Annotated in this window: 100 protein-coding genes, 3 tRNA genes and 1 pseudogene (1 of these 104 cut by a window edge); 48 read left to right on the top strand and 56 right to left on the bottom strand. The window is 63.1% G+C overall.

Going from position 1 to position 113,287, the window contains the following annotated elements; genetic code table 11:
• Positions 1-1,467 carry the 5' portion of a M3 family metallopeptidase gene (locus GCN78_RS03065; RefSeq protein WP_152250370.1) on the bottom strand. The gene continues 603 nt to the left of window position 1, outside the view, so only the first 1,467 of its 2,070 coding nucleotides appear in the window; its start codon is at positions 1,465-1,467; its stop codon lies off the left edge, out of view.
• Between the two features lie 47 nt (positions 1,468-1,514).
• The gene (folD, locus tag GCN78_RS03060; protein WP_152250369.1) at positions 1,515-2,360 is read right to left on the bottom strand and encodes a bifunctional methylenetetrahydrofolate dehydrogenase/methenyltetrahydrofolate cyclohydrolase FolD; all 846 of its coding nucleotides are present in this window, start codon (positions 2,358-2,360) and stop codon (positions 1,515-1,517) included.
• Between the two features lie 495 nt (positions 2,361-2,855).
• Here folD and aceE point away from each other — a divergent pair, with 495 nt between their 5' ends.
• The 5 genes and pseudogenes from aceE to GCN78_RS03035 all read left to right on the top strand — a co-directional run bounded on the left by aceE (position 2,856) and on the right by GCN78_RS03035 (position 10,818).
• A complete protein-coding gene (gene aceE, locus GCN78_RS03055; RefSeq protein WP_010400959.1) occupies positions 2,856-5,552 on the top strand; it encodes a pyruvate dehydrogenase (acetyl-transferring), homodimeric type in 2,697 nt (898 codons plus the stop codon).
• A 94-nt stretch (positions 5,553-5,646) separates the two neighbouring features.
• Positions 5,647-7,308, top strand: a complete 1,662-nt coding sequence (aceF, locus tag GCN78_RS03050; protein ID WP_152250368.1) for a dihydrolipoyllysine-residue acetyltransferase — start codon at positions 5,647-5,649, stop codon at positions 7,306-7,308.
• Between the two features lie 10 nt (positions 7,309-7,318).
• Positions 7,319-9,100: a dihydrolipoyl dehydrogenase gene (lpdA, locus tag GCN78_RS03045; protein ID WP_152250367.1), complete on the top strand. Its 1,782-nt coding sequence runs from the start codon at positions 7,319-7,321 to the stop codon at positions 9,098-9,100.
• 134 nt (positions 9,101-9,234) lie between these two features.
• Positions 9,235-9,387: pseudogene (locus tag GCN78_RS29860) on the top strand (hypothetical protein); the annotation flags it as partial.
• Between the two features lie 261 nt (positions 9,388-9,648).
• A complete protein-coding gene (locus tag GCN78_RS03035; protein WP_152250366.1) occupies positions 9,649-10,818 on the top strand; it encodes a hypothetical protein in 1,170 nt (389 codons plus the stop codon).
• A 23-nt stretch (positions 10,819-10,841) separates the two neighbouring features.
• Here GCN78_RS03035 and GCN78_RS03030 read toward each other — a convergent pair whose 3' ends face one another.
• Positions 10,842-11,561 carry a TetR/AcrR family transcriptional regulator gene (locus GCN78_RS03030; RefSeq protein WP_152250365.1) on the bottom strand — a complete coding sequence of 240 codons (720 nt, stop codon included), beginning with the start codon at positions 11,559-11,561 and terminating at the stop codon, positions 10,842-10,844.
• A 144-nt stretch (positions 11,562-11,705) separates the two neighbouring features.
• Between GCN78_RS03030 and GCN78_RS03025 the strand changes: the two genes are divergently transcribed.
• The 3 genes from GCN78_RS03025 to GCN78_RS03015 are packed head-to-tail and all read left to right on the top strand — an operon-like array spanning position 11,706 to position 16,018.
• Entirely contained in the window at positions 11,706-12,899 is a 1,194-nt protein-coding gene (locus tag GCN78_RS03025; RefSeq protein ID WP_152250364.1) for an HlyD family secretion protein, read from the top strand.
• Positions 12,900-12,905: 6 nt separating this feature from the next.
• A complete protein-coding gene (locus GCN78_RS03020; RefSeq protein ID WP_152250363.1) occupies positions 12,906-14,504 on the top strand; it encodes a DHA2 family efflux MFS transporter permease subunit in 1,599 nt (532 codons plus the stop codon).
• 50 nt (positions 14,505-14,554) lie between these two features.
• Complete coding sequence (locus tag GCN78_RS03015; RefSeq protein WP_226939432.1) at positions 14,555-16,018, top strand: efflux transporter outer membrane subunit; 1,464 nt, start codon at positions 14,555-14,557, stop codon at positions 16,016-16,018.
• Positions 16,019-16,027: 9 nt separating this feature from the next.
• Here GCN78_RS03015 and GCN78_RS03010 read toward each other — a convergent pair whose 3' ends face one another.
• The gene (locus tag GCN78_RS03010) at positions 16,028-16,945 is read right to left on the bottom strand and encodes a LysR family transcriptional regulator (RefSeq protein ID WP_152250362.1); all 918 of its coding nucleotides are present in this window, start codon (positions 16,943-16,945) and stop codon (positions 16,028-16,030) included.
• Between the two features lie 113 nt (positions 16,946-17,058).
• Here GCN78_RS03010 and GCN78_RS03005 point away from each other — a divergent pair, with 113 nt between their 5' ends.
• The 5 genes from GCN78_RS03005 (at position 17,059) to GCN78_RS02985 (ending at position 22,253) form a co-directional block, all read left to right on the top strand.
• Entirely contained in the window at positions 17,059-17,658 is a 600-nt protein-coding gene (locus GCN78_RS03005; RefSeq protein ID WP_152250361.1) for a short chain dehydrogenase, read from the top strand.
• 111 nt (positions 17,659-17,769) lie between these two features.
• Positions 17,770-19,503: a dipeptidyl-peptidase 3 family protein gene (locus GCN78_RS03000; protein WP_152250360.1), complete on the top strand. Its 1,734-nt coding sequence runs from the start codon at positions 17,770-17,772 to the stop codon at positions 19,501-19,503.
• A 146-nt stretch (positions 19,504-19,649) separates the two neighbouring features.
• On the top strand, positions 19,650-20,618 hold the full coding sequence (locus GCN78_RS02995) for an IS1595 family transposase (protein ID WP_152250359.1): 969 nt from the start codon (positions 19,650-19,652) through the stop codon (positions 20,616-20,618).
• Between the two features lie 103 nt (positions 20,619-20,721).
• Positions 20,722-21,417 carry a hypothetical protein gene (locus tag GCN78_RS02990; RefSeq protein WP_152250358.1) on the top strand — a complete coding sequence of 232 codons (696 nt, stop codon included), beginning with the start codon at positions 20,722-20,724 and terminating at the stop codon, positions 21,415-21,417.
• A 104-nt stretch (positions 21,418-21,521) separates the two neighbouring features.
• On the top strand, positions 21,522-22,253 hold the full coding sequence (locus GCN78_RS02985; RefSeq protein ID WP_152250357.1) for a BON domain-containing protein: 732 nt from the start codon (positions 21,522-21,524) through the stop codon (positions 22,251-22,253).
• A 119-nt stretch (positions 22,254-22,372) separates the two neighbouring features.
• Here the strand turns inward: GCN78_RS02985 and GCN78_RS02980 are convergent, their stop codons facing one another.
• Positions 22,373-24,523, bottom strand: coding sequence for an alpha/beta hydrolase family protein (locus GCN78_RS02980; protein WP_152250356.1), 2,151 nt, complete (start codon positions 24,521-24,523; stop codon positions 22,373-22,375).
• A 176-nt stretch (positions 24,524-24,699) separates the two neighbouring features.
• On the opposite strand from GCN78_RS02980, the gene GCN78_RS29545 reads away from it, so the two are divergent.
• Together GCN78_RS29545 and GCN78_RS02970 are read left to right on the top strand one after the other, a co-directional pair.
• On the top strand, positions 24,700-25,746 hold the full coding sequence (locus tag GCN78_RS29545; protein ID WP_226939431.1) for a lysozyme inhibitor LprI family protein: 1,047 nt from the start codon (positions 24,700-24,702) through the stop codon (positions 25,744-25,746).
• Between the two features lie 3 nt (positions 25,747-25,749).
• Positions 25,750-26,253 (top strand): alpha/beta hydrolase family protein, encoded by a 504-nt coding sequence (locus GCN78_RS02970; protein ID WP_152250355.1) that lies wholly within the window; start codon positions 25,750-25,752, stop codon positions 26,251-26,253.
• 14 nt (positions 26,254-26,267) lie between these two features.
• Here GCN78_RS02970 and GCN78_RS02965 read toward each other — a convergent pair whose 3' ends face one another.
• The 5 genes from GCN78_RS02965 to GCN78_RS02945 form a co-directional block, all read right to left on the bottom strand.
• Positions 26,268-26,666, bottom strand: coding sequence for a hypothetical protein (locus tag GCN78_RS02965; protein ID WP_152250354.1), 399 nt, complete (start codon positions 26,664-26,666; stop codon positions 26,268-26,270).
• 106 nt (positions 26,667-26,772) lie between these two features.
• Positions 26,773-26,848: transfer RNA gene (locus tag GCN78_RS02960), tRNA-Lys, on the bottom strand.
• Between the two features lie 68 nt (positions 26,849-26,916).
• Entirely contained in the window at positions 26,917-28,668 is a 1,752-nt protein-coding gene (locus tag GCN78_RS02955) for a GspE/PulE family protein (protein ID WP_193316588.1), read from the bottom strand.
• 46 nt (positions 28,669-28,714) lie between these two features.
• Positions 28,715-29,503, bottom strand: coding sequence for a class I SAM-dependent methyltransferase (locus tag GCN78_RS02950; RefSeq protein WP_152250353.1), 789 nt, complete (start codon positions 29,501-29,503; stop codon positions 28,715-28,717).
• A gap of 97 nt (positions 29,504-29,600) precedes the next feature.
• Positions 29,601-30,113, bottom strand: coding sequence for a glycine zipper 2TM domain-containing protein (locus GCN78_RS02945; protein WP_034785134.1), 513 nt, complete (start codon positions 30,111-30,113; stop codon positions 29,601-29,603).
• A 401-nt stretch (positions 30,114-30,514) separates the two neighbouring features.
• On the opposite strand from GCN78_RS02945, the gene GCN78_RS02940 reads away from it, so the two are divergent.
• The 5 genes from GCN78_RS02940 (at position 30,515) to GCN78_RS02920 (ending at position 35,843) form a co-directional block, all read left to right on the top strand.
• Positions 30,515-30,913, top strand: coding sequence for a barstar family protein (locus GCN78_RS02940; RefSeq protein WP_034747450.1), 399 nt, complete (start codon positions 30,515-30,517; stop codon positions 30,911-30,913).
• Between the two features lie 156 nt (positions 30,914-31,069).
• Complete coding sequence (purN, locus tag GCN78_RS02935) at positions 31,070-31,678, top strand: phosphoribosylglycinamide formyltransferase (protein WP_076568208.1); 609 nt, start codon at positions 31,070-31,072, stop codon at positions 31,676-31,678.
• Positions 31,679-31,699: 21 nt separating this feature from the next.
• Positions 31,700-33,019, top strand: coding sequence for an RsmB/NOP family class I SAM-dependent RNA methyltransferase (locus tag GCN78_RS02930; protein WP_152250352.1), 1,320 nt, complete (start codon positions 31,700-31,702; stop codon positions 33,017-33,019).
• Between the two features lie 75 nt (positions 33,020-33,094).
• Positions 33,095-34,501 carry a mechanosensitive ion channel family protein gene (locus GCN78_RS02925; protein WP_226939430.1) on the top strand — a complete coding sequence of 469 codons (1,407 nt, stop codon included), beginning with the start codon at positions 33,095-33,097 and terminating at the stop codon, positions 34,499-34,501.
• Positions 34,502-34,673: 172 nt separating this feature from the next.
• The gene (locus GCN78_RS02920; protein ID WP_413465173.1) at positions 34,674-35,843 is read left to right on the top strand and encodes a DesA family fatty acid desaturase; all 1,170 of its coding nucleotides are present in this window, start codon (positions 34,674-34,676) and stop codon (positions 35,841-35,843) included.
• Between the two features lie 140 nt (positions 35,844-35,983).
• Here GCN78_RS02920 and rpmG read toward each other — a convergent pair whose 3' ends face one another.
• From rpmG to radC, 3 genes are all read right to left on the bottom strand, one after another.
• Positions 35,984-36,151 carry a 50S ribosomal protein L33 gene (rpmG, locus tag GCN78_RS02915; RefSeq protein ID WP_010400929.1) on the bottom strand — a complete coding sequence of 56 codons (168 nt, stop codon included), beginning with the start codon at positions 36,149-36,151 and terminating at the stop codon, positions 35,984-35,986.
• Between the two features lie 22 nt (positions 36,152-36,173).
• Positions 36,174-36,410, bottom strand: coding sequence for a 50S ribosomal protein L28 (gene rpmB, locus GCN78_RS02910; RefSeq protein WP_010400928.1), 237 nt, complete (start codon positions 36,408-36,410; stop codon positions 36,174-36,176).
• Between the two features lie 247 nt (positions 36,411-36,657).
• Positions 36,658-37,332: a RadC family protein gene (gene radC / locus GCN78_RS02905; protein WP_152250350.1), complete on the bottom strand. Its 675-nt coding sequence runs from the start codon at positions 37,330-37,332 to the stop codon at positions 36,658-36,660.
• Positions 37,333-37,452: 120 nt separating this feature from the next.
• Between radC and GCN78_RS02900 the strand changes: the two genes are divergently transcribed.
• From GCN78_RS02900 to GCN78_RS02875, 6 genes are all read left to right on the top strand, one after another.
• Positions 37,453-37,908, top strand: a complete 456-nt coding sequence (locus GCN78_RS02900) for an FKBP-type peptidyl-prolyl cis-trans isomerase (RefSeq protein WP_070224501.1) — start codon at positions 37,453-37,455, stop codon at positions 37,906-37,908.
• Positions 37,909-37,918: 10 nt separating this feature from the next.
• Positions 37,919-38,866 carry a 4-hydroxy-3-methylbut-2-enyl diphosphate reductase gene (ispH, locus tag GCN78_RS02895; protein ID WP_152250349.1) on the top strand — a complete coding sequence of 316 codons (948 nt, stop codon included), beginning with the start codon at positions 37,919-37,921 and terminating at the stop codon, positions 38,864-38,866.
• A 297-nt stretch (positions 38,867-39,163) separates the two neighbouring features.
• The gene (locus tag GCN78_RS02890) at positions 39,164-40,093 is read left to right on the top strand and encodes a branched-chain amino acid ABC transporter permease (protein WP_034747477.1); all 930 of its coding nucleotides are present in this window, start codon (positions 39,164-39,166) and stop codon (positions 40,091-40,093) included.
• A 21-nt stretch (positions 40,094-40,114) separates the two neighbouring features.
• Positions 40,115-41,332: an ABC transporter permease subunit gene (locus GCN78_RS02885; RefSeq protein WP_152250348.1), complete on the top strand. Its 1,218-nt coding sequence runs from the start codon at positions 40,115-40,117 to the stop codon at positions 41,330-41,332.
• A 12-nt stretch (positions 41,333-41,344) separates the two neighbouring features.
• Positions 41,345-42,118 (top strand): ABC transporter ATP-binding protein, encoded by a 774-nt coding sequence (locus GCN78_RS02880; RefSeq protein WP_092795837.1) that lies wholly within the window; start codon positions 41,345-41,347, stop codon positions 42,116-42,118.
• On the top strand, positions 42,115-42,834 hold the full coding sequence (locus GCN78_RS02875; RefSeq protein WP_152250347.1) for an ABC transporter ATP-binding protein: 720 nt from the start codon (positions 42,115-42,117) through the stop codon (positions 42,832-42,834). The genes GCN78_RS02880 and GCN78_RS02875 overlap by 4 nt, the downstream gene beginning before the upstream one ends.
• 131 nt (positions 42,835-42,965) lie before the next feature.
• Here the strand turns inward: GCN78_RS02875 and GCN78_RS02870 are convergent, their stop codons facing one another.
• Entirely contained in the window at positions 42,966-43,532 is a 567-nt protein-coding gene (locus tag GCN78_RS02870) for a phasin family protein (RefSeq protein ID WP_152250346.1), read from the bottom strand.
• Between the two features lie 348 nt (positions 43,533-43,880).
• Between GCN78_RS02870 and GCN78_RS02865 the strand changes: the two genes are divergently transcribed.
• The 3 genes from GCN78_RS02865 to pbpG all read left to right on the top strand — a co-directional run bounded on the left by GCN78_RS02865 (position 43,881) and on the right by pbpG (position 46,802).
• On the top strand, positions 43,881-44,807 hold the full coding sequence (locus GCN78_RS02865; RefSeq protein WP_413465172.1) for a DMT family transporter: 927 nt from the start codon (positions 43,881-43,883) through the stop codon (positions 44,805-44,807).
• A gap of 24 nt (positions 44,808-44,831) precedes the next feature.
• The gene (locus GCN78_RS02860) at positions 44,832-45,551 is read left to right on the top strand and encodes a nitroreductase (RefSeq protein WP_152250345.1); all 720 of its coding nucleotides are present in this window, start codon (positions 44,832-44,834) and stop codon (positions 45,549-45,551) included.
• Positions 45,552-45,728: 177 nt separating this feature from the next.
• Positions 45,729-46,802, top strand: a complete 1,074-nt coding sequence (gene pbpG, locus GCN78_RS02855) for a D-alanyl-D-alanine endopeptidase (protein WP_152250344.1) — start codon at positions 45,729-45,731, stop codon at positions 46,800-46,802.
• A 35-nt stretch (positions 46,803-46,837) separates the two neighbouring features.
• Here pbpG and GCN78_RS02850 read toward each other — a convergent pair whose 3' ends face one another.
• Positions 46,838-47,617 carry an IclR family transcriptional regulator gene (locus GCN78_RS02850; RefSeq protein ID WP_152250343.1) on the bottom strand — a complete coding sequence of 260 codons (780 nt, stop codon included), beginning with the start codon at positions 47,615-47,617 and terminating at the stop codon, positions 46,838-46,840.
• 153 nt (positions 47,618-47,770) lie between these two features.
• On the opposite strand from GCN78_RS02850, the gene GCN78_RS02845 reads away from it, so the two are divergent.
• From GCN78_RS02845 to GCN78_RS02810, 8 genes are all read left to right on the top strand, one after another.
• Complete coding sequence (locus GCN78_RS02845) at positions 47,771-48,154, top strand: diacylglycerol kinase (RefSeq protein ID WP_152250342.1); 384 nt, start codon at positions 47,771-47,773, stop codon at positions 48,152-48,154.
• A 130-nt stretch (positions 48,155-48,284) separates the two neighbouring features.
• Entirely contained in the window at positions 48,285-49,289 is a 1,005-nt protein-coding gene (locus tag GCN78_RS02840; RefSeq protein WP_152250341.1) for a sulfate ABC transporter substrate-binding protein, read from the top strand.
• A gap of 53 nt (positions 49,290-49,342) precedes the next feature.
• Positions 49,343-49,909 (top strand): RBBP9/YdeN family alpha/beta hydrolase, encoded by a 567-nt coding sequence (locus GCN78_RS02835; RefSeq protein WP_034747509.1) that lies wholly within the window; start codon positions 49,343-49,345, stop codon positions 49,907-49,909.
• A gap of 42 nt (positions 49,910-49,951) precedes the next feature.
• On the top strand, positions 49,952-50,590 hold the full coding sequence (locus GCN78_RS02830) for a peroxiredoxin (protein WP_152250340.1): 639 nt from the start codon (positions 49,952-49,954) through the stop codon (positions 50,588-50,590).
• Between the two features lie 323 nt (positions 50,591-50,913).
• Complete coding sequence (cysT, locus tag GCN78_RS02825; protein ID WP_226939457.1) at positions 50,914-51,723, top strand: sulfate ABC transporter permease subunit CysT; 810 nt, start codon at positions 50,914-50,916, stop codon at positions 51,721-51,723.
• The gene (cysW, locus tag GCN78_RS02820; RefSeq protein ID WP_152250338.1) at positions 51,720-52,646 is read left to right on the top strand and encodes a sulfate ABC transporter permease subunit CysW; all 927 of its coding nucleotides are present in this window, start codon (positions 51,720-51,722) and stop codon (positions 52,644-52,646) included. The genes cysT and cysW overlap by 4 nt, the downstream gene beginning before the upstream one ends.
• A 1-nt stretch (position 52,647) precedes the next feature.
• Entirely contained in the window at positions 52,648-53,718 is a 1,071-nt protein-coding gene (locus tag GCN78_RS02815; RefSeq protein ID WP_152250337.1) for a sulfate/molybdate ABC transporter ATP-binding protein, read from the top strand.
• A gap of 12 nt (positions 53,719-53,730) precedes the next feature.
• Positions 53,731-54,663 carry a CysB family HTH-type transcriptional regulator gene (locus GCN78_RS02810; RefSeq protein ID WP_152250336.1) on the top strand — a complete coding sequence of 311 codons (933 nt, stop codon included), beginning with the start codon at positions 53,731-53,733 and terminating at the stop codon, positions 54,661-54,663.
• On the opposite strand, the gene GCN78_RS02805 is transcribed toward GCN78_RS02810, so the two are convergent.
• Together GCN78_RS02805 and GCN78_RS02800 are read right to left on the bottom strand one after the other, a co-directional pair.
• Positions 54,660-55,013, bottom strand: a complete 354-nt coding sequence (locus tag GCN78_RS02805) for an MmcQ/YjbR family DNA-binding protein (RefSeq protein WP_152250335.1) — start codon at positions 55,011-55,013, stop codon at positions 54,660-54,662. The two genes, GCN78_RS02810 and GCN78_RS02805, sit on opposite strands and share 4 nt — an antisense overlap.
• Complete coding sequence (locus GCN78_RS02800) at positions 55,010-55,621, bottom strand: immunity protein Imm33 domain-containing protein (protein ID WP_152250334.1); 612 nt, start codon at positions 55,619-55,621, stop codon at positions 55,010-55,012. Before GCN78_RS02800 ends, GCN78_RS02805 begins: the two co-directional genes overlap by 4 nt.
• Positions 55,622-55,973: 352 nt before the next feature.
• Here GCN78_RS02800 and GCN78_RS29540 point away from each other — a divergent pair, with 352 nt between their 5' ends.
• Positions 55,974-56,531: a PEP-CTERM sorting domain-containing protein gene (locus tag GCN78_RS29540; RefSeq protein WP_226939429.1), complete on the top strand. Its 558-nt coding sequence runs from the start codon at positions 55,974-55,976 to the stop codon at positions 56,529-56,531.
• 83 nt (positions 56,532-56,614) lie between these two features.
• Here the strand turns inward: GCN78_RS29540 and GCN78_RS02790 are convergent, their stop codons facing one another.
• The 3 genes from GCN78_RS02790 to GCN78_RS02780 all read right to left on the bottom strand — a co-directional run bounded on the left by GCN78_RS02790 (position 56,615) and on the right by GCN78_RS02780 (position 61,427).
• Positions 56,615-59,035 (bottom strand): TonB-dependent receptor plug domain-containing protein, encoded by a 2,421-nt coding sequence (locus GCN78_RS02790; protein ID WP_152250333.1) that lies wholly within the window; start codon positions 59,033-59,035, stop codon positions 56,615-56,617.
• Positions 59,036-59,331: 296 nt separating this feature from the next.
• The gene (locus GCN78_RS02785) at positions 59,332-60,378 is read right to left on the bottom strand and encodes an aldo/keto reductase (protein ID WP_152250568.1); all 1,047 of its coding nucleotides are present in this window, start codon (positions 60,376-60,378) and stop codon (positions 59,332-59,334) included.
• Complete coding sequence (locus GCN78_RS02780; protein ID WP_152250332.1) at positions 60,378-61,427, bottom strand: quinone-dependent dihydroorotate dehydrogenase; 1,050 nt, start codon at positions 61,425-61,427, stop codon at positions 60,378-60,380. Before GCN78_RS02780 ends, GCN78_RS02785 begins: the two co-directional genes overlap by 1 nt.
• A gap of 204 nt (positions 61,428-61,631) precedes the next feature.
• Here GCN78_RS02780 and GCN78_RS02775 point away from each other — a divergent pair, with 204 nt between their 5' ends.
• Positions 61,632-64,943, top strand: a complete 3,312-nt coding sequence (locus tag GCN78_RS02775) for a S41 family peptidase (protein WP_152250331.1) — start codon at positions 61,632-61,634, stop codon at positions 64,941-64,943.
• A 30-nt stretch (positions 64,944-64,973) separates the two neighbouring features.
• Here GCN78_RS02775 and GCN78_RS02770 read toward each other — a convergent pair whose 3' ends face one another.
• From GCN78_RS02770 to GCN78_RS02760, 3 genes are read right to left on the bottom strand one after another with little or no spacing between them, the layout of a single operon-like run.
• Positions 64,974-65,696, bottom strand: a complete 723-nt coding sequence (locus GCN78_RS02770; RefSeq protein ID WP_152250330.1) for an arginyltransferase — start codon at positions 65,694-65,696, stop codon at positions 64,974-64,976.
• Positions 65,697-65,756: 60 nt separating this feature from the next.
• Complete coding sequence (gene aat, locus GCN78_RS02765) at positions 65,757-66,473, bottom strand: leucyl/phenylalanyl-tRNA--protein transferase (protein WP_152250329.1); 717 nt, start codon at positions 66,471-66,473, stop codon at positions 65,757-65,759.
• 30 nt (positions 66,474-66,503) lie between these two features.
• Complete coding sequence (locus GCN78_RS02760) at positions 66,504-67,082, bottom strand: NUDIX hydrolase (protein WP_152250328.1); 579 nt, start codon at positions 67,080-67,082, stop codon at positions 66,504-66,506.
• A gap of 185 nt (positions 67,083-67,267) precedes the next feature.
• On the opposite strand from GCN78_RS02760, the gene GCN78_RS02755 reads away from it, so the two are divergent.
• Positions 67,268-67,344: transfer RNA gene (locus tag GCN78_RS02755), tRNA-Met, on the top strand.
• Between the two features lie 152 nt (positions 67,345-67,496).
• Positions 67,497-67,573: transfer RNA gene (locus GCN78_RS02750), tRNA-Met, on the top strand.
• A 59-nt stretch (positions 67,574-67,632) separates the two neighbouring features.
• Here GCN78_RS02750 and GCN78_RS02745 read toward each other — a convergent pair.
• Complete coding sequence (locus GCN78_RS02745) at positions 67,633-68,421, bottom strand: helix-turn-helix transcriptional regulator (protein WP_152250327.1); 789 nt, start codon at positions 68,419-68,421, stop codon at positions 67,633-67,635.
• A gap of 110 nt (positions 68,422-68,531) precedes the next feature.
• On the opposite strand from GCN78_RS02745, the gene GCN78_RS02740 reads away from it, so the two are divergent.
• A complete protein-coding gene (locus GCN78_RS02740) occupies positions 68,532-69,728 on the top strand; it encodes an MFS transporter (protein WP_152250326.1) in 1,197 nt (398 codons plus the stop codon).
• Here the strand turns inward: GCN78_RS02740 and GCN78_RS02735 are convergent.
• The 7 genes from GCN78_RS02735 to GCN78_RS02705 form a co-directional block, all read right to left on the bottom strand.
• The gene (locus GCN78_RS02735) at positions 69,725-72,031 is read right to left on the bottom strand and encodes a xanthine dehydrogenase family protein molybdopterin-binding subunit (RefSeq protein WP_152250325.1); all 2,307 of its coding nucleotides are present in this window, start codon (positions 72,029-72,031) and stop codon (positions 69,725-69,727) included. The genes GCN78_RS02740 and GCN78_RS02735 overlap by 4 nt on opposite strands.
• Positions 72,028-72,504 carry a (2Fe-2S)-binding protein gene (locus GCN78_RS02730; protein WP_152250324.1) on the bottom strand — a complete coding sequence of 159 codons (477 nt, stop codon included), beginning with the start codon at positions 72,502-72,504 and terminating at the stop codon, positions 72,028-72,030. Before GCN78_RS02730 ends, GCN78_RS02735 begins: the two co-directional genes overlap by 4 nt.
• Before the next feature lie 149 nt (positions 72,505-72,653).
• Entirely contained in the window at positions 72,654-73,439 is a 786-nt protein-coding gene (locus GCN78_RS02725) for an anti-sigma factor family protein (protein WP_152250323.1), read from the bottom strand.
• A complete protein-coding gene (locus GCN78_RS02720; protein ID WP_152250322.1) occupies positions 73,436-73,957 on the bottom strand; it encodes an RNA polymerase sigma factor in 522 nt (173 codons plus the stop codon). The genes GCN78_RS02725 and GCN78_RS02720 overlap by 4 nt, the downstream gene beginning before the upstream one ends.
• A 21-nt stretch (positions 73,958-73,978) precedes the next feature.
• A complete protein-coding gene (locus tag GCN78_RS02715; RefSeq protein WP_152250321.1) occupies positions 73,979-74,350 on the bottom strand; it encodes a COG4315 family predicted lipoprotein in 372 nt (123 codons plus the stop codon).
• Between the two features lie 58 nt (positions 74,351-74,408).
• Positions 74,409-75,326, bottom strand: a complete 918-nt coding sequence (locus GCN78_RS02710) for a DNA-3-methyladenine glycosylase family protein (RefSeq protein ID WP_152250320.1) — start codon at positions 75,324-75,326, stop codon at positions 74,409-74,411.
• 67 nt (positions 75,327-75,393) lie between these two features.
• Positions 75,394-76,401 carry an XdhC family protein gene (locus GCN78_RS02705; RefSeq protein WP_152250567.1) on the bottom strand — a complete coding sequence of 336 codons (1,008 nt, stop codon included), beginning with the start codon at positions 76,399-76,401 and terminating at the stop codon, positions 75,394-75,396.
• 100 nt (positions 76,402-76,501) lie between these two features.
• Here GCN78_RS02705 and GCN78_RS29220 point away from each other — a divergent pair, with 100 nt between their 5' ends.
• On the top strand, positions 76,502-76,642 hold the full coding sequence (locus GCN78_RS29220; protein ID WP_162835767.1) for a hypothetical protein: 141 nt from the start codon (positions 76,502-76,504) through the stop codon (positions 76,640-76,642).
• Between the two features lie 31 nt (positions 76,643-76,673).
• On the opposite strand, the gene GCN78_RS02700 is transcribed toward GCN78_RS29220, so the two are convergent.
• From GCN78_RS02700 to GCN78_RS02630, 15 genes are all read right to left on the bottom strand, one after another.
• On the bottom strand, positions 76,674-77,777 hold the full coding sequence (locus tag GCN78_RS02700; protein WP_152250319.1) for a M48 family metallopeptidase: 1,104 nt from the start codon (positions 77,775-77,777) through the stop codon (positions 76,674-76,676).
• 137 nt (positions 77,778-77,914) lie between these two features.
• Positions 77,915-78,364, bottom strand: coding sequence for a dUTP diphosphatase (dut, locus tag GCN78_RS02695; protein WP_152250318.1), 450 nt, complete (start codon positions 78,362-78,364; stop codon positions 77,915-77,917).
• Positions 78,365-78,519: 155 nt separating this feature from the next.
• The gene (coaBC, locus tag GCN78_RS02690) at positions 78,520-79,740 is read right to left on the bottom strand and encodes a bifunctional phosphopantothenoylcysteine decarboxylase/phosphopantothenate--cysteine ligase CoaBC (RefSeq protein ID WP_152250317.1); all 1,221 of its coding nucleotides are present in this window, start codon (positions 79,738-79,740) and stop codon (positions 78,520-78,522) included.
• A 17-nt stretch (positions 79,741-79,757) separates the two neighbouring features.
• Entirely contained in the window at positions 79,758-80,267 is a 510-nt protein-coding gene (gene lspA, locus GCN78_RS02685; protein WP_152250316.1) for a signal peptidase II, read from the bottom strand.
• Between the two features lie 183 nt (positions 80,268-80,450).
• The gene (gene ileS, locus GCN78_RS02680) at positions 80,451-83,351 is read right to left on the bottom strand and encodes an isoleucine--tRNA ligase (protein WP_152250315.1); all 2,901 of its coding nucleotides are present in this window, start codon (positions 83,349-83,351) and stop codon (positions 80,451-80,453) included.
• Between the two features lie 67 nt (positions 83,352-83,418).
• Entirely contained in the window at positions 83,419-84,390 is a 972-nt protein-coding gene (locus GCN78_RS02675; RefSeq protein WP_152250314.1) for a bifunctional riboflavin kinase/FAD synthetase, read from the bottom strand.
• A 284-nt stretch (positions 84,391-84,674) separates the two neighbouring features.
• Positions 84,675-85,886, bottom strand: a complete 1,212-nt coding sequence (locus GCN78_RS02670; RefSeq protein WP_152250313.1) for a tetratricopeptide repeat protein — start codon at positions 85,884-85,886, stop codon at positions 84,675-84,677.
• A gap of 78 nt (positions 85,887-85,964) precedes the next feature.
• Complete coding sequence (locus GCN78_RS02665) at positions 85,965-86,396, bottom strand: ExbD/TolR family protein (RefSeq protein WP_170840419.1); 432 nt, start codon at positions 86,394-86,396, stop codon at positions 85,965-85,967.
• Between the two features lie 105 nt (positions 86,397-86,501).
• A complete protein-coding gene (locus GCN78_RS02660) occupies positions 86,502-86,930 on the bottom strand; it encodes an ExbD/TolR family protein (protein WP_071075811.1) in 429 nt (142 codons plus the stop codon).
• A 5-nt stretch (positions 86,931-86,935) separates the two neighbouring features.
• Positions 86,936-87,868, bottom strand: a complete 933-nt coding sequence (locus GCN78_RS02655; protein ID WP_215406609.1) for a MotA/TolQ/ExbB proton channel family protein — start codon at positions 87,866-87,868, stop codon at positions 86,936-86,938.
• An 86-nt stretch (positions 87,869-87,954) separates the two neighbouring features.
• Positions 87,955-88,611: an energy transducer TonB gene (locus GCN78_RS02650; protein ID WP_152250312.1), complete on the bottom strand. Its 657-nt coding sequence runs from the start codon at positions 88,609-88,611 to the stop codon at positions 87,955-87,957.
• Positions 88,612-89,150: 539 nt separating this feature from the next.
• Entirely contained in the window at positions 89,151-90,752 is a 1,602-nt protein-coding gene (locus GCN78_RS02645; protein WP_152250311.1) for a SpoVR family protein, read from the bottom strand.
• Positions 90,752-92,020 (bottom strand): YeaH/YhbH family protein, encoded by a 1,269-nt coding sequence (locus GCN78_RS02640; RefSeq protein WP_152250310.1) that lies wholly within the window; start codon positions 92,018-92,020, stop codon positions 90,752-90,754. Before GCN78_RS02640 ends, GCN78_RS02645 begins: the two co-directional genes overlap by 1 nt.
• A gap of 73 nt (positions 92,021-92,093) precedes the next feature.
• Positions 92,094-94,016 (bottom strand): PrkA family serine protein kinase, encoded by a 1,923-nt coding sequence (locus GCN78_RS02635; protein ID WP_152250309.1) that lies wholly within the window; start codon positions 94,014-94,016, stop codon positions 92,094-92,096.
• 327 nt (positions 94,017-94,343) lie between these two features.
• Positions 94,344-94,589, bottom strand: a complete 246-nt coding sequence (locus GCN78_RS02630) for a hypothetical protein (protein ID WP_152250308.1) — start codon at positions 94,587-94,589, stop codon at positions 94,344-94,346.
• On the opposite strand from GCN78_RS02630, the gene GCN78_RS02625 reads away from it, so the two are divergent.
• Together GCN78_RS02625 and GCN78_RS02620 are read left to right on the top strand one after the other, a co-directional pair.
• Positions 94,588-95,619, top strand: a complete 1,032-nt coding sequence (locus GCN78_RS02625; RefSeq protein WP_152250307.1) for an adenosine deaminase — start codon at positions 94,588-94,590, stop codon at positions 95,617-95,619. The two genes, GCN78_RS02630 and GCN78_RS02625, sit on opposite strands and share 2 nt — an antisense overlap.
• 21 nt (positions 95,620-95,640) lie before the next feature.
• Positions 95,641-98,172 (top strand): ABC transporter permease, encoded by a 2,532-nt coding sequence (locus GCN78_RS02620; RefSeq protein ID WP_152250306.1) that lies wholly within the window; start codon positions 95,641-95,643, stop codon positions 98,170-98,172.
• Here the strand turns inward: GCN78_RS02620 and GCN78_RS02615 are convergent.
• Both GCN78_RS02615 and GCN78_RS02610 read right to left on the bottom strand, forming a co-directional pair.
• Entirely contained in the window at positions 98,169-99,176 is a 1,008-nt protein-coding gene (locus tag GCN78_RS02615; RefSeq protein ID WP_152250305.1) for a response regulator, read from the bottom strand. The two genes, GCN78_RS02620 and GCN78_RS02615, sit on opposite strands and share 4 nt — an antisense overlap.
• Positions 99,177-99,179: 3 nt before the next feature.
• On the bottom strand, positions 99,180-100,406 hold the full coding sequence (locus tag GCN78_RS02610; RefSeq protein WP_226939428.1) for a sensor histidine kinase: 1,227 nt from the start codon (positions 100,404-100,406) through the stop codon (positions 99,180-99,182).
• 224 nt (positions 100,407-100,630) lie between these two features.
• Here GCN78_RS02610 and cqsA point away from each other — a divergent pair, with 224 nt between their 5' ends.
• Positions 100,631-101,878, top strand: coding sequence for an alpha-hydroxyketone-type quorum-sensing autoinducer synthase (cqsA, locus tag GCN78_RS02605; RefSeq protein WP_152250303.1), 1,248 nt, complete (start codon positions 100,631-100,633; stop codon positions 101,876-101,878).
• 4 nt (positions 101,879-101,882) lie between these two features.
• Here cqsA and GCN78_RS02600 read toward each other — a convergent pair whose 3' ends face one another.
• The 3 genes from GCN78_RS02600 to GCN78_RS02590 are packed head-to-tail and all read right to left on the bottom strand — an operon-like array spanning position 101,883 to position 104,022.
• Positions 101,883-102,332, bottom strand: coding sequence for a MarR family winged helix-turn-helix transcriptional regulator (locus tag GCN78_RS02600; protein WP_152250302.1), 450 nt, complete (start codon positions 102,330-102,332; stop codon positions 101,883-101,885).
• Between the two features lie 57 nt (positions 102,333-102,389).
• Complete coding sequence (locus tag GCN78_RS02595; RefSeq protein WP_152250301.1) at positions 102,390-102,737, bottom strand: GIY-YIG nuclease family protein; 348 nt, start codon at positions 102,735-102,737, stop codon at positions 102,390-102,392.
• 25 nt (positions 102,738-102,762) lie between these two features.
• Complete coding sequence (locus tag GCN78_RS02590) at positions 102,763-104,022, bottom strand: MFS transporter (RefSeq protein ID WP_152250300.1); 1,260 nt, start codon at positions 104,020-104,022, stop codon at positions 102,763-102,765.
• A 132-nt stretch (positions 104,023-104,154) separates the two neighbouring features.
• Between GCN78_RS02590 and GCN78_RS02585 the strand changes: the two genes are divergently transcribed.
• Both GCN78_RS02585 and GCN78_RS02580 read left to right on the top strand, forming a co-directional pair.
• Entirely contained in the window at positions 104,155-104,550 is a 396-nt protein-coding gene (locus GCN78_RS02585; RefSeq protein ID WP_034785429.1) for a group II truncated hemoglobin, read from the top strand.
• Between the two features lie 5 nt (positions 104,551-104,555).
• Complete coding sequence (locus GCN78_RS02580) at positions 104,556-105,941, top strand: DNA recombination protein RmuC (RefSeq protein ID WP_152250299.1); 1,386 nt, start codon at positions 104,556-104,558, stop codon at positions 105,939-105,941.
• On the opposite strand, the gene GCN78_RS29215 is transcribed toward GCN78_RS02580, so the two are convergent.
• From GCN78_RS29215 to GCN78_RS02550, 5 genes are all read right to left on the bottom strand, one after another.
• Positions 105,938-106,843, bottom strand: coding sequence for an MHFG family PEP-CTERM protein (locus GCN78_RS29215; protein ID WP_193316587.1), 906 nt, complete (start codon positions 106,841-106,843; stop codon positions 105,938-105,940). The genes GCN78_RS02580 and GCN78_RS29215 overlap by 4 nt on opposite strands.
• A 297-nt stretch (positions 106,844-107,140) precedes the next feature.
• A complete protein-coding gene (moeA, locus tag GCN78_RS02565; protein ID WP_226939427.1) occupies positions 107,141-108,988 on the bottom strand; it encodes a molybdopterin molybdotransferase MoeA in 1,848 nt (615 codons plus the stop codon).
• A 62-nt stretch (positions 108,989-109,050) separates the two neighbouring features.
• A complete protein-coding gene (gene moaA, locus GCN78_RS02560; RefSeq protein WP_152250296.1) occupies positions 109,051-110,172 on the bottom strand; it encodes a GTP 3',8-cyclase MoaA in 1,122 nt (373 codons plus the stop codon).
• Between the two features lie 133 nt (positions 110,173-110,305).
• Positions 110,306-112,405 carry an HlyD family efflux transporter periplasmic adaptor subunit gene (locus tag GCN78_RS02555; protein ID WP_193316586.1) on the bottom strand — a complete coding sequence of 700 codons (2,100 nt, stop codon included), beginning with the start codon at positions 112,403-112,405 and terminating at the stop codon, positions 110,306-110,308.
• Positions 112,406-112,416: 11 nt separating this feature from the next.
• Positions 112,417-113,287: efflux RND transporter periplasmic adaptor subunit (locus tag GCN78_RS02550; RefSeq protein WP_152250295.1), on the bottom strand; the 871-nt coding region annotated here is incomplete at its 5' end.

Raw genomic sequence — 113,287 nt, 5'->3', positions numbered from 1 at the left:
CTCGTCGACCACCGTCAACATGTGGTGCAGACCGTGGCCGAATTCGTGGAACAGGGTGATCACTTCATCGTGCGTGAACAGGGCAGGCTGGGCTTGGCCGTCGACCACGGCCGGTTCCGTGAAGTTGCAGGTGAGATAAGCGATCGGCGTTTGCACGTGTTGCGCATCGGCGCGGCGGCCGCGTGCGTCGTCCATCCAGGCGCCGCCGCTCTTGCCCGCGCGCGCATACAGGTCCAGGTAGAACTGGCCGACCAGCTGGCCGTCGCGCTCGATGCGGTAGAAGCGCACGTCCTTGTGCCAGACGGGCGCCGCGTCGAGCTTGATCTCGACGTTGAACAGGTTCTGGATCTGGCGGAACAGGCCGTCGATCACCTTGTGTTCAGGGAAATACTGTTTGACTTCCTGGGCCGAGAACGCGTAGCGGCGTTCCTGCAGCTTTTCGGAAGCGTACGGCACGTCCCACGCTTGCAGTTCGGCGATACCCAGTTCTTCCCGGGCGAATTGTTTGAGTTCGGCCAGGTCTTTCTCGGCGAACGGGCGCGCGCGTTTGGCCAGGTCTTCCAGGAAAGTGATGACTTGCGCGGGCGAGGTGGCCATCTTGGAGACCAGCGACACTTCGGCGAAATTGGCGTAGCCGAGCAGTTGCGCCTCTTCGTTGCGCAGTCGCAACAGGGTCACGATGTTCTGCGTGTTGTCCCACTCGTCCTTCTTGCTGAAGACGTCGCCCTGGTCCGACGCCTTGGTGGCGTTGGCGCGGTAGATGGTTTCGCGCAGCGCGCGATTGTCGGCAAATTGCAGGATCGGGTAATACGAGGGGAAGTGCAGCGAGAATTCATAGCCCTGCTTGCCGGCCTTGTCGGCGGCGGCGCGCGCGGCGGCCTTCACGTCGTCGGGCAGACCGGCCAGGTCGCTTTCCTTCTCGACCAGTAATTTGTAGTCATTCGTGGCGTCGAGCACGTTTTCGGAAAAGCGCGTCGAGACGGCCGCATGTTCTTCCTGGATGGCGCCGAAGCGCTCTTTCTTGTCTTCGGGCAACTCGGCGCCGCCCAGGCGGAAGTCGCGCACGGCATTGTCGACGATGCGCCGGCGCGCCGGCGACAGGCTGGCGAAAGCGGGGCTCGCTTGCAGCTGCTTGTATTTGCCGAAGAGGATGTCGTTCTGGCCCAGTTCGGTCCAGAATTCCGTCACCTTGGGCTGGTTGGCATTGTAGGCGGCGCGCAGTTCCGGCGTGTCGACCACGCTGTTGAGGTGGTTGACGATGCTCCAGGCCCGGCCCAGGGTTTCGGCGATCTGGTCCTGTGGCGCGACGAAGTTTTCCCAGCTCACTACTTCCATGGGCGCTTCCAGCTGCGCCACTGTGGCGCGCGCCTGGGCCAGCAGGGTATCGATGGCAGGCGTGACATGCTCGTGCGTGATCGCGTCGAAGCGTGGCAGGCCGGAAAAATCAAGCAGGGGATTGGTGTTCATCGTCGGTTCCATATAGTAAGAGGGGCGGTCATGCCGCCCCGGTGTTGTTACACTCGCTCTGCGGCCTCGACGGTATTCATCAGCAACATGGTGATCGTCATCGGGCCCACGCCGCCAGGCACGGGCGTGATGTGGGAGGCGACTTCTTTCACTCCAGCAAAATCCACGTCGCCGCACAGCTTGCCTTCATCGTCGCGGTTCATGCCCACGTCGATGACGATGGCGCCCGGCTTGACCATGTCGGCCGTCAGGGTGTTGCGGCGACCGACGGCGGCCACGACCACGTCCGCCTGGCGCGTGTACAGGCCCAGATCCGGGGTCGCACTATGGCAGATGGTGACGGTGGCATTCGCTTGCAAGAGCAACAGGGCCATCGGCTTGCCGACGGTGTTGCTGCGGCCGATGACGACGGCGTGCTTGCCGCGCAAGTCCACGCCCGTGCTTTCGATCAACTTCATGCAGCCATACGGCGTGCACGGGCGGAAGCCGGGCAAGCCCGTCATCAGTTCGCCGGCGCTCAGCACCGAATAGCCGTCCACGTCTTTCGTCGTGGCGATCGCTTCGATGACCTTGTGCGGGTTGATGTGCTTGGGCAAGGGCATTTGCACGAGGATGCCGTGGATGGCGGGATCCGTGTTCAGGCTGGCGATGCGTGCCAGCAAGTCCGCTTCGGACAGGTCCGCTTCATATTTTTCCAGCACCGAGTGGAAACCCACGTCGCCGCACGCCTTGACCTTGTTGCGGACATACACCTGGCTGGCCGGGTCTTCGCCGACGAGGATCACGGCCAGGCCGGGCTGGGTGCCCTTGGCCGTGAGGGCGGCGGCGCGCGTGGCGATCTCGCTGCGCAGTTTTTGGGAGAGGGCGATTCCGTCGATCAGTTGTGCTGGCATGGTAGGGAGGCTGTGTGGGAGGGAAAAGACAGATTATAAAGCCGGGCGGCGCAAAGGGGCGGTTTTGGCTATGCAAAGGCGTCACAACAGCGGGCCAGAGACGCAGGCCTGAGAAAATGCCGATGGCGGCGTTGCAGCTCCTTGCCCTCGACGTTCTTCAGGCCCGCCTGGCCCGGTATGCCTGTGCCGACGACTGGGGCGTTAATGCGTTTTTCTGGTGTGCTGGTGGCCTAGGGCGCGCAAGGGCCTGCGGTTCTTTTGGCGCCGTTTTTGGCACTTTGATCACCCTAATTTCCGGGCAGAATTTGCGGCACTGCAGCATAAATTCCATAGGGCAGTTTCACAATGCGAAATGCTATATCGTAATTTGAAAAATAGTAAATACGCTGTTAGAATCCCCACACTAAACCGACTTAATAGTAAATAATCAGCGAAATACCGTCCGACAGCGATCCGGAAAATCGGGGTGGGGCGTTCACAAAGGAGACTCAACAGATGTCAGCTCAACTGAACCAGGTAACGACACAGATCGGCACCGACCCGGATATGCAGGAAACCAAGGAGTGGCTGGACGCGCTCGAAGCCGTGCTGGAAAATGAAGGTCCGGAACGCGCGCATTACCTGATGGAGCGCATGGTTGACCTGGCCCGCCGCCGTGGCGCCCAGATCCCGTTCTCCAGCACCACCGCCTACGTCAACACCATCCCCACCAAGCAAGAAGCACACTGTCCCGGCAACCTGGAGTACGAAGAGCGCCTGCGCTCGTGGATGCGCTGGAACGCCATGGCCATGGTCGTCAAGGCCAACCGCGCCGACGGCGACCTGGGCGGCCACCTGTCCTCGTTCGCTTCGCTGGCGAACATGCTGGGCATCGGTTTCAACCACTTCTGGCACGCGCCAACGGCCGACCACGGCGGCGACCTGCTGTACATCCAGGGCCACTCCTCGCCCGGCGTCTACGCGCGCGCCTTTCTGGAAGGCCGTTTGACGGAAGAGCAGATGCTGAACTTCCGCAAGGAAGTCGACGGCAAGGGCCTGTCCTCGTACCCGCATCCTAAATTGATGCCTGACTTCTGGCAGTTCCCGACCGTGTCGATGGGCCTGGGCCCGCACATGGCGATCTACCAGGCGCGCTTCCTGAAATACCTGCACGCACGCGGCATCGCGAAAACCGACAACCGCAAGATATGGGCCTTCTGCGGCGATGGCGAGATGGACGAGCCGGAGTCCTTGGGCGCGATCGGCCTGGCCGCACGCGACATGCTCGACAACCTGGTCATCGTGGTCAACTGCAACCTGCAGCGCCTGGACGGCCCGGTACGCGGCAACACCAAGATCATCCAGGAACTGGAAGGCGAATTCCGCGGCGCCGGCTGGAACGTCGTCAAGGTCATCTGGGGCCCGGGCTGGGACGCCCTGCTGGCACAGGACAAGGAAGGCATCCTGCAGCGCGTGATGATGGAAACCGTCGACGGCGAATACCAGAACTACAAAGCGAAAGATGGCGCCTACGTGCGCAAGCACTTCTTCGGCAAGCATCCGAAGCTGCTGGAAATGGTTGCCAACATGACGGACGACGACATCTGGCGCCTGACCCGTGGCGGCCACGATCCGCACAAGATCTACGCGGCCTTCAAGATCGCCCAGGAACACAAGGGCCAGCCGACCGTCCTGCTGGTGAAAACCATCAAGGGCTATGGTATGGGCAAGTCCGGGGAAGCGCGCAACACGGCGCACCAGACGAAAAAACTCGACGACGAAGCCATCCGCGAAATGCGCGACCGCTTCTCGCTGCCTATCCCTGACGACAAGCTGGCCGACATCCCGTTCTTCAAGCCTGCCGACGACGCGCCGGAAATGGTCTACCTGCACGAGCGCCGCAAGGCCCTGGGTGGCTACCTGCCGCAGCGCCGCCAGAAGTCGGAAGAAACCCTGCCCGTGCCTGGCCTGGACGCGTTCAAGAACGTGCTCGAAGCGACGCCTGAAGGCCGTGAAATCTCGACCACGCAAGCGTTCGTGCGCGTCATCTCGACCCTGCTGAAAGACCCGAACCTGGGCCAGCGCGTCGTGCCTATCCTGGTCGATGAATCGCGTACCTTCGGCATGGAAGGCCTGTTCCGCCAGATCGGCATCTACAACCCGAAAGGCCAGTTGTACGAGCCGGTCGACAAGGACCAGGTCATGTACTACCGCGAAGACAAGGCGGGCCAGATCCTGCAAGAAGGCATCAACGAAGCGGGCGGCATGAGCTCGTGGATCGCCGCGGCGACGTCGTATTCGACCAACGACCGCATCATGATCCCGTTCTACACCTTCTACTCGATGTTTGGCTTCCAGCGCATCGGCGACCAGGTATGGGCTTCGGCCGACATGCGCGCCCGCGGCTTCCTGATGGGCGGCACGGCCGGCCGCACGACGCTGAACGGCGAAGGCTTGCAGCACGAAGATGGCCACAGCCATATCTTCGCCGCGACCATCCCGACCTGCATGCCGTACGATCCGACCTTCAGCCATGAAGTCGCCGTCATCATCCAGGACGGCCTGCGCCGCATGATCGCCAACCAGGAAGATGTGTTCTACTACATCACGATCATGAACGAGAACTACGCCCAACCAGGCATCAAGCCAGGCCAGGAAGAAGGCATCCTGAAAGGCATGTACAAGCTGCAGGAAGGCCAGGCTGACGCCAAGCTGCGCGTACAACTGATCGGCTGCGGCACCATCCTGCGCGAATCGATCTTCGCCGCCGAACTGTTGCAAAACGACTGGGGCGTGGCTGCGGACGTGTGGTCGGCGCCGTCGCTGACCCTGGTGGCTCGCGATGGGCAGGATGCGGAACGCTGGAACATGGTCAACCCGTCGAAACAGCAGCGCGTGCCTTACGTGACGTCGCTGATGCAGGACACGGACGGCCCGATCGTCGCCACGACCGACTACATGCGCGCGTTTGCAGAACAGATCCGCGCCTTCATGCCGAAGGGCCGCACCTACAAAGTGCTCGGTACCGATGGCTTTGGCCGCTCGGACAGCCGCGCCAAGCTGCGCGAGTTCTTCGAAGTGAACCGTTATTATGTCACCGTGGCCGCGCTCAAATCGCTGGCTGACGAAGGCAAGATCGACGTGTCGGTGGTGGAGCAGGCGATCGCCAAGTACGGCATCGACGCGAACAAACCGAATCCGGTGACCCAGTAATCGTTGTGCGGACCCGATGATGCCAGGGCGGTGCGAAAGTGCCGCCCTGGCGTGTGTGCGGGTCCATCTGACAAATAAAATAACGGAGCAAGCTATGAGCATTGTGGAAGTCAAAGTCCCGGATATCGGCGATTTCAAGGAAGTCGAGATCATTGAACTGATGGTCAAGCCAGGCGATACGGTCAAGGTCGACCAGTCCCTGATCACGGTCGAATCGGACAAGGCCAGCATGGAAATTCCATCGAGCCACGCCGGTGTCGTCAAGGAATTGAAAGTCAACGTGGGCGACAAGATCGCCGAAGGTTCGCTGGTCCTGCTGCTGGAAGTGGCGGACGACGCCTCTGCGCCGGCGCCTGCCGCGGCCGCCCCGGTTGCAGCACCTGCCGCTGAAGCCGCTCCCGCCGCGGCCGCGCCAGCGCCTGCCACCCCTGCCGGCGCGCCCGCTCTGGTCGACGTGACCGTGCCCGATATCGGCGACTTCAAGGAAGTCGAAGTCATCGAACTGATGGTCAAGGTTGGCGACAGCATCAAGGTCGACCAGTCGCTGCTGACGGTCGAATCGGACAAGGCCAGCATGGAAATCCCGTCCAGCCATGCCGGTATCGTCAAGGAATTGAAGGTCAAGGTCGGCGACAAGGTTGCCAAGGGTAGTCTGGTACTGGTGGTGGAAACGACAGGTGGCGCCGCCGCTCCTGCCGCTGCCGCCTCGGCCGCCGCGCCGGCGCAAGCCGCCGCCGCACCAGTCGCCGCCGTCGCTTCGGCGCCGGTCGCCGCCGCACCTGCCGCCGCACCTGCCGCCGCCCCTGCCGTGAACGGCAAGCTGGCGCACGCGTCGCCATCGATCCGCAAGTTCGCGCGCGAACTGGGCGTGGAACTGGCGCTGGTTGGCGGTTCCGGTCCGAAGGGCCGCATCACCCAGGAAGACGTGCAGAATTTCGTCAAGGGCGTGATGTCAGGCGCCGTCGCCGCGCCAAATGCGCCGGCCGCTGCCAAAGGCGGTTCGGGCGTGGGTCTGGACTTGCTGCCATGGCCGTCGCTGGACTTCAGCAAATTCGGTACGACCGAACTGCTGCCGCTGTCGCGCATCAAGAAAATCTCGGGTCCGAACTTGCACCGCAACTGGGTCATGATCCCGCACGTCACGCAGTTCGACGAAGCGGACGTGACGGACCTGGAAGCGTTCCGCGTCGATACCAACGCGGCCAATGCGAAGAACAAGGATGCGGCCAAGCTGACCATGCTGGCCTTCGTCATCAAGGCCTCCGTCGCCGCGCTGAAGAAATTCCCCGCGTTTAACGCCTCTCTGGATGCCAAGGGCGAGAACCTGATCCTCAAGCAGTACTACAACATCGGCTTCGCGGCCGACACGCCGAACGGCCTGGTGGTCCCCGTGATCAAGGGCGCGGACCAGAAGTCGGTCTCGCAAATCGCCCGCGAAATGACGGAACTGTCGCTGCAGGCGCGCGAAGGCAAGCTGAAACCGGCCGACATGCAGGGCGCCAGCTTCACCATTTCGTCCCTGGGCGGCATCGGCGGCACGCACTTCACGCCTATCGTCAATGCACCGGAAGTGGCCATTTTGGGTCTGTCGAAAGCCTCGATCAAGCCGGTATGGGATGGCAAGGCCTTCCAGCCGCGTTTGATGATGGGCACCTCGCTGTCCTACGACCACCGCGTGGTCGATGGCGCGATGGGCGCGCGATTCTCCGTGTACCTCGGCGAAGTCCTGGCCGACATGCGCAAAATTCTGCTGTAAGGAGCGATTGATGAGCACAGTAGAGGTAAAAGTACCGAACATCGGCGACTTCAAGGAAGTCGAAGTCATCGAACTGATGGTCAAGGTGGGCGACACCATCAAGGTGGACCAGTCGCTGATCACGGTTGAATCGGACAAGGCCAGCATGGAGATTCCGTCGACCCACGCCGGCGTCGTCAAGGAAGTCAAGGTCAAGGTCGGCGACAAGATCGCCGAAGGCAGCGCGCTGCTGGTGGTGGAAGCATCCGAAGGCGCGGCCGCTGTCGCTCCTGCGGCCGCTCCTGCGCCTGCGGCAGCCGCTGCGGCTCCGGCTGCGGCACCAGCGGCACCCGTCGCCGCCATCCCGGCCGGCAATTACAGCGGCCAGGTCGACATCGACGTCGACATGATGGTCCTGGGCGGCGGTCCCGGCGGCTATTCGGCGGCGTTCCGCGCGGCCGACCTGGGCATGTCGACGGTCATCGTCGAACGCTACGCCACCCTGGGCGGCGTGTGCCTGAACGTGGGCTGCATCCCGTCGAAGGCGCTGCTGCACGTCGCTTCCGTCATCGATGAAACGGCGCACATGTCCAACACGGGCGTGACGTTCGCCAAGCCGACGATCGACATCGACCAGGTACGCAAGTACAAGGAAGGCGTGATCTCGAACATGACGGGCGGCCTGGCCGGCATGGCCAAGGCGCGCAAGACGCAAGTCGTCACGGGCGTGGGCCAGTTCCTGTCCGCGAACCATATCGAAGTGACGGCAGGCGACGGCTCGAAAAAAGTCGTGCAGTTCAAGCAGGCGATCATCGCCGCCGGTTCGTCCGTGGTAAAGCTGCCCTTCGTGCCGGAAGACCCGCGCATCGTCGATTCGACGGGCGCGCTGGAATTGCGCCAGATCCCGAAACGCATGCTGGTCATCGGCGGCGGCATCATCGGCCTGGAAATGGCGACTGTGTATTCCACGTTTGGCGCGCGCATCGACGTGGTCGAAATGATGGATGGCCTGATGCAGGGCGCGGACCGCGACGCCGTCAAGGTGTGGCAGAAGTTCAACGAGAAACGCTTCGACAACATCATGACCAAGACCAAGACGGTGGCCGTCGAGGCACTGCCGGAAGGCATCAAGGTCACGTTCGAAGCGGCCGAAGCGGGCGCCACGGCGCCGGCGCCGCAAGTCTACGACCTGGTGCTCGTCGCCGTAGGTCGCAGCCCGAACGGCAAGAAGATCGCCGCCGACAAGGCCGGCGTGCAAGTGACGGATCGCGGTTTCATCAACGTCGACAGCCAGATGCGCACCAACGTGCCGAACATCTTCGCCATCGGCGACCTGGTGGGCCAGCCGATGCTGGCGCACAAGGCCGTGCATGAAGCCCACGTGGCGGCCGAAGCGGCTGCTGGCCAGAAGTCGCACTTCGACGTCAAGGTGATCCCGTCGGTCGCCTACACGGACCCGGAAGTGGCATGGGCCGGCATCACGGAAGACGAAGCGAAAGCCAAGGGCATCAAGGTCGAGAAGGGCCACTTCCCGTGGGCCGCCTCGGGCCGCGCCGTGGCCAACGGCCGCGCCGAAGGCTTCACCAAGCTGCTGTTCGACGCGGAAACGCACCGCATCATCGGCGGCACCATCGTCGGCACGCATGCGGGCGACATGATCGGCGAAATCGCGCTGGCCATCGAAATGGGCTGCGACGGCACCGACATCGGCAAGACCATCCACCCGCACCCGACCCTGGGCGAGTCGATCGGGATGGCTGCTGAAGTGTACGAAGGCGTGTGCACGGACTTGCCGCCACCGCGCAAGCGCTGATGGTTTAGCCTACACGTTGTAGTACTCAAAAACCCGCAAGCGATTGCGGGTTTTTTATTGTCCAACGACGATTAAACACCTCATCGGCAGCAGCATCGTCGGCACGCATGCGGGTGACAGGTGAACGATGAAGCGGTGAAATCGCGCTGGCCATCGAAATGGGCTGCGACGGCACCGACATCGGCAAGACCATCCACCCGCACCCGACCCTGGGCGAGTCGATCGGGATGGCTGCTGAAGTGTACGAAGGCGTGTGCACGGACTTGCCGCCACCGCGCAAGCGCTGATGTTTTAAGCGCACCTTGCAACATGAAAAACCCGCAAGCGATTGCGGGTTTTTTTATTTTCCTTGACCTTTAGCATGGTAAAGCGTGGCGCATCGGCCTCATGTGAAAATTGGTGAGTATTGCCGTATGGAAAAAGTGGCAGAATGGAGGTCTGTCACCATGTTCTTTTTTTTTGCTGCAACAGAAGCGTGTGATTTTTCCAGGAATGTTGCCAGCGTGGGATACGGTCAAATTCCGCTGTACTGAGAGAGTTTTGCAACGATGAAAAAATTTACCGCCCTTCATATTGCCGATGTCCGTTTGCGCCGGGCCGACGAGCAAGAGCAAGCCGTGATGTTGCATGCCTTGTACCAGGATGTGGCCGCTATCCTGGCGGCGGGCAAGAGGATCGATGCGATTTTCTTCACGGGCCAGCTGGTGGCGCCCGACGCCTGTGCCGGCACGACGCCCGTGTACGTCTACGAATATTTCCTGCGACCCTTGCTGCAGGCGGCCAGCCTGCCGGGCGCGCGTTTCTACCTGGTGCCGGGCAGCCGCGCGCAGGGTGTCGCGGCGGCGGCGCTGGGCGATGCCGGCTTCAGCTTTTTCTCCGCCGATGAGCACGCCAGTGCCGAGCAGCGCGCGCACTACAAGAATATCCACGCCGTGTTCCATGGCCACCAGCATACGGGCGACGCCAGCTCGCTGATGAAGTCGCTGGGCATCCTGTTCAAGAGCAATCCCGGCAGCCTGTACGGTGCGCAGGGCCAGATGGCGGCGTTTGCCGTGCTCGAGTTCGGCACAGGCGCGGCCGATGGCGGCGCGGCAGGCGCGCAGTGGACGGTGTCCCTGCGCGAGTTCGATGACGTGAGCAAGAGCTTCGCCCTGTCGGTGCTGTACACGCCGAATGGCCAGGAAACGGGCCAGATGGATGCCGACTATGTGTTTGCCACCTTGCTGCCGCAGCTGGCGGACGAGCGCGCTTATCTGGACGGCTTGCTGGGCACGGCGGGCGCGCAGCCGCGCGTGGACGCCGGCGTGGCTGCCGATGCGCGCGAATTCCTGATGGAGCTGGCGTTCGTGATGTTCGAAGCCAAGACGGTATTCCTCAGCGAGGCGGAGCTGGAGCGCTTTGCCAGCGACTATTGCGGCGTGAAGGGCTGGAACATGGCAGCCGGGGAGTGGCTGGCGCCGTTGTATGCGCATGGCTTGCTGCTGCGGGCCGATGGCCAGGTGGCGTTTTCCTTCGATTATTTCCGCACGTATTTCCTGGCGCAACGCTTTGAAACCTCGTTCGATCTGATGCGCTATGGCCCGGAGCGCCACGACGGAAGTGAGTCTTCACTTGCCTTTGACGGCGCTTTGGCGGCCCAGCCTTTCCTGTGCGCGCTGGGCTTGAACGAAGAATATGCGGAAGCGGCGCTGCCGGAAGACTGCAGCCGCCCTGCCTGACTTGCGCGGTCAGCCGTCGCGCGTCAGTCCGCGAGCGGCTGGCGCAGGGTGCCGCGCAGGAACAGGTCGAGACTGACCTCCACCTTGGCGCGCAATTGCGCCACGTCCGGTTGCGCCGGTGGCGGGAACAGCAGGCGCGACATCTGGTCGCCCAGCAGGCAATTGAGCAGGTGCAACGCCAGCATGGAGGGCGTCAACGCCGCGCGGAACAGCGGTGCGATGTCGGGGCGGCTGAAAAACTTGGTCAGCATCTCGCGCGTCTGCCCCGGTCCCACCTTGTAAAACGTTTCCGCCAGTTCCGGGTGGGTGGCCGCTTCGGCCACCACCATGCGATTCAGGCGGATCGCCGCCGGCATGGTGACGAGCTGCACGAACAGCAGGCCGAACTCGCCCAGGATGGTGGCCAGGGGCCGCATATCCGTTTCCAGCGCCGGCATGGTCGAGAAGTAGGCGGCGCGGCGCAATTCCACCACGGCATTGAACAAGCCCGACTTGCCGCCAAACTTCACATAGATCGTGCGCACGGCCACGTGGGCTTCGCGGGCGATCATTTCCAGGCTCACCTTTCCATACCCTTTTTCGAGAAACAGGCAGCCGGCCGTGTGCAGCAGATTGTCCATGCGCGCTTCCATGTCGGCCGCGCGCGGACGGCCGGCTGGCTTGCCGCAGCAGGAAAGCTCCTGGGCGGCATCGTCGGATTCTGTATCGGTAGGCAAGGTATCGCTGAGGCCGGGATCGGACATGGTCTGGGTCTCTTTATAAGTGGAAAAGTAAGTGATGGCTCACACTGTAGTGCAAATTAAAATGAAATGCAATCGTTTCATTTCTTGACTTTGGCTTTTCTTTGCCCAATAATGAACCTATATCATTTCATTTTCGGAGCGAGTATGTCCAACCAGCCAGGCCAAGCAGAGCACAAGGTGCTGAGTGCCGTCCCACCCGCGGCCCCTGCCGCACCTTCCACGCCCGCCGCTTCCGCCAGCTCCGCCCCACCGAACAACCGCGTGAAAATCATCGCCGGCCTGATCGTCCTCGTCGCGCTGGGCGCCGGTGCGCGCATGTGGTACCGCAGCCACTATTTCGTGGAAACGGAAAACGCCTATGTGGCCGGCCACGTGCATCCCGTCTCGGCGCGCATTTCCGGCGTCGTCACCAAGGTCTTCATCGACGACAATCAGATCGTGAAAGAGGGTGACGTGATCGCCGAACTCGACCCGTTCGACCAGCGCGTGAAAACCGAGCAGATCGCCGCGCAGATCGCCAGCGCCGAGCAGCAAGTGCTGCAGGCGGACGCGCAGATCGCGCAAGTGCAGGCGCAAGCCAGTGGCGCCCAGGCGCAAGTGGCGCAAGCCGATGCCCAGCTGCTGCGCGCGAAACAGGATGCGGAGCGTTATGGCCAGCTGTACACGAGCCAGATGAAAGCCGTCTCGAAAGCGGAACTGGACGCCGCCAATGCGGCACGCTCGAGCGCCGTGGCCGACCTGGCCGCCCGCCGCGACAGCGCTTCCGCCGCCAAGGCGCAGATCGGTGCGGCGCAAGCTGCGCGTGACGTGGCCAAGGCGCAAGTGGCCGTGCTGCGCGTGCAATTGAAGGACGCGGAGCAGCAGCTGCAATACAACCGCATCCTCGCCCCCGTCGCCGGCCGCATCGGCAAGCGCAACGTGGAAACGGGCATGCGCGTGCAGCCTGGCCAGCAATTGACGGCCATCGTGCAGGACAACGTCTGGGTCACCGCCAACTTCAAGGAAACGCAACTGGCCGACCTGCACCGCGGCCAGAGCGTGCACGTGAGCATCGACGCCATGCCGGGCAAGAAACTGGTGGGCACCGTGGACAGCTTCGCGCCTGCCTCGGGCGCGCAATTCGCCCTGCTGCCAGCCGATAACGCCACCGGCAACTTCACCAAGATCGTCCAGCGCGTGCCGGTGAAAATCGTCTTCCAGCCGGAAGACATCAAGGCCATGAATGGCCGCCTGGTGCCGGGCATGTCGGTGATCGCCGAAGTGGAAGTGAACCAGCCCGCGTCGGCCGAGGCACCGCGCCACGCCGCCGCGCCAGCCGCCCAGACCACCGCCCGCTAAGCTTCCATGAGCAGCCCTTCCACCACGCTGGCGAAGCCGCCGGCGTTTCCCGTGATCGACGAGAAAGTCTCCGCGCGCACCTGGCTGGCGGTCGCCGCCGGCATGCTGGGCGCCTTCATGGCGGTGCTCGACATCCAGATCACGAATTCCTCGCTCAAGGATATCCTTGGCTCGCTGTCGGCCACCCAGGAAGAGGGCTCGTGGATTTCCACGGCCTACCTGGTGGCGGAAATCATCGTCATTCCCCTCACCGCGCTGCTGGCGCGCGTGTTCGGTCTGCGCACCTACATGATCGGCACCACCGCTTTCTTCCTGCTGTTCTCCACCCTGTGCGGGGCGGCCTGGAACCTGGAAAGCATGATCGTCTTCCGCATGCTGCAGGGGTTCACGGGCGGCGCCCTGATCCCGATGGCGTTCACCCTGGTGATGCTCAAGCTGCCGGCCTCGAAGCGCGCCGTCGGCATGGCCATCTTCGGCCTCACGGCCACCCTGGCGCCGGCCATGGGCCCGACCCTGGGCGGCTATCTCTCCGAGCTGTATGGCTGGCCTTCGATCTTCTACATCAACTGGGTGCCGGGCGTGCTGCTGATCGCCGGCATGATCTATGGCCTGGACAAGGAGCCGATGCAGCTCAAATTGTTCTGGAAGGCCGACTGGCTGGGCATCTTCTTCATGGCCCTGGGCCTGGGCTGCCTGACCATCTTCCTGGAAGAGGGCAACTCGAAGGACTGGTTCGACTCCGGTTTCATCATCGCCTTCGCCGCGCTGGCCTTGACGGGCATCCTGGGCTGGGTCGTCACCAGCGCCACGCGCGCCGAGCCCTTCGTCAACCTGGCCCTGTACGGCCAGCGCAATTTTTTGGTGGCCACCGTGCTGTCGGCCGTGACGGGCATGGGCCTGTATGGCTCGGCCTTCCTGCTGCCCCTGTTCCTGGGCCAGATCGCCGGCTACTCGCCGATGCAGATCGGTGAAGTCATCATGTGGGTGGGCTTGCCGCAGCTGTTCATCATGCCGTTTGTCGCCAAGCTGTCGTCCGTGGTGGACAACCGCATCCTGTGCTCGTTCGGCCTGCTGCTGTTCGGCGGTTCGTGCATGATGAACGCCTACATGGATGCGTCCACCGGCTACGACCAGCTGCTGTGGTCGCAGGTGGTGCGCGCGCTGGGCCAGCCCTTCGTCATGCTGACCCTGTCGAACTTCGCCATGAAGGGCATCGCGCCGAAGGACATGGCGTCGGCCTCGAGCCTGTTCAACATGACGCGCAACCTGGGCGGCTCGATCGGCATCGCCCTGCTGGCCACGGCCCTGAGTACCCGCGAGCACTTCCACTCGCAGCGCCTGGGCGAGGCGATCAATGCGTATTCCAGCGCCACGCAGCTGCGCATCGACCAGCTGACGTCCTCGTTCATGGCCAAGGGCTATGACGCCGTCACGGCCGGCAACCAGGCCTTGCAGGCGATCGACGGCATCGTGCGCCGCGAAGCGTATGTGATGGCCTACAACGATGGCTTCTTCCTCGTCGGCGCCATCCTGCTGGCCTGCATCGTGCCCCTGTGGCTGGCCGATAAACTCAAAGCTCCTGGTGGCGGTGGCGGCGGTCATTGACCGCGCACAGGCCGCACGTGCAGCACCTCAAGAACAAGAAGGTACACATCATGAACACAGTTATGACCAAAATCGCCACAGCCGCCTCGTTGGCCGTGCTGCTTGCCGCCTGCGGCACCGTGGGCCAGGATTTCATCGCCCCGGCGAACGTGGCCGGCATCGACAAGGCATCCTTCCGCCACGGCGCGGCCGCGGCCGATGCCGCGCAACTGCCGAAAGAGTGGTGGCGCATCTACGGCGACGCCACCCTGGACCGCCTCGAACGCAGCGCGCTGCAGGACAATCCCGGCGTGAAAGCGGCCGGCGAGCGCCTGCTGCAGGCATTGGCGCAGAGCGGCACGGCGCGCGCCAACCAGGGCCCGAGCGTGAACGTCAGCACGGGCATTTCGAACTCGCGCACCTCGGCCAACACCTCGCAGGGCCTGGCCCTGGGCAACCGCTCGATCAGCGGTAATAATTTTTCCGTGGGCGGCTCGCTGTCGTATGAAGTCGACTTGCTGGGCCGCGTCAAACGCATGGTCGAAGCGGCCGATGCGCAGGCGCTGGCGGCGCAGGCCGACCGCGACGGCGTGCTGCTGATGCTGTCGGCGCAGGTGGCCAGCAACTACTGGCAGCTGCGCGGGCTGGACGCGGAATTGGCGATCCTGAACGGTGCCCTGGACACGCGCCGCGAGTCGGCGCAGCTGGTCGAGGCGCGCTTCAACGCGGGCTTGACGAATGAGCTGGACCTGGCGCGCGCGAAAGTCGAACTGTCGAACGCGCAAGCCGACCTGCATGAAGTCAAGCGCCAGCGCAACCAGCTGGAAAACAGCCTGGCCACCTTGACGGGCAAGCCGCCGTCGGCGCTGCAATTGCCGGTGGCCGCCCAGCCATCGAGCCTGCCGCTGCCGCCCGCCATTCCCGTCGGCTTGCCGGCCAGCCTGCTGGCGCACCGTCCGGACCTCGTCTCCAGCGTGGCGAACCTGCGCGCGGCGAATGCGCAGGTGGGCGTGGCCGAAGGCGCGTTTTATCCGACGCTGCAATTGACGGGCAATTTCGGCTATGCGTCGGAAAAGCTGCGCGACCTGGCGCAGGGCGGCTCGCGCCAGTTCAGTTTTGGTCCGCTGGCCCTGTCGCTGCCGATCTTCGACGGCGGCCGCAACCAGGCCAACCTGGATTTGAGCAAGGCGCGCTATGCGGAAGCCGTGGCGAACCACGAGACGAAGCTCTTGACGGCCTTGCGCGAAGTGGAAGATGCGCTGTCCGATGTGGAGCAGCGCCAGTTGCAGGGCGATGCGCAAGCCTTGTCGCAGGCCGCCGCCGCGCGCGCCTACCTGGTGGCGCGCACGCGCTACGAGCGCGGCATCTCGACCTACCTGGACGTCACGGATGCCCAGCGCAGTTCGCTGGCGGCGGACCGCGCCGCCGCGCAGATCAAGACCCAGCGCCTGCTGGCGACGGTCGCCGTGGCGAGGTCTTTGGGTGCCGGCTGGCAGCCGGACGGCGAACTGGCCAAGCTGGCGAAGGCCAATTAAGTACGATGATTACGTGAGCGTGGCCGGTGGCGGTGTCGCCGCCGGCCCGTAGCGTTCCAGCAGAAAGTCGATGAAGGTCGTCAGCTTCGGCGTGGGCTGGCGGTCGCGCGCATACACGAGGTGCATGGGGCGCGGCGCCGGCACGTAGTCGGCCAGCAGCGGCACCAGCCTGCCGGCGGCGATATCGCCAGCCATCAGGATTTCCGCCTGCATGACGATGCCGAAGCCGTGCAGGGCCGCCACGCGCAAGGCTTGCCCGTTGTTCGAGCGGAAGCGGCTCTCGCGCACGGGGCTGCCGTCGTCGTCGCCGCTCCTGGCCAGGCGCCAGCGCACATGGCGCGTCCACTGCATGAAATCGAGGCATTCGTGGCGCGCCAGGTCGGCCGGCGTGCGCGGCGTGCCGTGTCTGGCCAGGTAGGCTGGCGCGGCGCACATCACCATCGCATACGGCCGCAGCGCGCGCGCCACCATGGCGGAATCTTCCAGCTTGCCGATGCGGATGGCCGCATCGAATCCTTCTTCCACCAGGTCCACCGTCCTGTCGTTCAGATTCAATTCCAGGCTCACTTCCGGATACGCATCGAGGTAGTCGGCCAGCAGCGGCGCGATGCACTCGCTGCCGAACGACACGGGCGCCGTGATCTTCAGCTTGCCGCGCGGCGCCGTGCGCATGGCTTCCGCGCCCCGTTCGGCCGCATGGATGCTGGCCAGGATCTGGCGGCACTGTTCCACGTACTGCTGGCCGATTTCCGTCAGGCTTTGCCGCCGTGTCGTGCGCGCCAGCAGCCGCGCGCCCAGCCGCTCTTCCAGGTACTTGATGTGCTTGCCCACCATCACGGGCGAAATCTGGAACGCCTCGGCGGCGGCCGTGAAACTGCCCGCATCGACGACGGCGACAAAGATTTCCATGCTGCGCAATTTATCCATGGCGTCTCGATTGCAAACTGTAGGTTGGTAATCTTGTAAATTCTAGCGTATTTATTCCTTTTTGTAAGCGGCGCATACTGGCTCCATCGTTCAACCCCAGACAAGGAAGCATCATGAAAATCGTCATCATCGGCGCCAGCGGCACCATCGGCACGGCCGTTTCGGCCCAACTGGCGCAACGCCATGAAATCATCGAAGTGGGCAGCCGCAGCGGCACGCACCAGGCCGACATGGGTGACATCGGGCAAGTGCGCGCCCTGTTCAAGCGCATCGGCAAGGTCGACGCCGTCGTCGTCACGGCTGGCAAGCTGCATTTCGGTCCCCTGGCCGAATTCACGCCCGAGCAATTCCGGCTGGGTCTGGACAGCAAGCTGATGGGCCAGGTCAACGTGGCGCTGGTGGCGCAGGAATACCTGAATGACGGCGGTTCGATCACGCTCACGAGCGGCATCGTGGCCGAGCAGCCGATCCGCTTCGGCGCGGCCGCCAGCATGACGAATGCGGCCGTGGAAGGCTTCGTGCGGGGCGCCGCCATCGAGTTGCAGCGGGGCGTGCGCATCAATGTCGTCAGCCCCACGGTGCTGGCCGAATCGCTGGAGTCGTATGGCCCCTTCTTCTACGGTTTCGAGCCGGCCGCCGCCAGCCGCGTGGCCCTGGCTTACAGCCGCAGCGTGGAAGGGGCGCAGACGGGGCAGGTGTACAAGGTCTGGTAAGCCGCTTGCCATGCCATAGGGCAGGTGGGACAATCGCAGGCTGAACAAGGAAGCGGCCGCGCCGTGATGGTGCGGGGCGCTTGCTTGCTGTGAACCATACACCGAGGCCCCATGAAAAACATCCTGATTCCCCTGCTGCTGGCCGCCGCCGTCGGCAGCGCCTGCGCCGCGACGCCAGCCGCCGCACCAACCACCCCGGCCACCGCCGCGCAATTGACCGCCATGAGCGCCCGCTACGCGCCCGTCGCGCTGACGGCCGACGTTACGCACCTGTCCAAAGGCGACCGCCAGGCCATTGCCAAGCTGGTCGAGGCGGCCAAGCTGGTCGACGTGCTGCAGCTGCGCCAGCGCTGGTCCGGCAATGAAGCGCTGTGGGCCGCCTTGAAGAAGGACAAATCCAAGCTGGGCCAGGCCCGTTTGAACTATTTCTGGATCAACAAGGGCCCATGGTCGGTGCTCGACGCGCACGCGTCCTTCATGCCGGCCAGCTATGCCGGCATCGCCATTCCCGCGCACAAGCCGGAAGCGGGCAATTTCTATCCGCAGGGCGCTACCAAGGCCAGCCTGGAAACGTGGATGAATGGCCTGTCGCCAGAAGACAAGCAGCAGGCGCAATGGTTCTTCACGACCATCCGCGCGGGCAAGGATGGCAAATACCAGACGGTCAACTACTCGGACGAGTACAAGGTGGAACTCAAGCAATTGGCCAAGCTGCTCGACGAGGCGGCCGCCGCCACGGACAACGCATCGCTGAAGAAATTCTTGACCCTGCGCGCCAAGGCTTTCCTCGACAACGACTATTTACCGTCCGACTTTGCCTGGATGGACCTCGATTCGCCCGTCGACATCACCATTGGCCCATACGAGACGTATAACGACGAGCTGTTCGGCTACAAGGCCGCGTTTGAAGCCTATGTGAACATCCGCGACCAGGCGGAAACGCAAAAACTGAACTTCTTCGCCAAGCACATGCAGGAACTGGAAGACAACCTGCCGCTCGACGCCCAGTACCGCAACCCGAAAGTGGGCGCGCTGGCGCCGATGGTGGTGGTCAACCAGGTGTACGGCGCCGGCGACGGCAACATGGCCGTGCAGACGGCCGCCTACAACCTGCCCAATGACGAGCGCATCATCAGCGCGCGCGGCTCCAAGCGCGTGATGCTGAAAAACGTGCAGGAAGCCAAGTTCAAGGCCACCCTGACGCCGATCTCGAAACTCGTGCTCACGCCCGAAGCGCAGCAGGACGTCGATTTCAACTCCTTCTTCACGCACATCCTCGCGCATGAAATCATGCATGGCCTGGGCCCGCACGCCACCACCGTCGACGGCAAGCCATCGACGCCGCGCCAGGACTTGAAGGAAGCCTACTCGACCATCGAAGAAGCCAAGGCCGACATCACGGGCCTGTTCGCGTTGCGCTACATGATGGACAAGGGACAGCTCAACGATACCCTGGGCCAGGGCGAGGCGGCCGAGCGCAAGCTGTACAACACTTTTCTTGCCTCCGGTTTCCGCACCCTGCATTTCGGCCTGACGGATTCGCATGCGCGCGGCATGGCCATCCAGATGAATTACATCCTCGACAAGGGCGGTTTCGTGTCGCTGGGCGATGGCAAGTTCGGCGTCGATTTTGCCAAGATCAAGCAGGCCGTGATCGACCTGGACCGTGAATTCTTGACCATCGAGGCGACGGGCGACTATGCGCGCGCGCAAGCGATGATGGCCAAGTATGTGGTGATCCGCCCGGAAGTGCAGGTGGCGCTCGACAAGATGAAGGCCGTGCCCAACGATATCCGCCCGGAATTCGTCACGGCCCGCGCGCTGGACAAGGCGACGAAGAAGTAAATCTGACGCCGTATTCTCAGTGTGAAAACCGGTGCCCCGCGCATCGGTTTTTTTTTGGCTCTGTCCTCGTAAAATAGGGGAAATGCCGGAATCTTCCCATGGCGGTGCTGTCTGACTCCGCATACCCCCCACACAGGGAGCAGATCATGCGGCCAGCCGAATGGATCAGCTTTATCGCGCAGTTTGCGCAGTTGAACCGGCGCCAGCGGCAGGCGGGCATGGCCCTGCTGCATGGCAACACGCCACTCGACGCGACCGTCGCGCTGCTGGAGGGCGTGGCGCAGCCGCGCTTGGCCTGTCCCGCCTGCCACTCGCCCCATCTGCATCGGCATGGCCATGCGCACGGCCTGCAGCGCTACCGCTGCGTGCCTTGCGGGCGCACTTTCAATGCCTTGACGGGCACGCCACTGGCCCGCCTGCGCCATAAGGCGTTGTGGCTCGATTATGCCGACTGCCTGCTCGATTCCCGGTCGGTACGCCAGGCGGCCAGCCAATTGGGCGTGCACCGCAACACCACGTTTCGCTGGCGCCACCGATTTTTATCGTTGGCAAAAACGGACCGGCCGCATGGCCTGCATGGCATCGCCGAGGCTGACGAGTTATACGTGCTGGAATCGGAGAAAGGGGCGCGACAGATGACGCGTCCGGCCCGCCGCCGCGGCGGCCATGCGCAACGGCGCGGCATATCCAACGAGCAAGTCTGCATCCTGGTGGCGCGCGACCGCACGGGCCAGACCCTCGATTTCGTCATGGGCAGAGGCGCGTTGACGAAGGCGCAACTGCACCGCTGTTTGTTGCCTGTCATCGATAAGGATATCCTGCTGGTCACGGATGGCCATGCCGCCTACCGGGCGTTTGCCAGCGAGGCGGGTATCAGCCACCAGGCCGTCAACTTGCGCGCCGGCATCCGTGTGCAGGGCGCCGCGCATGTGCAGAACGTCAATGCATATCACAGCCGCCTGCGCGAATGGTTAAGGCCGTTTCACGGCGTGGCCACGCGCTACCTGCCAAACTACCTGGGATGGCGCTGGATACTCGACGCCAGACGCATCCGCTCACCCGAAACGTTATTGAAAGCAACATTGGGAGCATTCCCACACTTGATGGTGACATAGCCTTTTTTTTGGCTTTTTTTCTGAAAAGTTGCCAGTTTTTTCTTGTGGAAATATTTTCACCGCTTACTCTGCAGTGGTGACATTCTTTCTTTCCGCTGATCCCATGTTGAAACTGTTTTCGCTGTTGAGTTTGCTTATTGCCGCGCCTGCGATGGCGCATGCTCAGCTCACCGATCTGGAAAGCCGCTGGCTGCAGGCGGGAAAACCCGTCATCGATTACGCGCGCACGCAGGGCTTGCCCATCGACATCATCGTGCAGCCGCAGGATGCGCCAGGCGCCGTGCCGCTGGCGCTGGGCTACGCGGCAGGGCGCTGCAAGCTGGTGCTGTCCTTGCGCGGCAATGCCATGGCCGATACCGTCCTGCAGGGTGTGCCGCCCGCGCGCGACGGCCTCATGATCGAAGCGATGACGGCGCATGAAATCGGCCATTGCCGGCGCTATGCGCAAGGCGACTGGCATGCCTTGCCGCGCGGCTTTGTCGAGCCGCGCAGCATGCAGCGGGGCAAGCTCACACCGCTGGCGCAGGAGCTGCGCGAGACGCGCCGGGAAGAGGCCTATGCGGACCTGGTGGCCCTGGCGTGGATGCATGCACGCCACCCCGGGCAATATCAGCAGGTGCTGGCCTGGATGCGCGGCGTGCGCGCGGCTGGCGAGGCGGCGGGTGGCGGTATAGGCAGTTCCCACGCCACGCAGGCATGGCTGGCGCTGGCCGAAGGCGAGGGTGCATTTGCTGACTCCGCTTCACCATTTGAACAGGCGCAAGTATTGTGGGGGAAGGGCTTGAGCGGCGACAAATAAACATGATTTTGTACGCGGATGGACCGTCAGCGTGTGCTGTCGCACGGAGCTTTGCGCGCGGCAGGGGTCTAATCTGGGCATCAACTAACCAGAGAGGAACCATCATGAACAAAATGATCGCACTCATGCTGGCCGCCAGTGCCAGCGCCCTGCTTGCCGCCACGCCCGCGTATGCACAGGATGCCTCGTACAAGAATTTGACGGACAAGGCAACGGCCGATTACAAGCAGGCCAAGGCCGCCTGCGACAGCCACAGCGGCAACGCGAAAAAAGTCTGCGTGGAAGAAGCGAAGGTGGCGCGCGCCAAGGCCGAGTCGGACGCCGTGGCCCAGTACCGCAACACGCCGCGCGAGCTGGGCAAGGCCCGCAAGGATGTCGCCAATGCCGAGTATGACCTGGCCAAGGCCAAGTGCGGCGACCGCACGGGCGCCGATAAAACCACGTGCATGAACGATGCCAAGGCGGCGAAAACGGCCGCGCTGGCCGACGCCACCACGGGCGCCAGGGCCGGCACCAACGTCGCGCAAAATCCGCCTGCCACGACGAAGGAAAACTGCGACGCCATGGATGCGACGGCCAAGGCCGCCTGCATGACGCGCAATGCGGCCGGCAGCACGAAGATGGCCGTGGCCGACTCCGTCATCACCACCAAGATCAAGGCGGACCTGGTCAAGGACAATGACTTGAAGGCGCTCGACGTGCACGTGGAAACCGTGAATGGCGTCGTCATGCTCAGCGGCTTCGTGCCTTCCCAGGCGCAAGTGAAAAAAGCCGCCGACCTGGCCCGTGGCGTGGAAGGCGTGAAGGACGTGAAGAATGGCTTGAAGGTGAAGTAAGCCAGGTGGCCTTTGCCGCCACGGCAAAGGCCCTGCTTGCATGAAAAAAGCCAGGTCCGCGCATGCGGAACCTGGCTGTTTGTCACTGCCGCCAGAAGACGTTCCTCTGGTAGCGGCTCTTATTTCACGTACTTCGCCAGCCAACCCTCGACTTCGCTATAGAAGAAGCGGCTGTTCTCGCCCTTCAAGATCCAGTGGTTTTCGTCCGGGAAGACCAGCAGTTTGGCCGGCACGTTCAGGCGCTGTTGCACGGCAAAGTTCATCAAGGCGTTGTTGGCCGGCACGCGGTAGTCGAGCTCGCCCACGGTGATCAGGATGGGCGTGGTGAAGCCCGTGCCTTTTTCGTGGTTGCCCGCTTGCATGACCGGGCTTTGGTCGCGCCACACGGGCAGGTTCGACCAGACAGGGCCGCCTGCATTCGTTTCACGGCCGAAGCCGCCATCGCTGGTGCCCCATTGCATGATCAAGTCCATTTCGCCCGCGTGCGAGACGATGGCCTTGTAGCGCGTGGTGGTCGCCTGCAGCCAGTTGGCCAGGTGGCCGCCATAGCTGGCGCCGCCGGCGGCCAGCTTGGTGCCGTCGATGAATGGATATTTCTTGATGGCTTCATCGACACCCTGGTTGACTTCGTCGCCCGGACCCTTCAATGGGTCGAATTGAATCGAGCGCGCAAATTCCTCGCCATAGCCGGTGGAACCCTTGTAGTCGGTCAGCAGCACGACATAGCCGGGCTTGGCCAGCAAGTGATAGTTCCAGCGCAGCACGAACTGGTCGCGCCACATGCTGGCCGCGCCGCCGTGGATGACGGTAAACAGCGGGTATTTCTTGTTCGGATCGAAGTTGGCCGGTTTGACGAGCATGTTATGGATCTGGCGGCCATCGGCCGTCGTGAACCAGAAGTGCTCGGGCGCCTGCCAGTCGATTTTATCTGCCTTGTCCGTGTTGAAGGCCGTCAGCCGCTTCGGCTGCTTGCCGTTGAAGGCATAGATTTCCGGCGGGTTGATGGCGGACTCCCACACGCCGACCAAAGCCTTGCCACCGCTGCTCAGCGAGTTGACGGTGCCGGTCGGCAAGGATGGCTCTTCGCGCACGTCGCCACCCTTGGCGTCGATCGAGTACAGCTTTTCCAGGCCCGCATGCTCATAGCTGAAGATGATGCGCTTGCCGCCTTCGGGCAGCACGAAGCGCGAGATCGAACGGTCCAGCGTGGCCGTCAGAATCGTCGGCGCAGGCTTGCTCATCGGCCAGGCGAAGCTGGCCAGGCGCTTCACGTCATACACCTTGCCCGGCGTTTGCGCGTCGCTCAAGGCGAACAGGGTCTTGCCGTCGGCCGAAAATTTCAGGGAAGCGTAGCTATGTTTGTCCTGCGTCAAGCGCTGTGCTTCGCCGCCCTCCACGGGCAGCAGATACAGTTGCGAATAGACGGCTCCGCGCTGGGCCGCGTCGCGGTTGGTGGCCGCGTTGAAGACGACGGCCTTGCCGTCCGGCGTCCAGACGGCGTCCAGCGATTGTCCCTCGTCGCCCTGGCCGCCGCCAAAGCCCGGCAGGGTCACCAGTTGCGTGCCCGACAGGATGTCGCGCGGCGCCGCTTCCGGTTGCGCATCGACGATGAACAGGCGCACTTGCTTGTCGGTCAGCCATTTGTCGAAGTAGCGTGGCGCCGTCGTTTCATACGAACGGGCGCTGTATTTGCGCTCCTTGCGCTCTTTCGCGCTTTGCTTGACGTCGGCTTCCGTCTTGTTGCCTGGATAGATGTCGCTGATGAACAGCAATTGCTTGCCGTCCGGGCTCCATTTCGGCATGCGCGCACCGAGGGTGAGCGAGGTCAGGCGTTGCGCTTCGCCGCCGGCGGCCACGTCGAGGCGGTAAATCTGGCCCGATTCATCGCCGTCGCGCTTGGCGACAAACACCAGCTGGCGGCTGTCCGGCGACCAGGCCACGGCGCTTTCGCCGCTCTTGGAATAGGTCAGGCGGCGTGCGGGGCTGTCGTCGCCCAGGGACTTGATCCACAGGTCCGACCATTGCTCCTTGCTATCGTAGGCGCTGTCGACCACGGAGAACACGGCCCACTTGCCATCTGGGCTGGCGACGGGGGCGCCCACCCGTTTCATCAGCCACACGTCTTCATGCGTGATGGCGTGCCTGGCCTGCGTGGCGGCGGCTGCGGTGGTGGCCTTGGTATCGGCGGCGTGGACGGTCGTTGCCAGCGAGGCGCAGGCGGCTGCGATCAGCAGCGAGCCGAGGGAACGGCGAAGACGGGGTGAGGTCATGGGCGTGGTCCGGGAAGTGAAAAAAAAGTACAGCGAGCAACATTATTGCCCATCGTTTCCATCGCTGCCAAGGTCATGAACCGTTACTTACCAGGCGGGATGGGCGCGTATCGGGCGGGCGCGGCCTGGCCGATCAGTTAAACTTGCCGCTTTACTCACGCTGGCGCTGATTCAACATGAAAATTTGTCTACCCTTATTGAAAACGCTCTTGCTGGGGGCAGGCGTGCTGCTTGCCAGCCCGGGTTTTGCCGCCGTCGCCGCACCGTACCCGAATACCAGCGCCATGGGCGTGGGTCATGCGGAAAGCACGGCCTGGTATGCGGGCTGTCTGAAGGTCAAGGAGGCGGCGCCGCCGCCCGCCGACCTGCCGGCGCCATCCGCCGTGGCAGCCTTGCAGCAGTGCCAGGCGACTGACCTGTATTACGATACCAAGAGTATGTCCTCGCCCAAGCCGGCGGACTGGCGTCCCGTGCGTCATTGCGCCATGGCCACGCAGAATAGCGCCGTCTTGATGATGCTGTACCAGAATGGACAGGGCGTGCAGAAGGACCCCTTGCTGGCGCTGAAATACGCGTGCAGCATCGATGCGGCGCCGGCCGAGATGCAGGGCCGCATCGAACATTTGCAGCAGATTAACGCCAGCGGACGCGGCCTGATCGATTTGTGCGACGACATCACCAGCGGCTACATGATGGGCGTATGCGGCGCCATCGATGCTCGGCAAAAGCAGCGCGTGCGTGCGCAGGCGACAGATAAGGTCAGTGCGGCCATGCCGGCCGTGGCGCAAGCGTCGCTGCAAAAACTGCAGGCGGCGGCAAGCAAGTTTGCCGACGCGCGCGCGGCCAACGAAACGGATTTGAGCGGCACGGCGCGCGGCGCCCTGAGCATCGCCGCCCGCACGGCAGAGCTCGATCTGCTGGCGCAGGATCTGCGCGAGTACGAGGCGGGCAAGCTGCCGCCAGGCATGTCCAGGGAGCAGGCGGCGGCGCTCGACAAGGAGCTCAACGCCATCTACGGCAAGCTGATGAAGAAGCCGGCGGAAACCCATGCGGGCGCCGTGGGCAAGGATGGCATCCGCGCCACCCAGCGCCTGTGGCTGGCGTATCGCGATGCCTGGATGAATTTCGGCGCCGTGCGTTATCCATCCGTGACGAGCGAGACCTGGGCTGGCCGCCTGACGTCGCGGCGCAATGTGCAACTGCAAGATTTGCTGGGGAATTAAGCCATGCGGGAAGCGTATTACCACGAAGACGATTTTTGCATGATCGAGCTGTTGCCATTGGATAATTTACAGCATTGTTTGACGCAGATGGGCGAGCAGCAGGCGTTCGCCGACGCGCACCGCAGCGGCGCCGGCTGGACGGACATGTACGTGCCCGAGGCGCCGCCGTCGCCGCTGCGCGTGCTGGGCCTCACGGCGGACCAGCTGCGGGTGGCGCTGGCGGACGCCTTGCCGCCGTATGGCGCCGTCTACACGGGCTACAGCAGTTACCGCGTGGAATGCAAGAACGTGCTGGCCTTTGGCGGCGACAAGACGGAAACATTATTCGCCGGCCTGGACGAGCACGGTGTCGTGTGCGACCTGTGGTGCAGCGATGGCATGCCCGAACTGATGCTGTTGCCCTTGAAGGAGCACCTGCTGCTGGCCGACTGGGGCGCGGGCTTTGCGTGCCCGCTGGCCGATGGCGACTTGTTCGCGCGCTATCTGCAGGAAAACGAACTGGACTGATCGAACTGAACTGATTACTCGCAGGCGATGGCGTTCGGCTGCGCCACCTTGATCACCGACGCCAGCCGTGCCATGTCGTTGCCGTCGCCTTGCTCCACATACGGTTGATAGCTGTCGATGATGATGCGCGCACGCGCCTGCCAGCCGCAATTGTCGGCCTGGCGCGCGGGCACGCGCAGCAGCCGGCGCGCCTCGCCATCGTTGGAAAAGCAAAACCATATCTCATGCTGGGCGGCAGGGCGGGGCAAGCGCCCCCATTGCGCCTTGTCGGGCGCGAAGCAGACGCGGTTGCCGATGATCTCCAGGCTCATCTCGTCCGTGCGCGCGCTGTACTGGCCATCGAGCACGATGGGCGCTTGCGCCTGCGCGGGCAGGCAGGCGGTGGCAAGTAACAGGGTGGCGACAAGTTTCATGCGTTTCTTCTTTCAGGGCTGGCAAGACGAAGGGCCAGTATAACCGTGGGGCCGGAAACGCAAAAAGCCAATCCCGAAGGATTGGCTTTTTGGTACTGCGCATTCGTGGTAGGCCGTGCGGGATTCGAACCTGCGACCAACGGATTAAAAGTCCGCTGCTCTACCAGCTGAGCTAACGACCCGAAAGAGGCCGCATTATATATCAGTTGAAAAAGAATGCAAAGCATTCCTGCGAGAAAGTGCAGGTCTGCTAAGGCAGGGCTGCCGTGAGCTTCAGCACTTCATCGATGCTGGTTGTGCCATCGATGATCTTGCGCGCGCCGGCGAGGCGCAGCGGCGTCATGCCGTCAAGGATGCTCTGGCGGCGCAGGGCGTGCAGGTCGGCGCCCGTCTTGACCAGCTGGCCGAACGCTTCCGTCACGCTCAGCAGTTCATAAATGCCGGCGCGCCCCAGGTAGCCGCTGTGCCGGCACAGGGCGCAGCCGACGGGGCGGTAGATGACGTCTGGCCGTTCCAGCTGGCCGCCCGTCAGGCGCTGCCATGGCGCGGCGCCTGGGGCGGTATCCAGCTCCTTGCAGTCCGGGCACAGGCAGCGCAGCAGGCGCTGCGCCAGCACGCCGGCCAGGCACGCTTCCAGCAGATAGGCGGGCAGGCCCAGTTCCAGCAGGCGCATGACGGCCGAGGGCGCGTCGTTGGTGTGCAGGGTCGACAGCACCAGGTGCCCCGTCAGCGCCGCCTGGATGGCCATCTCTGCCGTGGCCAGGTCGCGGATCTCGCCCACCATGATGATGTCGGGGTCTTGCCGCATCAGCGCCCGCACGCCATCGGCAAACGACAGTTCGATGCCGGCCTGGGTTTGCACCTGCATCTGGTTGAAGGCCGGCTCGACCATTTCGATGGGGTCTTCCACCGTGCACACATTGACTTCGCTGCCGGCCAGCGCCTTCAAGGTGCTGTACAGGGTGCTGGTCTTGCCGGAGCCGGTCGGGCCCGTCACCAGCACGATGCCGTGCGTGCGCGCCGTCAGCTGGCGCCAGCGTTCCGCGTCGGCGGGCGGAAAGCCCAGCTCGGCGAGACTCTTGACGGCCACTTCCGGGTCGAAGATGCGCATGACGAGTTTTTCGCCGAAGGCCGTGGGCAAGGTCGACAGGCGCAGCTCGATTTCCTGGCCCTGTGCATTGCGCGTCTTGATGCGGCCATCCTGGGGGCGGCGCTTTTCCACGACGTCCATGCGCCCGAGCAACTTGATGCGCGCCGTCATGGCCAGCATGACGGCGGGTGGCAGCTGGTAGGCCTGGTGCAGGCGGCCGTCGATGCGCAGGCGCACGAGGCCCGCGTCGCGCTTCGGTTCCAGATGGATGTCGGAGGCGCGCTGGGCAAACGCGTATTGCCACAGCCAGTCGACGATGCGCACCACGTGCTGGTCATTGGCGTCCAGGTTGCCCTTGTTGCGCCCCAGTTCCACCAGTTGCTCGAAATTGTGGCGCAGCGCCATGTCTTGCGTGGACGCCTGGCGTGCCACCTTGACGGAACTGGCCAGGCTGAAAAATTGCGCGATGGCGTCGGCGATGTGCAGCGGATTGGCGATGACGAGGCTCAGTTTGCGCGGCGCAAGATTCCCCAGCTGTGCCTGCCAAGCGAGCGCGTAGGGCTGGGCCGTGGCGATGACGATGCGTTCTGGCGTGCTTTCCACGGGCAGGATATTGAAGCGGGCCGCATAGCCGGCCGTCATGACGTCGGCCACCTGGCTGAAATCGATGTGCAGGGGATCGATGCGCAGATACGGCAAGCCGGCCCGCCGCGCCAGCCAGGCGCACAGGGTGTCGAGCGTCAGCGCGCCGTGGGCGATGCCGCACAGCGGATGCAGGGCCGGCGTCGGCAGCAGGGCGGCCTGGGCCTGCATGGCGGCCGCTTGCGCGGCGTCGAGCAAGCCGTCTTCCTGCAGCCAGGCCAGCAGTTGCGGAAGTTGCAGCGGCGTGTCGGGAGGAGGGGATGCGGACATGGCCGGCGCCTTTCATGGCGGCCGGCCTTGCCTGGGTGGCCGGCGCTTACAGGGTGCTGGCGATGCCCTTGACCCAGGACTTGGCGGGCAGCTTGGTCTCGGCGACGATCTGTTTGGCGCGCTCGAGCAGGGCCGCTTGCGCTTCCGTATCGAGTGCCACTTTCGTCTTGAAAGCGATCGCCACCACGTTCCCATCATGGACTTCCGGCAGGCAGATCACCTGTTCAAACGCAAACTTCATCGCCTTGATGTTCTTCGCGTAGCTGGGGTGGTCGCCAAACAGGTTGACCGTCATGATGCCGTGCGGCGCCAGGCAGGCGCAACAGGCTGCATAGAAATCGGCGCTGTCGAGCACGGGACCGCGCGCCGTGGCGTCATACAGGTCCACTTGCAGGGCGTCCAGGGTGCCGTGGTTGGCGTCGTCGTTGACGTAGTCGAGCGCATCCATCTCGCGCACGTGCAGGCGCTCGTCGTTGGGCGGCAGCTTGAACATCGATGCGCAGATGGTGATGACGGACGGGTTCAGTTCGATGGCCTCGACTTGCGCCTGCGGGAACTGGCGGTAGCAGAACTTGGTCAGCGCGGCCGTGCCCAGGCCCAGCTGAGCGAGGCGCTGAGGTTGCTCGATCCACAGCATCCACGCCATCATCTGCTGCGCGTATTCGAGCTCCGGCCAGTCCGGCTTGCGGATGCGCATGGCGCCCTGCACCCATTCCGTGCCGAAATGCAGATAGCGCACGCCATCCATTTCGGACAGGGTCACGGGGGCATAGCGGGGCTTGCGCGCGGGGCGCGAGGATTCGACTTGTTCGATGGATTTTCGTTTGATAAGCATAAGGCGGCCTGAAAGTGTGCCGCATTATAGCCCGCGCCGGGGCGCCATAAAAAATGCCAGCCGCTGGGGCTGGCATGGTACGGGCCGGTTGCCGCGCTTACTGTTGAGCTGGTTCGATCGAGACACGCAGGCGGATGCGTTCGCCCGGATCGTAGGACATGATGCTCGTGTAGTTGCGGCCGCGGTAGTCGTAGGTGACCTGGTAGCCATTGTTGCGCGATTCCCAGTGATCGACCTGGCGGCATTGCTTGACGGCTTGTTCCTGCATGCCGCCCTGGTAATTGTTCTGGTTGTCGACCCGGTCGCCGACGACGGCACCGGCAATCGCGCCAGCGGCGGCGGCGGCCGTGCGGCCATTGCCGCCACCGACCTGGCTGCCGAGCAGGGCGCCGGCGATACCGCCGACGATGGAGCCGCCAGCGCTGCGCTGTTGCGGCGGTGCCTGGACTTGCACATATTCCGTACGGCATTCCTGGCGTGGGCGGTTGATCTGTTCCACTTGCGGCACGACGCGCACGACCTTGCCGAAATCTTCAAAGTCGGCGGCCTGGGCGAGTGGCAATGCGCCGATACAGAGGGCAGACATCATCAATTTGGCTTGCAAGTTCATTTGTAACCTCGTTATCTAGAGAATCTTTCAGGGTATTTTTTACAACTTGGGACTATAGTAATCCCGCCAGACCGGGGCAAGTGTTTCGCATGGCAACAAAATGTAACAGCCCAAGCCCCTTGCCCCACAGTCTGTAACATGCACTTTCAATCGATACAAGATGTTGAAGTGACTTGAAACCAGCGGTTTGTAACAAATCTTGCGTTTGACATCATATTCGGGTTGATTCATGCAGGACAACACGTTACCCTAATACGCGTATGGCTTATATAAAATCGCACTGAATCGCATAAAAGTTGATACAGATCGAATCACCGCGTGCGCATTGACCCGCGTGCGGGGATGCAATAAGAAGAGCAGCTAGAAGAGATCCATACATAACAGGTCGATTTGAGGGAAAAATGAGTTTGTTACTAACCGTGCCGCCCAACCTTGTCCAGTCCATCCGTGCCTTTCGCGTGACCGAATTACAAGACGAGGCGATCCGTCTCGGGCAGCACTTTTTATATGCGCATTGCAACGCTGGACAGACCAAACAACAAGTCATCGGCATTATTGCAGAAGCATTCCTGTTTCCGAAAAACCTGGCGAAGAATTTCGATGCCCTGCGCCTGTGCCTGACGGACACCATGTTCAAGGCGGGCACGCAGACGGGTTTCCTGGTGGTGCTCGAGCAATTGCCAAATACGCAAAAATTTGACAAGGAAGCGCGCGAGATCCTGCTCGACGTGTTCCGCGACGCGGCCGACTACTGGGCCGAGAAGAAAGTCCCGTTCCGCGTCTTCTATTCGTTCGAGTAAATACTTACTCTTGCCGCGACGCCGTCAAACCGGCCTCCGGCGCCGGTGAGACTCGGCATCGCCGGGCGGCTGCGGGGCGCCGGCGCTCATGTTGCGCCGCAACAATAATACCGGCCTTTCTAGATTCGCATCGCCATAGCGGGTACAATGCGCGCTATGAAAAATATCGTTATCCTCATTTCCGGACGCGGCAGCAACATGGAAGCGGTCGTACGCGCGGCGCAAGCCGAGCAATGGCCTGCCCGGATTGCCGCCGTCATCAGTAACCGGGCCGATGCCCAGGGATTGGTTTTTGCCGCGGAACATGGGATAGCGACGGCAGTCGTTGCCAACAAGGATTATGCCAGCCGCGAGCAGTTTGATGCGGCGCTGCAAGCCGTGATCGACGGCTTCGCCCCCGACCTGGTCGTGCTGGCCGGTTTCATGCGTATCCTGACGCCGCCCTTCGTCGAGCATTACGCGGGGCGCATGCTCAATATCCACCCGTCGCTGCTGCCGCTGTTCCCGGGCATGGCCACGCACCGTCAGGCGCTCGAGGCGGGCGTGACGGAACACGGCGCGACCGTGCATTTCGTGACTGCCGAGCTCGATCATGGCCCGGCCGTGGCGAGCGCGACAGTCCCCGTCTTGCCAGGCGACACAGAAGACAGCTTATCGGCGCGCGTGCTGGTACAGGAACATCTGCTTTACCCGCGCGCCATCCGCCTGTTCATTGACGATAAACTGTCAGTCGAGCATGGCCAGGTCCGCGTGGACCCTCAATAAAATATTACAGGAAGAATAACAATGAGATTGCCACCAGCGATACTTGCCAATGCTGAAGAAGTATTGCGCGAAATTTTACGTTTCACGGCCCCGGCCGACACCACCCTGTCGCGCTATTTCCGCGACCATCCGCGCCTCGGTTCGCGCGAACGCGGCGCCATCGCTGAAGGCATTTATGCCGTGCTGCGCAACAAATCGTTCTTTACCGATTTCGCTGAAGCGGGCAATGGCCCGACCATGCGCCGCCTGACCATCCTCGGCCTGGCCGAAGCCGTCGGTGCGGACTCCTTGGGTGGCCTGACGGAAGAAGAAGTGGAATGGCTGGAACGCATCACGCAGATCGACCGCAGCCTGATGCCGGCGAACATGCGCGCCAACATGCCGACCTGGCTGTTTGACAAGCTGATCGCCCAGTTCGGCGAAGCGGAAACCATGAAGCTGGCCGATGCGCTGAACGCGCCGGCGCCGCTGGACTTGCGCGTCAACTCGCTCAAGGCCACGCGTGACGACGTGATGCTGGCCCTGGCCGAAGCGCCGATCCTCAGCACGCCGACGCCGTTTGCACCGCTCGGTTTGCGCGTGATCAAGAAGCCTTCGCTGCAAAACCTGCCGTTGTTCCAGAGCGGCGCCATCGAAGTGCAAGATGAAGGCAGCCAGATCCTGTCGCAGATCGTCGGCGCCAAGCGCGGCGAAATGGTCGTCGATTTCTGTGCCGGCGCGGGCGGCAAGACCCTCGCATTGGGTGCGCTGATGCGCAACACGGGCCGTTTGTACGCGTTTGACGTATCGGAAAAGCGCCTGGCCAAGCTGAAACCACGCATGGCCCGCAGCGGCCTGTCGAACGTGCATCCGGTGCAGATCGCGCATGAGCGCGATGCCAAGATCAAACGCCTGGCTGGCAAGATCGACCGCGTGCTGGTCGATGCCCCATGCAGCGGCCTGGGCACCCTGCGCCGCAATCCGGACGTGAAATGGCGCCAGCAACCGAACTCGATCGTCGAGCTGCAAGCCAAGCAGGCTGCCATCCTGGCCGGCGCGGCGCGTCTCGTCAAGGGCGGCGGCCGCCTGGTGTACGCCACCTGCAGTTTCCTGAATGAAGAAAACGATTTTATCGCTGAGCAATTCCTGGCCGCCAACCCCGACTTCACCTTGGTGCCGATGCACAAGGTGCTGGCCGAGCAGAAGATCGATCTGGAAATGGGCGACTACCTGAAATTGTTGCCGCACTTGCACCAGACCGACGGCTTCTTCGCCGCCGTGTTCGAACGCAAGGTCATGCCGAAAAAAGTCTATGCCGATGAAAAACCGGCCGACGACGTTGACGCTGAACCAGCCGAGTAAGCCTGTCACGGGCTGCCGCTGCACCCTGCAGCGACGGCTTTCAATGCCGCCAGCCCGTCTGGCGGCATGGGTTCGATGCCCATCCGTCCCACCTTCCGTCCCACCTTCCGGACCGCCTGCGCCATGAATGAAACCCCGCTGCTCAACCTGATCACTGACTTTGTCGACGATTTCCGTCAACCGGCCATCCTGTGGCAGGCGCTGGTCATCGTCGCCTGCCTGGCGCTGAGCTGGCTGCTGGTGCGGCAGTTGCGTGTGTTCCTGCACCACCGGGCGGAAGCGGCCGCCACGCCGGCCACGCCGGAAACCTTGCAGCGCACGGATAGCTTCATTCGCATCCTGACGCCCGTGCTGGCGGCCATGCTGCTGGGCATTGCGCAGCATTTCCTTGCCAAGTTCCAGTCGGTGAACCTGCTCAGCATTGCCATTCCCCTGTGCACCTCGATGGCGCTGGTGCGCTTCGGTTTCTATGTGCTGCGCCGCATCTTTGCCCGCCATGGCGACATCAGTCCCACCATGCTGTTGCTGGAAAAGATTTTCACGGTCGTGGTGTGGGCCGGCATGGCCCTGTATATCACGGGCCTGTGGCCGGATCTGCATGCCTTCCTGGAAGGCATCGTCGTGCCGCTGGGACGCAACAAGGTGTCCGTGGCGGCCATCCTGCAAGCCGCGATTTCCGTGGCCGTGCTGCTGGTGCTGGCCATGTGGGCCGGCACCTCGCTCGACGAGCGCCTGATGAAAATGCAGGGCTTGCACACCTCCTTGCGCGTGGTGCTGTCGCGCATGGGGCGCGCCGTGCTGATCCTCGTTTCTGTGCTGGTCAGCCTGTCGCTGGTGGGCATCGACCTGACGGTGCTGTCCGTGTTTGGCGGCGCCTTCGGCGTGGCGCTGGGCTTTGGCTTGCAAAAGATCGCCGCCAATTTTGTCTCCGGTTTCATCATCCTGCTCGACCGCAGCCTCACCATCGGCGACATGATCACCGTCGGTCAATTCACGGGCAAGGTGACGCAGATCAATACGCGCTATACTGTGTTATTGGGTGGTGATGGGGTTGAATCCATCGTGCCGAATGAAATGCTGATTTCCGGCGGCGTGCAGAACATGTCGCTGAGCAACCGCATGGTCTGGTTGTCGACGGCCGTGTCGGTGGGTTATGAAACGGATCTCGATGTCATCTTCCCCTTGCTGGAAGCGGCGACGGCCAAGGTGCCGCGTGTGTCGCAAAGCAATCCGCCATCGGCCACCCTCGTGCGTTTCGGCGCCGACGGCCTCGATGTGCAGATCGGCTTCTGGATCGCGGATCCGGAAAATGGCACCGGCGGCGTGAAGTCGAATGTGAACCGCGCTATCTGGCGCACCTTGCAGGAACATAAGGTCACTGTACCGTTTCCGCAACGCGAATTGCGTATTGTTGGTACGCCTCCTGCCCCGCTTGCGGGCGCGGCAGAGGGTGAGTCCGCGCCATCCGGCACCCAGCCTTAACCTCGCTGCCTGCCTCCGATTTTGCCTGATAGCACCCATTAGGGCGTACAATCACGCCTAAAATTAACTCTGCCGGACCTCCAGAGTCACTGGAGCGACCGTGCGCACGCCCTGACCACTTGGAGTAGTAGTAATGACATTGAGTTCCGTTTTACACGACGTTTTGCAGTTCATGGCAACTGGCGTTACCGATCTGTCTGCATGGCAAGTTTTCCTGTACACCATGGTGGTCACGCACATCACGATCGCCAGCGTCACGATTTATCTGCACCGCCACCAGGCCCACCGCGCGCTGGAGTTGCATGCGATTCCCAGCCATTTCTTCCGTTTCTGGCTGTGGCTGACGACGGGCCAGGTCACCAAGGAGTGGGCGGCTATCCACCGCAAGCACCATGCCAAGTGCGATACGGAAGAAGATCCGCACAGTCCCGTGACGCGCGGCATCAAGAAAGTGTTCTGGGAAGGCGCCGAGCTGTACCGCGCTGAATCGAAGAACATGGAAACCATGGCCAAGTACGGTCACGGCACGCCGACCGACTGGATCGAGCGCAACCTGTACACCAAATACAGCTGGCTGGGCGTGGTGTCGCTGTTCGTCATCAATTTCATCCTGTTCGGCGTGATCGGCATTTCCGTGTGGGCCGTGCAAATGATGTGGATCCCGATCACGGCGGCCGGCATCATCAACGGCATCGGCCACTACTGGGGCTACCGCAACTACGACTGCGCCGACGCGGCCACCAACATCATTCCCTTCGGCATCCTGATCGGCGGCGAAGAGTTGCACAACAATCACCATACGTATGCGACGTCGGCCAAGCTGTCGTCGAAATGGTATGAGATCGATATCGGCTGGGCGTATATCCGCGCGCTGGAAATGTTGGGCCTGGCCAAGGTGAAAAAGCTGGCGCCGGAACCGAAGTTCTCGCACGGCAAGGTGGAAGCGGACTTCGAGACTTTGCAGTCCGTCATCGCCAACCGCTACGACGTGATGGCCAAGTACGCGAAATCGATCAAGCATGCCTGGAAGGAAGAGCTGGAACACTTGAAGCACAAGGCGGAGCTGGAAAAGCGCTTCCTGAAATCGTCGCGCAAGCTGATGCAGCGCGAGCCGGGCAAGCTGGCCGATGCGCACCACGAGCAGTTGTCGGAACTGTTCCAGCACAGCAAGGCACTGGAAACCATGCATCATATGCGCGTGGAGCTGGGCGCCATCTGGGAACGTTCGCACTTTACGCGTGAGCAATTGCTGCAAAAGCTGCAAGACTGGTGCACGCGCGCCGAAGCGTCGGGCATCAAGTCGCTGCAGGACTTTTCACTGCGCCTGCGCAGCTATGCCTAAGTAAGCTGTCGCGTCATATCAAGGCCCTGGTTTCCAGGGCCTTTTTTTCGTCCCGGCAGAAGGGGAGAGCGGCGAGATGAAAATCAGGGCGAAAAAAAACCGCTCATCGGAGCGGCTCTTTTTACAGAACACAATATCAATTACTTGATTTTGGTTTCTTTGTACGTTACGTGCTTGCGTGCTTTAGGATCGAATTTCATGATCTCCATTTTCGCAGGCGTCGTACGCTTGTTTTTGGTAGTCGTGTAGAAGTGACCCGTACCGGCGGTCGATTCTAACTTGATTTTGTCGCGGCCTGATTTTGCCATGATAGCTCCCTTATTCTGCTAATTAGACTTTTTCGCCACGAGCGCGCATATCGACCAATACGGCGTCGATGCCGACTTTATCGATGACGCGCAGACCGGCGTTGGACAAACGCAGGGAGACCCAGCGGTTTTCAGATTCAACAAAAATACGACGATTCTGCAAGTTAGGCAAAAAACGACGTTTGGTTTTGTTGTTTGCATGGGAAACATTGTTGCCGACCATCGGCTTCTTCCCAGTGACTTGGCAAACACGTGCCATGGCGCACTCCTTAAAGATATTCCAAATTGGAAAAACGAGAGTATATCCAAAATAAGCCGATTTATCAATGACTTGCGAAAAACAATTGTGTCGTGTTGTATTGAAATAATTTAACAATTTGACTTTTGCCCTGCTTCATAGGGGAAGGCACTGGTAAACGGCGCTGTTTACTGTTAGATAAGCGTCTCGGTGCTGTCACGTATGTCCTTGTTTACACATGGTTAACTGCCGCCTGGCCAACCCCGGCCTAGATCTGGCCGTGTTCCGCGAACGAATGCACTTGCCGTCCGGCCACGACGAAATGGTCGAGGATGCGCACGTCCACCAGCGACAACGCTTGCACCAGCGCGCGTGTCAGTAACAAATCCGATTCGCTCGGTTCCGGCGCGCCGGACGGGTGGTTGTGGGCCAGCATGACGCTGGCCGCGTTGTGCAGCAGCGCCTGCTTGACCACTTCGCGCGGATACACGCTGGTGTGGGTGAGGGTGCCGCGAAACATTTCCTGGGTCGTGATCAGGCGGTTCTTGACGTCCAAAAACAACACGTGGAATGCTTCATGCGCCAGGTGGCCCAGGGTCAGGCGCAAATAATCTTTGACGGCGTGCGGCGAATTGAGGGCCTGGCCCGCCTGCAAGTCTTCGATGATGGCGCGCCGCGCCAGTTCCAGGACCGCTTGCAGCTGGGCAAACTTGGCGCTGCCCATGCCATGTACGGCGGAAAAACTCACGAGGCTGGCGCCGAACAGGCCTCGCAGGGAGCCGAAGTGCTCGACCGTGTCGCGCGCCAGTTCCACGGCGCTCTTGCCGCGCACCCCCGTGCGCAGGAACACGGCCAGCAATTCCGCGTCCGACAGCGACTGCGCGCCATCCTCGATCAGGCGTTCGCGTGGCCGTTCGCCGGCCGGCCAATCCTTGATGCCCATGCTGTTCTCCTGTTTGGCACCGGCGCGCGCCCCAGTACTGCCTTCTTTGACGAAGCCATGGGGCAGGCGCGGCCAGTGTGGCTTACAATATCGTTTTGCACCAGTTACTTGAAAACTACTATGTCCAACGAGCAACCAGCAGTCGTCACCGAAGCGGCTTACCTCACCCTGCATTATCGTCTTGCTACTGTTGACGGTACTGATATTGTCACTACCTTCAGCGGAAATCCCGCGACCTTGATGCTGGGACAGGGCCAACTGGCGCCGTTCCTCGAGCAGCGCTTGCTGGGCTTGCCTGAAGGCACGCACCAGACGTTCGAGCTGGCCGCCGGCGAAGGCTTCGGCGAGCGCAATCCCGAGCTGGTGCAATCGGTCTCGCGCGCGACGCTGGACGAGAACTCCGTGCCGGGCGCCGACTACAAGATCGGCGACCTGGTCGATTTCGCCGCGCCGGGCGGCGGCCGCTTTGCCGGCGTGCTGCGCGAAATGCGCGAGGACTCCGCCCTGTTCGACTTCAACCATCCGCTGGCCGGCCAGCCGCTGCGCTTTGAAGTCAAGCTCATCTCGGTGCTGTGAAGGAATAGCGATGGATAAAGAACTGTTACTGGCCCAGCCTCGAGGTTTCTGCGCTGGCGTCGACCGGGCGATCGAAATCGTCGAACGCGCCTTGCAGCAATTTGGCGCACCGATCTATGTGCGCCATGAAATCGTCCACAACGCCTATGTGGTGGCCGACTTGCGCAACAAGGGCGCCATCTTCATCGACGACCTCGATGACGTGCCTGCCGGCAATACGCTCGTGTTTTCCGCGCATGGCGTGTCGAAAGCCGTGCGCGCCGAGGCGGAATCGCGCGGCCTGAGCATTTTTGATGCGACGTGCCCGCTGGTCACCAAGGTGCACATGGAAGTGAGCAAGATGCGCCGCGAAGGCCGCGAGATCATCATGATCGGGCACGACGGCCATCCCGAGGTGGAAGGCACGATGGGGCAGGCCGATATGGGCATGCATCTGGTGGAAACGCTCGATGATGTGGCGGCATTGCAGGTCGCCAATCCGGACAGCCTGGCCTATGTTTCGCAAACAACGTTGTCAGTTGACGACACTAGCGACATTATCGCGGCCTTGAAAGCGAAATATCCGAATATCGCCGAGCCGAAAAAAGGCGACATTTGCTACGCCACCACCAACCGCCAGGAAGCCGTGAAATTCATGGCCCCGCAAGTGGAAGTGGTGATCGTCGTGGGCAGCCCGAACAGCTCGAATTCGAACCGCCTGCGCGAAGTGGCCGAGAAGATGGGCACGCCAGCCTACATGGTCGACAATGCTTCGCAAATCGATCCCGCCTGGCTGGAAGGCAAGCTGCGCGTGGGTGTGACGGCTGGCGCCTCGGCGCCCGAGGTGCTGGTGCAAGCCGTCATCGACCGCCTGAAAGAGTGCGGCGTGAAGAGCGTGCGCCCGCTCGACGGCGTGCAGGAAGCCGTCACATTCCCGATGCCGAAAGGCCTCGACGGCATCAAGCGCGACGTCGCCTGAGTTGCCAGGGCGCTTGAGTATCGATGAAATAGTTACCTCAAAACCGAATTTAATTCGGAAATGATCGCATTATTCCAAGCTTAGTTTTTGCAAAAGATCGTTATGATTGGTTCAAGCTTGAATATGTTGTCGTTATGACTAAGCAAGGTCACGCCCGTTTTCGGTGCGTGCACCATGCTGGTGAGAACGGTCCAGGGATGGCACTGCAGGAATTCTTCCTCCGGTGCCGTTTTTGTATCAGCGACCCATGTTCTGGCGGAAGTTGTTCCCGAAAAATGCATATTTGATAGGGCAATCATGGATACATTCATCCAGCAGATCATTAACGGCTTGGTGTTGGGCAGCATGTATGCCTTAGTCGCCCTCGGTTACACAATGGTGTACGGTGTCTTGAACCTGATCAACTTCGCCCACGGCGACGTGCTCATGATCGGCGCCATGGTGGGCTTGACCATCCTCAAGCTGCTGGGCATTTATGTGCCGGACTGGCCCGGCTATCTGAAACTGGCCACCGCCATCCTCGGCGCCATTCCCATCTGTATTCTGGTCAACATCATCATCGAGCGGGTCGCCTACCGCCGCCTGCGCAACGCCCCCCGCCTCGCCCCCCTGATTACCGCCATCGGCGTTTCCATCCTGCTGCAAACCTTTGCCATGATGATCTGGACGCGCAATCCCTTGCCCTTCCCGCAATTGCTGTCGACCGACCCCATCAACATAGGCGGCGCCGTGATTTCGCAAACGCAAGTGCTGCTGCTGGCCCTGGCCGCGCTGTCGATGGGCGGCTTGGTGTTGCTGGTGGAAAAAACGCGTATGGGCCGTGCCATGCGCGCCACGGCGGAAAACCCCCGCGTGGCGGGCCTCATGGGCGTCGATTCCGACAAGGTCATCGTCGCCACCTTCGCCATCGGCGCCGCGCTGGCGGCCGTGGCGGGCGTGATGTGGGGCGCCAATTATGCATCCATCCAGTTTTCCATGGGCGCCATCCCCGGCTTGAAGGCCTTCTGTGCGGCCGTACTGGGCGGCATCGGCAATATTTATGGCGCCATGCTGGGCGGTATCTTGCTGGGCATTATCGAGAGCCTGGGCGCCGGCTATATCGGCGACATCACGGGCGGCTTCCTGGGCAGCCACTACCAGGATATCTTTGCCTTCGTCGTGCTGATCATCGTGCTGACCCTGCGCCCGTCCGGCATCATGGGCGAACGCGTGGCCGACCGTGCCTGATGTGAAACTGGGAGAATAATCATGGCATTACTCGATTTCGACGCAAAAAAGAATCCGGCCAAGGCCTATGCCGGCATGCTGGGCCTGGCCGCGCTGCTGATGGTGTTCCCGTTTTTTGCCGCCCAGTTCGGCAACTCGTGGGTGCGCATCATCGACATGGCCTTGCTGTACATCATGCTGGCCCTGGGCTTGAATATCGTCGTCGGCTTCGCCGGCCTGCTCGACCTCGGCTACATCGCCTTCTATGCCGTGGGCGCCTACCTGACGGCCTTGCTGGCGTCGCCCCAGTTCGCCATCCTGCTCGAATCGGTGGTGAATCAATATCCGGCGCTGGGTGAAACCCTGGTGCAATTGATGGGGCCGGAAATCCGCGAAAACGGCATCCATCTGTCGATCTGGATCATCGTGCCGCTGGCCGCCGCTGTTGCTGGTTTCTTTGGCGCCCTGCTGGGCGCGCCCACGCTCAAGCTGCGCGGCGACTACCTGGCCATCGTGACCCTGGGCTTTGGCGAGATCATCCGCATTTTCATGAACAATTTGAACGACCCGATCAATTTCACGAATGGCCCGCAAGGCATCAATTTGATCGACCCCATCCGCATCTTCGGCGTCAACCTGGCGGGCGAGGCGGGCACCAACAGCACCGTCACGGTGGCCGGTTTTTCCATGCCGTCCGTGAACGCCTATTACTTCCTGTTCCTGTTCCTGTGTATCGCCGTCGTGTTCGTCACCAAGCGCCTTCAGCATTCGCGCCTGGGCCGCGCCTGGGTGGCCATCCGCGAAGACGAGATCGCCGCCAAGGCCATGGGCATCAACACGCGCAACGTCAAATTGCTGGCCTTTTCCATGGGCGCCTCGTTCGGCGGCGTGGCTGGCGCCATGTTTGCCTCGTTTCAGGGCTTTGTCTCGCCGGAATCGTTTTCGCTGACGGAATCGATCGCCGTGCTGGCCATGGTGGTGCTGGGCGGCATCGGTCATATTCCCGGCGTGATCCTCGGCGGCGTGATCCTCGCCTCGATACCGGAAGTGCTGCGCCACGTGGTGGAACCGGCCCAGCAGGCGCTGTTCGGCCATGTGGTGATCGAGGCGGAAGTGCTGCGCCAACTGCTGTACGGCCTGGCCATGGTGTTGATCATGCTCAACCGTCCTGCCGGCCTGTGGCCGTCGCCGAAGCACGAAGACCGGCCCGACCACGACGTGGACCAGCCGAACAAATCCACCGGCGTCGTGTCCGCTTAAGGGAGGAGTACCATGAGCGAACAGATCATTCTCAATATCGCCGGCGTCAATAAACGGTTCGGTGGCTTGCAAGCGCTCACCGACGTGGGCATCACCATCCGCCAAGGCCAGATCTACGGCTTGATCGGCCCGAACGGCGCCGGCAAGACCACGTTTTTCAATGTGATCACCGGCCTGTACCAGCCCGATACGGGCACCTTCGAGTTGGCCGGCAAGCCGTATTCGCCGTCCGCGCCGCACAAGGTGGCGAAGGCGGGCATCGCGCGCACCTTCCAGAACATCCGCCTGTTCGGCGACATGACGGCGCTGGAAAACGTCATGGTGGGGCGCCACGTGCGCTCGCACCAGGGCGTGTTCGGCGCCATCTTCCGCCACAAGGCGGCGCGCGAGGAAGAGGCGTCGATCCGCCGGCGGGCGATGGAGTTGCTCGACTTTGTCGGCATCGCCCAGTTCGCCAGCCGCACGGCGCGCTTCCTGTCGTATGGCGACCAGCGGCGCCTGGAAATCGCCCGCGCGCTGGCGACCGATCCGACCCTGCTGGCGCTCGACGAGCCGGCTGCCGGCATGAATGCGACGGAAAAACTGGCCCTGCGCGAGTTGCTGGTGAAAATCAAGGCTGAAGGCAAGACCGTGCTGTTGATCGAGCACGACGTGAAGCTGATGATGGGACTGTGCGACCGCATCACGGTGCTCGAATATGGCAAGCGCATCGCGGAAGGCTTGCCGGCCGAAATACAACAAAACCCGGCCGTCATCGAGGCTTACCTGGGGGGATCGCACGCATGAGCAATATATTGAAGGTGGCGGGCCTGCACGTGGCCTACGGCGGCATCAAGGCGGTGAAAGGCATCGACCTGGAAGTCAACGAGGGCGAGCTGATCGCCCTGATCGGCGCGAACGGCGCCGGCAAGACGACGACCTTGAAAGCCATCACGGGCACTTTGCCTGAATGCAAGGTCGAGGGCACGATCAGCTACCTGGGCGAGTCGCTCAAGGGCACGAAATCGTTCCACCTGGTGGAAAGGAAACTGGCCATGGTGCCGGAAGGGCGGGGCGTGTTTACCCGCATGTCGATCCGCGAAAACCTCATGATGGGCGCCTACACGCGCACGGACAAGGCCGGTGTCGAGGCCGATATCGAGAAATGGTTCGACGTGTTCCCGCGCCTGAAGGAACGGGCGGCGCAGATGGCCGGCACCCTGTCCGGCGGCGAGCAGCAGATGCTGGCCATGGCGCGCGCGCTGATGAGCCATCCGAAGCTGCTGCTGCTCGACGAGCCGTCGATGGGCCTGTCGCCCATCATGGTCGAGAAAATCTTCGAGGTGATCCGCAGGGTGTCGTCCGAAGGCATCACGATTCTGCTAGTCGAACAGAATGCCCGCCTGGCCCTGCAGGCGGCGCACCGCGGCTACGTGATGGATTCGGGCCTGGTCACCATGGGCGGCAACGCGGCCGCCATGCTCGACGATCCGCGCGTGAAGGCAGCGTATCTGGGAGAGTAAGAGCGGGGAGAGTAAGCGCGCATAAAAAATGCCCCAGCTGGGCTGGGGCATAATGGCATCCGTCGGGGAAGTGCGGGATGGATGCCTGGAGGAGCTGGTAACAGCGGACCGCCGTAGCGGTCGCTTGATAATTACTTGGCAGCCGTGCGTGGCACGACTTTTTCAGCCGCTTGCGTGAACTGGTTCACGGCCGACGTCAGGTTCGCTTCGATGGCTTCGACGGCTTGCTTGCTGGTTTTCGAGAATTGCTCGTAGCCTGCATTGGCGTTGCCGATGGCGCTTTTCAGGATGGCGACGGCGTTTTCCGAACCGGCTGGCGCGTTCTTGGTGACTTCTTCCACCAGGGACAGCACTTTGCGGTTGGTTTCAGCGATTTGCGATTCAGCAGCTTTGCTGAATTCGGCTTGGGTGCCCGACGTGATGGCAGCCAGGTGACGACCGTAAGCGATGGCTTTTTCGGCGCTAGGCTGGGCTTGCGCAGCGGTCAGCGAGAAGAATTCTTGTGGGTCTTTTGCCGACAGCAATTGCTTGGCGGCGGCGGTCGATTCTTCCAGCGTTGCCTTGGCAGCGGTCAGGTTCAGTTCGACGATCTTTTCGATGCCTTCGAAGGCTTTGCCCGTCAGCGACGAGAACAGGGCGAATTGGGCTTCCAGGTTGGCTTTGGTAGCGGACGAAAATTGCTCAGGAATTGAAAACATATAAATCTCCAAAAAATCTAACTGGTTAATTTGATGCTGCGTGTACCGTTTGGGAAAGCAGGTGAATCTAAATTTTTCAAGCTGAACAAGAATTGTGCAACGCAACAAACCCTATTCTACGGCGAAAAAAAATGAAGTCAAGCGATTCTTGTGCGATGCAACAATTGAATAGATTTGGGTCAAAAGTCATTGTTTCTAAAGAGAAATATTTAGTTTCTGTGCATTAATGGTTTAATCCTAAACTGTTATTTCCCCGCCTTTCAGGACGAGTGCGGCGCAGCATGCTAGACTTTGCCTCCCGCACCGGCGCAGCGCCCCGGTGAGTATCCCGTTTCCCGAGTCGATACCATGTCCAATCTTCCCGCCGCGGCTGGCGCCAGCGGCAAAGTCCCCAAAGCTCCTTTCCTGACCACCGTGGCGCCGATGGCCTTGCCCGGCTTCTTTGTGTTGTTATGGAGCACAGGTTTTATCGTCGCCAAGTTCGGCTTGCCGTATGCGCCGCCGCTGACCTTCTTGCTGCTGCGCTTCCTGGGCGTGCTGGTGATCCTGCTGCCGCTGGTGCTGTTGTTGCGCGCGCCATGGCCCGTGGGCCAGTTCCGCCAGATCGCCGTGGCCGGCATTTTGATGCAGGCCGGTTACCTGGCCGGCGTCTGGTGCGCCATCAAGCTGGGCATGCCGGCCGGCCTCTCTGCGCTGATCGTCGGCATGCAGCCCGTGCTGACGGCCTGCGCCGCGCCCCTGATCGGCGAATCCGTGCGCCCGCGCCAGTGGCTGGGCCTGTTCTTTGGCTTGCTGGGCGTGGCCCTCGTCGTGTATGCGAAGATCAACCTCGTGGGCCTGACCGTGGAAAGCGTGCTGCTGTGCGTGTTCGCCCTGTTGTCGATGACGGCCGGCACCATGTATCAAAAACGCCACTGTCCCCAGTTCGACTTGCGCACCGGCACGGTGGTGCAGTTTGCCGCCTCCATCGTGGTGGTCTTGCCATTCGCCCTGTATTACGAAGGCCTGGACCTGCATTTCAGCAATGTGCAATGGACAGCCAACTTCATCGGCGCCTTGCTGTGGTCGGTACTCGTGCTGTCCATCGGCGCCATCTTCCTGCTGTTCGCCCTGATCCGCCGCAGCGATGCGACGAAAGTGACGGGCTTGCTGTACCTGACGCCGCCCACGACGGCCGTGATGGCCTGGCTGATGTTTGGCGAAGCCTTTAATATGCTGGGCATCGCCGGCATGCTGGTGGCCGTGGTCGGTGTGGTATTCGTCGTCAAGAAATAAAGCAACAAGCGGGAGAGCAGGGCAGTGAACAAGCAAGCATTGGAAACACCTTCGGCGCAGCAAGCCGTGGACGCCGTCATTCTGTCGCGCCGCTCCATCCGCGCCTTTTTACCCACGCCGGTCGAGCAGGACGATATCGCGCGCATCCTGGAAGTGGCGGCGCGCGCGCCTTCGGGCGCCAACATGCAGCCGTGGAAAGTGTATGTGCTGTCGGGCGAGGCGCGCCAGCGCCTTTCGCGCCGCATCCTCGCCGCTTACGACGCGCCGAAGGCGCCCGATGCGCCCGCGCGCACGGCGTCGTACACCTATTACCCGCGCCAGTGGACGGCGCCGTTCATCGAGCGTCGCCGCAAGATCGGCCTGGACCTGTACCAGCTGCTGGGTCTGGAGCGGGGCGACACGGCTGGCATGGCGGCCCAGCATGGGCGCAATTTCCAGTTTTTCGATGCGCCCGTCGGCCTGATCTTTACCATCGAGCGCGTGCTGGAGCAGGGTTCCTGGCTCGACTACGGCATGTTCTTGCAAAACATCATGCTGGCGGCGCGCGCGCGGGGACTCGATACGTGTCCGCAAGCGGCTTTCATCCATTACCATGACATCATCCGTGACGAGCTGGGTGTGCCGGCCAGCGAAATGGTGGTGTGCGGCATGGCTCTCGGTCATGCCGACCCGGACAAGATCGAGAACCGCTTGAGCACGGAGCGCGAGCCGCTGGCCGGCTTTGTTAAATTCATGGACAAATAGACATTACCAGCGACCGGCACAGGAAAACAGTCCGTTAAGGATGAGTTTGTTTGCGGATCGCTAACGATTTGTATTTCGTTGCTGCAATAAATACTGTCCTAACTGTTAAATAGGCTTGCGATTACTCTGCATTTCGCTACACTGCAATAAGGCAACAGCTTCACGGGGAATTATCGAATGGCTAAGTTTAAACTTGCGCTGGGTATCCTGGCTTCCCTGCTGTTTGCGCTGGCGCCGGCTGCGGCCGTGCACGCCAGGGATGCGAACGGCAAATCCTCAGCCGCGAAGAAACACAACACCAAGAAAATCAAAGTCGTGCTGCGCAAGGGCGCGACGGCCGCGCCGCGCGAAAAGACCGTGCGCCGGGTCGTCATGGTGCGCGGCAAACGCAAGGTCATCTATCAAAAAATCAGCAGCGTGGCCGTGCCCATGGCCGCACCGATGCCCACCATGGGCGACCTGGCAGGCCTGAACCTGACGCGCGATCCGCTCGACCTCAAGTCGAGCGTGGCGCTGGTGCTGGACCAGGCCAACTCGGAAGTGCTGTTTGAAAAGAATTCCAATGTGGCCTTGCCCATCGCCTCCATCACCAAGATGATGACGGGCCTGGTGGTGGTCGAAGCGCACCAGGACATGGATGAGCTGCTGACCATCACGGACGAGGACGTGGACCGCGCCAAGTTCAGCAGTTCACGTCTGAAGGTGGGCTCCCAATTGACGCGCGCGAACATGCTGCATATCGCCCTGATGAGCTCGGAAAACCGCGCCGCCTCGGCGCTGGGCCGCAATTATCCGGGCGGCTTGCCGGCGTTTGTCGACGCCATGAACAGCAAGGCGCGCCAGCTGGGCATGATGGATACGCACTATGTCGATTCCAGCGGCCTGTCGAAAATGAACGTGGCCAGCGCGCGCGACCTGGGCAAGCTGGCCATGGCCGCCTTCCGCCATCCGCTGCTGCGCGAGTACTCGACGGACCCGAAAGCCATCGTCGAAGCGAGCGGCCAGCCCATGCAGTTTGGCAATACGAATCACCTGGTGGCCAACCCCGGCTGGGAAATCGGCTTGCAAAAGACGGGCTTCATCAATGAGGCGGGACGTTGTTTGATGATGCAGGCCGTCATCGAAGGACGGGCCGTGATCATGGTCTTCCTCGATTCCAAGGGAAAACAGTCGCGTACGGCCGACGCGGGGCGCATGCGTAAATGGCTGGAAGCCTTGAAACCAGCCAATATGAGCTTGCCAGGGGGGTAAGGTGTCCAGGGCGGCATGGCTGCCCTGCATTCTTATTACTCTTGAGGAATGAATCCCAAGGTCACGGAAATCTGGTTCGCCGTTTCCACCAGGTCCACCAGCCACTCATCCTGCAGGCGGTCGGCCGGTGCCGAGATCGACAGGCCGGCGATCAGCTTGCCCGAGTCGTCGCGGATGCCGGCGGCCATGCAGCGCACGCCCAGTTCCAGCTCTTCATTGTCGCGCGCATAGCCGCGCTCGCGCACCAGGCTCAGCTCGCGTTCGAGCTTTTGCAGATCCGTGATGGAATTCTTGTTGTGCCCGGCCAAGCCCGTGCGCGTGGCATACGCGCGGATGGCTTTCGGCTCGTCGACGGAGAGGAATAATTTACCGGTCGAAGTCAGGTGCAAGGGGCCGCGGCCGCCGATGGCGCGCACCACCTGCATGCCCGAACGCTCGGAAAAGGCGCGGTCGATGTAGACGATCTCGTCGCCCTGGCGCACGGACAGGTTGATCGTTTGCTGGGTTTTCTTGTGCAGCTGGCGCATGAAGTCCAGCGCCGCTTCGCGCACGCTGAGGCGGCTTTTCACCACATTGCCCAGTTCCAGCAGGCGCATGCCCAGCCGGTACGTGCCCGGTTCGATGCGGTCGACAAAGCGCGTCAGCACCATGTCGTTGAGGATGCGGTGCGCCGTCGAGGGGTGCAAGCCGGAAACCTTGGATAATTCCTTCAGGCTGACCGGGTCGGAATATTTGGCCAGGGCATCGAGCAGGGCGACCATGCGTTCGATCACCTGGATCGTCGTCTTCGGGGCAGCGACCGGTTCAATTTTCATGATGGATTTGGTGCAATGCAGTATTCATGCTTCTTTATACCATGATGTGAAAAAATAGTGAAATGTTCCGAGATAGTCAGCGAATAAATTGTCACAATTCTCATGTTGGCCGTCATAATTGGTGGTTGGATGGACTTTGAATCATGGAAAACTATGCAACCTGTAAATGAATTCAAAAGCAAGAGTGGCTTGAAGCGGATCTTTGCCGCTTTTTTCTACTCGCTCGATGGCTTGAAGGCGGCCTGGCGCCATGAACATGCATTCCGCCAGGAACTCGGTTTGTTCGTCGTCGGTACGGTGATTGCCTTGGTCTTGCGCATCTCCGCCTTTGAAAAACTGGTGCTGATCGGCGTGCTGCTGCTGGTGTTGATCGTCGAACTGATCAATTCCGCAATCGAAGCCGTGGTCGACCGTATTTCGCTGGAGCGCCATCCGCTGTCGAAAAACGCCAAGGACTTCGGCAGCGCCGCCGTGCTGCTGACCTGTATCCTGGCTTTTGCAGCGTGGTCCGTGGTGCTGTTCAACCGTTTTTATTAAGCACTAAATCCCCGTTGCGCGCCGTCCATATGCGAAAAATGTATATCAAACGGCGAAACGCTTCGTTCTCTTTGCGGCCGTGGCGCCGTAATCTGGTGGCTCTGAAAGTTCAACCACACGGGGATCTTAGATGCTGTCGAAAAAAATCATCATTGCCGCCGCCATCAGCGCATTTGCCATTCTGCAAACGGCGCAGGCCGCCGATATCACCCTGCTCAACGTGTCGTATGACCCGACGCGCGAGCTGTACCAGGATGTGAACACGGCGTTTGCCAAGGAGTGGAAAGGCAAGACGGGCGACAACGTCAAGATCAAGCAATCGCACGGCGGTTCCGGCAAGCAGGCGCGCGCCGTCATCGACGGCCTGGAAGCGGACGTGGTGACCTTGGCCCTGGCCTACGACATCGATGCGCTGGCCGAGCACAAGCTGCTGGCCGCCGACTGGCAAAAGCGCTTGAAGCACAACAGCTCGCCATACACCTCGACCATCGTGTTCTTGGTGCGCAAGGGCAACCCGAAAGGCATCAAGGATTGGAATGACCTGATCAAACCGGGCGTGTCTGTCATCACGCCGAATCCGAAGACCTCGGGTGGCGCCCGCTGGAACCATCTGGCGGCGTGGGGTTACGCCTTGCGCCAGCCGGGCGGCAGCGAAGCCAAGGCCAAGGATTTCCTCGGCAAACTGTACAAGAACGTGCCCGTGCTCGATTCCGGCGCGCGCGGCGCCACCACCACCTTCGTCGAGCGTGGCATCGGCGACGTGCTGATCGCCTGGGAAAACGAAGCGTATTTGGCCGTCAAGGAACTGGGCCCGACCAAGTTCGACATCATCACGCCGTCCGTCAGCATCCTGGCCGAGCCGCCCGTCGCCGTCGTTGACAAGTTTGCCGACAAGCATGGCACGCGCAAGGTGGCCGAGGCTTACCTGAATTACCTGTACACGGATGAAGCGCAAGACATCATCGCCAAGAACTACTACCGTCCGGCAACGGACAAGGCGGCGAAGAAGTACGCGTCGCAGTTCGCCAAGGTCAACCTGTTCACCATCGAGCAAGTGGCGGGCGGGTGGACGGCGGCACAGAAGGCGCACTTTGCCGACGGCGGTATCTTCGACCAGATCTACCAGCCGAAGTAATCTTCACCGGCAGGCGGCAACGCTTGCCGGAATCGATCACGCAAGGACACATCATGGCGCTGCGCAGCTTTTCCGATTACCGGGTATTGATCGTGCCGGGCTTGCATAACAGCGGTCCCGAGCATTGGCAGAGCCGCTGGCAGCGCCTGTATCCGCAATTCGAGCGGGTCGAGCAGGACGACTGGAACGCACCCGACCTGGCCACTTGGTCGGCGCGCCTGGACCAGGTGCGGCGGCAAGATGCGCGTCCCACGCTGATCGTCGCCCACAGCTTCGGCTGCCTGACGACGGCGCACAGCCTGGCGCGCGACCCGCAGGGCGTGGCCGGCGTGCTGCTGGTGGGGCCGGCCGATCCCGACAAGTTTGGCGTGGCCAAGGCATTGCCGCAAAAGCGGCTGCCTTGCCCCGGCATTCTGATCGCCAGCCAGACGGACCCGTGGATGACGGCCGAACACGCGGCGCAGTGGGCACGGCGCTGGAATTGCAAGTATATTGATGGCGGTGCGCTGGGCCATATCAACGCCGAGTCGCGCCTGGGTGACTGGGTCTACGGCCAGGCGCAGCTGCAAACGCTGTTTGATCTGGCGCAAAGCGACAAACGCCACCGTCAGGCAGCCTGATACGACGAACATACCGCCACACAACCTCTCAAGGAGATCACGATGACTTTACGCCTGGGCGACGTCGCCCCTGATTTTGAACAAGACAGCTCGATCGGCCCCCTCAAGTTCCACGAGTGGGCGGGCAACTCCTGGGTGGTGCTGTTTTCCCACCCGGCCGACTTTACCCCCGTGTGCACGACGGAACTGGGCCTGACGGCCAAGCTCAAGCCGGAATTCGACAAGCGCAACGTGAAGGCCATCGCCCTGTCCGTGGACGCGGCCGAGTCGCACAAGCGCTGGATCAAGGATATCGAAGAGACGCAAAACACGGTGGTGGGCTTCCCCATCATCGCCGACGTCGACAAGAAAGTGTCGGTGCTGTACGACATGATCCACCCGGAGCAGTCCGTCACGGCCACCGTGCGTTCCGTCTTCATCATCGACCCGAACAAGAAGGTGCGCCTGATCCTCACGTATCCGCTGAGCACTGGCCGCAACTTCAATGAAATCCTGCGCGTCATCGACGCCCTGCAACTGACGGACGGCTACACCGTGGCCACGCCCGGCAACTGGCAGGATGGCGACGACGTCATCATTCCGCTGACCGTGCAAGACCCGGACGTGATCAAGCAGAAGTATCCGAAGGGCTTTACTGCAGCCAAGCCGTATCTGCGTTTGACGCCGCAGCCCAACAAATAAGAGCACCGAAAAAACGTCCATGGCGTTGTTGCATTGCCTCGCCGTACATTCGTACTGTCTTCGGCAACGCGCCTAGCCCTGAACGTTTTATTCGGCACTCTTGATCCAACAAAAACGCACCTCGCCGGTGCGTTTTTTTTCGCCCGCAGATTCCGCAAGCAAGTATGCGAAATCCATCTAAGCAAATGAGAAATGGTTAGTTCTTTTTATAACGATTGCATGTGATTATTGCGTCCTATAACTCAAAAATGTAATAAGAAGGAGTTTCTATGTCTGCAGCATCAGCAGCACCGATCAAGGCGCGGGGAGCGCCGTTTCGGGTCATGCCGGGGTTTAAGCTGTCACTGGGCTTTACGCTCTTTTACCTGGCCTTGATCGTCCTTATTCCGCTGTCGTCGGTGTTCCTGAAAACCTTCACCATGACGTGGGATGCCTTCTTCAGCGCCGTCACGTCCGAGCGCGTGATGGCGTCGTACCGCCTGACGTTTGGCGCTTCCCTGATCGCCGCCCTGCTGAACGTGGTGTTCGGCGGCATCCTGGCCTGGGTGCTGGTGCGCTATCAATTTCCCGGCAAGCGCATCATCGACGCGCTGGTCGACTTGCCGTTCGCCTTGCCGACGGCCGTGGCCGGCATCACCCTGACGGCTTTGTACTCGTCGAACGGCTGGTTCGGCCAGTTCATCGAAGGCGTGCTGGGCATCAAGGTGGCGTTCACGCCGCTGGGCGTGGTGGTGGCGCTGACCTTCATCGGCTTGCCGTTTGTCGTGCGCACCGTGCAACCGGTGCTGGAAGACGCGGAAAAGGAACTGGAAGAAGCGGCCGCCAGCCTGGGTGCCAATTCCCTGCAAACATTCATCCGCGTCATCTTCCCCACGATCTTGCCTTCGCTGTTGACGGGCTTTGCGCTGGCCTTCGCCCGCGCCACGGGCGAGTACGGTTCCGTGATCTTTATCGCCGGCAACATGCCGATGGTGTCGGAAATCACGCCGCTGTTCATTATTACCAAATTGGAACAATACGATTACGCAGGCGCCACGGCTATCGCCGTGGTGATGCTGGTGGTGTCCTTCCTGCTGTTGTTGACGATTAACCTGCTGCAAGCATGGACGCGCGGAAAGGCGAAGAAATCATGAGTACGAATACGACTACCGTCGCTGGCGTGGACAATGCGCGCCCGGCAGTGCGCCGCTTCGAGCCGAACGTCGGCCCCGTCGTGCTGGAACCGCTGTGGGTGCGCACGGTCCTGATCACCATCGCCCTGCTGTTCCTGACAGCCTTTTTGATCGTGCCCCTGGTGGCCGTGTTCGCGGAAGCGTTCAAGAAGGGCTGGGAAGCGTATATCGCCGCCATCATCGATCCGGACGCGATTTCCGCCATCAAGCTGACATTGATCACGGCCGCCATCGCCGTACCGCTGAACCTGGTGTTTGGCGTGGCCGCTTCCTGGTGCATCGCCAAGTTCGAATTCCGCGGCAAGAGCATCTTGCTGACCCTGATCGACCTGCCGTTTTCCGTCTCGCCCGTGATTTCCGGCCTGATCTATGTGCTGATGTTCGGTGCCCAGGGCTGGTTCGGTCCGTGGCTGCAGGCGCACGACATCAAGATTTTGTTTGCCGTGCCCGGCATCGTGCTGGCCACCATCTTCATCACCTTCCCGTTCGTCGCGCGTGAACTGATCCCGCTGATGCAGTCGCAGGGCAGCGAAGAGGAAGAGGCCGCCATCGTGCTGGGCGCGTCGGGCTGGAACACTTTCCGCCGCGTGACTTTGCCGAACATCAAGTGGGGTCTGCTGTATGGCGTGATCCTGTGTAATGCCCGCGCCATGGGCGAGTTCGGTGCCGTGTCCGTGGTGTCCGGCCATATCCGCGGCGAAACCAACACCATGCCGCTGCAGGTGGAGATTCTGTACAACGAGTACAACTTCGCCGCCGCGTTTGCCGTCGCCTCCTTGCTGGCCTTGCTTGCGCTGGTGACCCTGGCCCTGAAAGCCTTCATTGAGTGGCGTTTGAACGAGAGCGACGCCGACGATTCCGCCTTACGTTCCACGGAGCACTGATATGACCATCGCAGTTAAAAACATCCACAAGCGCTTCGGCGATTTCGTTGCCCTCGACAATATCTCGCTGGACTTTCCCGCCGGCGAATTGACGGCCCTGCTGGGCCCGTCCGGTTGCGGCAAGACCACCTTGCTGCGCATCATTGCCGGCCTGGAACATCCGGACAGCGGCCAGGTGCTGCTGGACGCGGAAGACGCGTCGAACCGCCACGTGCGCGAGCGGCAGGTCGGTTTCGTGTTCCAGCACTATGCGTTGTTCAAGCACATGACGGTGTTCGAGAACGTGGCCTTTGGCTTGCGCGTGAAGTCGCGCAGCGAGCGCCCGTCGGAAGAGCAGATCCGCCGCAAGGTAAAAGATTTGCTGGAGCTGGTGCAGCTCGATTGGCTGGCCGACCGCTATCCGCCGCAACTGTCGGGCGGACAACGCCAGCGTATCGCCCTGGCGCGCGCGCTGGCCGTCGAACCGCGCGTGCTGCTGCTCGACGAGCCGTTCGGCGCCCTCGATGCCAAGGTGCGCAAGGAATTGCGCCGCTGGCTGCGCCGCCTGCATGACGACTTGCACGTCACCAGTATTTTCGTCACGCATGACCAGGAAGAAGCGTTGGAAGTGGCGGACCAGGTCGTGCTGATGAACAAGGGCACCGTCGAGCAACTCGGTTCCCCTGAGCAAGTCTACAACCACCCGGCCTCGCCGTTTGTCTACGGCTTCCTCGGCAACGTCAACCTGTTCCACGGCAGGGTGCACGACGGCGTGATGGCGACGGGCGACGCCAGCTTCGAGGTGCCCGATTATGCGGGCGTGAGCGACAGCAAGGGCACGGCCTATGTGCGTCCGCACGACCTGGAAATCGACCGCTACACGCAGGGCGCGGAAGGCATCGTCGTGAAACTGAGCCGCGCCCATGCGATCGGCCCGCTGGCCCAGCTGGACTTGCAGCGCGTCGATAACAGCGAACTGATCGAAGCGGTGATGTCGAACGAGCGCTTCAGCCATCTGCAGCTGAAGGAAGGCGAAACGCTGGTCGTGCGTCCAAAGCGCCTCCATGTCTTTGTCGAACCCACCCGAACTTAATACAGGATAGCCATGAATTTTCAACAATTGCGATCGATCCGCGAAGCGGCCCGCCGCGGCTATAACCTGACGGAGGTGGCCAACGCCCTGTTCACGTCGCAACCGGGCGTGAGCCGGCAAATCCGCGAACTCGAGGATGAGCTGGGCGTGGTGATTTTCGAACGCAACGGCAAGCGCTTGACGGGCTTGACGGAGCCGGGCAAGGGCATCCTGAAGATCGTCGACCGCCTCTTGATCGAGGCGGAAAACCTGCAGCAGGCAAGCCTCGAATACAGCGGCCAGACCAGCGGCACTTTATCCGTAGCGGCCACGCACACGCAGGCGCGCTATGCACTGCCGAAAGTGGTGCAAAGTTTCCGTGCCGCCTATCCCGACGTGCGCATCGCGCTGCAACAAAGCGCGCCCGAGCACATCGCGGAATGGGTGCTGTCGGGCAAGACCGACATCGGCATCGCCACGGAAGGCTTGAGCCAGTTCCCCGACCTCGTGTCGTTCCCGTGCTACCGCTGGAGCCATCTGATCGTCGTGCCGGACGGCCACCCGCTGCTCGAACATTCGCCCATCCGCCTGGAAGACCTGGCGAAATACCCGCTGATTACCTACGACAAGGGCTTCACGGGACGCGGCCATATCGACGACGCCTTCGCCAAGGCGGGCGTGGCGACCGATATTATTTTGACGGCCATGGATTCCGACGTCATCAAGCAATACGTGGCGCTGGGCCTGGGCGTGGGCATCGTCGCCTCGATGGCCTTCGACCATGGCCGCGACAAGGGACTGCGGGCGGTGGAAGCGTCGCACCTGTTCGCCACCAATACGACGCGCCTGGCCGTGCGCCGCGGCGCCTACCTGCGTTCGTACGCCTACGAATTCATCCTGCAGCTGGCGCCCGACTTGACGCGCGAAGACATCGACCGCGCCATGGCGGGAGAGGAGGCCCTCTAGGCGATGGCGGCCCGTTGCGCGCGCGTCAGGCTGGCCACGGCGCGCGCGTAGCTGTCCTGCACCAGTTCCGCCAGATAGTCGGACGGGAAGCGCGCCACGTCGACGATGGTCACCCAGTGAAAGCGGCCCATGTAACGGGCCGGTTTGACGCCGGGCATGTCCGTCAGTTCGATAAAGCGCTCCACGCTGACGCGCAGGCTGAAGCGCCACTGTTCCGGCATGCTGGTTTTAAAGTATGCAAATTTCTTGCCAGCTACTTCATATACGAGGATGTTCGACGGGGCACCGTAGAGCACGGCTTGCGCGCCGGGCAGGGCCGCGCAAAATTCCTTCAGTTCATCACTTGTCATTCGTCCACCGCCATGAATTGTTGCGTGTCGTGGTCGAAGGCAAACGCCGACCCGGCAGGCGCGTCGAGCAGCGCAATGAAGCGGTCATCCACGCTGAGCACGGCGCCCAGCGACACGAGTGCCACGTTGACGCTGTCGTTCATGTAGTCGTCGCTCTCGTCGTTGGCCGTGAAGCGCCAGCCGCTGTCGTCGTCGTTGTCAGGCTCCTCGCGGTACAGATAGCCGACGGGCGCGCCGTCTTCCAGCACTTTTTTCGTCACGAAGCACAGGCCCGCGTAGCGGTTGACGAGGTTATCGTCATCGTCGTGCTGGGTATTGATGATGTGGCGCGCCGCGAAGGCGATGGGGTCTTTGGCGTGCAAATCGGCGATGTAGCCGGGCATGTTGTCGAGCTTGCCCGTGAAATGGCCGCCGGCGTCCACCGTATCGACCAGCACCCACATGCGTTCGGCGCCCGGCGCCTGCGGATCGTCGCTGTGGAAGGCGAAGATCAGCTTGACCACGTCGCCGGGGCGCACCTGGGCGATGGCCTCGGGCGGTGATTTATAGAAAGTGTAGGGATGGCGCGCCGCCAGTTCGGCGGCGTCGGCCAGGTGCCAGCTGGGCATGGGTATCCGTCATCAAAAAGAGTGACACCCATGGTAGCCGATCGCGTGCCAGGACGACCACGCATATCGCCCGGCCTTGCCATTGCCGCAGGGCTACCCGGCTTCTCATGTGCCGATCTACAACAATCCTGTGGCCCGGAATGGCGGCCGCTCATGGCAAGGATGGCGGCAAGCCCTACGATAGCCGGCACTAGCAATAAATTGATGAGGTCGATTGAAAATGCCAATGGTAAAATATGTTTCTTTTATTGCATTTTGATTTCCTGAATGATATCTTTTGCTCAGCCGCACGAAAAATGATAAAAAAATAAGTAACATTATATTTATTGAAATACTTGAGCTAGGGGAATATATGAACACGACTAAACATGCGCTGCTGGGTCTTTGCCTGAGCGTTTCGGCTTGCCTGGCGCCATTGGCCCAGGCGGCAAGCTGGGTGGAAATCACCAATCCTGCCATGAGCGGCTTCACGGTGGGCGGCAAGACCGTCACTTATGGCAGCGTGGCAGCGGACTCGGTCTGGGTCTATGACGGTGCCAACCCGCCCGGCGCGCAAAGTGCGGCCGCCATCCAGAGCTTGGTCAGCACCAAGTTTGGCCTGCCGTCCAGCGGCACCGGCTCGTTGGTCTTTGCCGCCCAGGGCGACCTGGAAAGCGGCAAGTCCGGTTCGTTCACCGTCAACTCCAGCTTTGACTACCTGGCCGTGCATTATGGCCGTGGCGAATTGTTGTTCCACTGGAGCGCGCCGCTGGCCGCCAATACGGTGTTCAGTATTGCCAACCTGCCGCGTGGCCTGAGCAATTTCCGCGCTTTCAACTCGGTCTCGGCAGTGCCTGAGCCAGCGACCTACGGCATGCTGATGCTGGGCCTTGGCCTGCTCGGTTTTGTCGCGCGCCGCCGCCGCGCCTGAGCCTGCAGCGCCTGCGGGCGCAAGACATAAAAAAAGCCTGGAAACGCGATGCGTTCCAGGCTTTTTGCATGGCAGAGCGCTCTTTACCAGCTATAGCCAGCCTTGGCGTAGTAATAGCGGCCGTTGAAACCGTTCGGCGCGAAGATGCTGTAAGGCTGGGTGCCGTTGACGTTCAAGTTGCTGTTGCTCGTCACTTGCGCCGGGTAGCGGTTGGTGACGTTGTCGATGCCGGCCACCAGGCGCCAGTTCTTGCCCAGTTTTACGGAACCGGACACGTCCAGCACCCATTGCGGGTCATACGTCTGGTCCAGCTTGACATCGTTTTGCGGTACGGTGAAGCTGCCGTAGCGCGTCACGACGCCATGCGCATTCCAGATGCCGAAGCCGTAGTCGGCGGCCAGGCTGAACTTGTCCTTCGGCGACGCCACCGTGATGCGGTCGATGCTCTGGCGGTCGATCAGTTTCAGGTTGTTGGCCGTCAGGATGGCCGGATTGTCGGCGATTTTCCGTACCGTGCTCTTGTTGTGGTTGTAGGCCACGGTGAGGTCCAGGCGATCCTTCTCTTGCAGGTCGATGCGGTAGGTGCTGACGATGTCCACGCCTTCCGTGCGCGTGTCGACGGCGTTGGTGAAATAGCGTCCCGAGCCTACTGGCGTGCCCTGTGCGGCGAGGACGTTTTTCAACGCATCGCTGAGTCTCAGATTTGCCGAGAACAGGATGCGGTTGTCGATGTCGATGCGGTAGGCGTCCACCGTCGTCGTGAAGTTGCGGGTGGGCTGGAATTGCAGGCCCAGGCTGTAGTTGCGGGCCTTTTCCGGTTTCAGGTCTTGCGCACCGAGGGCGCGCGCCTGCGGCGTGTTGACGGCGAAAGTGCCCGTCTCGATCGGCGTGTTGACGCCGTTGAAGACCTGGAAGTTGGTGGTGGTGATGGTGTAGTACTGCTGCGCCAGCGATGGCGCGCGGAAGCCGCTCGACACCGTGCCGCGCAGGGAGAGGGCGTCCGTGAACGCATAACGGGCCGAGCCCTTGGCCGAGGTGGTGCTGCCGAAATCGCTATAGCGCTCATGGCGCAAGGCCACGCTGCCGGACAGTTTCTTCGTCGCTTCCGCTTCCAGGTTCACATAGATCGACTCGTTGTGGCGCGAGTGGCTGCCGGCGTTGGCAGGGCGGAAGCCGGCAAAGCCTTGCGAGCCGCCACCCGTGTACGACGCTTCGTCGCCGGCGCCGATGCTGTATTTTTCATGGCGCGCTTCGGCGCCCACGGCCACCGTCAGGGGCCCCGTAAAGTAAGCGACGGGGAATTCGCGCGCCGCATCGAGGTTGAATACCGTTTGTTCATTTTTCAGCGAACCGACATAGAAGTGCGTGGGGCTGTTCGCGCCCAGCGACTGGTTGACCGTGTTGTCCAGGTCCAGTTCGAACTTGTTGCTGCCGTAATTGATGCTGGCATCCCAGCGCCAGCCGGCCGCTTCACCGCGCAAGCCGGTGACGATGGACTGGTCGGTCAGGGTGCTGTTTTGCAATGGCAAGAAGCCTTCCGGGAAGAGCGGCGTGCGCTGCGAGTACAGCTTGGTGACGTCATCCTGGATCAGCGCCGTGCGCCAGGTGGCGGCGGCCGACGTGTCGCGCTTGCCATAGTTGCCGAAGGCATACCAGTCGAGGTTATCGCTGATGCGGTATTCGCTGTTGAGGAAAATCGTCGCCGGCTTGCTTTCCGGGTCGCCATAGCGCTGGTTGACCTTGCCGTAGCGCGGTTCCAGCGGATTGCGGAAGTCGGCGCCGGCGCGGTTGGTCGGGTCGCGCTCGGCCACTTCCGCCGAGACGCGCACCCAGCCATCCTCGCCCAGGGCGAAGCCGGCCGAACCCTTGATGGATTTCTGCTTGCCGTCGCGTTCCTGCGTCTGGCCATAGCCCACTTCGATGTCGCCGCCGGCCGCGCCTTTTTTCAGGATGATGTTGATCACACCGGCAATCGCATCGGAACCGTACTGGGCCGCCGCGCCATCGCGCAGCACTTCCACGTGGTCGATGGCGGCCAGCGGGATGGCGTTCAGGTCGACGGGCGCCGAGCCGCGGCCCAGCGAGCCGTTGACGTTGACGACGGCCGATGTATAGCGACGCTTGCCGTTCACCAGCACCAGGGTCTGGTCGGGCGACAGGCCGCGCAATTGCGCCGGACGCACGGCGTCGCTGGCGTCGGCGCCCGTGGCGCGGGCGAAGTTCAGCGAGGGCAGCAAACGCGCCAGCACGGTGGCCAGTTCGCCCGAACCCGTGCTTTGCAGGTCGCGCGAGGTGAGGATGTCGATCGGCGATTCGGAATCGATGGTGCGGCGGTTCTTGGCGAAGGTGCCGGTGACGACCACCGATTGCAATTCGCCTTCGGCCGGCAGTTCTTGCTGCGCTTGTGCCTGCATGGGCAGGCTGAAGCAGGCGATCAGGCTGGCGGCGATAACGGTTTTCACGGGCAGGGCGGGAATCTGGGAGCGGGCGTTGCTTGAACTCATCGACGATATCTCTTCGGTTGGTGGTTGCGCGGACCATGGCGGTCCGGTGATGACATCAGATTAACAGTGGGCACGCGGCGTGCTTACGAATCGTTCTGTCTATCGATATGCAATAAATATCTGAAAGACGTCAACATGGCGCGAGTAGCGCATATGGCCTCGTTTCCAGCATACGACCGGGCATGGCAAGGCCGCAATGCTGCACAGCAGTAAATTGCCAGCTGTTGTATAAATACGACTATCTGCGAAGGGAGTGGGGTGCCTGGCGGCGGCATGCGCCGCCGGGCGGAGGGCAGTTACTGCCCCGGATTGGGCGCGCTGGCGTGGATGGCGTCGACGGCCGCCACCAGTTCCGGCGACAAGCTGACTTGATGGGCATCGATGTTTTGCTGCAACTGCGTCACGCTGGTGGCGCCGATGATGGTCGAGGCCACGAACCAGCGCGTGTAGCACCAGGCCAGCGCCAGTTGCGCCGGCGTCAAGCCGTGCGCGCGGGCCAGCGCCGCATACTGGCGCGCCGCTTCGATGGTGGCCGGGCGCACGTAGCGGGGACTCCAGCCGGCAGGGAAGCGCGTCAGGCGGCCCTTGGCCTGCGGATCGTCGAGGTATTTCGCCGTCAGCTGGCCGAACGCCAGCGGACTGTAGGCCAGCAAGCTGACGTTTTCCCGGTGGCAGGTTTCGTCGAGCAGGCTCGTCTCGAAATGGCGCGCCGTCAGGTTGTACAGGTTCTGGATGGACGCGATGCGCGGCAAGCCTTTCAGCTCGGCCTGCTTGATGTATTCGCACACGCCCCACGACGATTCGTTCGACACGCCGATGTGGCCGATCTTGCCTTCCTCGACCAGCTTGCCCAGCACGGCCAGCGTGTCCTCGATGGCGACGCAAGCGTGTTCCTTGCGCGGGTTGTACACGCTGGCGCCGAAGATGGGCAGGTTGCGGCTGGGCCAGTGCAACTGGTACAGGTCGATGTGCTCCGTCTGCAGCCGGCGCAGGCTGTCCTCGACGGCGGCGCGGATGTTGGCCGCGTCGTGGTCCGTCTTGCCCTTGCGGATCCAGTGCATGCGCGAGTTCGGCCCGGCCACCTTGCTGGCCAGCACAATGTCGCCGCGCCGGCCGCTCTTCTTCAGCCAGCTGCCGATGTAGCGCTCGGTGCTGCCCTGCGTCTGCGCGCTGGCCATCACCGGATACATTTCCGCCGTGTCGATGAAGTTGATGCCCCGCTCGAGCGCGTAATCGAGCTGGCTGTGCGCTTCGGCTTCACTGTTCTGCTCGCCGAAGGTCATCGTGCCCAGGCAGATCCGGCTCACTTCCAGGCTGCTGGCGCCGAGCTTGACCCTGGCGATCATGTCGCCTGTTTGCCGCGCAGCGCGCGGGCGCAATCCTTGATCAGCACGGGACCGGCGTAAATCAGGCCGCTGTACAGCTGCACCAGCTGCGCGCCCGCCTCGAACTTGGCCACGGCGTCACTGCCCTGCATGATGCCGCCCACGCCGATGATGGGCAGCGCGTTGCCCAGTTCCGCCTTCAGCAAACGGATGACATTGTTCGACAGTTCGAACACGGGCGCACCCGACAGGCCGCCCGCTTCCGCGCCGTGCGGCATGCCTTCGACGGCGCTGCGCGACAGGGTCGTGTTGGTGGCGATGACGCCGTCGATCTGGTGGCGCGTGAGCGAGTCGGCGATGCTTTTCACCTGTTCGCCATCCATGTCCGGCGCGATCTTCAGGGCCAGCGGCACGTAGCGCTTGTGCTTGTCGGCCAGGCGCGCCTGCGCATCTTTGAGCTGCGACAGCAGGGCGTCGAGTTCCGACGCGCCCTGCAGCTGGCGCAGGTTTTTCGTGTTCGGCGACGAGATGTTGACCGTCACATAGCTGGCGTAGGGGTAGACTTTTTCCAGGCACAGCAGGTAGTCGTCGGCCGCGCGCTCGATCGGCGTGTCGGCGTTCTTGCCGATGTTCAGGCCCAGCACGCCGGCGCGGTTCTGGTAAAACTTCGACGCCTGCACGTTGGCCACGAACGCGTCCACGCCGCCATTGTTGAATCCCATGCGGTTGATGATGCCCTGCGCCTGCGGCAGGCGGAACATGCGCGGTTTCGGATTGCCCGCCTGCGCGCGCGGCGTGACGGTGCCCACTTCGATGGAGCCGAAGCCCAGGTCGGCCAGGGCGTCGATGTAGGCGCCATCCTTGTCCAGGCCGGCAGCCAGGCCCACCGGATTGGGGAAGGTGATGCCCATCACCGTGCGCGGGTCCAGGGCCGGCTTGCCGGCCAGCTTGGTCAGGCCCAGCGCGCTGGCGCGTTTCAGGGCGGGCAGGGTGAGATGGTGGGCCGCTTCGGCATCCATCGAGAACAGCAGCGGGCGGGCGAGGGAGTACAGGAATTTTTCAGACATGGGGCGCTTTGAGTAGGTGTGCGGGCCGCCGGGAGAGGCTGGCGGCGCGCTGTGTAATTTGCCGTATTTTACCGTGTTCCACGCGGCTGCCGGGTGTATAGTTCTTGTTGGTCAAATGCAATATTGATCCATTGTTAATCCGCATTCGGCCGTGGACTTCCCTGTTTCTTCCCTGTTCTGTTGACTTTATAAGCGAGACATCGATTGAAAAAGACACGCATCCTGACCGCCATCGCGGCCGCCAGCGCACTGCTGCTGAGCCACCCGGCCCTGGCCCTGCCCAATACGCAAGACACCCGCATGCTGAGCGAACCGGCCGTTTCCAGCCGCCACATCGCCTTTATCTATGCGGGCGATGTATGGCTGTCGAACCTGGACGGCGGCGGCGCGCGGCGCCTCACCTCGGACCTGGGCGACAAGTCCAACCCCGTCTTCTCGCCCGACGGCAGCCTGATCGCGTATAGCGCGAACATCGACGGCAATGTCGACGTGTATGTGATCGCGGCGGCGGGCGGCGTGCCGCGCCGGCTGACCTTCCACCCGGGCGCGGACCTGGCGCAGTCGTTCACGCCCGATGGCCAGGCCGTGATGTTCACCTCGCCCCGTGCCGCCTTCAACAACCGCTTCCAGAAGCTGTTCACGGTACCGGTGGCGGGCGGTGTGGAAACCCAGCTGGAGATCCCGAACGCCTCGCGCGCCGCATACTCGCCCGACGGCAAGCGCATCGCCTACAATCCGCTGATGCCCGCCTTCAAGCAGTGGAAGCGCTACCGGGGTGGCACCAATTCCTGGCTGTGGCTATTCTCGTCGGCCGACAAGTCGATCGAAAAAATTCCCCAGCCGACGACGCGCTCGAACGACGTCGATCCCATGTGGATCAAGGACACCGTGTACTTCCGTTCCGACCGCAACGGCGAATTCAACCTGTTTGCCTATGACGTCAAGACCAAGGCCGTGCGCCAGTTGACGCGGCACGCGGATTTCCCCGTGCTGAACGCGTCGGCGGCGAACGGCACCATCGTCTACGAGCAGGCCGGCTACCTGCACTCGCTCGACATCGCCAGCGGCCAGGCGCACAAGCTGACCATAGCCGTGGCCAGCGACCTGGGACAGACGCGTCCACGCTGGGTCAAGAACGCGAAATATATCCGCGACGCGTCGATTTCGCCGTCGGGCGCGCGCGTCGCCTTCGAGTACCGGGGCGAGATCGTCACCATCCCGGCCGACAAGGGCGACGTGCGCAATCTGACGCAGACGGCCGGCGCCCACGAGCGCACGCCGATCTGGTCGCCCGATGGCCGTTCCGTCGCGTATTTCTCGGACGAGTCGGGCGAATATGAGCTGCATGTGCGGGCGCAGGATGGCAAGGGCGCCGTACGCAAGTTCAAGATGAATGGCAGCGGCTTCTATGACAACGCCGTCTGGTCGCCCGACAGCCGGAAGATCGCATTTGCCGACAACGGCTGGAGCATGTACGTGATCGACGTCGGCACGGGCAAGGTGCAAAAAATCGCCACGGAACCGATGTATGGCGTCGACAAGAGCATGCGCGCCGCGTGGGCGCCCGATTCGCGCTGGCTGGCCTACACGCTCAATTCGCCCACCTACACGCGCAGCGCCTACATCTATTCCGTCGAGCAGAACAAGTCCATGCCCGTCACCGACGGCCTGTCCGACGTGGCCCAGCCCGTGTTCGACAAGAGCGGCAAATACCTGTACTTCTTCGCGTCGACCAACGCAGGCCCCAGCAACAACTGGTTCTCGCAGCAGAATGAAGACAACCTGGTGACGCGCACCGTGTGGATGGCCGTGCTGCGGCGCGACTTGCCGTCGCCCCTGATCAAGGAAAGCGACGAGGAAAAGGCCGCCAGCGCGGAGAGTAAAAAAGACACGGCGAAGGCGGAAGCCGAGCCGAAAAACGAGCCGAAGGTCGATCCGAAGACGGGCCGCGACGACCCGAAAGTCACGGTCGCTCCCGTGGCGCCGATCCACATCGATTTCGACGGCATCGCCACGCGCATCGTCGACCTGCCGCTGCCGGCCGCGCAGTTCTCCAGCCTGACGGCCGGCGCCGCGGGGCAGATCTTTTTGCTGCGCGAGAGCGATGGCAAGAAGGCCGTGCAGCGCTTCGACCTGAAGGAGCGCAAGGCGGAAACCGTGGTGGCGGAAGCCGATGATTTCGAGGTCTCGGCCGACGGCAAGAAGCTCTTGTACCGCCACAAGGACAACTGGGCCATGGGCAGCGCCACGGGCAAGCTGCTGGCGCCCGGCGAAGGCAAGATCAAGGTCGACGCCATCGAAGTGAAAGCCGATCCGCGCGCCGAGTGGACGCAGATCTTCAATGAAGTGTGGCGCATCAACCGCGACTACTTCTATGACCCGGGCATGCATGGCGTGGACTGGAAAGCCATGCGCGACAAGTACGCCGTCTTCCTGCCCGAGCTGTCGAGTCGCGCGGACCTGAACCGCCTGATTCAATGGATGTGCAGCGAACTGGCCGTCGGCCACCACCGCGGCGGCGGCGGCGACGATTTTATCGAGGCGAAGAAGGTGCCGGGCGGCTTGCTGGGCGCCGACTACGAGGTGAGCGACGGCCACTACCGCTTCAAGAAGGTGTATGGCGGCTTGAACTGGAATCCGGCCCTGCGCGCGCCGCTGACGGAACCGGGCCTGAACGTCAGGGCGGGCGAGTACCTGCTGGCCGTCGACAGCCGCCCGCTGGCGCCGCCGACGAACTTGTACAGCGCCTTCGAGAACACGGCAGGCAAGGCGATCGACCTGATCGTGGGGCCGTCGGCCGACGGCAAGGGCGCGCGCACGATCACCGTGGTGCCCGTGCCGACCGAGGATGCCTTGCGCAACCGCGACTGGATCGAGGGCAATATGCGCAAGGTGAACGCGGCGACCAATGGCAAGGTGGCGTACGTGTACGTGCCCAATACGGCGGGTCTGGGCCACACCTACTTCAAGCGCTATTTCTTCCCGCAGGCGGACAAGCAGGCCATCATCGTTGACGAGCGCTTCAACGGCGGCGGCAGCGTGGCCGATTACTACATCGAGATCCTGCAGAAGAAGGAAATCGCCTGGTGGACCATGCGCTACGGCGCCGACATGAAGACGCCGTCGGCCTCGATCCAGGGGCCGCGCGCCATGCTGATCGACGAGACGGCCGGTTCGGGCGGCGACCTGCTGCCGTGGATGTTCCGCAAAAATAACATGGGTCCGCTGATCGGCAAGGCGACGTGGGGCGGCCTGGTGGGCATCCTCGGCTTCCCCGTGCTGATGGATGGCGGCTTCATCACGGCGCCGAACCTGGCGTTCTGGACGCGCGAGAATGGCTGGGGCGTGGAAAACGAAGGCGTGCCGCCCGATATCGAAGTCGAGCAAACGCCGGCCGACGTCATCGCCGGGCGCGATCCGCAGCTGGAAAAGGCGATCGAGGTGATCCAGGCCGAACTGGCGAAGAACCCGCCCGCGCGGCCCAAGCGTCCGGCGTTCCCGGACAAGAGCAAGTAGGCAATGGAAAAGGGGCACAAGCCCCTTTTTTTACATCACGACCCACTGCCCCTTGATGCGCGCTTCCAGCGGCTTGAAATTGATCTTGTACGCCATCTTCGGGCTTTGCGCGATCCAGTAGCCCAGGTAGATGTAGGGCAGGCCCAGCTCGCGCGCCTGGGCGATTTGCCACAGCACGTTGTAGGTGCCATACGAGGCGCCCGGCACGTCCGGGTCGAAAAACGTGTAGACGGACGACAGGCCATCGGCCAGCACGTCGATGATGCTGACCATGCGCAGGGTGCCTTCGGCATCGCGAAACTCCACCAGGCGCGTGTTGACCCGGCTTTGCAGCAGGAATTGCGCATACTGGTCGCGGCTGTCCTGGTCCATGCCGCCGCCCGCGTGGCGGGTGCTCTGGTAGCGCAGATACAGTTCGTAGTGCTCGTCGAGGAAGGACAGGGTGGCCACGCCCGCCTGCAGATCGGCGTGCCGGCTCCAGGCGCGGCGCTGGTTGCGGTTGGGCGTGAAGGACTGCGTCACGACGCGCACGGGAATGCAGGCCTGGCAGCCATCGCAATACGGCCGGTAAGTAAAAATGCCGCTGCGGCGAAAGCCGTTGCGCACCAGTTCCGAATACACGTCGCTGTTGATCAGGTGCGAGGGCGTGGCCACCTGCGAGCGGGCCTGGCGGTCGTCCAGGTAGCTGCACGGGTAGGGCGCCGTCGTATAGAACTGCAGGGTGGCAAACGGTAGTTCGTTCAGGTGCGTCATGCTGATCCTGTCTGGTCTGTCCGCGGCAATGGAAGTCTGCGTGGAGATATCATAGCTTTTTTACGCGGGTGATGCAGCATGCCAATCCGTGATTTGCGCTGCTTCAATGGCGACGCGGACGTGGGCCAGGAAGCGCGCGCGCGAAATGGGCGCCGCGCCCAGCGAAGCCAGGTGTTTTGTTTCTTGCTGACAGTCAATCATGGTCACGCCGCGCGCCTGCAAAAAGCGCACGAGCTGCGCCAGCGCGATCTTCGAGCCATCCGTCACGCGCGCGAACATCGATTCGCCATAGAACATGCGCCCGATCGACACGCCATACGCGCCGCCCACCAGTTCCCCGTCCAGCCACAGTTCCGACGAGTGCGCGTAGCCCAGCTTGTGCAAGCCCGTGTAGCCGGCGATGATCTCATCGGAAATCCAGGTGCCCGGGCCATCCTTGCGCGGCGCCGCGCAGGCGCGCATGACGGCCTCGAAATCGCCGTCGAAACGCAGCTGCCAGCGTCCGTCCGTGGCGGCGCTGCGCTCGACCTTGCGGATCGCCTTGGCCAGGCTGTCGGACACCTTGAAGTTTTCCGTCATCAGCACCATGCGCGGATCGGTGCTCCACCACAGGATGGGCTGGCCTTCGGAAAACCAGGGAAAGATGCCGCGCCGGTAAGCGTCGAGCAGGCGCGCGGGCGACAGGTCGGCGCCGGCCGCCAGCAGGCCGGGCGCCTCGTCCGTCAGGGCGCGCGCGACGTCAGGGAACGGGGTGTGGATGTCGAGCCAGGGAATCATGCGGCGTCAAGGGTGTCGGGTGGAGGGGGCTTACTCGGTATCCGCGCGCGCCATCGGGCGCGTGATGTCGCCCGTATGGACGCCGTAGCTGCCGCCTTCGCGGATTTTCACGCGGTCGGCAAAGAACAGCTCCAGGGTGGCGCGGATGGTGGGGAAGGCCAGGTCGTCCCAGGGAATCTGCGCTTCCGTAAACAGCTGTACGTCCAGGCTTTCGATGCCCGGCGCGAAATCGAGGTCGCGCAGGCGGGCCAGGTAGAACAGGTGCACCTGGTGCACGCGCTGCACGTTGAGCAGCGAAAACAGGGGGCCCAGCTCGATATTCGCGCCCGCTTCCTCCACCGTTTCGCGCTCGGCCGCGTCCGACGTCGTTTCATCGTTTTCCATGAAGCCGGCCGGCAGGGTCCAGTAGCCGAGGCGCGGCTCGATGGCCCGCTTGCACAGCAAGACCTGCAGCTGGCCATCCTCTTCCCAGACGGGAATCGAGCCGACCACCATTTTCGGGTTCTGGTAATGGATGGCGTCGCAGTTGGCGCAGACATAGCGCAGACGGTTGTCGCCTTCCGGAATGGACAGGCTGACAGGATGGGCGCATTCGGAGCAGAATTTCATGGGCGGGCTTGGAAAAATGGGTGTTTGCTGTAACGCTTACTGTACACCGATTGCGCGCGGCGTGGCGTGACGGGCGGACACAATACCAGCTGGCAATTGTCGCACTCTTTTAATTTAATGGCTCTATTGCGGTTGAAGTTGAGATAGCTATTGCCTAAGTCACCCGTTTGCCCTTATAATTCTTGTGCGGGGTGGAGCAGTCTGGCAGCTCGTCGGGCTCATAACCCGAAGGTCACAGGTTCAAATCCTGTCCCCGCAACCAATACCGGAAAGCCGCCGACTCTTGCAAAAGATCGGCGGCTTTTTCCATTTCTGCCTGAATTTACCGGACGGCACTATCCGGCAGGCGGACCGCGCATGAGATTGTCAAATCATGCCCTTTACGCCGCGCAACAATCTGGTATATAATTCTTGTGCGGGGTGGAGCAGTCTGGCAGCTCGTCGGGCTCATAACCCGAAGGTCACAGGTTCAAATCCTGTCCCCGCAACCAATTCGAAGCTGCTGGTTCCTCGCAAGAGGGCCAGCGGTTTTTTCGTTGTGCGGTGGTGTTTACTCGTGCACTTGGCGCGCATACACGAGCAGCCGCAAATGGCGGTCCGCATCGATGGTCAGCGAGGTGTGCTCATAGGCGACCTGCTCGCCGTCGATTGTCAGGCGGCGCACGCCTTCGCACGGCGCATGCACGTCGTGGCGGCGCCACCACTGCTTGAAGTCGGGCGACACTTTTTCCAGTTCCTCCACCAGCGCGTGCATGTCCGCTTCCTGCGTGGCGCGCGCATAGTCGCGGCGAAAGCTCGACAGCATCAGCGGCGCCTGCTCTTCCCAGGCCGTGAAGCGTGACCGCAGCAGCGGGTCGGTAAATAGCAGCCACAGCAGATTGCGGCGCGCGGCGGCATGCGCGCCGAAGCCGAACAGGGCGTCCGCGCCCGCATTGAACGCCAGCACGTCCCAGCGCAGGTTGAGCACATACGCCGGATGCGCCAGTTCGTGCATCAGGCGGCACACCAGCGGCGGCACCACGCAAAACGTCTTGCCTTCTTCGGCCGGCGGACGCGCATGCGCGAGCAGGAACAGGTGGCGCCGTTCGGCCGCATCGAGTTTGAGCACTTCGGCCAGCTTGTCGAGAAAGGCGCTGGAGACGCCGATGTCGCGTCCCTGCTCCAGCCAGGTGTACCAGGTCAGCCCCACGCCGGCCAGTGCCGCCACTTCTTCACGGCGCAAGCCCGGCGTCCGGCGCCGCCCGCCGCCGGGCAAGCCCACGTCTTCCGGCGACAGCCGCGCGCGCCGCGCCTGCAGGTAGGCGGCTAGTTCGTGGCGGGTACGGGCCAAAGTGCGCATGGTGCTGTCTTTCCTGTGAAGTTGTTGCTATCAGTAATAGCATAAACAGTTAAATTGTAATTGTTTATATTGTATTCCAGAATGCCTGCTTTCTTCCTGAAAGCTTGCCCATGTCTGACTATTCCCCTTCCCGTGCGCCCGCATCTGCCGCCGCCGCGCTGCCCGCCACCGTCTGGCTGATCGCCGTGGGCGCGTTCGCGCTGGGCATGGCGTCGTATGTGACGGCGGGCTTGATGCCGATGATCGCCGCTGCCCTTTCCATTTCCCTGGCGATGGCCGCGCAAATGGTGACGGCGTTTACCCTGGCTTACGGCCTCGGCTCGCCGCTGGTCGTGGCCTTGCTGCCCGCGCGCGCGCAGCGCTGCGGCCTGTTGCTCGCCCTGGGCGTATTCGTGCTGGCGAACGGGGCCAGCGCGCTGGCGTCCGGTTTCAGCAGCTTGCTGGCGTGGCGCGCGATGGCCGGCGTCGGTGCGGGTGTCTACCTGGCGCTGGGTATCGCGGCGGCGGCCGGCGTGTCGGCGCCGCCGCAACGGGGCAAGGCCATCGGCGTGATCATGGGCGGCATGGCGGGTGGCACGGTGCTGGGCGTGCCATTGAGCTTGCTGCTGGCGCAGCAGCTGGGCTGGACGGCGGCCCTGTGGCTGGTCGCCATCCTCGGTGCGCTGGCGCTGGCGGGCTTGCTGTGGCAGCTGCCCGCGCTGCCGGCGGCGCCGGCCATCTCCCTGCGCCGCAAGCTGGCCTTGCTGGCCGATGGACAGGTGCTGGTCATCCTGCTCGTGTCGCTGCTGGCGGCCGTCGCCAGCCTGGGCATGTACACCTTCATCGCCCCGCTGCTGGCGTGGTCCGCGCACGGGGCTGCGATGTCCGCCACGCCCTTCCTGTGGGTGTGGGGCGTGGGCGGGATCGTGGGCAGCGTGCTGGTTGGGCCATGGGCGGACAAGCTGGCGGCGCCCAGGCTGACCATGTTCATCTTGCTGCTGCTGGCGCTGGCCTTGGGCGCGCTGCCGCTGGCGGCCGGCTGGTCGGCGTGGCTGATGCTGGCGCCGATCGCGCTGTGGGGCGCGGCCGGCTGGGCCTTGCAAGTGCCGCAGAACCAGCAGTTGCTTGCCGTGCGCGCGCGGCAGGGCGATGGCAACCTGGCCATCGCCCTCAACGAATCGGCGCTGTACCTGGGCAGCGCCATCGGCGCCGCCACGGGCGGCTTGATGCTGCTGCTGGACTGGCCCGCCTGGCTGCTGGCGGCTGCGGCTGCCGTGGTGGCCGCCGCAGCATTGCTGCTGCAGTCAGGTCTCGTGCGCCGCAGTTAGCGCTTCTTCGCCAGCTGCATGCCGACGGGCAGGGCGCGGATGCGCTTGCCCGTGGCGGCGAAGATGGCGTTGCACAGGGCGGGCGCGATGGGCGGCGTGGCCGGTTCGCCCACGCCGCCCAGCTCCATGTCCAGGGTGCCCGGCACCAGGTGCGTGTGGATCACGCGCGGTGCGTCGGCGGCGCGCAGCACGGCATAGTCGTGGAAATTGCTTTGCTCGACCCGGCCATTTTTAAAGCTGATTTCGCCGCTCATGGCCAGCGACAGGCCCATGATGCAGGCGCCCTCGACCTGCGAGCGCACGCGGTCCGGGTTGATCTGCGGGCCGCAATCCATGGCGATGTCGACCCTGGGCACGATCACTTCGCCGGCCGCGTTGATCTCCACTTCGATCACGGCCGCCACATAGGTGACGAAACTGTAGGACACGGCCAGGCCCAGCCCCCGTCCCTTGGGCAGCTTGCGGCCCCAGCCCGCCTTGGCCGTCGCCAGCTCGATCACGTGGCGCATGCGGCCGATGTCGACCGGATACTTCGCCGGATCTTCGCCATAGTTCCAGCCATCGGACAGGTCGGCCGGGTTGATCTTGCGCGCGGGGCCCAGCAGCGCCAGCAGATAGTCGCGATGGTCCTTCTTCGCCGCGTGCGCCAGTTCGGCCGTGAACGACTGGATGGCAAACGCGTGCGGGATATTCGACACGGAACGGAACCAGCCGATGCGCGTGTGGGCCGGCACCTCGGGCACTTCGACGCGGATGTTCGGAATCGCATAGGGCACGTTGATGGCCGACATGCCCAGCTCGAACGGCGCCTGCTTGTTCGCGCCGGCGGCAAAGGTCGAGGTGATGGTGGGCGCGGCCGTGCGGTGCAGCCAGGCCGTCGGCATGCCTTTCGCGTCGAGCGACGCTTCCAGCCGTTCGACGGACACCGTGTGCAGGTAGTCGTGCTGCAGGTCGTCGTCGCGCGTCCACGTCAGCTTGACGGGCGCGCCATCCATGGCCTTCGACAGCAGCGCCGCCTCGACGGCGAAATCGGGTTTCGATTTGCGCCCGAAGCCGCCGCCGAGCAGGGTCACGTGGACGGTCACGTCGTCATACGCCAGCCCCAGGGCCTTGGCCACGTTGCTGCGCGTCGCCTGCGGCGCCTGCACGCAGGCCCACACCTCGGCCTTGCCATCGGCGATACGCACGGTGGCGGCTGGCGGCTCCATGGTGGCGTGGGCCAGATGCGGCAGATAGTATTCGGCGCTGAATTTGCGCGCGGCGGGAGCGGCGGCCAGGGTGGCCACCGTCTTGCCCTGGTCGCGCGCCGGGCTGGCCGGCTGGCGCACGGCCGCCTCCAGCGTCTTACGGAAGGCGGTCGAATCGTAGCCGCCGTTCGGACCGTCGTCCCATTCCAGCACCAGCGCTTCGCGGCCCTTGATGGCGGCCCAGGTGTTGCTGGCGATGACGGCCACGCCGCCCAGCGGGTTGAACATGGCCGGCGGCGGACTGCCCGCCAGTTCGACGATGCGCAGCACGCCAGGTACCTTCAAGGCCGCCGTCTTGTCCACGCTTTTCAGCTTGCCGCCGAAGACGGGCGGACGGGCGATGACGGCATACGCCATGCCGTCGAGGCGCGTGTCGATGCCGAAGTGGGTGTTGCCCGTGACGATATCGTGCAAGTCGATGCCGCGCGTGCTGGTTTGTCCGATGTAGCGCAGCTCGCCCGCCGTTTTCAGGCTGATGCGCGCGCGTGGCGGCACCGGCAACTTGGCCGCGTCTTCGGCCAGCGCGCCGAAGGACAGCGAGCGTCCGCTGGCAGCATGCACGACCGCGTGGTTGACGGCTTTCACTTCGGTGACGGGTACGTCCCAGCGCACGGCGGCCGCCGTTTCCAGCATCAGGCGCGCCGTGGCGCCCACGTGGCGCATGGCGCGGAATGAGTGGCGCATGCTGCGCGAGCCATCCGTATCCTGGCTGCCGTAGCGCGCTTCGTCGGCGGGCGCTTGCTGCACGCGCACCTGCGCCCAGTCGGCGCCCAGTTCGTCGGCCGCCACCATGGGCAGGCTGGTGCGGATGCCCTGGCCCATTTCGGAGCGGTGCGCCACGATGGTGACGATGCCGTCGGCGCCGATCGACAGGAAGACCAGGGTGTCGTCGACCACGCCGCCCGCCATCTTGTCGCCGCCGTATTTGACGGCGTCGGCCGCCATCACGAGGCCGGAAGGCCCGGCCACCAGGGTCAATCCAGCCAGCGCGCCGGCGGCCTTGAGCCAGTTGCGCCGCGCGGGCGAATGTGCGGCGGCAGTGTCATGGATACTCATTGGGCCGCTCCTTTCGCGCCGATGCTGGCCGAGGCCTGCTTGATGGCTGCGTGGATGCGCGTGTAGGTGCCGCAGCGGCAGATATTGCCGCTCATCGCTTCGCGGATCTGCTGGTCGTTTGGTTTTGGCGTCTTGTGCAGCAGGGCCGTGGCCGACATGATCTGGCCGGCCTGGCAATAGCCGCATTGGGGCACGCCGTGTTCCTGCCAGGCTTGCTGCAGGGCCAGGCCAACCTTGTCTTCGCCCACCGCTTCGATGGTGGTGATCTTCTTGCCGGCGGCAGCCGACACGGGCGTCACGCAAGAGCGGATGGCCTCGCCGTCCATATGCACGGTGCAGGCGCCGCACAGGGCCATGCCGCAGCCGAATTTGGTGCCGGTCATGCCCAGTTCGTCGCGCAGGGCCCACAGCAGGGGCGTGTCTTCAGGCAGGGCAAGGTCGTGCTGCTTGCCATTGATGGTCAGGGTCGTCATGTATATTCCTCGGAATGGGGATGGTGCGGGTAAGCGCGACGGCCATCCGCCATACGGATGAGCGCATCAGTATGGGATGGTAGCACCAGCCGCCCTGCGCTGCAGGGCGTGGGGCCGGCGGCGGTCGGGTACCCTCACGTCGACCTGCTTCAGCGCGCCTGCTCCAGCTGAGCGTACACGGCGTCGGCGATCTTGCCCAGCGCCTGTTTGGGCAGGCTCGCCGAGAGGGCATAACCGAGCTGGCCGTCGATCCAGTAAAACACGCTCAAGTCCTTTTCCTGCGTGTAGCGGAAAGCCGTTTCCTGCCTGCCGGCCCGCTCCCTGGCCACGTACAGGGTCAGGCGCTGGCCTTTGCCATCTTCATACATGAATTGCGCCACGGGGCCGTCGCCATCGCCGGGCAGCAGGCGCCCGCCGATCAGCTGGTAGCCGAGCGGCGACAGCGCGGGCGGCTGAAGTTTCGTGCCCAGGCGTTTCGACAGCCATTGCACCAGATGGGCTTCCTGCGCCGCGCCCACTTCCACGGGGTGGCGCACTTCGGGCGTATAGACGGCATGCGCGATGGCGGCGCTGCGCGCCAGGGAAACGGCGCTGGCGCTGGCGCTCACGCTGTCGCCGCCACGCAGCAGCCAGCCGCCCGCGCCGCCGGCAATCACCAGCACGACGGCCGCTGCGGCCTGCATGGCGTGGCGCTGCCAGGCGCCGTTCGCCGCCGGCGGCGATGCCGCCTGCCGCAGCGCCGGCGGCACGGCTTCGTCCAGCACGGGATCGAACAGGGCGCGCAGTTGGCGGTTCTGCTCGCGCCACGCGTCCACCCTGGCGGCGTCTTGCGGATGCGCGCGCAGGTGGGCGTCGATGGCCGCACGCTGCGCCTCGGGCAGGACGCCGTCGGCCAGGGCGTGCAATTGCGCTTCGCTGATGGCTTGCGTTGTCATTTCACGACTTTCAGGGTGGGGGCGCCATGGCTACCTGAGGGGCGGCCGTCGAGCAGTTCACGCAGCCGTTCGCGCCCGCGCGACAGCCGCGACATGACGGTGCCGACGGGGATGCCCAGAGTGGCCGCCACCTGCTCATACGGCATCTGTTCGAGCGCGACGAGCAGGATGACTTCGCGCTGCCCCAACGGCAAACGGGCCAGCGCTGCATCCATCTCGCCGATGGCGATGGCCTGTCCCGGCGCATGCTCGGGCGCGGGCAGCAGGGCGTCGTCGTCGAGTTCCTGCAGCGCCAGGCCGGGACGGCGCAATTGATCCACGTGCAGGTTGTGCATGATGGAAAACAGCCAGGGTCGCATTTCGCCGCTCCGTTGCCACTGGTCGACCTTGCGCCAGGCCCGCTCCACGGTGTCCTGCACCAGGTCGTCCGCGTGCACGGTGCCGACCAGCGCGCGCGCATAGCGGCGCAGGCCGGGCAGGCAGGCTTGCAGCTGGCGGCTGTCCTCTTGCGTGGTCATCGTGGTGGCGGGATAGTGGGCTTAGGGCTTGACGACGTGCCACACGTTCTTGAAATTGTCGCCGGCCACGTCGCCCGGCTTCTTGTCTTCCTTGTACAGGTACAGGGGCTTGCCCTTGTAGGTCAGCTGCATGGCGCCGTTGTCCTCGCGCTTGATGCTGCCATACGGGGCGGCGGGCGCCGCTTCGGTGGCGATGACGGCGGGCCAGGCCACCAGGCAGCCGCCGCTGCAGGCGCTCTTGCCGCTGTCGGCGACATCCTTGTCGAACACATACACGGTCATGCCGCTGGCGTTGACCAGCATGCCGTTGGCGGGCATGACGTCGGCGGCGAAGGCGAGTGGGGCGGACAGCAGGGTGGCGAGGGCGGTGGCGGCAAAAGTGGTGAAGCGCATGATGGTCTCCTTGAGGTTTTGGTGGGCTTGCAAGGGATAGACGCACGGCGCTCCCTGTTTATTCCACCGCTGGCGGATTATTTTTTGCCGGCGCATGCAGGCTGGCCCACAGGTGGGCGGCCGCCATGGTGCGGTGCGGCGCATACTGGCGCAGCCACTGCTCCGTGCGCGCCATGTCCGGTTTGACGTCTTCGCCGAGCAGTTTTTGCAGGGCGGCGCGGATGGCCACGTCGCCGTGCAGCGAGCAGTCGGCATAGCCGTAGCCGCGCAGCAGCGCGTAGTTGACGGTCCAGGGGCCGATGCCTTTCACGGCCAGCAGCGCCTGCGACATGGCCGCCACGTCGCCGGAGGGCGGCAGGTCCAGCGACAACTCGCCGTCGTCGACGAGGCGCGCCAGGCGCAGCACGGTTTCCGCCTTGGCGCGCGAGAATTTGCGGCTGGTCAGATCCTCGATGGACAGGCGCGCCACGTCGCGCGCCTCCGGGTAGCACCACAAGCCGCTGCCGTGCCGGCGTCCCGCCTGCAAAATAAACGTGCGGCGCAGGGCAATGGCGAACGGCAGGTTGATCTGCTGGCCGATGATGGCCCAGGTCAGCGCCTCGAACGGGCTGGCCGACTGCACGATGCGCAGGCCCGGGTTGACGCGCACCAAGGGCGCCAGCAGCGGGTCGGCGGCGGCCAGTAGCGCGAATGGCTGCGGGTCGATGCGCAGGCCGAGGATGTTCAGGAGGGCGCCGTGCAGGGGCGTTTCAAGGTCGGCATCGCCATCGCCATCGATGTCTGCCTGGCAGATGGCGGCATCCGGCGTGAAGGCGACGTCCAGTACGACGGGCACGCCGGCAAGCAGGATGCCCTTGCGCAGGCCCGCCGGCGTGAGCTGTTCCGCCACGGCCTCTGTATCGCGGCTGTGGAAGGCGATGACGTCGTCGCGGCGGTAGCCGGCGGGCAGGGGGAGGGTCCAGTGCAGCAGGGTCATGGTGGGCCAAAATCAGGGACGGTATCAGGGAGGCGATGCGGGCGCACCGCGTTTCTTGCTGTTGTCTTCAACGGGCGCAGAGGTCGGTGCCGGGTGGGCTCAGGGCCGCCGCGTGCTGGATCTGCAGCGCGTCGGGCACGCCGTTTTTCACGGCCGTCAGCTCGGCCAGGATGGAAATGGCGATTTCGGCCGGCGTCTTGCTGCCGATGTACAGGCCGATGGGGCCGTGCAGGCGCGCCAGCTGTTCTGCGCTCACGTCGAACTGCAGCAGCCGCTCGCGCCGCTTGGCATTGTTGACGCGCGAGCCGATGGCGCCCACATAGAACGCGGGGGACTTCAACGCTTCCATCAGGGCCAGGTCGTCGAGCTTGGGATCGTGCGTGAGGGCGACGACGGCGCTGCGGCTGTCGAGCTTTAATTCCAGCACCAGGTCGTCGGGCATGGCGTGCAGCAGGGGCACGCCCGGCACGTTCCAGCCGCCCCGGTACTCCTCGCGCGGGTCGCAGACGATGACGTGGTAATCCATGGCCGTGGCGATTTGCGCCACGAAGCGCGACAGCTGGCTGGCGCCGATGATCAGCAATCGCCAGCGCGGACCGTGCTGCGTGGTGAGCGCCCCGTCTTCCAGGGCCAGCACGGCGCCCGGCGCGGCGCGCTGCAGGGTGACGGCGCCGCTGCGCAGGTCCAGCCGGCGCTCGACCAGTTCATGGGCTTCCAGGCGCGCCAGCAGTTCGTCCACGCGGCTGCCCGCATGCAGCGGTTCGATGGCCAGTTCGATGGTGCCGCCGCAGGGCAGGCCGAAGCGGTGCGCCTCGTCGGCGCTGATGCCGTAGCTGACGATTTCCGGCAAGGTGCGCACGATGCCGTGCACGCGCACGGTGTCGATCAAATCATCTTCGATGCAGCCGCCGGAGACGGAACCGACCACCGTGCCATCGTCGCAGATGGCCAGGGTGGCGCCCACAGGGCGGGGACTGGAACCCCAGGTCTTGATGACGGTGACGAGTTCGCAGCGGTGGCCGGCGGCGAGCCAGGCGGCGCTGGTTTTCAGAACTTCAAGGTCGATGCTGTCCATGGCGCGCGCGAGTGACATGCCGCATGTTTGCGGCAAAGTATGGAAAAGTATTCAAGATTGTGGATATACTACCTGTTCCACCACCCTGCGGAGAATTTTCATGTCAAATGAAGTCAAGACGCAAGAAGAGGGTATTCCCAAGTTCGGCAAGCTGCTCATTGTTCTGTTTTTAGCCGTGGTGTTCTGCGGCGCCCTGACCTGGATCATGGGCACTTACTTCCCCAACTTCCCGGGCGCCTGAGCCAACCTGCGGCATCAGGCGCCTCTGGTGCTTAAGGCTTGAGCGGCTTCTTCGCCGCCTGCTTGGCGCGCACGTCGGTGACGGCGCGGTTGATGGCCGCCATGCGCGAGTTGGTGCCAGGGTGCAGGGCCGTGTAGCCGTTGGCGACCGTGGCCGGCACTTGCGTGGCCATGCGCTGCCAGAAGCGGGCGGCGTTGTCGACGTTGTAGCCGGCACGCGCCAGCAGGTAGATGGCCAGGGTGTCGGCTTGCACGTCGAGTTCCTGCGGCATGGCCTTGATGCCGGCGGCGCCCGTCAGCATCGACACGTCGGGCTGCACGGCGCCCAGGCTGTCGATGATGCTGCCGGCCGTCCCCGCCGTGCGCTGGCTGCGCGCGTGGTCGAGGATATTGTGCGCCATTTCGCGGGCGATCACGAAGGCGATACCTTCGTCGTTTTGCGCCGCGTTGACCATGCCGCGCGTGAGCATGATGCGTGCGCCGTCCGAGTAGGCGTTGATGTTGTCCGCATTGCCCAGGGCGACGCGGAAGGCGCAGGCCCGCGTGACGGGAATTTTGAGGTCCTGCTGCTGGCCATCGCGGGCGATCGTCATGTTCAGGCTTGCGCTTTTCGAGGCCAGCGGGCCGACGATGGCGCCGAACGGGCCTTCCGCTTTCGGGCCGGCCGGCAGCGGCTTGCCTTCGGCGGCCAGCAAGCCGTCGCCCTTGCGCAGGCCGGCGCGCGCGGCGCCGCTGCCCGGCAAGACGCCCGAGACCTGCATCTGCTCGCCGTAGCCGAGCGCCGCCTGGGCCGCATCGGCATAGATGCCGGGGTAGGAATACTTGTTCTGCGCCGTAAAGCCCAGCAGGTTGCGCGCATACGTCTTGCACAGGTCCGCATTGTTGATCAGCAGGGGCGCCGAGACTTTCGACAGGCGGTCCTGCAGCGCCACCATCTTCACCAGTTCTTCCTGCGCCGCCTTTTGCTGCGCCGTCGGCGCGCGTGCATCGGGCGCCGGCACGACGTTGAACGGGCCGCTGACCTGCGTCGTTGGCGTGGTGCAGGCAGAGAGAAGGGCAACGCAAGCCACCAGCAGTGGCGAGGCCAGATGGCGCAGCGAAGTCGGGGCTGGGATCAGATGGCGGAAACCTGGCATGAGAAAATCCTTCTTGTAACTCCTGACAAAACCTGCTGCGCGGCGCGGGTCGCGGCCTCCGATGCTCACTGTGCATTCGCACAGCTCCGCTTCTCAGCCACAACTCACATCCGCTCGCTACGGTTTGTCAGTCGCTGTTAATGTTTGCCGGTGCTGCCGAAACCGCCAACACCGCGTTCGCTGTCGTCGAATTCCTCGACGACGTTAAAGCCCACTTGCAGCACCGGCACGATAATCAGTTGCGCCAGGCGTTCCATGGGATTGAGCGTGAAAGCACTCTGGCCCCGGTTCCAGGTCGATACCATCAGCTGGCCCTGATAATCGGAGTCGATCAAGCCTACCAGATTCCCCAGGACGATGCCGTTTTTATGGCCCATGCCGCTGCGTGGCAGGATCATGGCCGCATACGACGGGTCGCCGATGTGGATGGCCAGGCCGGTGGGAATGAGCACGGTCTGGCCGGCTTCGATGGTGATGGCCTCGTCGATGCAGGCGCGCAGGTCCAGGCCGGCGCTGCCGGGTGTGGCGTAGGCGGGCAGCAGGTCTTGCATGCGGGCGTCGAGGATCTTGATGTCGATATTTTTCATTAAAGCTTTACATTAAGACTGATAAAAAGGTTTCTGGAATGCCTAATAAACCGTAGCGAGCGGCAGTGAGTTGTGGCCGAGAAGCGCAACTGTACGAAGGTACAGTGAGCATCACAGGCCGCAAATCACGACGCGCAGTAGGTTTTTAGGCATTCTTATTTGAGCAGCGAATTTTTGGCCAGGCGTTTCGAGATTTCCGAAATCAGCTGGCGCGCCAGGTTCAGTTTCGAGGCGCGCGGCAGCACGGTGTGGCCTTCCTCGTCGAACAGGATGATGGTGTTGTCGTCCTGGCCAAACGTGTTCTGGCCGATATTGCCGACCAGCAATGGAATGCCTTTTTTCTCGCGCTTGGTCGAGCCGAATTCCACGAGGTTTTCCGATTCGGCGGCAAAGCCGACGCAGTACGGATAGCCGGCCAGGTTGGTGCGCGCCGCCACGGTGGCCAGGATGTCGGGATTTTGCGCGAACTTCAGCTCGGGCACGGAGCCGTCGGCCTGCTTTTTCATCTTCTGTTCGCTGGCGTTGGCCACGCGCCAGTCGGCCACGGCGGCCACGGCGACGAAGACATGCTGGCCGTCGACGTGGGCCAGTACCGCGTCATGCATCTGCTGCGCGCTTTGCACGTCGATGCGGCGCACGCCGAATGGGGCGTCCAGGGCCGTGGGGCCGGAAATGAGCAGCACTTCGGCGCCCGCTTCGCGCGCCGCGCGCGCCACCGCATAGCCCATCTTGCCCGAGGACAGATTGGTGATGCCGCGCACGGGGTCGATCGCCTCGAAGGTGGGGCCGGCCGTGACCAGCACGCGCTTGCCCGCCAGGACTTTCGGCTGGAAGGCGGCGATCAGCTCCGTCAGCAATTGCTCCGGTTCCAGCATGCGGCCCAGGCCAACTTCGCCGCACGCCTGTTCGCCGGCGGCAGGGCCAAACAGCTTGACGCCGTCGTCGCGCAGCTGCTGCACATTGCGCTGCGTGGCGGGGTTCTGCCACATCTCCACGTTCATGGCCGGCGCCACCAGCAGGGGCAGGTGGGAAGGGCGGGCCAGGCACAGGGTCGACAGCAGGTCGTCGCACACGCCGTGCGCCAGCTTGCGCAGGAAGTCTGCGGAACACGGCGCGATCAGAATCGCATCCGCGTCGCGCGTCAAATCGATATGCGCCATGTTGTTGGCGATGCGCGCATCCCACTGGCTCGTATGCACGGGGTGGCCGGACAGGGCCTGCATCGTGACGGCCGTGATGAAGTGGCTGGCCGCCTCCGTCATCACCACCTGCACCGAGGCGCCGGCCTTTGTCAGCGCGCGGCACAGTTCCGCCGCCTTGTAGCAGGCGACGCCGCCCGAGAGTCCCAGGACGATTTTTTTGCCGGACAATTCCATGCCGTTCTCCTGCGTGTTTATTTGTTTACCCGGCGCAGTTCATCGATGATGAACAGGGCCGCGCCGATGCAGATGGCGCTGTCGGCGATGTTGAAAGCGGGGAAATGGCCCCAGCTTTTCCAGTGGAAGTCGAGGAAGTCGACCACGTGGCCGTAGATCAGGCGGTCGATGGCGTTGCCCAGCGCGCCGCCGAGGATCAGCGCCAGGGCCCAGCAGAACATGCGCTGGCCGGCGTGCTTTTTCAGCAGATAGATGATGTAGATGGCGGCCGCCAGGGCGATGCCGGTGAAGAAATAGCGCTGCCAGCCGCCCTGGTCGGACAGGAAGCTGAACGCGGCGCCCTTGTTATACGCGAGCACCAGGTTGAAATACGAGGTGATGACCATTTCCTGCGCATAGCGGAAGGTCTTCAGGATCGTGATCTTGGTGATCTGGTCGAACAGGATGACGATGGCGGCGATGCCCAGCCAGGGCACGAGCGACGCCGAGGATGACGATTTCGATGAAAAACGGTTTTTAGTGGCCATATTTTTCCAGGGAAGATAAAGCCGCCGCCAGGTGGCAGGCGGCGGTTGGACTCATAGCATACAACGGCGGGCAAAATCGTAGCGAGCGGCAGCGAGTTGTGGCCGAGACGCGCAGCTGTACTTTAGTACAGCGAGCATCGCAGGCCGCAAATCGCGACGCGCAGTAGATTTTGACGACGTTGTTTAGGCGAAACGGCGCGCTTCGCCTTTTCCAAACAGGTTGCTGACGCAGCGGCCGCACAGGGTAGCATGCGCGGCGTCCGTGCCCACGTCCGCACGGTAGTGCCAGCAGCGCTCGCACTTCGGCGCCGTCGACGCGGCCACGAGCACTTCCTCTGCCGCTTCCTCAGGCACTTCGACAACGCTGGCCTGCGAGGTGATGAAGACGAATTTCAAGTCCTCGCCCAGGGTGGTCAACAGCTTGTACTTCATCGGTGCGGCCTTGATCGTCAGTTCCGCCTGCAGCGAGGAGCCGATGGCGCCCGAGGTGCGCAAGTCTTCCAGCTGTTTCGTCACGTCCGTGCGCACGGCGCGCAGGGCCGTGTACTTCTCCAGCAGCTCGGCGGCGTCCGATACTTGCGGCAGCTGCCACCAGGTTTGCGTGAAGATGGTTTCATCGCTGGCGGCATAGGCTTCGCTGCCTGCGAAGACGGCCCACGCTTCCTCGGCCGTGAACGACAGGGCCGGTGCCATCAGGCGCAGCAGGCTTTGCGTGATGTGCCACAGGGCCGTCTGCGCCGAGCGGCGTGCGTGCGACGTCAGGCCGGAGGTGTACAGGCGGTCCTTCAGGATGTCCAGGTAGAAGCCGCCCAGGTCTTCCGAGCAGTACGTCTGCAGCTTCGACACCACCGGGTGGAATTCGTAGCGCGCATAGTTGTTCTCGATCTGCTGCTGCAGCGAGGCCATGTTGGCCAGCGCATAGCGGTCGATTTCAAACATTTCGGCGACCGGCACGGCGTCCGTGGCCGGATTGAAGTCCGAGGTGTTCGCCAGCAGGAAGCGCAGGGTGTTGCGGATGCGGCGATACGATTCCGTCACGCGTTTCAGGATTTCGTCGGAGATCGACAGCTCGCCCGTGTAGTCGGTCGAGGCGATCCACAGGCGCAGGATGTCGGCGCCCAGGGTGTCCGAGATTTTCTGCGGCGCCAGGGTGTTCCCCAGCGACTTCGACATCTTCTTGCCTTCGCCATCGACCGTGAAGCCGTGCGTCAGCAGGGCTTTATATGGCGGACGGCCATTGAGCATCGACGACACCAGCAGCGACGAGTGGAACCAGCCACGATGCTGGTCCGAGCCTTCCAGGTACAGGTCGGCCGGGAATTGCAGCTGCGTCGAGTGCGAACCGTGCGCTTGCGGGCCGCCCAGTACCGTCTGGTGCGTGGCGCCGGAATCGAACCACACGTCCAGCGTGTCCTTGTTCTTGGCGTAGATGGCCGCTTCGTCGCCGATCAGGTCAGCCAGGTCCAGCGCCTGCCATGCCTCGATGCCGCCCTTTTCGATCAGCTTGGCCACCTGCTCCAGCAGTTCCGGTGTGCGCGGATGCAGGTCGCCCGTTTCCTTGTGCACGATGAAGGCCATCGGCACGCCCCACTGGCGCTGGCGCGACAGGGTCCAGTCGGGACGGTTGGCGATCATGCCGTGCAGGCGTGCCTGGCCCCAGTCCGGGAAGAATTCGGTGTCGGCGATGCCTTGCAAGGCCGTCTCGCGCAGGGTCGCGCCGCCATCCTTCGGCGTCACGTCCATGCCGGCGAACCACTGCGAGGTGGCGCGGTAGATGATCGGCGTCTTGTGGCGCCAGCAATGCATGTAGCTGTGGTCGAACATCTTGACTTCAAACAGCGCGCCCGCTTCGCGCAAGGCGTTGCAGATCGGCTTGGACGCTTCCCAGATGGTCATGCCGCCGAACAGCGGCAGGGTCGAGGCGAACTTGCCGTCGCCCATGACGGGCTTGATGATGTCGTCGTCCTTCATGCCGTGCGCCTTGCACGAGATGAAGTCGTCCAGGCCGTAGGCAGGCGCCGAGTGCACCACGCCCGTGCCGCTTTCCGTGGTCACGTATTCGGCCAGGTACAGCGGCGACAAACGGTCATAGAAGGCGTCGGCCGCATGCAGCGGGTGGCGGAAGCTGATGCCGGCCAGGGCCGCGCCGTCGCAGGTGGCGATGGTCGTGCCTTCGAGCTTGAAGCGCGCCAGGCTGGCCACGACCAGGTCTTGCGCCAGGATCAGCAGCAGCGGCTGGCCATCGCGCTCGGCCTTCACCAGCGCGTATTTGACTTCCGGGTGCACGTTCAGCGCCTGGTTCGACGGGATGGTCCACGGCGTGGTGGTCCAGATGACGATGAAACCGTTATCGGTCGGCAGGGAAGGCAGGCCGAAGGCGGCCGCCAGTTTTTCCGGCTCGGCGAACTTGAAGCCGACGTCGATGGCGGGATCGCGTTTTTCCGCGTATTCCACTTCCGCCTCGGCCAGCGCCGACTGGCAGTCGAAGCACCAGTTGACGGGTTTCAGGCCGCGGTACACATAGCCTTTTTCCAGCAGCTTGCCCAGCGCGCGCAATTCGTCGGCTTCATTGCCGTGCGCCATGGTCAGATACGGGTTGTCCCACTCGCCCAGCACGCCCAGGCGAATGAAATCCTTCTTCTGGCGCTCGACCTGCACGGTCGCGTAGGCGCGGGCCTTTTCCAGCACGTCGGCCGTCGGCAGGTTCTTGCCGTGCAGTTTTTCGATCTGGATCTCGATCGGCATGCCGTGGCAGTCCCAGCCCGGTACATACGGCGCGTCGAAGCCGGACAGCGAGCGCGACTTGACGACCATGTCCTTCAGGATCTTGTTGACGGCGTGGCCCAGGTGGATGTCGCCATTCGCGTACGGCGGGCCGTCATGCAGGATGAATTTCGGACGGCCGGCGGCAGCCTTGCGTACGCGCTCGTAAATCTTCTTGTCTTGCCATTGCTGTACCCATTGCGGCTCGCGCTTGGCCATGTCGCCGCGCATCGGGAACGGGGTTTCCGTCATGTTGACCGGGTATTTGCTTTCAGGCTTCTTGTTCTGCTTGGGCGTGGCTGGCTTGTTTTGATCGGACATAATCTTCTTTAATGATATTGAATGGTTTGCGGCGGCAAGTGCCGCCAGGCGAAGGAGTTGGCCGGCGTCAAATTCGGTCGGTGGCGGTAATGGCGCCGCTGCGCTGCTCAAAATAGGCGCGCGCCTGATTCGAGTCGCGCTCGATGGCGGCCGTCAGGGTGGGCAAGTCGTCGTACTTTTCTTCGTCGCGCAGCTTGTGCAGGAATTCCACGCGCACCAGCTTGCCGTAGCAGGATTGGGCGAAATCAAACAGATGCACTTCCAGCAAGACGCGGCCGCTGTCGTCGACGGTGGGGCGCACGCCGAGGCTGGCCACGGCGGGCAGCGGCTGGGGTGCCAGGCCGTGTACCTGCACGATAAAGATGCCGGACAGGGCCGGGCGGTGCGCCACGCGCAGGTTCAGGGTGGGGAAACCGAGGGTGCGGCCCAGCTTCTGGCCGTGGATCACGTGGCCGGAAATGGCGTACGGATGGCCCAGCAGCTGCGTGGCCAGCGGGAAATCCCCGGCCGCCAGGGCCAGGCGCACGGCGGATGAGGAGATGCGCGTGCTGCCGTTCATCACGGTAGGTAATGTTTCTACATGGAAACCGTATTGGCGGCCCGCTTCCTGCAGCATGGCCACGTCGCCGGCGCGCCGCGCGCCATAGCAGAAGTCGTCGCCGACCATCAGCCATTTCACGTGCAAGCCGTCGACGAGGACTTTTTCCGTGAATTCCTGCGGCGTCAAGGCGGCGAACTGGGCGCTGAAGTGCTCGACGACGACCCGGTCGATGCCGGCGTCGTCCAGCGATTGCAGCTTGTCGCGCAAGTTGGCGATGCGCTGCGGGGCTTTGGACAGGTCGCCCGCGCGCTGGGCGAAGAATTCGCGCGGGTGCGGTTCGAACGTCATCACGGCCGCTTCAATGCCGAGTTCGGTCGCCGCGCCGCGCACGCGCGCCAGCAACGCTTGATGGCCGATGTGGACACCGTCAAAATTGCCGATGGTCAGAGCGCAAGGCGCTCGTGCCTGGGCATTGGGAAGTCCGCGGAATACCTTCATAGGAATCTGATGAAAAACTGTGCCAAAAGGGGGATTATACGGACTGTTTCAGGGATGCACACCCGGCAGGGCGGGCACAGGGCGAATTTCACTGCTGAAATGATAAAAAGCGTTGCCGGCAAGTGTGCTGGCAACGCTTTAGTATTGATTCAATGCACTCTCAACGTCGAACCCAAGCGTAGCGAGCGGCAGTGATTTGTGGCCGAGAAGCGCAACCGTACTGTAGTACGGTGAGCATCACAGGCTGCAAAGCGCGACGCGCAGTAGCTTGGGTTCGATGTCAATTACTTGTTCATTAACGTCCAGTAACGGGCCAGGTCAGCCGCGCCATCCGTGCCCTTGACGGCTTTGAATGCCGTCGTGGCATTGGCTTTTTTGCCGGCGTGAATGTAAGCGATGCCCAGATGCAGCTTGGCTTCTTCCGCATACTTGGCGGTGCCCATTTTCACGGCGTCGTTCATCAAGCCCAGGCCCTTCTCGGCCTGGCCATCGTAGACCAGCGCGAAGCCCAGCTTGCTCAAGCTGTCGGCGTCCTTGTTCTTGACGTATTCCGCTTCCGACTTGGCGGCGTTGGCTTTCAGGTCGGCCTGGGTTTTCAGGGCCAGGTCTTTCAGACGCTGGTGACGGGCGGCATCGGCGCCGGTACCCAGTACGCCTTTTTTGTAGCCTTGCTCGATGATGGCCAGCGCTTCGCCGGGATTGCCTGCTTGCAGGGCCAGCTGGCTGATTTCCATGTATTCGGACGGCTTGGTGAACAGGCCGTTGGCCAGGCGCAGGCGCTGAACGTCCAGGCCCAGGCGTTGCGAGAAGCCAGGTTTGCCCGAGACGCGGTTCAGCAGGTCGGCCCAGTAGCTGGTTTTCGGATAGCTGCCAGCCAGTTTTTCCAGGGTAGCCACATAGCCGGCCTTGTCGTTCTGTTTCAACTGGATGTTGGCCAGCATTTGCAGGCTTGCTTCCGAGTTGCCGCCGCGCGCTTGCAGTTCCTTGGCCGCTTCGGCGTAGTTGCCGCTGACGTAATAGGTCTGGATCAGCAGTTCGCGCATCTGCGCATCGTCGCGGTCTTTCAGCGAGCGCTTGATCCAGGTAATGGTGTTCGGCCAATCCTTGGCGCGGTAGTACATGCCTGCCAGCGCTTGCGTGAATTTCGGCGCTTCGGCGGCGCTCAGGCGGCCGGAATTGATGACGGCTTCGAAGGCCTTGATGGCGGTGCCGTTGTCGCCAGCGGCGGCGGCGGCCGAAGCGCGTACGCGTTCGATCTGGTAGCTTTCAAAGGCGGTCTTGCCGCCGACGCTGTCTGCTTCACGCAGTTTGGCCAGCGCTTCCTTGTTTTTGCCGCTGCTAGCGAGTTTTTGTGCTTCTTGCAGTGGCTTGCCGACTTCGGCGCGCACGGTGTCCGCGGCATATGCCAGCGAGCCCAGGCCGATTACAGGAGTTGCTGCGGTAAAACCGATAGCGGCCATGACGAGGCCGAGATGAGCGAGACGAAACTTGGACATGAGAAAGTCTTTCAGTAAAAAGCGAATAGGCAGGAAGTCCTGCCTATTCGGATGTAAAGATAACCTGATTGCTACAGCTTACTGGAATTGCTCGTTGCCGACCAGACCGATTTTGGTCACGCCCAGACGCTGCGCCGACGCCATCACACCGGCGACGACCTTGTATTCCACCAGCTTGTTAGGACGCAGATGCACTTCTGGCTGATCTGCTTGCGCAGCAACGTTGCTCAGTTTGGCTTCCAGCGTATTACGATCAGGTACGACCTGATTGTCCCACAAGATAGTGCCATCAAAATCGACATCGATCGTGACGACCACTGGTTCGGTTGTCGGTGGCGGCGGGGTGCCGACCGGCATGTTCAGGTTCACCGAGTGGTTTTGCTTAGGAATCGTGATGATCAACATGATAATCAGCACCAGCATCACGTCGATGAGGGGCGTCATGTTCAGTTCCATCATTGGTTCCGGATCCGCGCCTGCTGCGCTTCCCGAACCGACATTCATACTCATAGTGTTTCCTTTAAGAAGTCCAACGAAGCACCGGGCGATACTGCCGCCCGGCAAGCTTCCGTCAGTGGCGCCCCCATGTTGCCGGGGCGCCGCTGTCAGTCGCTATCAGCCCTTGTCAGGTGGTTCGGTGATGAAGCCGACCTTCTGGATCCCGGCACGTTGGGTCGTGTAAATAACCCGGCCGATCGATTCGTAGCGTGTTTCTTGGTCGCCACGAACGTGTACTTCCGGCTGCGGTACTTTCACTGCTTCAACTTTAAGATAATCGAACAGTTCGTTCGTGTCTTTCAGTCTGGTCTGGCCCAGGTAAATCTCACCATCCTTGTTAACAACGATGTTGACGTTCTCTGGCTTGGTTTGCAGGGCTTGGTTGGCCTCAATCGGCAGATCGATTTTCTGCAATTTGAGGACAACCGGACTGGTGATCAAGAAAATGATCAGCAAAACCAACATGATGTCGACGAGCGGCGTCGTGTTGATTTCTGACATTACTTGATCTTCATCTCCGCTGTCGGAGCCGACGGACATCGACATGATTCTTATCCGATCTTTTTAGCGCCGGCAGCACGGCCAGCTTCGCTGGTGGACATTACGCCGGAAACCAGGACCGAGTGAACGTCGGCGCTGAACGAGCGGATGTCTTCCATTGCGGATTTGTTGCGACGTACCAGCCAGTTGTAACCCAGAACGGCAGGAACGGCGACCAGCAGACCGAAAGCGGTCATGATCAGTGCTTCACCAACTGGACCTGCCACTTTGTCGATCGATGCGTTACCGGTCATGCCGATAGCGGTCAGCGCGCCGTAGATACCCCAAACGGTACCGAACAGACCGATAAACGGTGCGGTCGAACCAACGGTTGCCAGGAACGACAGGCCATCTTGCAGACGCGATTGGACTTTGTCCGAAGCGCGCTGGATCGACATCGTCACCCAGGTCGACAGATCGATTTGTTCCAGCAGGGCGCCGTCATGGTGTGCGGTTGCCTTGGTGCCCGATTCAGCGATGAAGCGGAATGGCGAGCCTTCGCTCAGGGTTGCCGAACCAGCAGCGATCGAAGGAGCTTTCCAGAATTTGGAAGCGGCTTCCTTAGCTTGCTTGAAGATCTTCATTTGATCCAGCAGTTTGGTGATGATGATGTACCAGCTGCCGATCGACATGATGGACAGGATGATCAGGGTAGCGCGTGGCACGAAGCCGCCGTCCCAGACTGCGGACAGGCCGAACGGGTTGTGCACTTCTTCGGTTTTGGCTGGAGCGGCTGCGTCAGCGGCTGGAGCTGCTGCTGCGTCTGCTGCTGGAGCGGCGGCATCTGCGGCAACTGGTGCTGGTGCAGCGTCTGCCGCAGGAGCCGAAGCGGCAGCCGATGCTGGCGCGTCAGCGAATGCCGGAGCTGCTACCAGAGCGGTAGTAGCGGTGACGGACAACAGAACCGCGGCAAAAAATGCGGACAAACGGGTATTCTTAAACATGCTTCCTCCAAAATTAAAAATAACAGATCGCTGAACGTAATGACAACGAAATCATAGTGTGAGACAGGGGATAACTGTCTCGGGTTTTAATCCAGCGACCAAACGTATTGCATTTGCTGCCAGCCTTGTTCCGGCTTGCCGTCAACTGTTGCCGGCTTGAATGTACAGCGGCTGATACCTTGCACCGCGGCTTTGTCCAGGTCTCTGAAGCCGCTGGACTTCACGATCTTCGAATCAGCGACCTTGCCGTCTACACCGATCAGGAACGACAGTGTCACCACACCGGTTTCCTCATTGCGCTGCGACGACTTTGGATAAGCCGGTTTTTCGCAGACACTGAAGTCAACCACGGCCGGTGTACGCACCGATTTGGCTGGTCCAGGAGTTGGCGCAGGCTGTGCAGGCGGCGATGGCGGTGCCAATACATTCGTAGCTGGCTTCACGGCAGTCGTATTTGCGATCACGTTCTGCTGTGGTGGCGGCTGCTGCACGTTCACCTCGACTGGCGGAATGAATGGCGGTGGTGGCGCTTTCATTTCTGGCGGCGGTGGTGGCGGTGGAAGATCCTTCGGTGGAGGCGGTTTGACTTCCTCGATAATCTTGGTTTCAACCGGTTCCATCATTTTGGTGACCAACCGCTTGCCCAAGCCCGTCGCGATCCCGTAAGCCGCGAGAACGTGCAGCAGGACAACGACGGTTATGCCTGTGTAGTTCTTGGGACTTTTCTCGTTCGAAAAATTCATGCCTGCTTTCTCCAAATACCATCTCTTGTCTTGCAACTGAACCCCAAAATGACGACACAAAGCTCCAGCCGTATCCGGGACGTCGCCGAATTATACATACGAATTCTTTATTTTACACAGATTTTTAACGCCTAAAACCGGTTAAATTTTTGGCGCTTTTGCGCCCTGAAAACGTACTTGCTTATGTCATCTTTGCACGCTTTCGGACATAAAAAAAGGCGGTCTTATCGGTTTTTTACAGCCGTTTTGGGCGACCGCTGCTAAGTTCTCCGATGTGCCTATATGGCGGAATTATATTTCGTGATATCCAATATGGAAACTGCTAAATTTGGAGAAAAATCTTTCTTTTGGGAAATGTTTTGGCTCGGAACCAGACCACTTAGCCCGCCGCGCGCACCAAACGGGTGCGCAACACACTTCACCCAGGTCAAAAAAAGCCCTTCCGGAGGCCGTTTCGACGCCGTCAGGCCATACGGAATTCCTATATAGGCATAGGAAGCGCTTATATTCTTGCTATTGATTATTATCAATAAATCATTTCATGGCTTGGCGGCCGGGTCGTCGCGCCGGTTGCGCTTCTCGCGCCGGCAATTCAAGGTGCCCAGGACCACCCCCTGCGGATCGACCGTATCGAGGTGCACATCGAAGCCCCACAGCCGCGCCACATGCTTGAGCACCTCGGCCGCCTGCTGGTTCAGCGGGCGGCGCTGGAATTGCGTATGGCGCAAGGTCAGTGCCCGGTCGTCGCGCGTGTTGACGGACCACACCTGGATGTTCGGCTCGCGGTTGCCCAGGTTGTACTGCTCGGCCAACTGCTGGCGCACGTAGCGGTAGCCGGCGTCGTCGTGGATGGCGGACACGGCCAGCTTTTCATTCTTGTCGTCGTCGAGCACGGCAAAGAAATGGAATTCGCGGATCAGCCGCGGCGACAGATACTGGGCGATGAAGCTTTCATCCTTGAAATTGCGCATGGCGAAGTCCAGGCTCTTGCGCCAGTCGCTGCCGGCCATGTCGGGGAACCAGGCGCGGTCTTCATCCGTCGGGTGCTCGCAGATGCGGCGGATATCGCTCATCATGGCAAAACCCAGCGCATACGGGTTGATGCCGCTGTAATAGGGGCTGTCGATGGGCGGCTGGTAGACGACGTTGGTATGGCTTTTGAGAAATTCCATCATGAAGCCGTCGCCCACCACGCCTTCATCGTAGAGCTGGTTCAATATCGTGTAGTGCCAGAAGGTGGCCCAGCCCTCGTTCATGACCTGGGTTTGCCGCTGCGGATAGAAGTACTGGGAAATCTTGCGCACGATGCGCACCATCTCGCGCTGCCACGGTTCCAGCAGCGGCGCGTACTTCTCTATAAAGTACAGCAGGTTTTCCTCGGGTTCGGGCGGAAAGCGGGGGGCGGCCTTGCGCTGGTCGTCCTCTTCCTCGTCTTCGTCGCGCCGGGGCAGGGTGCGCCACAGCTGGTTGATCTGCGACTGCACATAGGCTTCGCGCTCTTTCTGGCGCGCATATTCCTTCGCCATCGACAGTTTCGCCGGGCGCTTGTAGCGGTCCACGCCATAGTTCTGGATGGCGTGGCACGAGTCGAGCAGCAATTCCACGGCATCGACGCCATGGCGCTGCTCGCATTCGGCGATGTAATTCTTGGCAAATACCATATAGTCGATGATGGCGTCCGCATCCGTCCAGGCGCGGAACAGGTAATTGCCCTTGAAGAAGGAGTTGTGGCCGTAGGCCGCATGCGCGATCACCAGCGATTGCATGGTCAGGCTGTTTTCCTCCATTAAATAGGCGATGCACGGGTTCGAGTTGATGACGATCTCGTAGGCCAGGCCCATCTGACCCCGCTTGTAGCTTTTCTCGGTGGACAGAAAATGCTTGCCGAACGACCAGTGGTTGTAGGAGACGGGCATGCCGACCGAAGTGTAGGCATCCATCATCTGTTCGGCCGTGATGATTTCCAGCTGGTTCGGATAGGTGTCGAGGCCGAACTGCTTCGCCACGCGGCGGATTTCCTCGTGGATTTGCTCGATCAGCTCGAACGTCCATTCCGACTGCTCGGGCAGGGCGTTCGGGTGGCGCAGGCGCACGAACGGTTCGCCCGGGGTGTTGCTGGCGCGGTCAAAGGCTGCACTCATCATTTCACCTGTTTCTTGAACAGTTCGCGGAACACGGGGTAGATATCGGCCGGCGTGACGATCTTTTGCATGGCGAAATGGGCGTGATGGTCGAGCACGCCCGCGTATTGCTCCCACAGGTTTTGCTGCGGGCCGTCGGTGATCTCGACATAGGTGTAGTACTGCACCTTGGGCATGATGGTATTAATAAGCAACTGGCGGCACAGCACGGAATCGTTGTCCCAGTTGTCGCCGTCGGACGCCTGCGCCACATAGCTGTTCCATTGCCCGGCGCCATAGCGCTCGTCGATGATGGTGTTGAGCAAGTGCAGGGCGGACGACACGACGGTGCCGCCCGACTCGCGCGAATTGAAGAATTCATGCTCGTCCACCTCGGCCGCCGCCGTATGGTGGCGGATGAAGACCACCTCGATCTTGTCGTAGACGCGCTTGAGGAACAGATATAACAGGATGAAGAAGCGCTTGGCCGTGTCCTTGCGCGACTCGTCCATGGAGCCGGACACGTCCATGATGCAGAACATGACGGCTTGCGTCATCGGCTTGGGCACCTTGATGCGGTTGCTGTAGCGCAAGTCGAACGGGTCGATGAAGGGTATCGCCAGCAGGCGCGTGTGCAGGTGGTGGATCAGGCGGCGCAGTTCGACCACCAGCGGGTCGCTGTCGGGCGCGCCTTCGTGCAGCAGGGTCGCCAGGTCTTCCTCGGCCTGCGCCAGCTGCCTGCGGGCGCCGCCGCCGACGGCGATGCGCCGTCCCAGCGCGCCGCGCAGGGAGCGCAGCACGTGGATGTTCGAGGGCGTGCCCGACATATTGTAGCCGGCGCGCTGGTTCTTGAATTCCGTGGTGGCCGTCAGCTGGGTTTTCACCATGTGCGGCAATTCCAAGTCTTCGAAGAAATAATTCATGAATTCTTCGCGCGACAATTCGAAGATGAAGTCGTCTTCCGTCGTCTCGTCGCTATTGCCCGCCTTGCCCCGCCCGCCGCCACCGCCGCCTTTCGGCCGGGCGATCTGGTCGCCTTTCAGGTATTCCTTGTTGCCGGGATTGACCACTTCCCAGATGCCGCCATGCGCGTGACCGAACGACGGTTCGCCCACGTCCTTGACGGGGATGCTGACCTTTTCGCCATTCTCGACGTCCGTGATCGAGCGCCCCTTGATGGCGCGCCCCACCGCATCCTTGATCTGGCCCTTGTAACGCCGCAGGAAACGCTCGCGGTTGACGGCGGATTTATTCTTGCTTTGCAAGCGCCTGTCGATGAGGTATGTCAAAGGGTGCCTCCTTGCTTCTCGTCCTGCGCGCCCCCGCATGTTGCCGGGCGGGAGCGCGCCTCCGCTGTCCGCGCTATGACGACTTGCGTACGCGCAAGTACCATTCGCATAACAGGCGTACCTGCTTGGCCGTATAGCCTTTTTCCACCATGCGGGCCACGAAGTCGGCGTGCTTGTTGGCATCGTCGGCGCTGGCCTTGGCATTGAAGGAAATCACGGGCAGCAATTCCTCCGTATTCGAGAACATTTTCTTTTCGATCACGGTGCGGAACTTTTCATAACTGGTCCAGGCGGGATTCTTGCCGCCGTTCGAGGCCCGCGCGCGCAAGCCGAAGTTGACGATTTCGTTGCGGAAATCCTTCGGATTGGAAATGCCCGCCGGTTTCTCGATCTTTTCCAGCTCATTGTTCAGCGATTCGCGATCGAAGCTTTCGCCCGTGTCCGGATCGCGGTATTCCTGGTCCTGTATCCAGAAATCGGCAAACGTCACGTAGCGGTCGAAAATGTTCTGGCCGTATTCCGAATAGCTTTCCAGATACGCCGTCTGGATCTCCTTGCCGATGAATTCCACATAGCGCTGCGCCAGGTGCTCTTTAATATAGGAGAAGTAGCGCTGCTCGAGTTCCGGCGCGAACTGCTCGCGCTCGACCTGCTGTTCCAGTACATATAATAAGTGCACGGGATTGGCGGCCACTTCGGAATTGTCAAAGTTGAACACTTTTGACAGGATCTTGAAGGCAAAGCGGGTCGACAGACCGTTCATGCCCTCGTCCACGCCCGCGTAATCGACGTATTCGTGCATCGACTTGGCTTTCGGGTCCGTATCCTTGAGGTTTTCGCCATCGTAGACGAGCATCTTCGAGAAGATGCTGGAGTTTTCCGGGTCTTTCAGGCGCGACAGGATGGCGAACTGCGCCATCATGCGCAGGGTGCCGGGCGCGCACGGCGCCTTGACCAGCGAGGAATTGGCCACCAGCTTGTCGTAGATCTTGATTTCATCGGACACGCGCAGGCAGTACGGCACCTTGACGATATAGATACGGTCAAGAAATGCCTCGTTGTTGCGGTTGTTCTTGAAGGTCTTCCATTCCGACTCGTTCGAGTGGGCCAGGATGATGCCGTCGAACGGTATCGCGCCGAAGCCTTCCGTGCCCTTGTAATTGCCTTCCTGCGTGGCCGTCAGCAAGGGGTGCAGCACCTTGATGGGGGCCTTGAACATTTCCACGAACTCCATCAAGCCCTGGTTGGCCAGGCACAGGCCGCCCGAATAGCTGTAGGCGTCCGGGTCGTCCTGCGCATAGTCTTCCAGCTTGCGGATGTCGACCTTGCCCACCAGCGAGGAAATATCCTGGTTGTTTTCATCGCCCGGCTCCGTTTTCGAGATGGCGATCTGTTTCAGCACGGACGGGTAGCGCTTGACGACGCGGAACTGGTTGATATCGCCATTGTATTCATGCAGGCGTTTCACGGCCCACGGGCTGGGGATGTTGCGCAGGTAGCGGCGCGGGATGCCGTAGTCCTCTTCCAGGATGGTGCCATCCTCTTCCTCGTTGAACAGGCCCAGCGGAGACTCGTTGACTGGCGAGCCTTTCAGGCAATAGAAGGGCACGTGTTCCATCAGCGACTTGAGTTTTTCCGCGATCGACGACTTGCCGCCGCCGACGGGGCCCAGCAGATACAGGATCTGCTTGCGTTCTTCCAGGCCTTGCGCCGCGTGGCGGAAATACGAGACGACTTGCTCGATGACTTCCTCGGTGCCGTAGAACTCGCGGAAGGCGGGATAGATCTTGATGATCTTGTTGGCGAAGATGCGCGACAAGCGCGTGTCGTTGCGCGTGTCGACCAGCTGCGGCTCGCCGATGGCGGCCAGCATGCGTTCGGGCGCGCTGGCGTACGTCAGCTTGTCCTTCTTGCACAGGGCCAGGTATTCGGAGAGCGACATTTCCTCTTCGCGGGTGCGCTCGTAGCGTGCTGCATAGTTATCAAAAATGGTCATGTCAATGTCCTTTAATGTAAACCTGTACTGCCAGTCACCATGGCCGCCCGCCTGGCACTCGCCTGGGCTTGCCGCTTGAACTTTTTCTGTACCCCGTATCGATTTTTATTGTTGTTTCAAGCCCGGCTGTCTTTGCGAGTCCGGATTGCCCGGACCAAAAAACTGGCGCTTGATGCCGTGTGCTGACGTGGCCAGCCGGCTTTTTTTCACTGTTGATAGCGCTTGTTGCACCAACCTTTACCCCATGAAATTTATTATTGCTCTAAAGGATCAGGAAGTCAAAAGATATGTCGGCATATCCTTAATACTTGTTTGTAAATTGTTGATTTAATTGGATAAATCATCAAAATTTCCATCGATTTCAATGAACCTTTTTGTACCTTTTAAATCATCATACGACAATTCGTCAGCGCGTGCCGGTGCCGGCCGTGGCGCTGCCGTCGCCGGCGCCGCGGCGGCCTGGCGCCGGTGAGGCCGGCCATCTTGCGCTAAGATGCCTGCATGTCTGATGGCCCCGCGCGCCGCGCGCACGCGGGCCAGCATTTTTATCGTCACCCTATAAGGAACACCCATGATGAACTCCCAATTGCGCGCGATCGTCCGCGGCATGCCGAAGGCCGAGCTGCATATCCATATCGAAGGCTCGCTGGAACCAGAACTGATTTTCGCACTGGCGGAGCGCAATGGCGTGCCGCTGGGCTATGAATCGGTGGAACACTTGCGCAGCGCCTATGCTTTTACGGATTTACAGTCTTTTCTCGACATTTATTACGCCGGCGCAAGCGTGCTCTTGAAAGAGCAGGATTTCTATGACATGACGCAAGCCTATCTGCGCCGCGCCGAAGCCGATAACGTGCTGCACACGGAAATCTTCTTCGACCCGCAAACGCACACGGCGCGCGGCGTGCCCATGGCCGACGTGATCAACGGCATCCATCGCGCCTGCCAGGACAGCCCCGTCAGCGCGAGCCTGATCCTGTGCTTCCTGCGCCACCTGAGCGAGAAAGAGGCGTTCGAGACCCTGGAAGACGCCTTGCCGCACCGCGACAAATTCATCGGCATCGGCCTCGATTCCTCGGAAGTGGGCAACCCGCCCGAAAAATTCTCGCGCGTGTTTGCCCGCTGCCGCGAACTGGGCCTGCACCTGGTGGCCCACGCGGGCGAGGAAGGTCCGCCGGCCTACATCCGCACGGCGCTCGACGACTTGCGCGTCGAACGCATCGACCATGGCGTGCGCTGCCTGGAAGACGCGGAACTGACGGCGCGCCTGGCGCGCGAACAGATCGCCCTGACCGTCTGCCCCCTGTCGAACACCAAGCTGCGCGTGTTCGACCAGATGCACGACCATAATCTGGTGCAACTGCTCGACGCGGGCTTGCTGGTGACGGTGAACTCGGATGATCCCGCGTATTTCGGCGGCTACATGAACGACAATTTCGACGCCATCTTCGACGCCTTGCCGCTGGGCCTATCCCACGCGCAACGCCTGGCGCGCAACGGTTTCATCGCCGCCTTCCTGCCGCAGGCGCAAAAAGAGGCGTTTCTCGCCACCGTCGACGCGTATTTCGCGCAGCACGCCGCAGCCCACGGCAGCGCGCAGTAACTCTATAAAGACCCGCCGCCCATGCTCCGCCTCTCCCTGAAAATGACCGGCCGCGACTGGCGCGCCGGGCAACTGCGTTTCCTGCTCGTCGCGCTGATCGTCGCCGTGGCGGCCCTGTCGGCCGTCGGCTTCTTCGTCGACCGCCTGCGCGCGGGCCTGAACCGCGACGCGCACCAGCTGCTGGGGGCCGACCTCGTCATCAGCGCCGACCAGCCCGTCAATGGGGCCTGGCGCGCGGAAGCGCAGAAGCGCGGCTTCATCCTGGCCGACACGGTGACGTTTCCCAGCATGGCGCAGGCGGGCGCGGGCGAGCAGTCGACCTCGCAGCTGGCGTCGATCAAGGCCGTCTCGCCCGGCTACCCGCAGCGGGGCAGGCTGAAAATCACGACCAGCACCAGCGAGGCGCAGGATGCCGTGGGACGGCCAACGGACCAGGTGCCGGCGCCCGGCACCGTGTGGGTCGATGCGGCCATTCTGTCCAGCCTGAACGCGAAGCTGGGCGACACGCTGACCCTGGGCGACAAGGCATTTACCGTCACGCAATTGATCGCCAGCGAGCCGGACCGCGGCGCCTCCTTCCTCAACTTCGCCCCGCGCGTGATGCTGCCCTTGGGCGACCTGGCCGCCACGGCGCTGGTGCAGAACGGTTCGCGCGTGTCGTACCGCCTGCTGCTGTCGGCGCCGCCCGCCAAGGCGGGCGAGCTTGCGCAATATCAAGCCTGGCTGGAAAGCCAGATCAAGACGCAGGCGATCAAGGGCGTGCGCATCGAGTCGCTGGAATCGGGCAGCCCGCAGATGCAATCGACCCTGGACCGCGCCGACCGTTTCCTGTCCCTCGTCGGCTTGCTGTCGGCCATGCTGGCCGCCGTCGCCGTGGCCATGGCGGCGCGCCGCTTCATGCTGCGCCACCTCGATGCCTGCGCCATGCTGCGCTGCCTGGGACTGACGCAAAACCAGGTCACGGCCATGTACGTGATCGAATTCCTGCTCGTCGGCCTGGCCGGCAGCGTGGTCGGCGTGGCGGTGGGCTTCGGCGGCCATCTGGTGTTGCTGGAGCTGCTGGGCAAGCTGGTGCAGAGCGACTTGCCGCCCGTGTCCATGCTGCCCGCCCTGCAGGGCGTGGCCACCGGCATGCTGTTGCTGCTGGGCTTTGCCCTGCCGCCGATTTTGCAGTTGCGCAACGTGCCGCACAACCGCGTGATCCGCCGCGAGCAGGAGCCGCCGCAGGCGCTGGCCGTGGCGACCTACGGCCTGGGCATCGCCGCCTTCGTCGTGCTGCTCTTGTGGCAGGCGGGCGACGTGAAACTGGCCCTGCTGACGGCGGCCGGCTTCCTCGGCGGATTCGCCCTGTTTGCCCTGGCCGGCTGGCTGGGCATCCGCTCGCTGAAAAGCCTGCGCGGCGCCTTCAATCACCAGGGCTGGCGCTTCGCCGTCACCTCCCTGCAGCGCCGTCCGGGCGCCACCGTCATCCAGGTGGTGTCGCTGGCGCTGGGCCTGATGGCCTTGCTGCTGCTGACGGTGGTGCGCGGCGACCTGATGGTGGCCTGGCGCAACGCCACGCCGCCGGACGCGCCGAACCGCTTCATGATCAATATCCTGCCGGAACAGAAAGACCCGATCGCCGCGCGCCTGGCGCAGGCCGGCGTGGCCAATGCGCCTTTGTATCCGATGATACGCGGGCGCCTGGTGGCCGTGAACGGCAAGGCCATCACGGAAAGCACCTACGAGGATGACCGCGCCAAGGGCCTGGCCGACCGCGAATTCAACCTGTCGACGATGGCCACCATGCAGGAAGAAAACAAGCTCGTGGCCGGCAAGTGGTTCGGCAATGCGCCGGGCGCGCCGGCCGAGGCGTCGGTGGAAGAGGGCATCGCCAAGACCTTGAAACTGAAACTGGGCGACAAGCTGCGCTTCGACATCGCCGGCCAGCCCGTCGAAGCGGCGATTACCAGCTTGCGCAAGCTGGAATGGGGCTCGATGCGCGTCAATTTCTTTGTCATCATCAACCCGGCCGCCATGGCGGACACGCCGCAGACGTGGATCACGGCGTTTCACCTGCCGCCGGCGCAGGCGGACCTGGGCAATGCCTTGCTGCGCGACTATCCGAACCTGACGGTGGTCGACGTGGGCGGCGTGCTGAAACAGATCCAGGGCGTGCTGGACCAGGTGGTGACGGCCGTCGAATTCCTCTTCGCCTTTACCCTGGCCTCGGGCTTGCTGGTGCTGTATGCGGCGCTGATGGGCTCGCAGGACGAGCGCACGCGCGAAGCGGGCCTGCTGCGCGCGCTGGGCGCCACGCGGCGCCAGCTGGCGCAGGCGCAGCTGATCGAGTTTTCGCTCGTCGGCGCGCTGGCCGGCTTGCTGGCGGCATCGGGCGCGGCGGCCATGGGCTGGGCCCTGGCCACGTACCAGTTCAAGTTCGCCTGGAGCTTCGCGCCGGGCGTGTGGGCTTTTGGCTTGCTGGCCGGCGCCCTGTGCGCGATCGCCGGCGGCTGGCTGGGCTTGCGCAATGTCTTGAAACATCCGCCGCTGCAAACCTTGCGGGAAAGCTAGGCACCCACGCTGTCGTCCGCCTGCGCGCGTAAAAATTGCGCGTAGGACACGACCGGCTGGTCCAGCTGGTGCGGCGGCACGTCGAACAGGGCCCAGAAGTAGGTTTCTCGCCCGTGGCAGATGGTCGGCGCGGCGCAGTAGCGGAACCAGTTTTCGCCGATGTGCGCCGCATACATGCCGTCGCTGCCGGCATCGGAAAAATACGGGATCACGCGCATTTCCAGCAAGGCCAGCAGCAAGGACGCGGGCGCGTCGCTGTCGCGCGCCATTTCGTACTGCGTGTGCAGGCTGCGTTCCGTCTCGATGATCATCAGGCGGGCCTGGCCGTCGCGCGTGAAAAACAGGATGCCGCAGGGATTCGGGAAGATATAGAACTCGACGAAGCCATGGCGCCGGCACAACGCGTGCACGACGGCGGCCATGGCTTCGTCTTGCAGGAAACGATAGTCGTGCAGCAACAGCAAGTCGCGCACCGTGTCCGACTGCTGCAGGAAAAATTCGCGTTGCAGGGCGTGGACTTCCTGTTCCAGGATATCGAGCGCATCGTCGTCGCTCTTCTTGATGTAGCGGTCGATCAAGCCCCGGTTGAAGGCCGTCACGGCCACTTTTTCATCGGCCGCGCCCGTAAATAAAATCTTCTTGCACGGCAAGTCACGCACGGCCTGGCAGAATTCCAGGCCATTCATCTGCGGCATCGAATAGTCGACCACCAGCACGGAAGGCACGGCAAAGCGCTGCGCCTGGCCGCTGATGCGCCAGATGCGTTCGAGGTCGAGCGCCACGTTGCACTGGTCGGGCGGCAGGTTTTGCGTGTCGAAATTGACGTGCAGCGGCGTCTCGCCCAGCTGGGTGCTGTGGCGCAGCCAGTGCAGCGCGCTGCTCGTGTCGTGGAAGGTCTGGCGCGCCAGAGCGGGATCGAGCTGGAACGCCAGGCTTTTCAGGAAGGAGTCGCTGTCATCGATCAATACGGTCAGGGTCGGATGGGTATAGACGGGCAGTTGCATGCGTCACCTTGCGGGGGAAGAGGGTGGGAAGCGGGCAGGCACGGGCTGGGGAAACTCCAGGATGAAAATCGCATACGCATGCTCGCGCGACACGCAGCGGATGCGCGCCTGCCAGGCGGTGACGATCTGCCGGCACAGGGCCAGGCCGATGCCGCTGCCGTTGTGCACGGGATAGGAATAAAAACGCTCGAAGATCAGCGGCAGGCGGTTTTTCGCGATGCCGCAGCCCGTGTCGATGAACAGCAGCCTGGGCTCGGCGCGGGCGCCGTCGATGATGATGCGCACGCGGCCCTTGCCGGCCCGCTGGATGGCTTTCAGCGCGTTTCTCAGCAGGTTCAGCAGGATCACCACGCACAGCTCGTCCTGGCCGGCGAACTGGAAGTCGGCGCGCACGTCCACCTTGACGCTGCTGCGCTGGCTGTTGCCGGTAAATGGATAGCGCTTGAGCACGGACGTCACCATCGCCAGCATCGACAGCGTCTGGCTGGGCTGGAGGTTGCGGTTGACGGCGCTGGCGCTCATCAGGAACAAATCGATCATGTGCTGCATGTGGCGCACTTCGAACTGGATGCGCGACAAGGCTTCCTGCAACGGCGGCAGGTCGTCCGCCTGGCCGGACAGTTGCGGCAGCAGCCGGCGCATGCCCCGCACATTGGCTTCCACGCTGGTCAGCGGCGTGCGCAGCTCGTGCGCCACGGAACCGAGCCCTGCCGCCAAGCCCGCCAGCCGCTCCCGTTCCAGCACCTTGCTGCCCACTTTCACCACGGACAGCGCGGCAATGGTGAACCAGTGCACGGGCAGTTGCTGCAGCACTTCACGTTGCAGCAGGAAGCCGCCTTCTCCCTGCAGGATGACGGCCAGGCAGGCGGCGCTGGTGCCGATCAGGTAGGCGCGGCAAGCCAGTTTCGTTTCGAAGTGAAACAGCACGACCAGGCCGATCAGCAGCGATTCGCTCCAGATGGACGAGGCGTGGTTCATCAGAAACATGAAGGTAAAGAAGAAGGGCAGGATGTAGCTGAGCGCGAACAGCAGGTAGCGCGACAGCCAGCGGGCCGAGAAGCGGCGCGCGAACAGGCCCGCCACGCAGATGCCCACGCCCGTCAGGCGCAGGGTCAGGTTTTCATAGGCTTGCGGAAAAAAATTATGCCACAGCAGGTAGTACAGCGGCATCGCCACCGTGCCCACGACGGCCAGCATGGCGACCCTGCCTGCCAGGTTCTCATGGGGCATGCGCTCATGCAGCAGCGAATGGAGCAGGCGCCTGCGCCAGTGTGTCCATCGTCCTTGCCATTGCTGCGTCATGACTCTGCCTTGATCCTCTTCAGAACATTATCATCGCGTAAATTTTCCTGGTTGAACGGTTATCTCGCCGGACATTGATATACGTCAATGGATGGGTTGGCGACACGGTCAAGGTTTTAATTTGCAACAAACCTTTCCCTAGGAGAAAAATCATGACCATCGCCAACAGCTTGCACTCCCCATCCTTCGTCCGTGCCGAACACTGCCTGCCGGACTACATCGTGCGGCGCATGGATGCGCATCACATCACGCGCATCGAAAAATTGCTGGGCGGCCAGCATCCCCATGCCTGGCAACCGACCCCCGCCCATGCCATTTTCTTGGCGGGCAATGACTACCTGTCCATCGCCGCCGAGCCGGCGCTGGTGGCGGCCCAGGTGGCGTCCCTGCAGGCGAACGCGGGCGGCATGCTGATGTCGGCCGTGTACTTGCAGGAAGGCAGCGAACAGCACCGGCTGGAAAGCCGGCTGGCCCGCTTCATGGGCTGCGAGGATGGCATCCTGGCGCAGTCCGGCATGGCGGCCAACGTGGGGCTGATCCAGTGTATCGCCGGCCCCGGCATCCCCGTCTACCTCGACATGCAGGCCCACGCCTCGCTGTGGGAAGGCGTGCTGTCGGCGCAGGCCCAGGCCGTCCCCTTCCTGCACAACGACATGACGCATTTGCGGCGGCAGGTGGAAAAGCACGGCCGCGGCGTGATCGTCGTCGACGCCCTGTACAGCACCAACGGCAGCCTGGCGCCCTTGCTGGAACTGCTCGATATCGCCGAGCGCAGCGACTGCGTGGTGGTGGTTGACGAGTCGCACTCGCTGGGCACGCATGGCCCCCGGGGCGCGGGCCTGGTGGAAGCGTGGGGACTGGGCCACCGCGTGCATTTCCGCACGGCGTCGCTGGCCAAGGCCTTCGCGGGACGCGCCGGTTTCATCAGCTGTTCCAGCCGCTTCAAGGGGTATTTTTTGTCAGAATCGCGCCCCGCCATCTTCAGTTCCTGCCTGCTGGCGCACGAGCTGGCATGGCTGGGCGCGGCGCTCGATTTCATCATGGCCGCCGACGGGCGGCGCGCCACCCTGCAACGCCACACGCTGCAGGTGCGCGAAGGCTTGCGCGAGCTGGGCTACAACGTCAGCGATGGCACGGAGCAGATCGTGGCGCTGGAGGCGGGCGCCGAACCGGCCACCCTGGCCCTGCGCCAGGCGCTGGAACGGCAAGGCATCTACGGCGCCATGTTTTGCGCCCCGGCCACGGCGAAGAACCGCGCCCTCGTGCGCCTGACCCTCAATGCGGGACTCGACGGGGCGGCCGTCGAACGGGTGCTGGCCGGCTGCGCCGCCATCCGCGCCGAAACGGGCATGGAACAGTGGTCGTCGACGCGGCGCCTGCGCAGGCTGGCGCTGGTGTAGGTGGTCAGCCGGCCAGCCGGCCCAGGAGGGTGGACAGCGCGCCCAGCTGCTCGGCCGGCGCGTCCTGCAGCAACTCGCGGCCCACCGCCTGCGCGGTGGCGTTCGCATGTCCCAGTAATTCCTGGCCGGCGGCCGTCAGCACGGCATAGCCGACGCGCGCGTCGCGCGCATCGGCCTGGCGCGCCACCAGGCCAATCTTTTCCAGCGGCATCAGGGAGCGCGTGACGCCGGAGGCCGTCAACGCCAGGCGCTCGGCCAGGTCGATGCGGCGCAGGCGCGCACCGGGTGCGCGCTGCAGCTGATACAGCAATTGATAGTCGCTGAAGCTCAGGCCATGCACATTGCCCAGGGCGCTATCGAAGCGGCGCACGATGAGGGCCTGGGCGCGCGCCAGGCGCAGGCAAAAGTCGAGCGCGCCGTCGCCGTCCAGCGACAGGGGGGGGTGATCGTTCATGGCTTCCATTGTATTCGCTGCGAAATGCTTGAGTGCGCAAGTGTAAAGCAATGGCGCTCAATACAGCGGCTGCCCCTGTTCCAGCCACTGCGCGCGGTGCAGCGCCAGCAGGGCATCCAGTTCGGCATCCGCATCGAAGGCGGGGTCGTCGGGCAGCCTGACGGTGTCGATGACGGCGCAGGAAAAAGCCGCCGCGCCATCGCGCCGCCAGTCCGCCTGCAGCGCCGCATTGCGGTGCTTGCCCAGGTTCAGCTCGAAGCGGTGCCGGTTCAGCATGCCGGGCGCGTTGCGGCTGCATTCGAACAAGGTGCGCCCGCTGGGCAGGTGCCGCACGGCGATGATGCCCAGCGGCGGCGGCTGTTGCCGGTAGTGTGCTTTCAATGTTGCCTGTCGTGTCTTGTCCATGTTTCATTGCTCCTATCTTGTTGCTTCAAATCGTTTCCGCTCCGCCGATGCGCGGGATGGCGGTGAAGAGTGCCGCGGCCATCGCGGCCGCCAGCAGCAGGGCGCCGCCGCCGCAGAACAGCTCGCCCACGCTCAGGTGGCGCAGCAGCGCGCCCGTGGCGGCCGCCGACAGCGGGGCCAGTCCCAGGAAGATGCCCATGAACAGGGCCATCGCCCGTCCCAGCATGGCGGGCGCCACGCGCCGCTGTATCCACGTAAAGATGGCCACCTGCAAGTAGCCGCCCAGCATGCCCGTGACGGCCAGCAGGGCCGCGCCTTGCCAGGCCGTGCTGATTTGCCCCAGCGCCATCAGCAGCAGGCCGACGACCGCGTCGACCAGCAGCAGGGTGGCGCCGAAGCGGCGGCGCAGCCAGGCGCCGCCCAGGCTGGCCGCCAGCATGCCGGCCAGGGTGCCGGCGCCATGCGCGCCCATCAGCAAACCCAGCGCGGAGGCGCCATGCAGGCGCTCGCTGGCCAGCACGGGCAAGGCCACTTGCAGCGGCCCCATGACGAAGAACGCGACCACCGCCCAGTACGCATAGCAGTTGCGCAGGGGAAGGTCGCGCCACACCATGGCCAGCCCCGCCGCCAGGTCGCGCCACATGCCCTGCGCGGTGGCGGCCGCGGCCGGTGGCCGCAGGCTGACTTGCCGCAAGGTCCAGGCCGAGAACAGGAACGTCAGCGCATCGATGGCAAAGGCGGCGGCCAGCGCCGCCATGCCGGTGTGCCCGGTGCCAGCGTGGGCGCCCAGCACGAGCGCCGCCAGCAGGGGGCCGGCCAGCAGGGACAGCTGGCGCGCGCCCATCTGCAGGCTGTTGGCCGTCTGCAGCGTTTGCGGCGGCACGGCCTGCGGCAGGATGGCCGTGCCTGCGGGAATGCCAAAGGCGGAAGCGATGCCCAGCGCCAGCGCGGCCGCATAGGCCAGCGGCAGGCTGGCCTGCTCCAGCAACAGCAGCGCGGCCAGCGCCAGCAGGATGGCGGCATTGGCCAATTTGCTCAGCAGCAGCACGCGCCGTGGCGAATGGCGGTCGGCGACGGTGCCGCCCAGCAAGATCAGCACGGCACGCGGGGCGCCCATCAGGGCCATGGCGATGCCCAGGCTGAGGCTATCGCCCGTCAGGCTGAGCACCAGCCAGGGCAGGGCCAGCATGCTGAACTGGTCGCCCAGCATCGACACGAGGCCGCCGCCCAGCAGCCAGCGGAAGTTGGTATTGCGTAGCAAAGGGGATTCTGCGGTGGTGGGCATGGTTGATCTGTCCGTGTTTAAAGATTGCATAGTAGTTGATAAAAGCTTGAGTGGTCAAGTATATTGCTTTTTATGGCGGCAGCGGCAGCTGGCGCCGCATGGGCCGCCGGCGCTTGCGCTATTATGGCGGCCATGACTGATACCACTGCCCCCACCCTGTACGAGACCATCGGCGGCGCCCCTGTGCTGCGCGAAATGGTCGACCGTTTTTATGACTTGATGGAACTCGAAGCCGAGTTCGCCGGCATCCGCGTCATGCATCCGCCTTCGACGGACGGTTCGCGCGACAAGCTGTATTTCTTCCTGACGGGCTGGATGGGCGGGCCGGACTTGTATATCGAGAAATTCGGCCACCCGCGCCTGCGCGCGCGCCACTTGCCTTACGCCATAGGCACGAGCGAGCGCGACCAGTGGCTGCGCGCCATGGCCTGGGCCATGGAAGACACGGGCATCGAAGAATCCTTGCGCGTGCGCCTGATGGAATCGTTCTATCAGACGGCCGACTGGATGCGCAACAAACCTGACTGACACCCATGAGCCCAATCGAGTTCTACAGCCTGCTGGGCGCCGCCATCGTCGCCATCGTCCTGTTGCTATTGATCTTGCTGCGCCCGCGCGGCGCGGCCGGCGATGGCGCCACCACCCTGGCCCTGGTGCAGCAGCACCAGCAGCAAAGCCTGGAACGCATCGACCGGGTCGAGCGCGAAGTGCGGCTGCAGCTGCAGGCGTCGGCGCAGGCGGCGCGCCAGGACCTGGCCACCAGCCTGGCGCAATTCCAGGCGGCGACCTTGCAGCAGCTCGACAGCCTGCGCACGCAGATGCAGGCGCAGGGGAAAGTCGGGCGCGAGGAACAGGCGCAAAGCCTGGCGCGCTTTGCCGACAGCACCAACCAGACCCTGGCGCAGCTGACGGAATCGAATGCGCAGCGCATGCTGGAAGTGCGCGCCACCCTGGAAAACAAGATCCGCGACTTGCAGGCCGACAATGGTGCGCGCCTGGAAGAGATGCGCAAGACGGTCGATGAAAAGCTGCACGCGACGCTGGAGACGCGTTTGAACGCCTCGTTCCAGCAAGTGTCGGAGCGGCTGGAAAAAGTCCATCAGGGCCTCGGTGAAATGCAGCAGCTGGCGCTGGGCGTGGGTGACCTGAAGCGGGTGCTCACCAACGTCAAGACGCGTGGCACCTGGGGCGAGGTGCAGCTGGAAATGCTGCTGGAGCAGGTACTCACTGTCGACCAGTATGCGAAGAACGTGGAGACCGTGCCGGGCAGCGGCGCGCGCGTGGAGTTCGCCCTGAAGTTGCCGGGCATGCTAGACGGCGGGCCACCCGTGTGGATGCCGATCGACGCGAAATTCCCCAAGGAACAGTACGAGCGCCTGGTCGAGGCGGCCGAGCGGGCCGATGCCGACGGCGTGGCCCTGGCCGGCCGCGAGCTGGAGCGGGCCGTGCGGGGCGAAGCGAAAACCATCGCCGAAAAATACCTGGCGCCGCCGCAGACCACCGACTTTGCCATCCTCTTCCTGCCCACGGAAGGCTTGTATGCGGAAGTGCTGCGCCGCCCGGGGCTGGCCGACGAATTGCAGCGCGTGCACCGGGTCAGCATCGCCGGGCCTTCCACTCTGACGGCCTTGCTCAACAGCCTGCAGATGGGTTTCCGCACCCTGGCGCTGGAAAAGCGCTCGTCGGAAGTGTGGCAAGTGCTGGGCGCCGTGAAGACGGAATTCGGCAAGTTCGGCGACGTGCTGTCGCAAACCCGGCTGACCCTGGAAAAGGCGGCGAAAAATATCGAAAGCGCGGAAGTGCGCAGCCGGCAGATGGCGCGCAAATTGAAATCCGTGGAAGCCTTGCCGGGCGAGGCGGCCGCCTTGCTGCTGGGTAAGGCGGACGCGGGATTATCCGCCGAGGCGGACGGCGACTAGCGCCGGCGGCGCAGCGTGGCGCAGGCACATAGCGCCAGTCCCGCCAGCAGCATGGCCCAGGTGTCGGGTTCCGGCACGGCCGGCAGGACGGACAGGTCGGTCGGCGGCAGCGTCGGCAGGATCACGCTGGGCGGCACGATGATGCCGCCGCCCGCCAGGCCGGGCGGCAAGCCACCACCTCCTCCGCCACTCCCGCCGCCCATGCCGGCCGGGGAGCCGGTGCTGCCGACGGTACGCACATAATCGAAGGGCAGGAAAGGAATGCTGGCCACCGCGGGCGGCATGGCGCCGCCTGTGAACGAGCCGCCGCGCAAGGCGTCGGGATTGTCGATCAAGGGCGCGCCGGCCGTTTCCGGGGCGGCCGGTGCGGCGGCGACAGGCGCGGCGCCACCGGGAGCGGCAGCGCCTGCCGCCGGCGGCGCCGACGCGGGCGCCTGCGTGATGCGGCTGACGTTGCGGCAAATCGTCGGCACCAGGATGCACTGGCCCTGCACGCAATACACGAGTCCCCGTTCCTGCATCTGCTCGCTCCATCCCGCGCGCGTGACATTGCGGCACACCCGGCCCGGGCCGAAATGCATGTCGCTGATGCGCGCGTTGTAGCCGCCCTTGCCGCGGATGGCGTCGCGGCTGATCACGACGATTTCATCATACTGGCGCGCGCGCATGCGCTGCTTCAATTCTTCGCGCACCGGCGGCGCGATGTCCGTATAGCGGTCCACGGCCGCCACCACGTCACCCATGAACGGGTCGACGCCGGGACGGTTCCAGCTGCAGTTCTCCAGCACGTCGGCCCGTGGGGCCCCCTTGGCGTAGGCGGGCAGCGGCGTCAGGGATGCCATGCCCAGCAGGCAAGCTGCTCCCAGCACGCTGGCGCCCGCGATCCATGAACGGTGTTTCATTGGAAGTTTCCTCGTGAAAACAATATCAAAATTGAACTTTTTGTCTAAGCTCAGATGTTATCACCGAAGAAACTTCAATATCAACTAATAAATAAAATTATTACAATTAGTGTTGTGTTTATTTATTTTTTACTCATGGAAATAATTAATATTTTTATCTCGATAGGAGGGACGGTTGCCGCGCAGGCAATGTGATTGCGAAGGGGCAATACAAACGGCCCGCGCAGGGCGGGCCGTCTTGGCAGGGGAGGAGGAGGAGGCGCCGCCGGCGCGGTCAGCCTGGCCGGCGCTGGCGCGTCAGGTCAGTCCGTGGAACAGCACGATGTCGACCAGGTCGCCGGCCGCCACGTTGCCTTGCGCTTCGTGCAGCACGATCATGCAATTGGCTTGCGTCATCGAGCGCAGGATGCCCGAGCCTTGCGCGCCCGTCACGCGCACGTGCTGGCGTCCGTCCGCGCCGCGCTCGACGATGCCGCGCTGGTATTCCGTGCGGCCCCGTTTCTTGCGCATCGGCGCCTGCGCCGCCACCTGCAGCAACGGCAGGGCGGACGTGTCCGCATCGGCGCCCATCAGGCGCAGCAGGGTCGGGCGGGCGAGGAAATAAAACGCCGCCATCACGGCCACCGGGTTGCCCGGCAAACCCAGCAGCAAGGCCGTGTCGCCCTCGCTGGCAATCCGGCCAAAGGCCATGGGGCGGCCCGGGCGCATGTTGATTTGCCAGAAGGCCACTTCACCGAGGCGCGCCAGGATCTCGCGCGTAAAATCGGCCGCGCCGCTGGACACGCCGCCCGAGGTGACGATGACGTCGGCCTTGGCGCAGGCGCCGCGCAGGGCCGTTTCCAGCGCCTGCGGATTGTCCTTGACGATGCCCATGTCGAGCACGTCGCAGCCGAGGCGTGTCAGCATGCCCAGCAGGGTGTAGCGGTTGCTGTCGTAGATGCAGCCGGCGGCCAGCGGCTCGCCGAGCGAGCGCAATTCGTCGCCCGTGGAAAAGAAGGCCACGCGCAGGCGCCGCCGCACGGGCACCGTGGCGATGCCCAGCGAGGCCAGCAGACCCAGTTCGGCCGGGCCGAGTATCTTGCCCTGCAGCAGAGCAGGCTGGCCCTGCATCAAGTCCTCGCCCTTGAAACGGCGGTTGTCGCCGGGGCGGATGCAGTCCGGCGCCAGCGTGATGCTGCTGGCGCTGGCTTGCCGCACCAGTTCCTGCGGCACCACGCTGTCGCAGCCGTCCGGCATGACGGCGCCCGTCATGATGCGCGCGCATTGCCCGCGCCCCACGCTGACCGTGCCGGGGCGGCCGGCCAGGATGGTGTCGACCACGGCCAGGGTGACGGGCGCGTCGCCGCCCAGGTCCGCTCCATGCAGCGCGTAACCATCCATGGCGGAATTGTCGTGCGCGGGCACGCTGATGGGCGAGATGATGTCGGCCGCCAGGATGCGCTCGAACGCTTGCGGCAGCGGCAGTGCCTCGATGTCGGCCACGGGTGCGACGGCGTCGGCCAGGATGGCTTGCGCCATCGGCACGGACAAGCCCTGCGCCTGCAGGGCGGCCAGCTCGTCCGGCGTATTGATGTTGCCGAATGCGCTATTGTTCTCGAACAGCACTTCAGCCAGTTTCAAGGGACCGTGCCAGGTGCGCATGCGGCGCTCCCCGCTGCGCAGATACGCATCGAGCTGGGACAGGGCGGCGGTCTTGACGAGACAAAAGACGGGATGCGGGCGGCGCACTGCCGCGCCCGTCGCCGCATCGACTTCCTCGGTGACGGCGATGGCCAGGTCGGCATTGTCCTGCGCCAAACCGGCCGCCAGGCGCATGGCCAGGTCGGGCGGCAGCAGGGGCGAATCGCAGGGCACGGTGAGCAGGTACGGCGTGCTGGCGTGATGCATGCCGCTATGCAAGCCTGCCAGCGGACCGAGCTGGCCCGGCAGCGCGTCCGGCCACACGGGCAGGCCGAAGCGGGCGTAGTCGCCGGCATCGGCGTGGACGCTGAGGGCCAGCTGGCCCACTTGCGGTGCCAGGCGCTGCAGCACATGGCGCGCCAGGGGCTGGCCATGCAGGGGCAGCATGCCCTTGTCGCGCTGGCCCATGCGCGTGCCGAGGCCGCCGGCCAGGATCAGGCCGGTAATGTCGTGTTTGTTGATCATGAGAGGCGAAAATGTGGATGCATACGCCATGGTAGCAGCGGCGGGCGTGCGCCGCGCCCGATTCAGCCGCCGATATACGACATTTCCACTTTCTTTTTACCGTGCTCAAGCGCGCCGCCCGTCAAATCCGTCTGGCTGGTGCGCAATTGCGAATAGCGGTCGCCGCGGCCGCGCCACAGCTGCGCCACGGCCGAAGAGATTTCCGCGTCGCTATGGCCGCCCCGCAGCAGGCTGCGCAAGTCGTGGCCGCTGCTGGCGAACAGGCAGGTGTACAGCTTGCCTTCGGTCGAGAGGCGGGCACGGCTGCAGTCGCCGCAGAACGCTTGCGTGACGCTGGAAATGAGGCCGATTTCGCCGCCGCCATCGGCATAACGCCAGCGCGCCGCCGTCTCGCCCGCGTAGTTCGGGTCGATGGGCAGCAAGGGCATGTGCGCGGCGATGCGCCGCACGACGTCGTCCGATGGTATGACTTCCTGCAAGTTCCAGCCGTTCGAGGCGCCCACATCCATGTACTCGATGAAGCGCAGGATGTAGGGCGTGCCCTTGAAGTGGCGCGCCATGGGCACGATTTCCTGCTCGTTCATGCCGGCCTTGACGACCATGTTGATCTTGATGGGACCCAGGCCCGCCGCATGCGCCGCGTCGATGCCGTGCAGCACGTCGGCCACGGCGAAGTCGACATCGTTCATGCGCTTGAAGGTGGCGTCGTCGAGCGAATCGAGCGACACGGTGACGCGGTTCAAGCCCGCATCCTTGAGCGCTTGCGCCTTTCTGGCGAGCAAGGAACCATTGGTCGTCAGGGTCAGGTCCAGCGGCTGGCCCGACGGCGTGCGCAGTTCGGCCAGCATGGCGATGAGCTTTTCGATATTCTTGCGCAGCAGCGGCTCGCCGCCCGTCAGGCGGATCTTTTCCACGCCGTGCGCGACGAACAGGCGCGCCACGCGCGTGATTTCCTCGAACGACAGCAAATCCGTGTGCGGCAGATACACGTGGTTCTTGTCGAACACGTCCTTCGGCATGCAGTACACGCAACGGAAATTGCAGCGGTCGGTAATCGAGATGCGCAAGTCGTGCAGGGGCCGGCCCAGTTGATCGTTCAGCAGGCCTGTCGGCGCTTCCAGGGAGGCCGGGATGGCTGGCGCGGCACGTCGCCGCTCCGCCATCATGATGATTTTTTCTGACATGAGCCTAATAATCTTGCGGTTTGTTTAATTCCGGCGCCGGACAAGGGCCGCCGGATTTGCTAACCATACCACGATCGGCGCACGGTCGTCGGCGGCCGGCCGCCAGGGCCGTCCGTCCGACCGCGTGGCGGCGCTAGAAACCCGCTTCGCGGCGCGCCACGCCCGCGGCCGCGCGCAGGAAGCGCCATGCCGGCGCTTCCCATTCCCCGGCGATGGCGACCCTGCCGCGCCAGGCGGGGCTGGTGGCCGGCAATTCGGCGTCCGCATCGAGCAGCACCCGGTACACGGCCTGTTCCGGATACAGCACGCCGTTCTTTTCGCGCACCAGCACGTCGCCGCCGAACAGCGCCGCCAGTTCCGGTTCATTCAGCGTGCGGCTGGCATCGCGGTCGATGCTGGCCACGGTCAGGCGCAGCGCGGGGCCGGCCAGGCCGTCGGCGAGGAACAGGGCGCGGTCGCCGCGCGCGATGCGCCGCACGGCGTCCTGGTCGACGTAGGCCACCACCTGCCAGCGCCCGGCGCCCACCAGCGAGCCCAGATACTCCTGCCCCTTGAGCCATTCGCCGGGCCGCAGGTCGGGATCGACGTCGACCAGCACGCCCGCGAACGGCGCCAGCGGCCGGTAGCGCCGCAAGTCCGCGCCCACCGTCGCATGCTCGGCGCTGGCGTAGGCCAGCTGGTCGTTCAGCACTTGCCAGTCCTTGCGGCTGGCGGCGTCCAGGCCGGCAGCCGCCGATTGCCATGCCAGCAAGTCCTGGCGCGCGCCCGTCTCGCCTTCGCGCAGGGCCAGTTCGGGCGAGGACAGGCGCAGCAGGGGCTGGCCGGCGGCGACGTGCTGGCCATTGGCCACGGGCAGCGCTTCGAGCGCCGCGTGCGCGGGCGCGTACAGCGCCAGGCGCGCCTGCGGCTGCAGCACGCCGGAGGTCAGCACCCGGTCCGGCCACGGCAGCAGCAGGAGCAGCGGCAGCAGCGCGGCCAGGCCGGCGCTGCGCCAGGCGCGGCGGCTGTGCCGCAGGGCGTCGCGGCGCGAGCGCCACACCTGCAGTTCGCGCCACAGCGGCAACGCGACAAACCAGCAGATCTCGACGAGGAACAGCAGGATGCCGACGGCCTTGATGAAGAAGTGGTACACGAGCGCGGCGATGCCGAGAAACAGCACCAGCCGGTAGATCCACACGGCCCAAGCGAACAGGATCAGGCCGGCGCGCCGGCGCGGCGGGAACGATTCCGGCGCCGGCTCGTTCAGCGCGAACAGGCGTTCGCGCAAGTCCCAGCGGGCCAGCGCGAATGCGCGGCTGTGCAGGTTGGGCAGGCCCAGGTAATCGGACAGCAGGAAGTAGCCGTCAAAGCGCATGAAGGGGCTGGCATTGATGGCCACGGTGGTGATCCAGGTGGTGGTCGAGAGCAGGAAGGCGACCTGCTTGGGGCCGCCATCGGGCAGCCAGGTCCAGGCCAGCGTGGCCCAGGCGGCGATCATCAGTTCCGTCATGATGCCGGCGCCCGCCACGGCCAGGCGCTGCTCGCGGCGCGCCAGCTTCCACACTTCGTTGGTGTCCGTGTAGGCCACGGGCCACATCACCAGGAAGGCCAGGCCCATGGTCGGCACGCGGCAGCCGTAGCGCTTGGCCGTCAGCGCGTGGCCCAGTTCATGGCAGACCTTGGCGAAGGTGATGGCGGCGCCGTACAGCAGGGCGCCGTGCCAGCTCAGCGTGTCGAGCAGGGTGGCGGAAAAGCGTTCCCAGTCGCGGTAGGCGCCGGCCACGCCCAGCAGGCCGGCGGCCAGGGTCAGCCAGCGGAAGGCGGGCGAAAACAGCCACCCGAGGCGCGGCGCGAGCCAGTCCAGCCAGCGGTCCGGGTGCACCAGGGGGATGCGGAAAAACAGGTAGTTATGCAGCAGCCACTGCTGCCAGCTGCCGCGCTGGCGCTGGCGCGTGGCCGCCATCGCCGCCGCGGCACCCCGGCGCGGCTGCAGCAGCTGCTGCTCGCGCAGGAACTCGAGCAGGCGCTCGATGGCGCCGCCGTCGAGTTGCAAGGTGGTGCTGCCGTTGATGTCGTCGATGAGGGCCTGGGCATCGTTGTTCTCCCAGCGGCGCAGCATCTCGAAGCTGGGCCAGTCGAGCTGGAAGAACAGGTTGCGCACGGGGTCATGCAAGGTCCAGCTGGGCTGGCCGTCGGGCAGGCGCGGTCCGGCATGGATGGACAGCTCCTGGCGCAGCAAGGGTAAGGCGTGCATGCGGTTCCGTTCTACAGGGCGATGAACTGGCGGATGCTGGCCAGCGGCCGGCGCAGTATCCAGTAGAGCAGCGGCACGCGGTCGCCGCCCAGCTTGGCCGTGCCCTTCAGGCCGATGCGCTGGCCGGTGGCGCCGTCCAGCTTGGCGCGCACGCGGTAGGCATAGCTGCCGTCGGGGCGCGCGGTGGCGCGGTGGCTCATGTAGCGCACGTTCGCTTCGAGCGGCGTCAGCGGCGCGGCCGCCAGGTACAGCTTGAGCGGCGCCCGCTCGGCCAGCGGAATGGCGTCGCCGATCGGTACCCACGCCTCGATCTCCACGTCGTCGGCGGCCGCCACCTGCATGATGCGTTCGCCCGTCTGCACGGGCCGGCCTATCCATTCCGACGGGTCGTCGAACAGGGCGATGCCGGCGTGCGGCGCCAGCACGCGCGAGCGCTGCGCCTGGCCCTCCAGGAACGCCGCCTGCGCCTGCTTCTCGGCGATCTTGCCCAGCAGCGCGGCCAGCTGGGTCTTGGCGCGGGGGTCGTTGAGTATCATCTGCGCCGTTTGCCGGTACTCGGCCTGCGCCGTGGCCAGCCCTTCGCGCGCGACGTCGAGGCGGCTGCCGATGGGCGCCTGGTCGAACGAGAACAGCGGCTGGCCGGCGCGCACGGCCTGGTTCGGGCGCACGGAAAATTCGGCGATCACGCCATCGAGCGGCGCGCGGATGGTGGCCGGATTGGCCGCCACCAGCTCGCCCGGCGCCAGCACCGTCAGGCGCACGGGAAACAGCAGCACCGCCAGCAGCGCCAGCGCGGCGCCCACCCGGCGGCGCCAGCGCTGGCCCTGTCCATCGCCCTGCCACCACAGGCGCAGCCGCGCCGGCAGCGCGGCCGGCGACCAG

Source organism: Janthinobacterium rivuli, assembly GCF_009208735.1.
Taxonomy (GTDB): Bacteria; Pseudomonadota; Gammaproteobacteria; order Burkholderiales; family Burkholderiaceae_D; genus Janthinobacterium.
This window is presented reverse-complemented; position numbering and strand designations above follow the sequence as displayed.

What these genes read in the sequence shown, in the direction of transcription:
- GCN78_RS02670 (WP_152250313.1), bottom strand. Translation starts at nt 85,886, where the DNA reads ATGTCCAAGTTTCGTCTCGCTCATCTCGGCCTCGTCATGGCCGCTATC.
- GCN78_RS02590 (WP_152250300.1), bottom strand. Translation starts at nt 104,022, where the DNA reads ATGCCCACCACCGCAGAATCCCCTTTGCTACGCAATACCAACTTCCGC.
- GCN78_RS29220 (WP_162835767.1), top strand. Translation starts at nt 76,502, where the DNA reads ATGTCAAATGAAGTCAAGACGCAAGAAGAGGGTATTCCCAAGTTCGGC.
- pbpG (WP_152250344.1), top strand. Translation starts at nt 45,729, where the DNA reads ATGGCTAAGTTTAAACTTGCGCTGGGTATCCTGGCTTCCCTGCTGTTT.
- GCN78_RS02720 (WP_152250322.1), bottom strand. Translation starts at nt 73,957, where the DNA reads ATGACCACGCAAGAGGACAGCCGCCAGCTGCAAGCCTGCCTGCCCGGC.
- coaBC (WP_152250317.1), bottom strand. Translation starts at nt 79,740, where the DNA reads ATGGAATTGTCCGGCAAAAAAATCGTCCTGGGACTCTCGGGCGGCGTC.
- GCN78_RS02880 (WP_092795837.1), top strand. Translation starts at nt 41,345, where the DNA reads ATGAGCGAACAGATCATTCTCAATATCGCCGGCGTCAATAAACGGTTC.
- GCN78_RS02805 (WP_152250335.1), bottom strand. Translation starts at nt 55,013, where the DNA reads ATGACAAGTGATGAACTGAAGGAATTTTGCGCGGCCCTGCCCGGCGCG.
- GCN78_RS02920 (WP_413465173.1), top strand. Translation starts at nt 34,674, where the DNA reads ATGGCAACTGGCGTTACCGATCTGTCTGCATGGCAAGTTTTCCTGTAC.
- GCN78_RS02770 (WP_152250330.1), bottom strand. Translation starts at nt 65,696, where the DNA reads ATGACGCACCTGAACGAACTACCGTTTGCCACCCTGCAGTTCTATACG.
- GCN78_RS02595 (WP_152250301.1), bottom strand. Translation starts at nt 102,737, where the DNA reads ATGGACAAGACACGACAGGCAACATTGAAAGCACACTACCGGCAACAG.
- GCN78_RS02970 (WP_152250355.1), top strand. Translation starts at nt 25,750, where the DNA reads ATGCGGGAAGCGTATTACCACGAAGACGATTTTTGCATGATCGAGCTG.
- GCN78_RS02945 (WP_034785134.1), bottom strand. Translation starts at nt 30,113, where the DNA reads ATGAACTTGCAAGCCAAATTGATGATGTCTGCCCTCTGTATCGGCGCA.
- GCN78_RS02700 (WP_152250319.1), bottom strand. Translation starts at nt 77,777, where the DNA reads ATGCCAGGTTTCCGCCATCTGATCCCAGCCCCGACTTCGCTGCGCCAT.
- GCN78_RS02790 (WP_152250333.1), bottom strand. Translation starts at nt 59,035, where the DNA reads ATGAGTTCAAGCAACGCCCGCTCCCAGATTCCCGCCCTGCCCGTGAAA.
- GCN78_RS02710 (WP_152250320.1), bottom strand. Translation starts at nt 75,326, where the DNA reads ATGACCCTGCTGCACTGGACCCTCCCCCTGCCCGCCGGCTACCGCCGC.
- GCN78_RS02990 (WP_152250358.1), top strand. Translation starts at nt 20,722, where the DNA reads ATGTTGAAACTGTTTTCGCTGTTGAGTTTGCTTATTGCCGCGCCTGCG.
- GCN78_RS02730 (WP_152250324.1), bottom strand. Translation starts at nt 72,504, where the DNA reads ATGACGACCCTGACCATCAATGGCAAGCAGCACGACCTTGCCCTGCCT.
- GCN78_RS02620 (WP_152250306.1), top strand. Translation starts at nt 95,641, where the DNA reads ATGCTCCGCCTCTCCCTGAAAATGACCGGCCGCGACTGGCGCGCCGGG.
- rpmG (WP_010400929.1), bottom strand. Translation starts at nt 36,151, where the DNA reads ATGGCAAAATCAGGCCGCGACAAAATCAAGTTAGAATCGACCGCCGGT.
- cqsA (WP_152250303.1), top strand. Translation starts at nt 100,631, where the DNA reads ATGACCATCGCCAACAGCTTGCACTCCCCATCCTTCGTCCGTGCCGAA.
- GCN78_RS02555 (WP_193316586.1), bottom strand. Translation starts at nt 112,405, where the DNA reads ATGCACGCCTTACCCTTGCTGCGCCAGGAGCTGTCCATCCATGCCGGA.
- GCN78_RS02745 (WP_152250327.1), bottom strand. Translation starts at nt 68,421, where the DNA reads ATGCGCACTTTGGCCCGTACCCGCCACGAACTAGCCGCCTACCTGCAG.
- GCN78_RS03020 (WP_152250363.1), top strand. Translation starts at nt 12,906, where the DNA reads ATGAGCAGCCCTTCCACCACGCTGGCGAAGCCGCCGGCGTTTCCCGTG.
- GCN78_RS03030 (WP_152250365.1), bottom strand. Translation starts at nt 11,561, where the DNA reads ATGTCCGATCCCGGCCTCAGCGATACCTTGCCTACCGATACAGAATCC.
- GCN78_RS02645 (WP_152250311.1), bottom strand. Translation starts at nt 90,752, where the DNA reads ATGAGTGCAGCCTTTGACCGCGCCAGCAACACCCCGGGCGAACCGTTC.
- GCN78_RS02655 (WP_215406609.1), bottom strand. Translation starts at nt 87,868, where the DNA reads ATGTTTAAGAATACCCGTTTGTCCGCATTTTTTGCCGCGGTTCTGTTG.
- GCN78_RS02615 (WP_152250305.1), bottom strand. Translation starts at nt 99,176, where the DNA reads ATGCAACTGCCCGTCTATACCCATCCGACCCTGACCGTATTGATCGAT.
- GCN78_RS02625 (WP_152250307.1), top strand. Translation starts at nt 94,588, where the DNA reads ATGATGAACTCCCAATTGCGCGCGATCGTCCGCGGCATGCCGAAGGCC.
- GCN78_RS03005 (WP_152250361.1), top strand. Translation starts at nt 17,059, where the DNA reads ATGAAAATCGTCATCATCGGCGCCAGCGGCACCATCGGCACGGCCGTT.
- lpdA (WP_152250367.1), top strand. Translation starts at nt 7,319, where the DNA reads ATGAGCACAGTAGAGGTAAAAGTACCGAACATCGGCGACTTCAAGGAA.
- radC (WP_152250350.1), bottom strand. Translation starts at nt 37,332, where the DNA reads ATGGGCATCAAGGATTGGCCGGCCGGCGAACGGCCACGCGAACGCCTG.
- GCN78_RS02815 (WP_152250337.1), top strand. Translation starts at nt 52,648, where the DNA reads ATGACCATCGCAGTTAAAAACATCCACAAGCGCTTCGGCGATTTCGTT.
- GCN78_RS02835 (WP_034747509.1), top strand. Translation starts at nt 49,343, where the DNA reads ATGGCGCTGCGCAGCTTTTCCGATTACCGGGTATTGATCGTGCCGGGC.
- cysT (WP_226939457.1), top strand. Translation starts at nt 50,914, where the DNA reads ATGCCGGGGTTTAAGCTGTCACTGGGCTTTACGCTCTTTTACCTGGCC.
- GCN78_RS02955 (WP_193316588.1), bottom strand. Translation starts at nt 28,668, where the DNA reads ATGTCCGCATCCCCTCCTCCCGACACGCCGCTGCAACTTCCGCAACTG.
- GCN78_RS03025 (WP_152250364.1), top strand. Translation starts at nt 11,706, where the DNA reads ATGTCCAACCAGCCAGGCCAAGCAGAGCACAAGGTGCTGAGTGCCGTC.
- GCN78_RS02650 (WP_152250312.1), bottom strand. Translation starts at nt 88,611, where the DNA reads ATGAATTTTTCGAACGAGAAAAGTCCCAAGAACTACACAGGCATAACC.
- aceF (WP_152250368.1), top strand. Translation starts at nt 5,647, where the DNA reads ATGAGCATTGTGGAAGTCAAAGTCCCGGATATCGGCGATTTCAAGGAA.
- GCN78_RS02715 (WP_152250321.1), bottom strand. Translation starts at nt 74,350, where the DNA reads ATGCGCTTCACCACTTTTGCCGCCACCGCCCTCGCCACCCTGCTGTCC.
- GCN78_RS02925 (WP_226939430.1), top strand. Translation starts at nt 33,095, where the DNA reads ATGCCCATCCGTCCCACCTTCCGTCCCACCTTCCGGACCGCCTGCGCC.
- GCN78_RS02965 (WP_152250354.1), bottom strand. Translation starts at nt 26,666, where the DNA reads ATGAAACTTGTCGCCACCCTGTTACTTGCCACCGCCTGCCTGCCCGCG.
- aat (WP_152250329.1), bottom strand. Translation starts at nt 66,473, where the DNA reads ATGATTCCCTGGCTCGACATCCACACCCCGTTCCCTGACGTCGCGCGC.
- ispH (WP_152250349.1), top strand. Translation starts at nt 37,919, where the DNA reads ATGGATAAAGAACTGTTACTGGCCCAGCCTCGAGGTTTCTGCGCTGGC.
- GCN78_RS02600 (WP_152250302.1), bottom strand. Translation starts at nt 102,332, where the DNA reads ATGAACGATCACCCCCCCCTGTCGCTGGACGGCGACGGCGCGCTCGAC.
- GCN78_RS02810 (WP_152250336.1), top strand. Translation starts at nt 53,731, where the DNA reads ATGAATTTTCAACAATTGCGATCGATCCGCGAAGCGGCCCGCCGCGGC.
- GCN78_RS02985 (WP_152250357.1), top strand. Translation starts at nt 21,522, where the DNA reads ATGAACAAAATGATCGCACTCATGCTGGCCGCCAGTGCCAGCGCCCTG.
- purN (WP_076568208.1), top strand. Translation starts at nt 31,070, where the DNA reads ATGAAAAATATCGTTATCCTCATTTCCGGACGCGGCAGCAACATGGAA.
- ileS (WP_152250315.1), bottom strand. Translation starts at nt 83,351, where the DNA reads ATGTCCGATCAAAACAAGCCAGCCACGCCCAAGCAGAACAAGAAGCCT.
- GCN78_RS02725 (WP_152250323.1), bottom strand. Translation starts at nt 73,439, where the DNA reads ATGACAACGCAAGCCATCAGCGAAGCGCAATTGCACGCCCTGGCCGAC.
- GCN78_RS02845 (WP_152250342.1), top strand. Translation starts at nt 47,771, where the DNA reads ATGCAACCTGTAAATGAATTCAAAAGCAAGAGTGGCTTGAAGCGGATC.
- GCN78_RS02890 (WP_034747477.1), top strand. Translation starts at nt 39,164, where the DNA reads ATGGATACATTCATCCAGCAGATCATTAACGGCTTGGTGTTGGGCAGC.
- GCN78_RS02980 (WP_152250356.1), bottom strand. Translation starts at nt 24,523, where the DNA reads ATGACCTCACCCCGTCTTCGCCGTTCCCTCGGCTCGCTGCTGATCGCA.
- GCN78_RS02675 (WP_152250314.1), bottom strand. Translation starts at nt 84,390, where the DNA reads ATGAAGGTATTCCGCGGACTTCCCAATGCCCAGGCACGAGCGCCTTGC.
- folD (WP_152250369.1), bottom strand. Translation starts at nt 2,360, where the DNA reads ATGCCAGCACAACTGATCGACGGAATCGCCCTCTCCCAAAAACTGCGC.
- GCN78_RS02630 (WP_152250308.1), bottom strand. Translation starts at nt 94,589, where the DNA reads ATGGGTGTTCCTTATAGGGTGACGATAAAAATGCTGGCCCGCGTGCGC.
- GCN78_RS02580 (WP_152250299.1), top strand. Translation starts at nt 104,556, where the DNA reads ATGAGCCCAATCGAGTTCTACAGCCTGCTGGGCGCCGCCATCGTCGCC.
- GCN78_RS02830 (WP_152250340.1), top strand. Translation starts at nt 49,952, where the DNA reads ATGACTTTACGCCTGGGCGACGTCGCCCCTGATTTTGAACAAGACAGC.
- moaA (WP_152250296.1), bottom strand. Translation starts at nt 110,172, where the DNA reads ATGTCAGAAAAAATCATCATGATGGCGGAGCGGCGACGTGCCGCGCCA.
- GCN78_RS02740 (WP_152250326.1), top strand. Translation starts at nt 68,532, where the DNA reads ATGTCTGACTATTCCCCTTCCCGTGCGCCCGCATCTGCCGCCGCCGCG.
- GCN78_RS02940 (WP_034747450.1), top strand. Translation starts at nt 30,515, where the DNA reads ATGAGTTTGTTACTAACCGTGCCGCCCAACCTTGTCCAGTCCATCCGT.
- GCN78_RS02900 (WP_070224501.1), top strand. Translation starts at nt 37,453, where the DNA reads ATGTCCAACGAGCAACCAGCAGTCGTCACCGAAGCGGCTTACCTCACC.
- GCN78_RS02875 (WP_152250347.1), top strand. Translation starts at nt 42,115, where the DNA reads ATGAGCAATATATTGAAGGTGGCGGGCCTGCACGTGGCCTACGGCGGC.
- GCN78_RS03035 (WP_152250366.1), top strand. Translation starts at nt 9,649, where the DNA reads ATGAAAAAATTTACCGCCCTTCATATTGCCGATGTCCGTTTGCGCCGG.
- dut (WP_152250318.1), bottom strand. Translation starts at nt 78,364, where the DNA reads ATGAAAAATATCGACATCAAGATCCTCGACGCCCGCATGCAAGACCTG.
- GCN78_RS02950 (WP_152250353.1), bottom strand. Translation starts at nt 29,503, where the DNA reads ATGCTTATCAAACGAAAATCCATCGAACAAGTCGAATCCTCGCGCCCC.
- GCN78_RS02995 (WP_152250359.1), top strand. Translation starts at nt 19,650, where the DNA reads ATGCGGCCAGCCGAATGGATCAGCTTTATCGCGCAGTTTGCGCAGTTG.
- GCN78_RS02865 (WP_413465172.1), top strand. Translation starts at nt 43,881, where the DNA reads ATGTCCAATCTTCCCGCCGCGGCTGGCGCCAGCGGCAAAGTCCCCAAA.
- GCN78_RS29540 (WP_226939429.1), top strand. Translation starts at nt 55,974, where the DNA reads ATGAACACGACTAAACATGCGCTGCTGGGTCTTTGCCTGAGCGTTTCG.
- cysW (WP_152250338.1), top strand. Translation starts at nt 51,720, where the DNA reads ATGAGTACGAATACGACTACCGTCGCTGGCGTGGACAATGCGCGCCCG.
- aceE (WP_010400959.1), top strand. Translation starts at nt 2,856, where the DNA reads ATGTCAGCTCAACTGAACCAGGTAACGACACAGATCGGCACCGACCCG.
- GCN78_RS02885 (WP_152250348.1), top strand. Translation starts at nt 40,115, where the DNA reads ATGGCATTACTCGATTTCGACGCAAAAAAGAATCCGGCCAAGGCCTAT.
- GCN78_RS02780 (WP_152250332.1), bottom strand. Translation starts at nt 61,427, where the DNA reads ATGTCTGAAAAATTCCTGTACTCCCTCGCCCGCCCGCTGCTGTTCTCG.
- GCN78_RS02930 (WP_152250352.1), top strand. Translation starts at nt 31,700, where the DNA reads ATGAGATTGCCACCAGCGATACTTGCCAATGCTGAAGAAGTATTGCGC.
- GCN78_RS02800 (WP_152250334.1), bottom strand. Translation starts at nt 55,621, where the DNA reads ATGCCCAGCTGGCACCTGGCCGACGCCGCCGAACTGGCGGCGCGCCAT.
- GCN78_RS03000 (WP_152250360.1), top strand. Translation starts at nt 17,770, where the DNA reads ATGAAAAACATCCTGATTCCCCTGCTGCTGGCCGCCGCCGTCGGCAGC.
- GCN78_RS02735 (WP_152250325.1), bottom strand. Translation starts at nt 72,031, where the DNA reads ATGAGTATCCATGACACTGCCGCCGCACATTCGCCCGCGCGGCGCAAC.
- rpmB (WP_010400928.1), bottom strand. Translation starts at nt 36,410, where the DNA reads ATGGCACGTGTTTGCCAAGTCACTGGGAAGAAGCCGATGGTCGGCAAC.
- GCN78_RS02665 (WP_170840419.1), bottom strand. Translation starts at nt 86,396, where the DNA reads ATGAGTATGAATGTCGGTTCGGGAAGCGCAGCAGGCGCGGATCCGGAA.
- GCN78_RS02760 (WP_152250328.1), bottom strand. Translation starts at nt 67,082, where the DNA reads ATGAAATTCTGCTCCGAATGCGCCCATCCTGTCAGCCTGTCCATTCCG.
- moeA (WP_226939427.1), bottom strand. Translation starts at nt 108,988, where the DNA reads ATGATCAACAAACACGACATTACCGGCCTGATCCTGGCCGGCGGCCTC.
- GCN78_RS02660 (WP_071075811.1), bottom strand. Translation starts at nt 86,930, where the DNA reads ATGTCGATGTCCGTCGGCTCCGACAGCGGAGATGAAGATCAAGTAATG.
- lspA (WP_152250316.1), bottom strand. Translation starts at nt 80,267, where the DNA reads ATGGCCACTAAAAACCGTTTTTCATCGAAATCGTCATCCTCGGCGTCG.
- GCN78_RS02610 (WP_226939428.1), bottom strand. Translation starts at nt 100,406, where the DNA reads ATGCCCCATGAGAACCTGGCAGGCAGGGTCGCCATGCTGGCCGTCGTG.
- GCN78_RS03015 (WP_226939432.1), top strand. Translation starts at nt 14,555, where the DNA reads ATGAACACAGTTATGACCAAAATCGCCACAGCCGCCTCGTTGGCCGTG.
- GCN78_RS02840 (WP_152250341.1), top strand. Translation starts at nt 48,285, where the DNA reads ATGCTGTCGAAAAAAATCATCATTGCCGCCGCCATCAGCGCATTTGCC.
- GCN78_RS02585 (WP_034785429.1), top strand. Translation starts at nt 104,155, where the DNA reads ATGACTGATACCACTGCCCCCACCCTGTACGAGACCATCGGCGGCGCC.
- GCN78_RS29545 (WP_226939431.1), top strand. Translation starts at nt 24,700, where the DNA reads ATGAAAATTTGTCTACCCTTATTGAAAACGCTCTTGCTGGGGGCAGGC.
- GCN78_RS02705 (WP_152250567.1), bottom strand. Translation starts at nt 76,401, where the DNA reads ATGGACAGCATCGACCTTGAAGTTCTGAAAACCAGCGCCGCCTGGCTC.
- GCN78_RS29215 (WP_193316587.1), bottom strand. Translation starts at nt 106,843, where the DNA reads ATGAAACACCGTTCATGGATCGCGGGCGCCAGCGTGCTGGGAGCAGCT.
- GCN78_RS02635 (WP_152250309.1), bottom strand. Translation starts at nt 94,016, where the DNA reads ATGACCATTTTTGATAACTATGCAGCACGCTACGAGCGCACCCGCGAA.
- GCN78_RS02870 (WP_152250346.1), bottom strand. Translation starts at nt 43,532, where the DNA reads ATGTTTTCAATTCCTGAGCAATTTTCGTCCGCTACCAAAGCCAACCTG.
- GCN78_RS03010 (WP_152250362.1), bottom strand. Translation starts at nt 16,945, where the DNA reads ATGGATAAATTGCGCAGCATGGAAATCTTTGTCGCCGTCGTCGATGCG.
- GCN78_RS02850 (WP_152250343.1), bottom strand. Translation starts at nt 47,617, where the DNA reads ATGAAAATTGAACCGGTCGCTGCCCCGAAGACGACGATCCAGGTGATC.